Origin of the sequence: Flavobacterium glaciei (assembly GCF_003350545.1) — a bacterium.
Taxonomy (GTDB): domain Bacteria; phylum Bacteroidota; class Bacteroidia; order Flavobacteriales; family Flavobacteriaceae; genus Flavobacterium; species Flavobacterium glaciei.
This window is the reverse complement of sequence record NZ_QQBA01000001.1, coordinates 115,344-201,396: the sequence shown is the minus strand read 5'-3', so window position 1 is coordinate 201,396 and position 86,053 is coordinate 115,344. Positions and strand designations below refer to the sequence as shown.

Annotated in this window: 71 protein-coding genes and 2 tRNA genes (1 of these 73 running past the window's edge); 26 read left to right on the top strand and 47 right to left on the bottom strand. The window is 33.6% G+C overall.

What is annotated here, in order from left to right; translation table 11 throughout:
• Nucleotides 1–142: 142 nt before the first annotated feature.
• From DFR66_RS00925 to htpG, 3 genes are all read right to left on the bottom strand, one after another.
• Complete coding sequence (locus DFR66_RS00925; protein ID WP_114752988.1) at nt 143–541, bottom strand: response regulator; 399 nt, start codon at nt 539–541, stop codon at nt 143–145.
• Nucleotides 538–1,701, bottom strand: a complete 1,164-nt coding sequence (locus DFR66_RS00920; protein WP_158634628.1) for a sensor histidine kinase — start codon at nt 1,699–1,701, stop codon at nt 538–540. The genes DFR66_RS00925 and DFR66_RS00920 overlap by 4 nt, the downstream gene beginning before the upstream one ends.
• 682 nt (nt 1,702–2,383) lie before the next feature.
• Complete coding sequence (gene htpG, locus DFR66_RS00910) at nt 2,384–4,285, bottom strand: molecular chaperone HtpG (protein ID WP_114752985.1); 1,902 nt, start codon at nt 4,283–4,285, stop codon at nt 2,384–2,386.
• A gap of 180 nt (nt 4,286–4,465) precedes the next feature.
• On the opposite strand from htpG, the gene DFR66_RS00905 reads away from it, so the two are divergent.
• The 3 genes from DFR66_RS00905 (at nt 4,466) to DFR66_RS00895 (ending at nt 6,707) form a co-directional block, all read left to right on the top strand.
• Nucleotides 4,466–4,942 carry a lipocalin family protein gene (locus tag DFR66_RS00905; RefSeq protein WP_114752984.1) on the top strand — a complete coding sequence of 159 codons (477 nt, stop codon included), beginning with the start codon at nt 4,466–4,468 and terminating at the stop codon, nt 4,940–4,942.
• Between the two features lie 17 nt (nt 4,943–4,959).
• Nucleotides 4,960–5,655, top strand: coding sequence for an OmpA family protein (locus DFR66_RS00900; protein ID WP_114752983.1), 696 nt, complete (start codon nt 4,960–4,962; stop codon nt 5,653–5,655).
• Nucleotides 5,656–5,759: 104 nt separating this feature from the next.
• The gene (locus DFR66_RS00895; protein ID WP_114752982.1) at nt 5,760–6,707 is read left to right on the top strand and encodes an ABC transporter ATP-binding protein; all 948 of its coding nucleotides are present in this window, start codon (nt 5,760–5,762) and stop codon (nt 6,705–6,707) included.
• A 59-nt stretch (nt 6,708–6,766) separates the two neighbouring features.
• Here the strand turns inward: DFR66_RS00895 and DFR66_RS00890 are convergent, their stop codons facing one another.
• The gene (locus DFR66_RS00890; protein ID WP_114752981.1) at nt 6,767–9,178 is read right to left on the bottom strand and encodes a S9 family peptidase; all 2,412 of its coding nucleotides are present in this window, start codon (nt 9,176–9,178) and stop codon (nt 6,767–6,769) included.
• 289 nt (nt 9,179–9,467) lie between these two features.
• Between DFR66_RS00890 and DFR66_RS00885 the strand changes: the two genes are divergently transcribed.
• Nucleotides 9,468–10,475, top strand: a complete 1,008-nt coding sequence (locus tag DFR66_RS00885; protein WP_114752980.1) for a 3-oxoacyl-ACP synthase III family protein — start codon at nt 9,468–9,470, stop codon at nt 10,473–10,475.
• Nucleotides 10,476–10,545: 70 nt separating this feature from the next.
• Here DFR66_RS00885 and DFR66_RS00880 read toward each other — a convergent pair whose 3' ends face one another.
• Both DFR66_RS00880 and DFR66_RS00875 read right to left on the bottom strand, forming a co-directional pair.
• A complete protein-coding gene (locus DFR66_RS00880) occupies nt 10,546–11,415 on the bottom strand; it encodes an HAEPLYID family protein (protein ID WP_114752979.1) in 870 nt (289 codons plus the stop codon).
• An 86-nt stretch (nt 11,416–11,501) separates the two neighbouring features.
• A complete protein-coding gene (locus tag DFR66_RS00875; RefSeq protein WP_114752978.1) occupies nt 11,502–11,891 on the bottom strand; it encodes a hypothetical protein in 390 nt (129 codons plus the stop codon).
• A 288-nt stretch (nt 11,892–12,179) separates the two neighbouring features.
• Here DFR66_RS00875 and DFR66_RS00870 point away from each other — a divergent pair, with 288 nt between their 5' ends.
• Both DFR66_RS00870 and DFR66_RS00865 read left to right on the top strand, forming a co-directional pair.
• Nucleotides 12,180–13,175 (top strand): isoaspartyl peptidase/L-asparaginase family protein, encoded by a 996-nt coding sequence (locus DFR66_RS00870; protein WP_114752977.1) that lies wholly within the window; start codon nt 12,180–12,182, stop codon nt 13,173–13,175.
• Entirely contained in the window at nt 13,176–13,856 is a 681-nt protein-coding gene (locus tag DFR66_RS00865) for a copper homeostasis protein CutC (protein WP_114752976.1), read from the top strand.
• Nucleotides 13,857–13,954: 98 nt separating this feature from the next.
• Here the strand turns inward: DFR66_RS00865 and DFR66_RS00860 are convergent, their stop codons facing one another.
• Nucleotides 13,955–14,614, bottom strand: coding sequence for an outer membrane beta-barrel protein (locus DFR66_RS00860; RefSeq protein ID WP_242008608.1), 660 nt, complete (start codon nt 14,612–14,614; stop codon nt 13,955–13,957).
• Between the two features lie 150 nt (nt 14,615–14,764).
• Here DFR66_RS00860 and argS point away from each other — a divergent pair, with 150 nt between their 5' ends.
• From argS to DFR66_RS00825, 8 genes are all read left to right on the top strand, one after another.
• The gene (gene argS / locus DFR66_RS00855) at nt 14,765–16,543 is read left to right on the top strand and encodes an arginine--tRNA ligase (RefSeq protein ID WP_114752974.1); all 1,779 of its coding nucleotides are present in this window, start codon (nt 14,765–14,767) and stop codon (nt 16,541–16,543) included.
• Between the two features lie 53 nt (nt 16,544–16,596).
• Nucleotides 16,597–17,313, top strand: a complete 717-nt coding sequence (locus DFR66_RS00850; RefSeq protein WP_242008607.1) for a hypothetical protein — start codon at nt 16,597–16,599, stop codon at nt 17,311–17,313.
• Between the two features lie 140 nt (nt 17,314–17,453).
• Entirely contained in the window at nt 17,454–18,803 is a 1,350-nt protein-coding gene (ffh, locus tag DFR66_RS00845) for a signal recognition particle protein (protein ID WP_114752973.1), read from the top strand.
• Nucleotides 18,804–18,881: 78 nt separating this feature from the next.
• Nucleotides 18,882–19,763 (top strand): bifunctional 5,10-methylenetetrahydrofolate dehydrogenase/5,10-methenyltetrahydrofolate cyclohydrolase, encoded by an 882-nt coding sequence (locus tag DFR66_RS00840; protein ID WP_114752972.1) that lies wholly within the window; start codon nt 18,882–18,884, stop codon nt 19,761–19,763.
• A gap of 87 nt (nt 19,764–19,850) precedes the next feature.
• On the top strand, nt 19,851–19,997 hold the full coding sequence (locus DFR66_RS13820) for a hypothetical protein (RefSeq protein ID WP_158634627.1): 147 nt from the start codon (nt 19,851–19,853) through the stop codon (nt 19,995–19,997).
• Nucleotides 19,998–20,089: 92 nt separating this feature from the next.
• A complete protein-coding gene (locus tag DFR66_RS00835) occupies nt 20,090–20,704 on the top strand; it encodes a hypothetical protein (protein ID WP_114752971.1) in 615 nt (204 codons plus the stop codon).
• Nucleotides 20,705–20,706: 2 nt separating this feature from the next.
• Nucleotides 20,707–21,000 (top strand): winged helix-turn-helix domain-containing protein, encoded by a 294-nt coding sequence (locus DFR66_RS00830; RefSeq protein ID WP_114752970.1) that lies wholly within the window; start codon nt 20,707–20,709, stop codon nt 20,998–21,000.
• Between the two features lie 54 nt (nt 21,001–21,054).
• Nucleotides 21,055–22,440 (top strand): DUF4153 domain-containing protein, encoded by a 1,386-nt coding sequence (locus DFR66_RS00825; RefSeq protein WP_114752969.1) that lies wholly within the window; start codon nt 21,055–21,057, stop codon nt 22,438–22,440.
• Nucleotides 22,441–22,480: 40 nt separating this feature from the next.
• On the opposite strand, the gene rluF is transcribed toward DFR66_RS00825, so the two are convergent.
• The 4 genes from rluF to DFR66_RS00805 all read right to left on the bottom strand — a co-directional run bounded on the left by rluF (nt 22,481) and on the right by DFR66_RS00805 (nt 26,207).
• Complete coding sequence (rluF, locus tag DFR66_RS00820; RefSeq protein WP_114752968.1) at nt 22,481–23,293, bottom strand: 23S rRNA pseudouridine(2604) synthase RluF; 813 nt, start codon at nt 23,291–23,293, stop codon at nt 22,481–22,483.
• Nucleotides 23,294–23,442: 149 nt separating this feature from the next.
• Nucleotides 23,443–24,291, bottom strand: a complete 849-nt coding sequence (locus DFR66_RS00815) for an alpha/beta fold hydrolase (protein ID WP_114752967.1) — start codon at nt 24,289–24,291, stop codon at nt 23,443–23,445.
• Nucleotides 24,292–24,329: 38 nt separating this feature from the next.
• Nucleotides 24,330–25,109, bottom strand: a complete 780-nt coding sequence (locus DFR66_RS00810) for a zinc ribbon domain-containing protein (RefSeq protein ID WP_114752966.1) — start codon at nt 25,107–25,109, stop codon at nt 24,330–24,332.
• Between the two features lie 3 nt (nt 25,110–25,112).
• Nucleotides 25,113–26,207 (bottom strand): Nif3-like dinuclear metal center hexameric protein, encoded by a 1,095-nt coding sequence (locus DFR66_RS00805; protein WP_114752965.1) that lies wholly within the window; start codon nt 26,205–26,207, stop codon nt 25,113–25,115.
• A gap of 127 nt (nt 26,208–26,334) precedes the next feature.
• On the opposite strand from DFR66_RS00805, the gene lpxK reads away from it, so the two are divergent.
• Complete coding sequence (gene lpxK, locus DFR66_RS00800) at nt 26,335–27,369, top strand: tetraacyldisaccharide 4'-kinase (protein ID WP_114753172.1); 1,035 nt, start codon at nt 26,335–26,337, stop codon at nt 27,367–27,369.
• Entirely contained in the window at nt 27,332–28,144 is an 813-nt protein-coding gene (locus DFR66_RS00795) for a purine-nucleoside phosphorylase (RefSeq protein ID WP_114752964.1), read from the top strand. Before lpxK ends, DFR66_RS00795 begins: the two co-directional genes overlap by 38 nt.
• Nucleotides 28,145–28,147: 3 nt before the next feature.
• Here DFR66_RS00795 and DFR66_RS00790 read toward each other — a convergent pair whose 3' ends face one another.
• From DFR66_RS00790 to recF, 12 genes are all read right to left on the bottom strand, one after another.
• Nucleotides 28,148–30,319 (bottom strand): tetratricopeptide repeat-containing hybrid sensor histidine kinase/response regulator, encoded by a 2,172-nt coding sequence (locus tag DFR66_RS00790; protein ID WP_114752963.1) that lies wholly within the window; start codon nt 30,317–30,319, stop codon nt 28,148–28,150.
• Nucleotides 30,320–30,346: 27 nt separating this feature from the next.
• Nucleotides 30,347–31,339, bottom strand: a complete 993-nt coding sequence (gene gap, locus DFR66_RS00785; RefSeq protein WP_114752962.1) for a type I glyceraldehyde-3-phosphate dehydrogenase — start codon at nt 31,337–31,339, stop codon at nt 30,347–30,349.
• Between the two features lie 79 nt (nt 31,340–31,418).
• The gene (gene lipA, locus DFR66_RS00780) at nt 31,419–32,318 is read right to left on the bottom strand and encodes a lipoyl synthase (protein WP_114752961.1); all 900 of its coding nucleotides are present in this window, start codon (nt 32,316–32,318) and stop codon (nt 31,419–31,421) included.
• 307 nt (nt 32,319–32,625) lie between these two features.
• Nucleotides 32,626–33,447, bottom strand: a complete 822-nt coding sequence (locus tag DFR66_RS00775) for an energy transducer TonB (RefSeq protein WP_114752960.1) — start codon at nt 33,445–33,447, stop codon at nt 32,626–32,628.
• A gap of 269 nt (nt 33,448–33,716) precedes the next feature.
• On the bottom strand, nt 33,717–34,268 hold the full coding sequence (locus DFR66_RS00770) for an RNA polymerase sigma factor (protein WP_114752959.1): 552 nt from the start codon (nt 34,266–34,268) through the stop codon (nt 33,717–33,719).
• Nucleotides 34,259–35,365: a glycosyltransferase gene (locus DFR66_RS00765; protein ID WP_114752958.1), complete on the bottom strand. Its 1,107-nt coding sequence runs from the start codon at nt 35,363–35,365 to the stop codon at nt 34,259–34,261. Before DFR66_RS00765 ends, DFR66_RS00770 begins: the two co-directional genes overlap by 10 nt.
• Nucleotides 35,366–35,452: 87 nt before the next feature.
• Nucleotides 35,453–36,067: an FMN-binding negative transcriptional regulator gene (locus tag DFR66_RS00760; RefSeq protein WP_114752957.1), complete on the bottom strand. Its 615-nt coding sequence runs from the start codon at nt 36,065–36,067 to the stop codon at nt 35,453–35,455.
• A gap of 131 nt (nt 36,068–36,198) precedes the next feature.
• On the bottom strand, nt 36,199–37,212 hold the full coding sequence (gene murB, locus DFR66_RS00755; RefSeq protein ID WP_114752956.1) for a UDP-N-acetylmuramate dehydrogenase: 1,014 nt from the start codon (nt 37,210–37,212) through the stop codon (nt 36,199–36,201).
• A gap of 109 nt (nt 37,213–37,321) precedes the next feature.
• Nucleotides 37,322–38,389 carry a glycosyltransferase gene (locus DFR66_RS00750; RefSeq protein WP_114752955.1) on the bottom strand — a complete coding sequence of 356 codons (1,068 nt, stop codon included), beginning with the start codon at nt 38,387–38,389 and terminating at the stop codon, nt 37,322–37,324.
• 5 nt (nt 38,390–38,394) lie between these two features.
• Complete coding sequence (locus tag DFR66_RS00745) at nt 38,395–39,066, bottom strand: DUF2461 domain-containing protein (RefSeq protein ID WP_114752954.1); 672 nt, start codon at nt 39,064–39,066, stop codon at nt 38,395–38,397.
• 6 nt (nt 39,067–39,072) lie between these two features.
• Nucleotides 39,073–39,771: a thioredoxin domain-containing protein gene (locus DFR66_RS00740; RefSeq protein ID WP_114752953.1), complete on the bottom strand. Its 699-nt coding sequence runs from the start codon at nt 39,769–39,771 to the stop codon at nt 39,073–39,075.
• Nucleotides 39,772–39,850: 79 nt separating this feature from the next.
• The gene (recF, locus tag DFR66_RS00735) at nt 39,851–40,930 is read right to left on the bottom strand and encodes a DNA replication/repair protein RecF (RefSeq protein WP_114752952.1); all 1,080 of its coding nucleotides are present in this window, start codon (nt 40,928–40,930) and stop codon (nt 39,851–39,853) included.
• A gap of 231 nt (nt 40,931–41,161) precedes the next feature.
• Between recF and DFR66_RS00730 the strand changes: the two genes are divergently transcribed.
• The 6 genes from DFR66_RS00730 (at nt 41,162) to DFR66_RS00705 (ending at nt 47,412) form a co-directional block, all read left to right on the top strand.
• Nucleotides 41,162–41,935, top strand: a complete 774-nt coding sequence (locus tag DFR66_RS00730; RefSeq protein WP_114752951.1) for a tetratricopeptide repeat protein — start codon at nt 41,162–41,164, stop codon at nt 41,933–41,935.
• Between the two features lie 106 nt (nt 41,936–42,041).
• On the top strand, nt 42,042–42,617 hold the full coding sequence (gene ribH, locus DFR66_RS00725) for a 6,7-dimethyl-8-ribityllumazine synthase (protein ID WP_114752950.1): 576 nt from the start codon (nt 42,042–42,044) through the stop codon (nt 42,615–42,617).
• A gap of 187 nt (nt 42,618–42,804) precedes the next feature.
• On the top strand, nt 42,805–44,646 hold the full coding sequence (mutL, locus tag DFR66_RS00720) for a DNA mismatch repair endonuclease MutL (protein ID WP_114752949.1): 1,842 nt from the start codon (nt 42,805–42,807) through the stop codon (nt 44,644–44,646).
• A complete protein-coding gene (locus DFR66_RS00715; protein WP_114752948.1) occupies nt 44,643–45,389 on the top strand; it encodes a rhomboid family intramembrane serine protease in 747 nt (248 codons plus the stop codon). Before mutL ends, DFR66_RS00715 begins: the two co-directional genes overlap by 4 nt.
• A gap of 60 nt (nt 45,390–45,449) precedes the next feature.
• On the top strand, nt 45,450–46,319 hold the full coding sequence (locus tag DFR66_RS00710; protein ID WP_114752947.1) for a rhomboid family intramembrane serine protease: 870 nt from the start codon (nt 45,450–45,452) through the stop codon (nt 46,317–46,319).
• A 46-nt stretch (nt 46,320–46,365) separates the two neighbouring features.
• Nucleotides 46,366–47,412: an endonuclease/exonuclease/phosphatase family protein gene (locus DFR66_RS00705; RefSeq protein ID WP_114752946.1), complete on the top strand. Its 1,047-nt coding sequence runs from the start codon at nt 46,366–46,368 to the stop codon at nt 47,410–47,412.
• A gap of 16 nt (nt 47,413–47,428) precedes the next feature.
• Here DFR66_RS00705 and DFR66_RS00700 read toward each other — a convergent pair whose 3' ends face one another.
• From DFR66_RS00700 to DFR66_RS00670, 7 genes are all read right to left on the bottom strand, one after another.
• Complete coding sequence (locus tag DFR66_RS00700; RefSeq protein WP_114752945.1) at nt 47,429–48,055, bottom strand: WbqC family protein; 627 nt, start codon at nt 48,053–48,055, stop codon at nt 47,429–47,431.
• A gap of 90 nt (nt 48,056–48,145) precedes the next feature.
• The gene (gene lepB / locus DFR66_RS00695) at nt 48,146–49,732 is read right to left on the bottom strand and encodes a signal peptidase I (RefSeq protein WP_114752944.1); all 1,587 of its coding nucleotides are present in this window, start codon (nt 49,730–49,732) and stop codon (nt 48,146–48,148) included.
• Between the two features lie 71 nt (nt 49,733–49,803).
• Nucleotides 49,804–50,505 carry a 4-hydroxy-tetrahydrodipicolinate reductase gene (dapB, locus tag DFR66_RS00690; protein WP_114752943.1) on the bottom strand — a complete coding sequence of 234 codons (702 nt, stop codon included), beginning with the start codon at nt 50,503–50,505 and terminating at the stop codon, nt 49,804–49,806.
• Between the two features lie 59 nt (nt 50,506–50,564).
• Nucleotides 50,565–51,125 carry a DUF5683 domain-containing protein gene (locus tag DFR66_RS00685; protein ID WP_114752942.1) on the bottom strand — a complete coding sequence of 187 codons (561 nt, stop codon included), beginning with the start codon at nt 51,123–51,125 and terminating at the stop codon, nt 50,565–50,567.
• Entirely contained in the window at nt 51,125–52,024 is a 900-nt protein-coding gene (locus tag DFR66_RS00680; protein ID WP_114752941.1) for a ParB/RepB/Spo0J family partition protein, read from the bottom strand. The genes DFR66_RS00685 and DFR66_RS00680 overlap by 1 nt, the downstream gene beginning before the upstream one ends.
• Before the next feature lie 4 nt (nt 52,025–52,028).
• Complete coding sequence (locus tag DFR66_RS00675) at nt 52,029–52,796, bottom strand: ParA family protein (RefSeq protein WP_114752940.1); 768 nt, start codon at nt 52,794–52,796, stop codon at nt 52,029–52,031.
• Nucleotides 52,797–53,207: 411 nt separating this feature from the next.
• Nucleotides 53,208–53,285 (bottom strand) — tRNA-Pro (locus tag DFR66_RS00670).
• 159 nt (nt 53,286–53,444) lie between these two features.
• Here DFR66_RS00670 and trxB point away from each other — a divergent pair.
• Nucleotides 53,445–54,392 carry a thioredoxin-disulfide reductase gene (gene trxB, locus DFR66_RS00665; RefSeq protein ID WP_114752939.1) on the top strand — a complete coding sequence of 316 codons (948 nt, stop codon included), beginning with the start codon at nt 53,445–53,447 and terminating at the stop codon, nt 54,390–54,392.
• A gap of 125 nt (nt 54,393–54,517) precedes the next feature.
• Here trxB and DFR66_RS00660 read toward each other — a convergent pair whose 3' ends face one another.
• The 5 genes from DFR66_RS00660 to DFR66_RS00640 form a co-directional block, all read right to left on the bottom strand.
• Nucleotides 54,518–55,351, bottom strand: a complete 834-nt coding sequence (locus DFR66_RS00660; RefSeq protein ID WP_114752938.1) for a GIN domain-containing protein — start codon at nt 55,349–55,351, stop codon at nt 54,518–54,520.
• 84 nt (nt 55,352–55,435) lie between these two features.
• A complete protein-coding gene (locus DFR66_RS00655) occupies nt 55,436–56,176 on the bottom strand; it encodes a head GIN domain-containing protein (protein WP_114752937.1) in 741 nt (246 codons plus the stop codon).
• 2 nt (nt 56,177–56,178) lie between these two features.
• On the bottom strand, nt 56,179–57,909 hold the full coding sequence (locus DFR66_RS00650; protein WP_114752936.1) for a PspC domain-containing protein: 1,731 nt from the start codon (nt 57,907–57,909) through the stop codon (nt 56,179–56,181).
• A 2-nt stretch (nt 57,910–57,911) separates the two neighbouring features.
• A complete protein-coding gene (locus tag DFR66_RS00645; protein WP_099713267.1) occupies nt 57,912–58,244 on the bottom strand; it encodes a PadR family transcriptional regulator in 333 nt (110 codons plus the stop codon).
• Nucleotides 58,245–58,373: 129 nt separating this feature from the next.
• Nucleotides 58,374–58,829 carry a DUF4870 domain-containing protein gene (locus DFR66_RS00640; protein WP_114752935.1) on the bottom strand — a complete coding sequence of 152 codons (456 nt, stop codon included), beginning with the start codon at nt 58,827–58,829 and terminating at the stop codon, nt 58,374–58,376.
• A 153-nt stretch (nt 58,830–58,982) separates the two neighbouring features.
• On the opposite strand from DFR66_RS00640, the gene DFR66_RS00635 reads away from it, so the two are divergent.
• Nucleotides 58,983–59,435 carry a DUF4442 domain-containing protein gene (locus DFR66_RS00635; RefSeq protein ID WP_114752934.1) on the top strand — a complete coding sequence of 151 codons (453 nt, stop codon included), beginning with the start codon at nt 58,983–58,985 and terminating at the stop codon, nt 59,433–59,435.
• Between the two features lie 86 nt (nt 59,436–59,521).
• Here the strand turns inward: DFR66_RS00635 and DFR66_RS00630 are convergent, their stop codons facing one another.
• The 9 genes from DFR66_RS00630 to DFR66_RS00595 all read right to left on the bottom strand — a co-directional run bounded on the left by DFR66_RS00630 (nt 59,522) and on the right by DFR66_RS00595 (nt 83,380).
• Nucleotides 59,522–59,755, bottom strand: coding sequence for a hypothetical protein (locus DFR66_RS00630; protein WP_114753171.1), 234 nt, complete (start codon nt 59,753–59,755; stop codon nt 59,522–59,524).
• 147 nt (nt 59,756–59,902) lie between these two features.
• Complete coding sequence (locus DFR66_RS00625) at nt 59,903–64,870, bottom strand: LamG-like jellyroll fold domain-containing protein (RefSeq protein ID WP_114752933.1); 4,968 nt, start codon at nt 64,868–64,870, stop codon at nt 59,903–59,905.
• Nucleotides 64,871–65,534: 664 nt separating this feature from the next.
• Complete coding sequence (locus tag DFR66_RS00620; RefSeq protein WP_114752932.1) at nt 65,535–71,930, bottom strand: T9SS type A sorting domain-containing protein; 6,396 nt, start codon at nt 71,928–71,930, stop codon at nt 65,535–65,537.
• Between the two features lie 321 nt (nt 71,931–72,251).
• On the bottom strand, nt 72,252–76,052 hold the full coding sequence (locus DFR66_RS00615; RefSeq protein WP_114752931.1) for a M14 family zinc carboxypeptidase: 3,801 nt from the start codon (nt 76,050–76,052) through the stop codon (nt 72,252–72,254).
• A gap of 619 nt (nt 76,053–76,671) precedes the next feature.
• Nucleotides 76,672–76,887, bottom strand: coding sequence for a hypothetical protein (locus tag DFR66_RS13815; RefSeq protein WP_208630917.1), 216 nt, complete (start codon nt 76,885–76,887; stop codon nt 76,672–76,674).
• A gap of 53 nt (nt 76,888–76,940) precedes the next feature.
• Entirely contained in the window at nt 76,941–81,338 is a 4,398-nt protein-coding gene (locus DFR66_RS00610; RefSeq protein WP_114752930.1) for a M14 family zinc carboxypeptidase, read from the bottom strand.
• A 269-nt stretch (nt 81,339–81,607) separates the two neighbouring features.
• The gene (locus DFR66_RS00605) at nt 81,608–82,237 is read right to left on the bottom strand and encodes an MCP four helix bundle domain-containing protein (RefSeq protein WP_114753170.1); all 630 of its coding nucleotides are present in this window, start codon (nt 82,235–82,237) and stop codon (nt 81,608–81,610) included.
• A 142-nt stretch (nt 82,238–82,379) separates the two neighbouring features.
• The gene (locus DFR66_RS00600; RefSeq protein WP_114752929.1) at nt 82,380–82,940 is read right to left on the bottom strand and encodes a DUF6642 family protein; all 561 of its coding nucleotides are present in this window, start codon (nt 82,938–82,940) and stop codon (nt 82,380–82,382) included.
• A 363-nt stretch (nt 82,941–83,303) separates the two neighbouring features.
• Nucleotides 83,304–83,380: transfer RNA gene (locus DFR66_RS00595), tRNA-Met, on the bottom strand.
• A 155-nt stretch (nt 83,381–83,535) separates the two neighbouring features.
• Between DFR66_RS00595 and DFR66_RS00590 the strand changes: the two genes are divergently transcribed.
• Both DFR66_RS00590 and DFR66_RS00585 read left to right on the top strand, forming a co-directional pair.
• Complete coding sequence (locus DFR66_RS00590) at nt 83,536–83,928, top strand: START-like domain-containing protein (RefSeq protein ID WP_099716121.1); 393 nt, start codon at nt 83,536–83,538, stop codon at nt 83,926–83,928.
• Nucleotides 83,929–83,983: 55 nt separating this feature from the next.
• Nucleotides 83,984–84,823 (top strand): aminotransferase class IV, encoded by an 840-nt coding sequence (locus DFR66_RS00585; protein WP_114752928.1) that lies wholly within the window; start codon nt 83,984–83,986, stop codon nt 84,821–84,823.
• Here DFR66_RS00585 and DFR66_RS00580 read toward each other — a convergent pair.
• The 3 genes from DFR66_RS00580 to fmt all read right to left on the bottom strand — a co-directional run.
• Nucleotides 84,820–85,380, bottom strand: coding sequence for a YqgE/AlgH family protein (locus DFR66_RS00580; protein ID WP_114753169.1), 561 nt, complete (start codon nt 85,378–85,380; stop codon nt 84,820–84,822). The two genes, DFR66_RS00585 and DFR66_RS00580, sit on opposite strands and share 4 nt — an antisense overlap.
• A gap of 117 nt (nt 85,381–85,497) precedes the next feature.
• The gene (locus DFR66_RS00575; RefSeq protein ID WP_073017033.1) at nt 85,498–85,770 is read right to left on the bottom strand and encodes an HU family DNA-binding protein; all 273 of its coding nucleotides are present in this window, start codon (nt 85,768–85,770) and stop codon (nt 85,498–85,500) included.
• Between the two features lie 180 nt (nt 85,771–85,950).
• A protein-coding gene (gene fmt / locus DFR66_RS00570; RefSeq protein ID WP_114752927.1) for a methionyl-tRNA formyltransferase crosses the window boundary here: on the bottom strand, nt 85,951–86,053 show its 3' end. 845 nt of this gene lie beyond the right edge of the window; only the last 103 of its 948 coding nucleotides appear in the window; its start codon lies off the right edge, out of view; the stop codon is at nt 85,951–85,953.

Sequence of the window (86,053 nt, the reverse complement as noted above, 5' to 3'; positions counted from 1 at the left end):
AATCCAACCTATAAAAGCGATTACTTAACCTATTGCCATTACAATTCTTGACATAATTTATTTGTTTTAGAATGATGTGATTAATTCCTGCGTATCTGTATTAGAATTGATGTTTACTCTTAAGAATGTTCACGAGCTTGGCTTACAAATTTTTAATAGTCTCTATAAGTTTTTCTTTAGTAATTGGTTTAATGATGAAGTCAGATACTACACTGATTGCTTTCGCTTTTTTAATATCATCTGGCGAAATGGATGAGCTACAGATATAAATGGTAATTTTTTTTCCTAATTTCGGAGAAATTAATATGTATTCTTCTAGAAACTTCCATCCATCCATTATTGGCATTGAAAGGTCGAGAAAAATAATTTCAGGCAGAGTATCAGGATTATCTATATTTTTTTTTAAAAAATTTAAAGCGTCCAAACCATTGCCAAACACTTGTATGAGATTAACTAGACTTGTAGCTTCAATGGTTTTTTTGGTTAAGAAAACAAAAATTTCATCGTCATCAACAAGTGTAAGGTTATTTACTGTTTTCATATATTTTGATTTATAAATTCAACAAAAAATGTGCAGCCTTTATCCGGAGCGCTTTCTGCCCAAATTTTTCCACCCATTGCCTCCATCTGTGTTTTGGTCATGAACAATCCGAATCCTTTGGCATCAGGGTGTTTATGAAATGTTTTTCTAATTTTAAAAAGTTTGTCTTTAGCATAATTCATGTCAATACCTAAACCATTATCGGAAATCGATAGAACGATGCCACTGCTTGTTTTTTCGGTTTTAATTTTAATCACTGGCTTCCTGTCGGGCGATTTATATTTGAGCGAGTTGCTTATTAAATTTGTAAAAATGCTATCAATATATTTTTTCGGGAAATAAATTATGGGAGCATCATTAAAATTTATTTCTATTTCTGCCTCATATAATTTAATTTGGCTTTGAAACCCTTGAAGATTTTCGTTCAGGCAATCTGTTAGAATTATCTTATCTGATTTTATTTCAAAGTCTTGTCGCACTTGAACAGATTCTACCAGTTCATTAAATACTTCATTCAAATGGTTTACAACAGGTTTTATTTTGGTTAGCAATTCTTTTCGTTCTGCTTTATCATTGCTTTGTTCAAGATAATCAACCAGCATACCAATATTGACCATGGGCGCTCTTAAATTATGAGAAACAATGTTGCAGAAATCAACAAGCTGTGTGTTTTTAAATTCTAATATTCTGGTATAATCATTTAATTTTTGTTCTGCTATTTTTCGCTGTTCGAACTCCGCATTAAACTCTTTACCAGTTTTTAATCCCACAATTTGAGGCCATAATTTAAACAGCGCATAGACTGTAAACCAAGATACAATGCCAGTAAGCAATTTAATCAAACCAGCAAACCGGTATGCTGGCCACCAAAACATGCTAGCGTCTAGTAAATGTGTAAGTCCGCATAATAGGATGAATGCTCCGAACAAGTAAAACACAAGTGGAAAAGGAATTCCTTTTCTTTTAGTGATAAGAACGATCAGAAAAAATGGGATGATCATGTATGCTGCCCACACCATCAAATCTGAAACGATGTAAAGCCATCCATGAAAATCTGTCCAACGTCCGCAATACCATCTAGGAGGCCAGCTTTCCGTACCAAATAACTTTGAGAAAAATTCAACTATTTGGTCCCATAAAATCATTTGGTTTGTTTTCATTTTTTTTTGTTTATTAAAGTGTCCGCTATTACTGTCGTTTTTAAGCATTGCCTAAACCGTATACAGCTCACCTTAAGTTGCTGTTTGTAAACCGACTAAAACAAAAATACTGAATTTTTTAAAAAGATGGTCTAGCGCTAAGAATATTATTTTCAATGGAATAGGAATTAATAATCGCAGGCCTAACGTTTAGTCAATTTGTGTCAGTTGCTGTTTAAAAAAGACTGACCTCTCGATTAATCACTAAAATATACAAAAATGCAAGAAAGACCGAATTGTGCCCAAAACAACAATCTTGCCAATCATAACCCCACTCCACGAAGTCTTCCTTTTTAGAACATAATGTTATTAAAACTATTTGCCGTGCGAATGTCTCTAACTTCGCACTCTGAATATTGAAGTTCCATTTCATCACATTCATTTCTCAAATATATTAAAATAATCTTACAAATTGTGTTCTTAAAAAACGACTTTGTAAAAATTATCTGTTTCAAATAGCCCCGATAGAAGTGAAAATCCTTTGCTGTGGCGGTAGCCAAAAGCAAAGATTGTAGCGCATAGCGGGAGTGCATGCCTACTGAAAAATGGCTGATCTGCTCCAAAAAAAACCTGCAAGTCCCGATACTTCGGGGTCGCTTGCAGGTTTACTCTAATAGTCTAACGATCTAAAAGTCTAATGATCTTATTTAATCATTTCAAAACTTCTTTTTACGAAAGCCGTTAATGCTTCTCCTTTTAATAGGTTTTGGGATAACTTCGCTAAGTCAAGTGCTTGTTTTACCAAACTCTCCTGAGCGTCTTTGTCTTTGTTGTTCAAGATGCTTGTTGCCAATTCAGAGTTAGTGTTTACCACTAAATTGTACATTTCCGGCATATTTCCCATTCCGAACATTCCACCACCGCCTGACTGACTCATTTCTTTCATTCTACGCATAAATTCCGGCTGCGTGATGATAAATGGCGAAGCATTACTGTCTAAAGCTTCCAGTTGAACGGAATACGTTTGTTTAGGAACAATAGCTTCTAAAACGGTTTTTAAGTTAGTTTGCTCTTCCTCAGATAATTTAGAAATAGTCGTTTCCTCTTTCTTGATTAAATTATCAATATGGTCTGAATCGACACGTACGAAAGTCATGTTGCTGTTATCGCCTTCAATTTTTTGAATTAAATGCGAGATAATTGGAGAATCCAGCAATAAAACTTCATAACCTTTGTCTTTTGCAATTTCGATATACGAGTGTTGTGCTTCTTTGTTTCCAGCGTATAAAACCACTAATTTCCCGTCTTTGTCCGTTTGATTAGCAGCAAGATTTTCTTTTATCTCTTCTAATGTGTAAAATTTGCCATCAACTGTTGGGTACAAAACAAACGCACCTGCTTTTTCGTAGAATTTATCTTCAGAAAGCATTCCGTACTCTAAAACGATTTTGATGTCGTTCCATTTTTGTTCAAAATCTTCACGGTTTTCAGTGAATAACGATTTTAATTTATCCGCAACTTTACGCGTGATGTAATTCGAGATTTTCTTCACTGCAGCATCGGCTTGCAATCCAGAACGAGAAACGTTCAATGGAATATCTGGTGAATCTACAACACCTTTCAGCATCATTAAAAACTCAGGAACAATTCCTTCTACATTATCTGTTACGTACACTTGATTTTGGTACAATTGGATTTTGTCTTTCTGAATTTGTAAGTCGGAACCTAATTTTGGGAAGTACAAAATACCGGTTAAGTTGAACGGATAATCTACATTTAAATGAATGTGGAATAACGGTTCTTCAAACTGCATTGGGTACAATTCATGGTAGAAATTCTTGTAATCTTCCGCAGATAATTCTGTTGGTTGTTTGGTCCAAGCCGGATTTGGGTTGTTGATGATGTTGTCTACTTCAACTTCCGTAAAAGTTTTGTCTTTATCTTCTTCAGCAACTTCTTCGCCATTTTTTTGCTCTATTTTCTCAGTTTTAGTTCCAAATTTAATCGGAATAGGCATGAACTTATTGTACTTATTCAACAGTTCTTTTATTTTGTATTCTTCCAAGAATTCCAAAGAATCTTCGGCGATATGCAAAATGATTTCTGTACCACGAGAAGTTTTGTCAGCTGGTTCTAATGTAAATTCTGGGCTTCCGTCACAAGTCCAGTGTGCAGCTGGTTCGTCTTTGAACGATTTAGTGATGATTTCCACTTTTTCGGCAACCATAAAAGCAGAATAGAAACCAAGACCAAAGTGTCCAATAATTCCAGAATCTTTAGCAGAATCTTTATATTTGTCTAAAAATTCTTCAGCTCCAGAAAACGCTACTTGATTGATGTATTTTTCCACTTCATCAGCTGTCATTCCCAGACCTTGATCGATGATGTGTAGTTTTTTGCCTTCTTTATCAATTTTTACCTCGATAATTGGGTTTCCGTATTCTACTTTGGCTTCGCCAATGCTGGTTAAATGCTTTAATTTAAGTGTTGCATCTGTTCCATTCGAAATCAATTCACGCAAGAAAATTTCGTGATCGCTGTATAAGAATTTCTTGATTAAGGGAAAGATGTTTTCTACCGAAACATTAATTTTACCTGTTGTCATATTATGAATTTTTTAGTTTATTTTGATGGTACTATTTCTTTCAAATGTAATACCAATTATAATAGAAGTGACAAATTGTCGCAAGTGTTAATTATGATACAAAATAATTTAATTCTGAAACAAACGTGTTTATTTGATTTGTATATTTGTGTAAGTATTAATTCATTAAAATTTTAGAAAATGAGAAAAATAATTTTACTATGCACGTTAGCTGTATTAGTTTTTGCATGTAAGTCAAAATCAGTAACAGGTACAAATACAAACAATAAAGTTCAAGTAGCAATGAAAGGTGATTGGACTATTAGTTCGGTAACTTATCCAGGGTCGCAATACATTAAAGTAAATTCTTTTGACCTTGCAGATTCACAATGTTTTGTAGGAAGCACATGGAAATTAGTTTCAAATAACAATAAAGGGAATATGGCGTTAACTAGCGCGGACTGTACTTCATTTAGTTCACCAATTACTTGGTTTGTAAACAAAGAAGGTCAGTTTGTTTTAAAGGTGCTTAATGCTGGAGAAAAAGCGAGAAAAATAAGAGATGGATATGTGTTAAATGTAGCCAATCAAACTGAAACTTCTTTTCAATTAGTTGATAAAGGGATTGTAGAAGGAAAAACAATCGATGTGGTGTACCAGTTTCAAAAAGTTAATTAATAAATAAAAATACAGATATGAAAAAGATTTCAATAGTTGCAATAGCAGCAATAATGGTTATGGGTTCAATGTTTACTAGTTGTGAGGCTATAAAAAACACAAATAATACTCAAAAAGGTGCCGGTATAGGTGCAGTTGCAGGTGCTGTACTAGGTGGTGTTCTAGGGAACAATCTAGGTAAAGGTGGTAATGGTGCCATGGGTGCAGTATTAGGTGGAGTAGTTGGTGGAGTTGCCGGTGGAGTTATTGGTAACAAAATGGACAAACAAGCAAGAGAAATTGATGCTGTTCTTCCAGGAGCTGAAGTAGTTCGTGTTGGAGAAGGTATTAAATTAGTTCTAAATGAAAATGCAGTACGTTTTGATACAAACAAATCATCTTTAACAGCTGCTGCTAAAGCAAATTTAGATAAATTAGTTCCAGTTTTTGCGGAATATCCAGATACGAATATTACTATTTACGGATATACAGACAGTACTGGTCCAGCAGATTATAACTTAAAACTTTCAGGAGAAAGAGCTGCATCTGTTAGAAATTATTTGAATAGCAGAGGAGTTTCTTCTACTAGATTTCAAGTTACTGGTTTAGGAATTGCAGACCCAATTGCTTCTAATGAAACAGTTGAAGGTAGAAGCCAAAACCGTCGTGTTGAATTTGCTATTACTGCAAATGAAAAAATGATTAAGGACGCAGAAGCTGAAGTTAAAAACTAAGCAAAAATACTATAAAAACAAAGGCTGTTTCGTCAAGAAGCAGCCTTTTTTTTGTACCAAAATTTGAATTAAACATTGTAAATTTGCAGTTTTAAATAAAGATGATGCTAGAGATAAAAGATATTTGCTTTACTTACACTGAAACTCCCGTAATTGAGAATGTAAGTTTTACAATTGCCAAAGGTCAAAATACCGCTATTATTGGCGAAAGCGGTTGCGGAAAGAGTACGTTGCTAAAACTAATATATGGATTATATGATCTAAATAACGGAGCCATAACCTATAATAATAAATCTATATTAGGTCCCAAATACAATCTGGTTCCTGGAGAAGATTACATCAAATATTTAGCTCAGGATTTTGATTTGATGCCGTATATCACCGTTGAAGAAAATGTAGGCAAGTTCTTATCGAATATGTATCCGGAGCAAAAGAAAGTTCGTGTTCAGGAATTATTAGATATGGTCGAAATGAGCGCTTTCGCAAAAGTAAAAGCGAAATTCCTAAGTGGTGGACAGCAACAAAGAGTGGCGCTGGCCAGGGTTTTAGCTTTGGAACCAGAAATTATTTTGCTCGACGAACCATTCAGCCAAATTGATTCTTTCCGAAAGAATTCGCTGCGCCGCAATTTATTCAGATATTTAAAAGACAAAGAAGTAACCTGTATTATCGCCACACATGACAGTACTGATGCGTTGTCTTTCTCAGATGAAACAATTGTCATTCAAAACGGAAAAGTAGTGGCAAAAGGAGATTCTAAATCCTTGTATGAAAATCCGGCTAATAAATACATTGCGTCTCTTTTTGGGGAAGTAAACGAATTGAAATTATCGCAATTAATAGATTTGGAGGACGATGAAGATGCGAATCTTTTATTGTACCCACACCAATTAAAAGTGGTAGACAACGCCTTGATGAAAGCAGTTGTCAAGCAATGTTATTTTAAAGGGAGTCATTATTTAGTTAAAGCAGCCTTTGAACGAAGAGCAATTTTCTTTGAACATGATTCAGAATTAGAACTCAATCAGGAAGTGTTCTTGATGTTATCGTAAAAATAGAAAACCCCAAAATCATATCGATTTCGGGGTTTTACTTTAAGGTCAAGTTGGAATTAATTCTTCAAATATTTTTCTAAGAACTGATCTTGTTCCCAAAGTAAATGTAAAATGTTCTCTTTGGCAGCATAACCATGACTTTCTTTAGGTAAAATCACCATTCTCGCCGGAGCGCCTAAACCTTTCAAAGCCTGAAAATAACGTTCGGTTTGTAAAGTAAATGTTCCTGGATTGTTATCGGCTTCACCGTGTACTAAAAGCATTGGCGTTTTCATTTTGTCCGCATTCATGAACGGCGACATCGTATTGTATACTTCAGGAGTTTCCCAATAGTTACGTTGTTCCATCTGAAAACCAAATGGAGTCAACGTTCTGTTGTATGCGCCACTTCTAGCAATTCCGCAAGCAAAAAGATTAGAATGTGTCAATAAATTTGCGGTCATAAAGGCACCATACGAGTGACCACCAACGGCTACTTTTTTTCTGTTGATGTATCCCAGAGCATCTACGGCATTAATCGCTGCTTCTGCATTGTCAACAAGTTGTGTGATGAAATTATCATTAGGCTCCGTTGTCCCTTCACCAATGATAGGGAAAGCCGCATCATCAAGAACTACATATCCTTTTGTTACCCAATATACAAAAGAACCATAACTAGGAAACGTGAACTCATTTGGGTTTTGTGTGCTTTGTCCTGCTGAATTTTTGTCTTTGTATTCTGCTGGATAGGCCCAAATCAACAATGGCATTTTCTCTTTCTTAGCCTTGTCATAACCAACAGGTAAATACAACGTTCCGGATAGTTCGACACCATCTTTACGCTTGTATTTAATTACTTCCTTACTCACATTTTTGATACTCTCAAAAGGATTTTGGAATGCTGTAATAGGTGTCAGTTTGTTTTTTTGTTTGATATTTCTAAGGTAATAATTAGGATATTCATTTTTAGACTGGATTTGGACTAAAACAGTTCCTGTTTTGAAATCTTCAATCTCCAAAATATCTTCCTTTTTGTCAGTGTATGCTGAGGTGTACAAACGTTTTGCTTGTGCTGTTTTCAAATTAAATTCACTGATGAAAGGGAATTGACCGTCTTTTGTAAATCCGTTTCCTATAAGATACGCATTGTCATTTTCGATAGCTAAAACATACCTATTGTATTGGTTTTTTCTGGTTTCAAAATTTCCTGGGTCCGCATATACATCTTGAGAATTTCTATCAAAAATTACTTTTGGAGCCTGACTTGGATTCGATGGATTGATGATGTACGTTTTAGTGTTACGAGTATCATACCATTCATCTGAAATTATTGCAGTATTGTCATTTCCCCAAATAATTCGGTCATAACGTTGCGGTGTTTTTACTAATGAAGTAGGTGCTGCATTAAATGGTGCGTTCCAAAGAAAAACTTCATCTCTGAATTCCACTTTATTTGCAGGATCACCACCGTCTAAAGCTTCAGCATACGCTAAAGTTGCCGGTTTGTCTGCTCTCCAGCTCATGTTTCTTTTTCCTTTTCGAACGGCCATAAATCCTTTAGGGATAATTTCAGTCAGCGGTACTTCATTGACTACTTTTACTTCGTTTCCGGATTTATCATAAACCACAGATTTTGATGGAAAACGACTCAACGGAACGATGTATGAAAAGGGTTTTTGAATCGTAGTCAGCATCAAATAATTTCCATCAGGGGAGAAGCTTTCTCCGGCATACATATCCGCTTTCTTGAACAAAGTTGCTGTGCCGTTCAAGTTTACTTTGTACAATTCAGAAGTCATGATGTTCTCAAAATTGATTTCATCATTCTTGTTTTTCAACATATCTGGATACGTTCTGTTTTGGGATTTTGCACCATCGGCATTCGAAATTATAGGACCAGTTGGCAAGTCTTTTTTAGCATCTAAAAGTGCTGCTCTGTTTTTTGGTAACATTTTTACCAAGATAGTTTCGTTATCATTCATCCAGCTGAACGGACTTCCAATATTAGCATTCACAGTCGCTTCTGTTAATCTGGTGGCTTTCGCCGAAGCAACATCGATAACCCAAAGTTCAACACCTGTTGCTGAGGTGTGGGAAAATGATATTTTTTTATCATTTGGTGACCAAGAGATAGTACTGATACGAGGATTCGCCGGCAAACCTGTAACCTGAACTTCGTTTTTGTCTTTTATTTTACGTAATTTCAGGTTGTTTACATACGTTACTGTACTGGAAATGTTTGTTATTGGATTTATTCGCAATCCGCCCAAACGCAATTCGTCTTGGTTTAAATCGTCTAGTGATTTATATGTATTTCTATAAGTCAACAGCATGTATTCTTTTTTAGTATCCATTGATACCGAAGGCGCTCTTTCATAATCCGCTAAATCTAAAATAGATTGAGCTGGTTTTTGATAGGTTAAGTTTTCTTGTGCAAAAGTGGTTAGGCTTAGTCCAAGAAATAAAAAAAATGGGATTTTTAACTTCATAATTTGAATGATTTTAAATTAGCGTAGGTATTATCAATAATTTGTCTAAAATAATTTAATGTTATTACATTTGGAAATAAAAATTTCTTTTTAATTTTTGCTTTGACTTCAGTTCACATTCTTGGAATTTTTTTCATTGGTATTTTGCTTTACTTTTGTAGCTGATTACGCTAAATAAGACGTCAAAAGCCATAAAACTTGTAGATTACTAAAAAAGTAGTAATTTGTGAGCTAATATTTTCAAGTATGTTTTAAATTTGACACTTATTTTAATAAAAATAACAATTGTATGTATCATTCAAAAATAGCAGGATTAGGTTATTATGTTCCCGAAAACGTTGTGACTAATGACGATTTATCTAAAATTATAGACACTAATGACGAGTGGATTCAGGAAAGAACAGGAATTCAAGAGCGTAGACACATTATAAAAGGGGAGGATACAACAACTTCTATGGGTGTAAAAGCGGCTAAAATTGCGATTGAGCGTTCTGGCGTAGCTAAGGAGGATATCGATTTTGTAGTTTTTGCTACATTAAGTCCTGATTTTTATTTTCCTGGACCAGGAGTTTTAGTGCAACGTGATTTGGGTTTAAGAACTGTTGGTGCATTAGATGTAAGAAATCAGTGTTCTGGATTTATTTACGCTTTATCTGTTGCAGATCAATATATCAAGACAGGAATGTATAAAAATATTTTGGTAATTGGTTCCGAAGTACATTCTACAGGATTAGATATGACGACACGTGGACGCGGTGTTTCGGTAATTTTTGGAGATGGGGCAGGAGCTGCTGTTTTGAGCAGAGAAGAAGATTTAAATAAAGGAATTTTATCCACGCATTTACATTCTGAAGGGCAACATGCTGAGGAACTAATTGTAAAAGCTCCGGGAATGGGAGGGCGATGGATAACTGATATTTTAGCAGATAATGATCCAGACGACGAAAGTTATTTCCCGTATATGAACGGACAGTTTGTATTCAAAAATGCTGTAGTTCGTTTTAGTGAAGTAATTAATGAAGGATTGCAAGCTAATAATTTGCAGGTTTCTGATATTGACATGTTGATTCCACATCAAGCCAACTTGAGAATTAGCCAGTTTATCCAAAAGAAATTCAATTTGAATGATGACCAAGTGTATAATAACATTCAGAAATACGGAAATACAACCGCAGCTTCAATTCCAATTGCTTTGACTGAAGCTTGGGAACAAGGCAAAATTAAATCAGGTGATACTGTTGTTTTGGCAGCATTTGGAAGTGGTTTTACTTGGGGAAGCGCTATTATAAAATGGTAATATAGTTCCCGATAAGAAGTAATAAATAATTAAAACCCCAATTTTGATATTTCAAAATTGGGGTTTTGTTTTAATGTTTAGGTTCGTAAATCAAACGTAAAAAAGAACTAAATCGTTCGTTTTCTCTAGAAATTGGAATTCCCGTCACAATCCCTATCAATAGCTGTTTCGTGATTTCGACACGCATTTGAGGTCTTATGGTCATGTCAAAATCGTTTGTCTTGACCTCCTTGTTAAATTCAACTCCTATAAAGTTGCGAGTGCCGGGTATCATGTAATGAAAATTACTGTTAATTTGCCAAAAGGTGTCCATAGTGTTAAGGTGTAAGTGCTGTTGAAACACAGGTCCCGTATACAATAACGTATGAAAGTTACTTCCCCAGCGTTTTGCTGCTACAAAAAACGGACTATAGATATTTCCAGTGAATAATTTCCCATTGCGATAATTAGAAAAGGGAGTTAATTCAAATTCATGAATATACCCTATCGCCATAGATGTCTTATACTTTTCAGAAACAAAAAAGGAATATTGAGTGGCTAATTTTAATCCGTTTAGTTTACTTTGTGGTGTGTTTGTATTTTGTCCACTTGGATATATAGTGAAAGGTAACTCTACTTCGAATCCTAATCGATTTATGGGAGCCCATTCATATTCTACTAAAGCTAAATATTCGTCATGAGTATTATTGTCTGCAATTCCTACACCAAAATTCCATTCTTTTTCACCTTTTCTAGCACCTAAATCGCGAATTAGGTCAATGTATAAAGGTTCTGCATGTAAAATTTTTAGGGGCTCTTTTTTGTCTTGTACTTCTTGAATGTATAGGCTGTCAATTATAATGTTTCCCCGCTCTTTTTTTATTTGTGCTGAGGTACTATTGCAATTCAGTAAAAGCGCGAATATCCCCAGGAATAGGGTTTTTAAAAACGTATTTTTCATTTAATGTAAATAATTTGTGACACATAAAAACTAGATCATTTTCCTTTGTTGGAAAACAAAAATGGTATGAAACTATGAAGAACAAATTAAACTTCGGGCGGTGGAGAATGAATTTCGAAAAAAGCTATCCCTGAGTTTTCAAAGCAAAATAAAACTCTTTTTGATTTAGAAATACAAGCAATCATGTTGAAATTAAAAACTAAATGAGGGATAACGTAAAAAGCAATTGAAATGGTTTTTTTGAAATGACCCGTGTTTTCTTCATCAGAATCTTCATTTTCGGGAATAGCATTCTCATAACCCAAAACTTTTTCAACTACTATTTCAATAATGCTTTCTTGGTCATTGATAGTCAAATCTTCTGCAATATATGGTGGTGTAATGTCGCTGCAATCAACACTACAATTGAGCAGGTATAGCGCAATAAAAGCGCAAAATAACCGAAGGCCTTTATTATTTCTAATGGATTGTAACATGGCACAAAAGTATAAATTTTACTTTAAGCAGATATTTTGTTAACGTTTTTTTAGGGTTGTGATTGAATATCTTCAGCATTTTAGTTTCTTTATGATTAGCGGTATTGGATTAATAATCAAGAATGTAGCTAATTTTTTTTTTAAAAATTTTATAGTGCGTTGGTTTATATATTGTTATAATTATTTCGGCATATTTTTATATTACAAAAGGATAAAGCCTTTTTTTTAATAATTTTTTTATTCTCAATAGTATATCTTTACTTTAATATCAAAAAAAAATGTATCTCTATGACAAACCGTAGAAATTTTTTGAAAACAGCCGCTTTTGCTTCAGCCGCTATGGCGCTAAATTCATTCAAAGGGAAACCTGAGGAAGTAAATGATTTTCCATCCAAAAAAGGAACGAAACCCATTGTGCTTTCTACATGGAATTTTGGAATCCAAGCCAATGCAGCCGCTTGGGAAATTTTAAAAAATAACGGTCGAGCCCTAGATGCTGTTGAAGCTGGAGTGAAAATTCCTGAAGGCGACCCAACAGAAAGAAGCGTGGGTTATGGCGGAAGGCCGGATAGAGATGGTCGCGTTACGCTAGATGCATGTATTATGGATGAAAACTCCAATATTGGTTCAGTAGGATGCTTGGAATTTATAAAACATCCTATAGCTGTGGCTCGCGCAGTGATGGAAAAAACACCACATGTCATGTTGGTAGGTAATGGTGCTTTGCAGTTTGCGTTGTCGCAAGGTTTTGTAAAAGAAAATTTACTAGTAGCAGATTCAGAACGGGAATGGAGGGAATGGTTGAAAACGAGCCAGTACAAACCTATTGCTAATATCGAAAACCACGATACTATCGGGATGATTGCGCTAGATGCAAATGGAAATCTTTCTGGTGCGTGTACAACAAGTGGAATGGCTTTCAAAATGCACGGACGTTTGGGTGATTCACCTATTATTGGTGCTGGGTTATATGTTGATAATGAAATTGGTGCCGCTACAGCCACGGGTCACGGGGAAGAAGTGATTCGTATTTCCGGTTGTCATTTAGTTGTCGAATTGATGCGTCAAGGAAAGTCTCCTCAAAAAGCATGTGAGGAAGCGGTCGCTAGGATAGTAAAATTAACAAAGAATAGAAATAAAAATTTAAAAGATATCCAAGTTGGTTTTATCGCTTTAAATAAAAAAGGAGAATATGGTTCCTATTGTGTTCAGGGCGGTTTTAATTATGCAGTGCATGATGCAACAGGAAACCGATTAGTTGATGCTGATTATTTTTTAAAGTAAATGAGAAAAGCCCAACTGGAAATCGCCTGTTTTAATCTTGAATCGGCTATTATAGCTCAAGATAATGGTGCTGATAGAGTAGAATTTTGTGCCAATATGAAAGAGGGCGGAACAACACCAGATTTTGAACTCACCCAAACTGTTCGCAACAAAGTTACGATTGATTTGAATATTATGATTCGGCCTCGAGGTGGGGATTTCGTGTATTCTGATGCAGAATTTGATCAAATGAAATCAGAAATCTTGTCGTTCAAAAAACTTCAGGTAAATGGTTTTGTTTTTGGAATTTTAAATGAAGATGGTTGTATTAATGTACAACAAAATACGGAATTAGTAGCTTTGGCAAATCCGCTTCCATGTACTTTTCATCGTGCTTTTGATAGTGTGAAAAATAAATTTCAAGCACTTGAATCGCTTATCGAATGCGGTTTTAAAACTATTTTGACATCTGGAAAAGAATCTAATGCAGTTGACGGTATCGATGTTTTAGCAACATTAGTAGAAAAGGCAAATGATAGGATTGTAATTATGCCGGGTGGTGGTTTGCGTTCAACAAATATTAAATTATTAAAAGAAAAAACAAGAGCTATTTGTTATCATTCTTCCGCAATTAATGATACAGGCGAACTAGCAAATCCAGAGGAAATTATAGCGCTGAAAACCCATTTAATATTTACTTAATATTTTTTTATCAAAAAACTCGGAGTTGGCATACTCCGAGTCTTTCTTTTGGTAACTAACTATTAAAACTAATTTTTAATGGGGTATTTGATTTTTGTTTAAAACAACCCTCCACCATCTTGTTTGGTGTTGTTATCTCTTTGTTTGCGTTGCAAGTTTTTGTTTTTTCCTGCACCAAAGATGTAATTGAAACCCAGAAAAAGGGATTGGCTTTCCCAAGTAAATTGTCCCACTTGAGGATATGGATTTTGTCCATCAAAACCGGCTTTCATGGTGTTGAAAATATCATTGAAACGAACACTTAAAGTGGCTTTGTCTTTTAGAAATGAATACCGTCCACCAGCATCAATTTTATACATTTCTTTACCATTAAATTGTACTCCTTCAACCCCAGAACGGTAAAATCCAAATAAAAGGAAACGAAGACTTTTAGAGGCTTTGAAATTACTTTTGAATCGTGCGTTGAAAGCTGATGCTGTTACTTCTTTGGAAACCAAATCAAATGTATTGGTACTCGAATTAAGTACTGAGACTAATCCTTTTTGGTTAATACTTGAGAAATCTATCGCTGGTTGTATGTCCCACCAACTATTGATTTTGTAATTTAATGACGCTTCAAAACCATAAGCTGTATTGTTGTCGAAATTGTCAAAACTCATAATTTGTTGGTCCTGATTTTGTGGATCTGGATAGAGAATTCTGTTGATTTCATTGTAAATACTTCTTACAAAAAGACCGGTGCTGAATGATCCGAACAAGTAATTTGTTACATCGATTTTTGAAAAAAATATGGATATCTAACTCAAACTCTATTAAAAGCTTCATTTTTAGGTGGAAATTATCTTGTTTTCCAATTTCCAATTTACTGCAATATGACTATCTTTGCACCCTTAAAACCAATACATAAAATGACATTACCACAAATTCTTACGCCCTCAATTGAAAAAGCTGTAAAAGTTTTATTCGACGTTACAATTGATAAAGTTGAATTTCAAACTACACGGAAGGAATTTGAAGGAGATATTACAATGGTTATTTTTCCTTTGTTGAAAGTTGTTAAAAGTAATCCTGTAGAATTGGGAAATAAAATAGGGAACTATTTAGTTGAAAATTTGGCTGAGGTAAGTCGGTTTAATGTAGTTTCCGGATTTTTGAATATTGTTATTTCAGATGACTATTATTTGGATTTCTTCGGACAAATTAAAGACGATGTTAAATTTGGTTTTGTAACTCCTTCACCCGAAGATAAAGCGGTAATGGTAGAATATTCTTCGCCAAATACCAATAAACCTTTGCATTTAGGTCATGTACGTAACAACCTTTTAGGATATTCAGTTGCTGAAATCATAAAGGCTTCGGGTAAGAAAGTATATAAAACTCAAATCATTAATGATAGAGGAATTCATATTTGTAAATCGATGTTGGCTTGGCAAAAATTCGGTAACGGACAAACCCCAGAATCAACAGGTTTAAAAGGTGATAAATTAGTTGGAAATTATTACGTTGCATTTGATAAAGCCTACAAAGAAGAAATAGCGCAATTGATGAGCGCAGGTAAAACGGAAGAGGAAGCTAAAAAGCATGCGCCTATAATCGTGGAAGCGCAGGAAATGTTGCTAAAATGGGAAGCTGGAGATGAACAAGTAATCACGCTTTGGAAAACCATGAATCAATGGGTTTATGATGGTTTTGCTACAACTTATAAAAATTTAGGTGTCGATTTTGATGCGTTTTATTATGAAAGTAACACCTATTTGTTAGGGAAAGATGTCGTTCAAATTGGTTTGGACCGTGGTGTTTTCGAAAAAGATCCTGACGGTTCAGTTTGGATTGATTTAACAGATGAAGGTTTAGACCGTAAAATTGTTTTGCGTTCCGATGGTACTGCGGTTTACATGACGCAAGATATTGGAACAGCGATTCAGCGTGTAAAAGATTATCAAGATGTAGGCGGAATGGTGTATACCGTTGGTAATGAGCAGGATTATCACTTTAAAGTATTGTTCCTAATCTTAAAAAAATTAGGTTTTGACTGGTCTAAAAATCTATTTCACTTGTCATACGGAATGGTGGATTTACCATCTGGAAAAATGAAAAGCCGTGAAGGAACTGTTGTTGATGCTGATGATTTGATGCAGGAAATGACCGATACCGCACAGAAAATTGCCGAAGATTTAGGTAAATTAGATTCCTATTCTGCTGAAGAAAAAGCAAAATTATACAACGCGATAGGTTTAGGTGCTTTGAAATATTACATTCTAAAAGTAGATCCTAAGAAGCGAATCCTTTTCAATCCAGAAGAATCAGTAGATTTTGCAGGGAATACTGGGCCATTTATTCAATATACATACGCCAGAATTCAATCTATTATTCGTAAAGCAAATTTTGATTTTTCGAATAAATCAAAAATGACAACGCTGCACGAAAAAGAGAAAGAATTGGTAAAACAATTAGAGTTGTTTCCAGAAGTGATTCAAAATGCGGCTCAACATCACAGTCCTGCATTGCTAGCAAATTTTACTTATGATTTAGTTCGCGAATACAATTCTTTCTATCAAGCGGTTCCTATATTAGGCGAAGAAGATTTAGAAAAGAAAATTTTTAGAGTTCAATTATCTAAAAAAGTGGCAGATACGATATCGGCTTCATTTAAACTGCTTGGGATTAATGTCCCAGAAAGAATGTAATAACGGCATGCCTTTTGCGTTAATAAATTCGTTAACAATAAAAAGATACCATTATGAAAAGAATTTCAATTTTAGCTTTACTTGCACTTGTAATAAGTTCTTGTACAAATGATTCCGCTTCAGAAGGGAATGTGTCCTTAAAAGCCTCTGCGGTGTCCACAACTGGTAAGACTTCTCTAACTTCACGTACAGCTGCCTCTACAGTAGTTTTGACTGATTTTAAGATTAATATTGGAAATATCGAATTTGAGACCGACATGGATGATGCGATGTATACTATTGATCCCATATATGATGACGTTAAACTGCATGGGCCATTTTTATTAGATTTGCTCGACCCTAACTTAACCTTAAGTACATTTATTACTTCAGTAAATGTTCCGAATGCTAGATATGAGGAAATTGAATTTAATTTCGAAAAGTCAACTGTAGTAGGCGAAATGAATGGGAAGACTTATTTGATCAAAGGAACCATAAATGGGAAACCATTAATGATCTGGAGCGATGAGGATGCTGAACTAGAATTAGATTTTGAAGACCGTAACAAAGATTTTACTATCAATGATAATAACGTTGGTTTAAACATAAAATTTCAACTAGATTTAATTATGGCTAAGATTAATTTATGGGCTAATCAAGGATTATTATTGGATACAGACGGAGACGGAGTTATCGAAATTACGACAGGAAATGATGATGGAAATTCGAGTTTTGGTGAGCAAATTAAAGATTTACTCGAGAAAGAATCCTATTTAGATGATAAAGATTAATTTGCATAAATAACCTACTTAAAAACCAGTCAATTTTGGCTGGTTTTTTTATTGAATATTATCTAAATTTTAAAAGTTGGTGACTTTGAGACTTTATAACTTTAGCTTATATTTGCAACTCATTAAAAGAAATTAAAATAATGTTCGACAATTTAAGCGATAAATTAGATAAAGCCTTTCATATACTTAAAGGTCACGGAAAAATCACCGAAGTAAATGTAGCAGAAACGCTAAAAGAAGTTCGTCGTGCCTTGCTTGACGCAGATGTTAACTTTAAGATTGCCAAAGATTTTACCACTAAAGTAAAGGAAAAAGCAATAGGTCAGGATGTATTGACTACACTTCAACCAGGACAATTATTGGTGAAGTTAGTAAAAGATGAATTAACAGAATTAATGGGTGGTGATGTTGCCGGAATTAATCTTTCTGGAAATCCATCGATTATTTTAATGTCTGGATTACAAGGATCTGGTAAAACTACGTTCTCTGGTAAACTGGCAAACTATCTTTTAACAAAGAAAAATAAAAAGCCATTATTAGTAGCGTGTGATATTTACCGTCCTGCGGCGATACAGCAATTATATGTTGTTGGAGATTCAATAGGAGTTGAGGTGTATTCAGAGCCAGAAAATAAAAATCCTGTAGAAATTGCTCAAAACGCAATCAAACATGCAAAAGCAAATGGATTTAATGTAGTGATTGTCGATACAGCGGGTCGTTTAGCTGTTGATGAGGAAATGATGAACGAAATAGAACGCGTTCATAAAGCTATTCAGCCTAATGAAACGTTGTTTGTAGTTGATGCAATGACAGGTCAAGATGCTGTAAATACAGCAAAAGCCTTCAACGATAGATTAAATTTTGATGGGGTTATCTTAACTAAATTAGATGGAGATACCCGTGGTGGAGCAGCAATTTCGATTAAATCGGTTGTTAATAAACCAATTAAATTCGTAGGTACTGGAGAAAAGATGGACGCCATTGATGTGTTCTATCCTATTCGTATGGCCGAAAGAATTTTGGGAATGGGAGATGTTGTGTCTTTAGTAGAAAGAGCGCAAGAGCAATTTGACGAACAAGAAGCACGAAAAATACAAAAGAAAATTGCCAAAAATGAATTCGGTTTTGATGATTTTCTTTCTCAAATTCAACAAGTAAAGAAAATGGGTAATATGAAAGACTTGGTTGGGATGATACCAGGTGCTTCAAAAGCCATGAAAGATGTAGAGATTGAAGACGATGCTTTCAAACATATCGAAGCTATTATTCACTCGATGACACCAATCGAAAGAAGCAAGCCGGCTTTAATTGATGTAAAAAGAAAAGCAAGAATTGCTAAAGGTTCGGGAACTAAAATTGAGCAAGTCAATCAATTGATGAAACAGTTCGACCAAATGAGCAAGATGATGAAAATGATGCAGGGTCCAGGAGGGAAAAACCTAATGAAAATGATGGGTGGTATGAAAGGCGGAATGCCAGGAATGAAATAAAAATGAGTCAAAAGTCGAAAGTCTTAAAGTTGTAATGATTTTAAGACTTTCGGCTTTAATACATTAAACTAAATAACAATGCAACTACTAGACGGAAAAAAAACAGCGGAAGATATTAAAAGTGAAATCGCTGTAGAAGTACAAAAAATGAAAGACAATGGGGAGAAAGTTCCTCATTTAGCAGCACTAATTGTTGGAAATGATGGTGCAAGTTTAACTTATGTAGGGAGTAAAGTAAAGGCTTGTGAAAGAGTAGGTTTTGAATCTACTTTAGTAAAAATGCCAAGTACAACTACTGAAGTAGAATTGCTTAAGAAGATTAAGGAATTGAATGAGAATAATGCTATTGATGGATTTATCGTTCAGTTGCCGCTTCCAGAACAAATCGATGAGCAAAAAGTATTAATGGCTGTAGATCCAAGTAAAGATGTCGATGGATTTCATCCTGAGAATTTTGGAAAAATGGCTTTAGACATGACTACTTTTATTCCTGCGACACCTTTCGGAATTCTGGAATTGTTAGAAAGATATGGAGTAGAAACTAAAGGGAAACATACCGTTGTTATTGGGCGTAGTCATATTGTGGGAAGACCAATGAGTATTTTGATGGGTAGAAAAGGTTTTCCTGGGAATTCAACAGTTACTTTGACGCACAGTTACACTAAAAACATTGAGGAAATTACCATTCAAGCTGATATTATTATTACGGCTTTGGGTGTTCCCAATTACCTGAAAGCAAACATGGTAAAAGAGGGAGTTGTGGTTATTGACGTTGGTATTACTCGTGTTCCTGATGAAAGTAACGAAAAGGGATATGTGATCACTGGTGATGTTGATTTTGAGCAAGTAAGTAAAAAATCATCATTTATTACTCCGGTTCCAGGTGGAGTAGGACCTATGACCATAGCAATGTTGTTGAAAAACACGCTTTTGGCAAGGGAAATGAAAAGAAATAAATAAAGACAAAATAGTTTTGATAGAAAGCCTTAAACGTGTGTTTAAGGCTTTTTTTATTTTAGTAAATGGATAATACTTTTAATACTAATATTGATTGCCAGTGTATATGGAATGAATGTGCCTAATGATTTAGAAGATAATCGATATGGAATATGGATTGTTATTTCTGTAACTGTTTTGTTATCTGCTTTTGGTGTGTTTTATTCAAAAGAAAAAGATGGTTTAGATACTTTATAAATGGGTTAAATAAATTTTATTAAAAAATAATACTATTTCTATTTTGAAATCTAAAAATAATAAATAACTTTGTAATTCAAAGTACTTTATTTATGAGTCAAAAAATTCAAGAAGATTTATCACACATTCGTTCCATGATGGAGCGTTCTTCCAGATTTATTTCGTTGAGTGGTCTTTCAGGAATATTTGCTGGGTTATTTGCATTAGCAGGTTCAATTTATGCCTATCAATTGTTTAAAAATAATGGTATTGAATATTTTGATGGTAAGCAAAAGTTGTATAGCTATGATTTAATAATCGAATTAGTAATTATTGCTTGTGGAATTTTAGTTTTAGCATTGGGATCATTTATATTTTTTACTTTGAGAAAAAGTAAAAAGTTTGATTTACCGGTTTGGACTAATACAACTAAAAAAATGTTGCTGAATTTAGCGATTCCATTATTGGTTGGAGGCGTGTTTTGTATGGCACTCTTATACCATCAATTGTTTGCTCTGATTGCTCCCGTAACTTTATTGTTTTATGGTTTAGCACTCATTAATGCTGGGAAATATACTTTTTCGGACATTAGATATTTAGGCGCTTGTGAGATTATTTTAGGATGTATTTCCCTTTTTTATCTTGGTTTTGGTCTTGTTTTTTGGGCAATAGGATTTGGAATTTTGCACATCCTGTACGGAATAATTGTGTTCAAAAAATACAAATAGAAATGGGAATCATTGATAAATTAAATAAAGATTTCGAAAGTCGGGTCAGATTAGGCATTATGTCTGTTCTGATGGTAAACGATTGGATTGATTTTACGGAAATGAAATCTTTATTAAATATCACTGATGGAAATTTAGCCAGTCATTCTTCGGCATTAGAAAAATCTGGATACATAGAAGTGAAAAAAGAGTTTGTTGGTAAAAAACCGAAAACCTCGTATCGCGTTACTAATTTGGGTCGAGCTGAATTTGTCGCGCACTTGAATAGCCTTGAAAAATTATTCAAATCTAAATAACACCCTTTTTTTAACTTTATACTTTGAAACGCAAAGTACTTTAAAATTTAAATTATGAAAAAACTACATTTTATTTTAGTGAGCAGTTTGGTTTTTACATTGCTTTTTTATAACGAAGATTTGGGTCTCAACTGGGCCATTTTCGGGATACTACAAACCGCCTTTATATGTTATTTCTTTCAAGATAAAATTACCAGTAGGGCACATCTGATTTTAGTGGTTACATCGGTTCTGTCTTGCTTTGCGTTTGCTTGGTATGGAGATTTTCCATCGTTTTTTGCTATGGTTTTGTCGATTATTTTTTTACAATTCAAAACTCAAGAACCAAAACTTAAATTGTTACAAGCTCTTCCTTTGGTGGTTATTAATGGAATCGCTTCGTTAGGCCGAATATTTATGTTCAGTCAATATCTTCCTAAACGAAAAGTCAATAACGGTTTTGCTAAAAAACTGATTGCGTATTTTGTTATTCCAGTAGTATTTCTAGGACTATTTTTAATCGTTTATTCTTTTGGAAGTGATCATTTTTCGTCTTTGTTTACTGGTTATTATTTAGATATCGATGCATGGCAAGCATTTGTTCTGACAGCTTTAGGTTTTTTTATTTCGTTTACTTTTTGGAATTATTGGATTCCTGAGGTTTGTTATGAAAAGAATAATGTATTGGACAATGATTTTAAGGCAGATGCAAAAATGCAAAATCAAAATTCATTTTCGTTTCTAGATATTGATTTTGAAAGAAGAAGCGGAGAGATTACGTTGTTTCTTTTAAATATTCTTCTTTTAGTTTTCATTGCAACTTATAATTACGAACAGTTTTTTGAAGTGGCTAAAAAATCTAACTTAAGTTCTGATACACATGAAAGAGTAACTGCCGTTATTTTTTCAATCATAATGGCGGTTGGTGTTATTTTATTCTATTTTAAAGGAGGATTTAATTTTGATGAAAAAGCTAAAAACCTTAAAAAATTAGCTAAGTTTTGGATATTCCTAAACGGAGTTTTAATTCTTAGTACAATTATTAAAAACACAGAATATGTGTCTTTTTTCGGATTGACTTATAAAAGATTGGGTGTTTATGCTTTCTTGATTTTATCAATTATTGGATTGCTTATTTCTTTTATAAAAATTACCAAGCAAAAAACGAATGCTTTTCTTTTCAATCAAATGATTTGGTATTTCTATGGAACGATTCTTTTGTGCAGTTTTGTGAATTGGGGAAATATAATTACGCATTATAATATTTCAGTCAACAAAGGAGTAGAGCCTATATTTTTATCCGGACTAAATTTTAATGATGAAATGCGTAGAGACTATTTTTTACAAAATAAATTAGATGGACAATACCTTGAAATTTCAAAAGAGAAAGAGATTAGTCGAATGCAATCTAACACCTTTTTATCAAAAGCTTTGTATTACGAATTTTTACCCAGTAATTAAATGCAAAATCCCATTCAGAAATGAATGGGATTTGTTTTTTTTAATAATCTCCTCGTCCTTTAAATCTGGGATCATCTCTTTTTATAAATTCGGTTCTTCGTTTTGGTGCTTCCGTTTTTGGTAAACTCGCTTCTTCTGTTTTGCTCGATGGTTCAATTAATTCGTTTAATTCTTTGATTTCGGCATCTGTCAAATCACGGTATCTCCCGACAGGAATATCTAGTGAAATATTGATGATTCGGATGCGTTTTAGAGCTGTTACATCATATCCTAAATATTCCGTCATTCTGCGGATTTGACGGTTTAAACCTTGTGTCAAAATAATTTTGAATGTGAATTTGCTGATTTGTTCAACCTTACATTTTCGAGTAACGGTGTCTAAAATAGGAACTCCATTTCCCATTCTATCTATGAAACGATCTGTTATAGGTTTGTTTACGGTTACCGTATATTCTTTTTCGTGATTGTTTCGGGCGCGTAATATTTTATTAACGATGTCACCGTCATTAGTCATAAAAATCAATCCTTCACTGGCTTTGTCCAATCGTCCGATAGGAAAAATACGTTTAGGATAATTGATGTAATCTACAATATTATTGCGAACATCAAGGTTTGTGGTGCATTCAATTCCTACAGGTTTATAGAAAGCAAGATAAACAGGTTTCTCATTTTTTTCACGGATTAATTTTCCGTCAATACGCACTTCGTCATTTGGGGAAACTTTTGTGCCTAATTCTGGAACGACTCCATTGATAGTCACCCGACCTTCTTCAATGATTTTATCTGCTTCACGGCGGGAGCAATACCCAGTTTCTCCTATGAATTTATTGAGGCGTTTTAAATTTTCTTCCATACTGCAAAAGTAATGAATTTGTTTGTTAGATTTTTGACTTCTTAGCCTTTTGGATTGTTAGAAAAGTTAGTTTCGATTTATTGTACTAAGTCTTCTTAGATTTAATATGCAAGTTCATATCATATAAGATGTCTGAAAATCTATTTGAACTATTTTTCTTCAAATAAAAAATGAGATACTTTTTTATACAGTTCATCGTCGTGCATGCTGTGACCTAAGCCTTTAGTTTCAATGAAAGTTACATTTTTCCAAGCTTCTGCAATTTTTTTTCCTTCTTCAAATAAAACTACTGTGTCGTCAATATCATGCGCGATAAACCCTTTTGTATTTAATTTTGATGCAAATATTTTACCAGAAAACTGTTCCAGGCTCAATTTGAAATTAGTAAGATAATGCGTTTCCAAAGACTTAGAAATTTTACTATTCAAGCTTAATAATGCGATGTAATTGTTTAAGATAATTTTGAAATCACTTGGAGCTCCCAAAATCACCATTTTTTTCACAGCATCACTTTGATAAACGGATTGATAATACAAACAGGTTTTTCCACCTATGGAATGACCAATAAGGTATTGTGGTTTGAATTTTTGTACAGCAATATGAATAAATTCTGCGTATTGAGGAATATTGAATTCTTTTCCACTGGATAGCCCGTGAGCTGGACCGTCAATAGCAATAATGGTACTTCCTGATTTTTTTAGATATGGCAATAAATTTTCCCATCGAGAAGCGTTGCTTTCCCATCCGTGAACCAGAAGTATTACAGTATCATTGCCTTTCCAAGTATAGGTGTGAAAAAAATCTTGATTAAGTTGAAACATTTCCGACTGTGCTTCCTGCAGAGTTTCCGGAAGTTTGTCTTTAGATAATTTTCCTTCTCGAGGTTCACTAAAAAAACTATACGCCAGTTGCGATGCTTTTTTTGGATATATAAAACTCAAAAGGTTAATGTATAAACCAATAGATTTAGTGAATATAAAAAATACTGTTTTTTTCATAAAAAAAAGTCCCGATGTGTATCGGGACTTAAATATAATTAGAATTTAGAAAACAACTGTTCCATTTTCTCTTTTTCTTCGTCAGCTAATACACTGTCGACTAATATTCTTCCGGAGTGTTCATCAGTAATGATTTTCTTTCTGGAAGCTATTTCTACTTGTGTCTGTGGTGGAATTGTAAAGAAAGAACCTGCAGATGCTCCTCTTTCGATAGAAACAACAGCTAAACCATTGCGAACACTTGATCTTATTCTAGTGTAAGCTGCTAACAATCTTTCTTCGATTAAAGCTTGATATTCAGCTGATTTTTCAGTTAAGAAAGCTTCTTCTTTAGCAGTTTCTGCCATGATAGCGTCTAACTCTGATTTTTTATGCTTTAAGTGATTTGATTTTGCCTCTAATCTTTCTTTTGAATTAGAAATTACTTCTTTCTTGTGTTCGATAGAAGCTTTCATTTCTTTAATTTGTTTTTCAGACAATTGAATTTCTAATTCTTGAAATTCAACCTCTTTAGTCAACGAATTAAATTCTCTGTTGTTACGAACCGTTTCTTGTTGTTTTGTGTATTTCTTGATAGCCTCTTTGTGCTCATCAATAGCATTCTTTTTTGCTTTGATAAGATCTTCGATAACTTCAAGTTCACTTTTCAATTTTTCTGAACGTGTGCTTAAACCAGCCACTTCATCTTCTAAATCTTCTACTTCTAGAGGAAGTTCTCCTCTTACGTTTCTGATTTCGTCAATTCTAGAGTCAATAAGTTGTAAATCGTAAATTGCTCTTAACTTGTCTTCAACACTTAATTCTTTCGTATTCGCCATATTCTATAAGTACTTAACTGGATTTGAATTTTCTTCTGATAAAATAACTGCAAAATTAAGGATTTTTTTCCGAAGATAATCAACAATATAATTTTTTGTATTACGTTCGCTTTCAAAATGTCCAATATCGGCTAATAAAAGTTTATTTTCGGCTTCATAATACTGATGGTATTTTAAATCAGCAGTCAAATACGCATCAGCTCCGGCTTGAATCGCATTTTTTATAGCAAAACTTCCAGCTCCGCCCAGAACAGCTACTTTTTTTATTTCCTTTCCGATAAAGTTTGAATGTCGAATACCGCCACATTGCATTTTTTCTTTTGCAAAAAGCAGAAACTCTTTTTCAGTCATGGGATTTTTCAATTCGCCAATCATTCCCAATCCAATATTTTGATGCTGGTTTTGCAACTCATAAATCTCGTACGCCACTTCTTCATACACGTGACTTTTGAATAATGCTTTTAGGATTTTGTTTTCTAAATGTTTTTCGAAAGTGACTTCGATTTTGATTTCCTCTCCTTGCACAAACTCAAATCGTTCGCCTACTTGTGGATTGCTGTGTTCATTTCCCATGTAAGTTCCTATTCCTTTAGAATTGAAACTGCAGTTTTCATAGTTTCCTATATTTCCCGCGCCAGCATCAAATAACGCATTTCGCACTTCTTCTGCATTTTCAGGAATGGTAAAAGTCACTAATTTCCGAATGAAATTTTGTTTGGGAATTAGGATTTTAGTATTTATAAGTCCTAATGCATCACTGAATATTTTATTTACGCCTTCCTGATGATTGTCTAAAGCGGTGTGAACGGCATAAATAGCAATATCATTTTTTATAGCTTTAATAACGGCGCGTTCCACGTAATTTTTACCGGTGATTTTTTTCAAACCAGAAAATAAAATAGGATGAAAACATACCACCATATTACAGTTTTTTGCAATTGCTTCTTCAATTATATTTTCTAAAGCATCATGGCAAACTAGAATTCCGGTTGCTTCGGATTCTTGATTTCCAACCAAAAGGCCTACATTATCAAAATCTTCAGCATAGGCGAGTGGCGCCATTTCTTCGAGTACGGAAATTATTTCTTTGATTTTCATGATTTTGCTACAGATTTACACAGATTCTATTTAATACAAACATTCAAAGTTATTTTTTAATTTGTGAAAATCTATGAAATCTGTGTTAGATTTTTATTTCAAAGATAATTTATTCTACTTTCGTAAAATGAATTTACTGCGAAAATTGCTGTTTCCGTTTGCCATTTTATATGGTCTGATAACGAGTATTCGGAATTTTCTTTATGATAAAGGTGTTTTTAAATCCTACCCTTTTTCTTTGCCTATAATTGCTGTTGGGAATCTTAGTGTTGGCGGAACTGGGAAAACACCCCAGATCGAATATTTAATTCGGTTACTTTCTAATAAATATAAAATTGCCACATTAAGTAGAGGATATAAAAGACAATCAAAAGGTTTTATTTTGGCGGAAGCCGGTACAAATGCAAAAAATATTGGTGATGAACCTTTTCAATTTTTTCAAAAATATCCATCGATACGAGTGGCAGTAGATGCTGATAGAAAAAATGGAATTGAGCAATTATTATCTCTTCATGAAAAGCCTGATGTTATCTTATTGGACGACGCTTTTCAACACAGGAAAGTAAAAGCAGGTTTTTACATCTTACTTACTTCATACGGCGATTTATATTCGGATGATTTTATCTTACCAACCGGAAATTTACGTGAAAACCGGAATGGAGCAGAAAGAGCAAATGTGATTATTGTAACCAAATGCCCTTTCAATCTTTCGCTAGACGAACAGAATAAAATTAAAAATAGGTTAAAAGTTGGTGCTCATCAGGAATTGTACTTTACATTTATAGCGTACGACGAATTTGTTTATGGAGAGAATCGAAAAATAAATGTAAAGGAATTTCAGGTTGCTGCCAAAGTGCTAGTAGCAGGAATTGCAAAACCGGAACCATTTTTTACTTATTTACAAAACACTAATGATGTCTGTTTGTCTTTTTCAGACCATCATAATTTTACCGAAAAAGACATTTCAGAAATTAAAAATTTAGCTCAAAACAACATTATTATCACTACCGAAAAAGATTATGTACGCTTGAAGGGAAGTTTGCCAGACGAACAACTTTTTTATTTACCAATACAAAGTTCTTTCGTTTCGGGAAGTGAAAATTTTGATAAAACAATTATAGATTATGTGGGAAAAAGTACAAGAAACGGTAAATCAGATTAAAGGAAAAATCAATTTCACACCGGAATTTGGAGTGATTTTAGGTTCAGGATTAGGGAGTTTTACAGATGAAATGAAAGTCGAGTATACGTTGCCGTACCATGAAATTGTAAACTTTCCTGTTTCGACAGTTCAAGGTCACAAAGGCGCATTGGTTTTTGGAACAATAGGAGATAAGAAAGTCGTTGCCATGCAGGGAAGATTTCATTATTACGAGGGTTATTCAATGACAGAAGTTACTTTTCCGGTGCGAGTGATGAAATTTTTAGGAGTTGAAAAATTAATAGTTTCAAATGCTTCCGGTGGTGTAAATCCTAGTTACAAAGTGGGTTCTATTGTCATGATTACAGATCATATTAATATGACACCGGAACATCCATTGCGTGGAAAAAACGATGAACGTTTTGGACCTCGTTTTGTAAATATGAGCGAACCGTATTCGCGAAAAATGATTGCTAAAGTCACTGAATTAGCTAACGAACTTGATATCGAAGTTCATGAAGGAATTTATTTAGGATTACAAGGACCAACTTTTGAAACGTTGGCTGAATACAAAATGGTAAAAATTTTAGGTGCAGATTGTGTCGGGATGTCCACCGTTCCAGAAGTAATTGTAGCACGTCACATGGATTTAGAAACTTTTGGTATTTCAGTAATTACTGATATGGGTAATGAAGAAAGTATCGGGACGATTTCACATGACGAAGTGTTAGAAGCTGCTAAAAATGCAGAGCCTAAGGTAAGAAGTCTTATTAAAGAGTTGATTTTAAACTATTAAAAACTAAATGTTTTCAGCGATTATTTTGTAAAATTCCTCTGGCACAAATGGTTTTGTGATTACATCATTCATTCCAAACGATAATAGCATTTCGCGGTTTTCATGTAATGAGATCGCAGTAAGAGCTATAATAGGCGTAGTGTTGTCAAATGTTCGTATTGTTTCAGTCGCAATTGTTCCGTTTATGCCAGGTAAGTGAACATCCATAAGAACCAAATCGAAAATTTTAGTTTTTAATAAATTGATTGCGTCTTCGCCATTGTCAATTATTTCGCAGATAATTCCTTTATTATCTAGCATTTTCCTAGTAACCATTTGGTTGATTTTATTATCCTCAACCAATAAGATTTTCTTATTTAGTAATTTAGCCGCATTATATTTAATGATTGGTTTTTTTTCCATTTGTGATTCCTGTTGCGGACTTATTTGGAATTCTAAGTCAAATGTAAATGTAGATCCTTCACCTACCACACTTTTAAGTTTGATATGTCCGCCAAGGATTTTGATTAGTTTTTTTACAATAGTCAATCCTAAACCGGTGCCGCCATATTTGCGATTTACTTCTATTGAGCCTTGTGAAAAACTATCAAAAACACTTGCTAATTTATCTTCAGGTATACCTATGCCAGTATCTGTAATCTCAAAATACAAATTAGCTTTTTTATCCTCTAATTTTTTTAAATTAGTAATAACCGTAACTGTTCCGTTTTTTGTAAACTTCAAGGCATTATTGATCAAGTTCAGTATGATCTGTGATAATTTTGTGGGATCACCAATCAAATAGTCAGGGATTGAAGCGTCGATTTCAAGTTTAAAATTATTATTGTTAACCAAGGCCAATTCCTTTAAAGAATGTTTGATGTCCTTTAATAATTCTTTCAGATTAAAACTGGTGTATTCGATTTCACATTTCTGAGAATCAATTTTATTTATTTCTAAAATTTCATTAATAAACTTTGTCAAATAATCTCCAGAAAATTTTAACGAAGACAAATAGTCTAGTTGATTTTTCTTTGGGTTTTCTTCCAATAATAAATGAGTAATACCATTGATGGCATTCAAGGGAGTACGTAGTTCGTGGCTTACAGTTGATAGAAATTCAGATCTCGCTTTTGATGCTTTTTCTGCTTTATCTTTTGCAATTTCTAGTTCTTTGTTTTTTTCTTGCAATAATAAATTAGACTGTTTTTTAATGATGTTATTTTTGTACAAGGATAAACTTAATAAAGATAAAATTGAAATTAAGGCAATGGCAAAAATACTGATTAGTTTAGAAAATTTATTTGCTTTTTCTTGTTCCTTATTTTCATATTCAGTTTGTGCTATTTCTTTTAATTTTTCAGACTCTTTGAATTTTTTGTAATCATCTATGCCAAGTCTTTCATTATTCAAAATTGTAATATTTTCTTTTAAATTAAGATGTTGTTTTAAATAGAAATACGCATTATTTTTATCTAACACTTTTTCATAAACAACACTTAATGCCAGTAAAATATTTGATTTTTGTTCTAAATTTTCAGATTTACTATTTAAATCTAACGCTTTGTTGAGATAGTTTAAAGATAAATTGTTTCTTTTTCGTTTGGCTTCAATTTGTCCTAGTTGATAGAAAGCTTCTGCTTTAGTGTATCCTAAAATAGCATTGTCAGTTTTTGCAATTATACTTTTAAAAGACGATATTGCTAACTCTAATTGATTATTAGCTTTGAAAATTAAACCTTTTTGAAGGTTTAGTAACTCAGTAACTTCAGAGATTTTTAATTTATCATTAATTGATCTGGCTCTCTCAAAATAAATGGGAGCTTTATCATAATTTTGCTTTTGCATATAACACAGGCCAATATGATAGTAGGTTGCAACTTGCTCTGAACTTGGTTCGAAATATGAAAATAATGCAGCGCTTTTTAGTAACGTATCTATTGCATCATCGAATTTCTTTAAATCAAAATATATTTTTCCAAGATTCAAATTTTGTTGGGCTTGGTCTTTAATCTTTTTGTTTTTTTCTGCATAAAGTATTGCTTTTTGTGTATTTAATAAAGCATCTTTATAGTTATTTTTTTGAATAAATGCGTTGCTCAAGCTGCTATAATAAGCGGTGCTATCCGTTTTATCATTTGGTTGAGCAATCAGTATAGTGCTAAAAAAAAGTAAGTAAACGAAAAAATATTTCATTTGCTGCTGATTTTTTTGTGAGTTATTTTATTTTTTTGTCAGAAGAATTAAATCAATAATTCTCGACGAGTAGCCTATTTCATTATCATACCACCCGACTACTTTTACCATTTTATCGATAACAGAAGTTAGTTGAGCATCAAATATACATGAATTTTTATTGCCAATTACATCAACAGAAACAATTGGGTCTTGAGTGTAGTCTAAAATCCCTTTTAAATTTGTTTGTGCGGCAATTTTGAAAGCTGTGTTAATCTCATCTATGGTTACAGCTCGTTTTACATTAAAAGTGATATCAGTCAAAGAGCCATCCGGAACGGGTACTCGTATTCCACAACCGCCAATTTTACCTTCAAACTCAGGAAATATTTTTGTCAATGCTTTTGCCGCTCCAGTTGTTGTGGGAACAATAGATTGACTTGCACCGCGAGCACGACGTAAATCTTTATGAGGTTGATCGTGCAAACTTTGGTCTGTTGTGTAGGAATGAATGGTGGTGATATACGCTTGTTCTATACCGCAAAGTTCATTAATCACTTTAATCATTGGAGCTGCATTATTAGTAGTGCAACTAGCATTAGAAATTATGGTTTCAGTTCCATTAAGTATAAAATCATTTACCCCAAGAACTACCGTTTTTATAGTATCTACTTCTGAAGGAGCAGAAAGAATCACTTTTTTGGCGCCAGCGATAATATGGGAATTCAATTCTTCAAAAGTCTTGTACTTACCCGTCGATTCTACAACGTAATCAATGTCTAAACTTTTCCAGTCTAGGTTTGAAATACTTTTTTCGTGAAAAAATAAGAAATGATTTCCATCTACGAGAATGCCTTTTTCGTCATCGCTGACCGCAAATGGTAAAACGCCGTGGATGCTGTCATATTTCACTAAATGCGCCATTGTTTTTTTATCGGCAATGTCATTTATGGCAACAACTTCTATTGAGGGATGGTTCAAAAGTAATCGGAACAAATTCCTGCCGATTCTTCCAAAACCATTTATGGCAATTCTTATCATAAGTCTTAAAGTCTTAAAGTATCAAAGTAAGAAAGTCAAGATATCAAGCCTTTCGACTTTCTGACTTTACAACATTCGACTACAATATATGTTTTTGTGCTTTGTACGAAGAACGAACTAATGGGCCACTTTCAACATGACGGAATCCTAATTCCAAACCAAATTGCTCGTATTTAGCAAATTGTTCCGGCGTTATAAATTCCTTTACGGGCAAGTGTTTTTTGCTCGGCTGCAAGTATTGGCCGATGGTAACAATATCCACATTAGCTTCGCGCAAATCACGCATGGTTTGGTACACTTCTTCTTCTTGTTCTCCAAGACCAAGCATAATACCCGACTTTGTTCTATTAATTCCTTTTTCTTTTAAGTAACGCAATACTTCAAGACTTCTGTCGTATTTTGCCTGAATACGTACTTCGCGTGTTAATCTGCGGACGGTTTCTACATTATGAGAAACTACTTCAGGATTTGCTTCAACGATTCTATCAATGTTTCTTTCGATACCTTGAAAATCTGGAATCAGAGTTTCTAGCGTTGTGTTAGGATTCATTCTGCGAATAGCTTTTACGGTTTCAATCCAAATAATTGAACCTCCATCTTTCAAATCATCTCTGTCAACACTTGTAATTACAGCGTGTTTGATATTCATGATTTTGATAGAACGTGCCACTTTTTCAGGTTCATCCCAATCTACAGTTTCTGGTCTTCCGGTCTTTACACCACAAAAACCGCATGAGCGAGTACACACATTTCCTAAAATCATAAATGTTGCTGTTCCTTCGCCCCAGCATTCACCCATGTTTGGGCAACTTCCGGAAGTACATATCGTGTTCAAACTATATTTATCAACTAAGCCACGAAGCTCAGTGTATTTTTGTCCAATTGGGAGTTTTACTTTCAGCCATTTAGGTTTAGCTACGCTCGTTTCGGCTCCGCCTCGGGTCTCTACAGGTAAAGTATTTTCTAAAACAGTTTCCATATATCAATTTTCAGAGCACAAAGATAAGGAATGTAGTTTATTTGTGGATTCCTTTATATGTTTATTTGATGAAAGAGAAGCCTACGATTTTAGTGTGTAAAATTTACTTGTTTTAAGGAGTATTCTAAATCAAATTTTGTTTACTGCAAGCAAAATGTAACTGTAAATATAATTTGCCGAACTCCAAAATTCAATATTGTTTTTGTGTAGTAATCAGTTGTAGATTTAACTTTTTACTGGTTTAAAATAGAAAGCATAAAATAATATGGATAAAAAAAAGCTTCAAAATTAATTGAAGCTTTTGTGTTTAATTCATTTGTATCGTAATGGGAAGATTATATGCAGTTCGCACTGGTTTTCCAGCAATCATTCCGGGTGTCCACTTTGTTTTTAAGGATTTCAATACGCGAACAGCTTCTTTGCCTAAACCATAGCCAGGATCTCTTTTAACTTGGATGTCTGTCATGCTTCCGTCTCTTTCAATTACAAAAGAAACATATACTCGAATTGATCCGCTGCCATCTATTTCTTGTTTTTCAAAGTTATTTCCAACATAATTATAAAATTTGTTAATTCCGCCAGGGAATTCAGGTAGTTTATCGAGAGTTACGCTACTAACAATTGTATTACCCAGATCAACAGGTTTTACTGTTTCGATTCCTGTTTCTGTAGAAGAAGTTGGATTAATTCCTATAGTCCCAGTACCTTCACTGTTTGTATTTGATGCACTAGTATTATCGGTGTTTTTTGCAATCTCTTGATTTGCTTGTGAGGCCTGAACAATTACAGGATTAACAAGTTGGTCGTTTTTAACTTGAATATCTATACTTTTGGTTTTTATCTCTGGAAGAATTTTTTTTTCTTCAAGCTGATTAGGAATTATGTTTGTAATTTTGATCACGGTATTGGTAAGTTCAGGTATACTTATCGGGATTCCTTTATTAGGATTTAAATAGTTAATGATTATGGGAATACTTATTGCCGCTGATAAAAATAACACACCCATAAATAGTGCTGACAATGCAGTTTTAGTACTTTCCTGGCGTAATTGATACGCGCCATATTCTTTGTTTCGATCTTGAAATACTAGGTTGATCCAACCGGTCTCGTAAATGCTTAGTTTTGACATAATTTATGGATTTAGTGGTTAAGTACAATTAAATCATAAGCAGAGATGTTTTTTATTACATAACGTGTAAAACTAATTTTCTAGTATATAAATTTAATAATTTTTTTTGTTTTTAGTTGAATTATATTTAATTATTTAACTTAAACATTATTTTATTGTTTTCTTTATAAGTATTATGGAGTAGATATTCGCAAAAAAAAGCGCATTCAAATTAATAAAGGCGCTTTGTAGAGTATGTAAGTAGATTAATTATTTTGTTTAGAGTATTGCTACCTTTTATTCTGAATAATTTCAGCCAGAAGTTTTTTGGCACGAAGTAATTTAATCTTCACATTACTCAAAGGTTCATCAATTTTATTTGCGATTTCCTGGTAACTCATTTCCTGAAAATAGCGCAACTGAATCACTTCCTGATAATGTGGCTTTAATTCTTTTATGAATTGCAATAGCCGAGAAAGATTTTGTTCAGTAATCAATTCATCTTCTGCAGATGGAGTTGTATCTGCAATATTGTAGGCTTGCTGATCTTGATCATCAGTAATTTCTACAAATAGACTTGATTTCTTTTTTCGTAATAAGTCGATGTGTACGTTTTTTGCAATTGCAATGAGCCAAGTGTTGAACTGAAATTCCGAGTTGTAAGTACCTATTTTATCAAATGCTTTCGAGAATGTTTCGATGGTAATATCCTCGGCATTTGTTTCGTTTTCGGTGCGTATTAACATAAAACCATACACTTCATTCCAATAATAATCCAATAGAAAAGTAAAGGCAATTTGATCGCCTTGTTTTGCTTTTTCTATTTGTTTGTTTATTTCCAATGTACTGGTTTTGAGAATATATTAGTTATAAAGATATTGATTTGCGTGATGACAAGTGCTAACTCAACAATAGGATACCAGAATTTGATATCATTTTCTTTTAGTTTTCCTGCTGAAAAACCTACCACAATCCATGCCACAAGATAACGTAATGCAATTAAACTTAAAACTAATATCCATTGAAATTGAAATGCTAACAAAATAATAGGCAGTACAATGAACAGTAATTGCGAACAGTAGAACGCTCCTAATTGTAATTTATCGAATGGTTTATAATAATTTGCCGTAGCAATATGTCTTCTTTTTTGGACAAACCAGTCTTTATAAGTAGTCTTTGGTTTAGAAAGCGTAAAACTTTCGGGAGTGTAGGCAATTGTTGTGTTTTTAGCTTTTGCCGCTTGGTTTACAAATAAATCATCATCTCCAGAACGTATCTGCATGTGTTCGATGAATCCTTTTACATTGAAAAATTCTTCTTTTTTGTAGGCTAAATTTCTTCCAACGCCCATGTATGGATATCCAATTTTTGCCCATGAAAAATATTGAATTGCTGTCAATAAAGTTTCAAAACGAATTATTTTATTCAGAAAAGAATTTGGGATTTTTTCATATTTACCATAACCCAAAACAATTGTTTTTTGCATTGTAAATTGAGAACTCATAGCAGTTATCCATTCTTTTGTTGTTGGGTAGCAATCAGCATCGGTGAATAGCAAATAATCTTTTTTAGCGGCTTTTATTCCTAATGTCAAAGCGTATTTTTTGTTTCCCCAAAAAGCTTCGTTATTTTCTACTTTTACTAAACGAACATTTGGATATTGCTTTTCAAAACCTTCAAAAACATCTAAAGTAGCGTCACTTGATGCATCATCAATCAGTACAATTTCAAAATCAGGATAGTTTTGTTCTGCTAGTAGAGGAATAAAGTTTGCGACATTTTCCTCTTCGTTTTTAGCACAAACAATCACCGAAATTGGGATCCTTTTTGGTGTTATTTTTTGTGTTTTAGCGAAAGCAAATTTCCCAAAAGCGCCTAAATAATACGAAATTTGAACAATAACAATAAAAATAAAAAAGTAAAGAATTAGTATAAGCATCTGAGTTTAATGAATTTTTTAAATCGAGTGCAAAGGTATGAATAGAATTGTGATTTGTTAAATACAATCTGTGAATTTCGAAAGAATTTATATTGGGCATTTCTTCATCCCATTTGCAATAGCAATGGACTGATTTGAATTTACTTTTTCTAATTCAGAAATGATGTTTTGTTTGTTTTTTTCGTCTCTGTTCTGGGACATTTTTTTTGTAGCTTGTATTTCAGTAATCTCAATTTCAAACGCAACAATACCTCGGGATTGCATCATGGTTTTCTGAGACAAATCTTCAATGCGAACTGGGTTCTCTGAATTTTGTTCGTACTTATCCACTAACTTTTTTAAGGATTCTATGACGGCTTCGCCTTCAATAATTTTGATTTTTCCATACACATGAACGGCAATATAGTTCCATGTAGGTACATTTTCATGGTCGTACCAAGAGGAAGAAATATAACTGTGAGGTCCTGAAAATACTGCTAAAATTTGGTCATTTTCCATGAAGCCATTCCATTGTGGATTTTCTTTAGATATATGCCCGGATAAAATGTCTTTGCCTTCTTTGTTGGTTTCCAGTTCTAGAGGAATATGCGTAGCACACAATTTTCCATTTGTTTGATTGATTAGAATTCCAAAACTATTTTCTTGCAGAAACTTTTTGATTTCTTCTTGATTTTCGTTTTTGTAAATTTCTGGAGTGTACATCTTTAATTTTAAAATTAGGATTTAGAAGTTTTGAAATACTATTTTGGTATTAATAATCTGAAATTAATATGTATTTCCGATTTTTTTTTTTTTTAAACTGAAAACTGCGACTGAACACTGCCAGCTGAAATCTAAATCACATTTACTTCAGCTTCAATATGAATACCGAATATTTTGAAAACTGTTTCCTGAATATCTTTTGAAACATTCAAAATTTCCTGACCTGTTGCGTTTCCATAATTCACTAAAACCAAAGCTTGGTTTTTATGGATTCCGGCATCACCAAAACGTTTTCCTTTGAAGCCTGCTTGCTCGATTAGCCAGCCAGCGGGAACTTTAACTTCGGTTTCAGAAATATCAAAATACTTCATTTCAGGGAATTGCTGATGTATTTTTTTGAAATCTGATTTCAGTAGTATTGGATTTTTAAAAAAACTACCACTGTTTCCCAGTTCTTTTGGGTCTGGTAATTTGCTTTGTCGAATGGCAATTACGGCGTTACTGATATCTTTTAAAGTAGGATTTGTGATGTTATTTTTAGCTAATTCAGATGAAATATCTCCGTACAAAATATTAATTTTATGATTGTTTTTTGTCAATTTAAAAACAACCGATGTGATAATGTATTGATTTTTAGCTTCATTTTTGAAAACGCTTTCTCGGTATCCAAAATTACATTCTTCGTTAGTAAACGTCTTTATTTCCTGACTTTCTATCGTCATTGCTTCGCAGGAAACAAAAGTATCTTTTATTTCGGTACCATACGCACCTATGTTTTGTACCGGCGTAGTCCCTACGTTTCCGGGAATAAGTGACATGTTTTCTAATCCACCCAAATTCTGATCAATAGTCCAAAGCACAAATTCATGCCAACTCTCCCCAGCCTGACTTTCGACCCAAACAAAATTATCATTTTCTTCAATAATTTTCTTGCCTTTTAAATCGATATGAATGACAAGCGCATCAATATCCTTTGTCAAAAGCATGTTACTTCCACCGCCTAAAATAAATTTTTGAGTGGTCTTATTTTCTTGCAAAACATTTTTCAATTCCTGCACAGAATGTATTGCCACAAACTTTTTTGCTTTGGCTTCAATGCCAAATGTATTGTATTTTTTTAGTGAAAAATTAGATTGTATTTCCATAAAAGAAAGTGCGTTTTGTATTGTTTAATCCTATGTCAAAAATATGAATTAAAATTTAGTTGTTGGTGAATTTTGTCAATCAGACAGAATCTATTAATTCAGGAACAGCTTATTTTACATTTAATCCATCGATTATCTCGTGGTATTTTTGGGCGATAATTTTCATATTGGTAGAGTAGTCTGCATTTTTTTTTATAAATATTCTATTTTTCAAAACGGCTTCATTTCTTTGTTTATTGTTTTCAAATGCCCATATTAATTCTTCTGCGAGCACTTTATAATCGTCAACTGGAACTAATTGGCCATTTTCTTTATGTTTAATCCAACTTTGATTTCCTGCAATATCACTAACTATCGGATAGCAATTTGTAGCCATTGCTTCAAATAATGAGGCTGAAACACCTTCGGTTATGGGCATACTAATATATATGTTAGATTCTTGTAATAGTTTTGGTAATTCAGTATTTGGGATTCTTCCTGTAAATTTCACTTTATTTTCGATTCCTAAATTTTTTGCTAAGTTTTTCAATGTTTCAAGTTGTGCTCCGTCTCCTATAATCGTCAATACAAAATCTGTTCCTTTTTGATTTAGAATTGCAAATGCTTTTAAAATAATATCATGGCGGTATTCTGGTAGTAATGAACGCGTGACTATAGCACAGATTTTTTCAGGATTGGCACTGTTTTGATTGCTAAATTTCTCCAAATCAATTCCCTTAGGCAATATCAAGACTTTATTCATATCTACTTTGGCTTCCATCATAGAAATAGTCATCACGGGTCCCCAAGCATGAATTAAATCCGCTTTTTTAAACGCATAATTTTGAATCATTTTTTTTAACGGGAGTAAAATGGAAGTTTCAGGCCACAAATCTGTTCTGCCTTGTTGTGCGATCGCAACAGGTTTTACTCCTGATAATGCAGCAAGAAAGCCGTAGCTGGTGGTTCGTTCTGCAATAACCATATCCGGTTTCTGCAATTGAATTAATTTTCTGATTTTGAAAATAGCCAATTCAAATTCAAAAATCCTTAAAATTCGGTTTTTAAAACAATCGCTGGGCATTTTTAATTCCCAAGTGATAATTTCAAAATCGCCAAATTCCTTGAGTCCGTTCATCCAAGTGATGGCATCGGCTCTGTAGGATTCTCCAAGAAAAAGTATTTTCCTTTTTTTCATTGTGATTATTCCGACGTTAAGGCGCGATTAATGAAATCGTTCAATGGTTTTAGCGCAATCAGTTTTTGACTCATTACAGCAACAAAATCTTTTTTGGATGCTGCGCTGAATTCAATTTTTTGAGTAGCTTCAAAACTCTTTAGTTTTAATAATTCTATCGCTGGATGTTCTTTGTCGTAGCCTCTTGGTGGGTTTTTTAAAGTATCTTTTTCATTTCTATCAAAATCGCCAAATTCTCTTTTGAAATCTTTTTCATCAAGAATAGCCTCTAAATCATCATGGAAAAAAGCAATTTCTTTGCGCATTTTTTTTAAATCCTCGGATTCTGGACAGTATAAACCACCAGCAATAAAACTGGCGCCTTTTTCTAGGTGAATGTAATAACCAGAACGATTCAGACCTTTTGCACCAGACGAAAGCCAGATTCCCAAATGAGATTTGTAAGGTGTTTTGTCTTTAGAAAACCGAATGTCGCGATTGATTCTGAACGTACAATTTTTAACTTCCAGCATTTCCAGTGATGGATCTAGTGGTTTCATAGCGTCCAGTAAATCAGCAACTAATTGCTGGTAATCTTTCTTGAAAGCTTCGTAGCGTTTTTTATTTTCTAAAAACCAATCTCGGTTGTTATTGGCTTTTAAATCATCCAGAAATTGTAGTGTTTCTTTTGAAAGCATCTTGTACTACTGTATTTGTTTTCTTAATTCTTCTTCGCTAATGAAACCGGATTTTTTCCATTTTACTGCTGTTTTTTCATATAGTAATAAGGTAGGAAGTTCACTGATTTTCATTTCGGTCATTAAGGTTTTGTTTTTATCGGCATCCAATCGTATAATGGTTACGCTATCTGCTAGTTCAGTTTGCATTTTTGTGATGTATGGTGTCATTTTTTTGCATGGTGCACACCATTCTGCATAAAAACTAACCAATACTTTTTTATCGGAGTCTAGTAATTTATTATAGTCCTGCACAGTCATTCCTGTAATTTTGTTATTTGGTTTGGATAGTCCTGCAGCATCCCATTTTAAAATTCCTCCTTGTAATTGGTAAACATCAGTAAAGCCAAGTTCTTCCAGTTTTTCAACGGCACTTTGACTTCTTCCGCCACTTTTGCAATACACAAAAACAGGTTTTGTTTTGTCTAGTTTTTCTACTCCTGCAACAAAGCTATCTCCAAGCCAATCTATATTTACTGCTTTGTCGATATGGTCTGACGAAAATTCCGCAGGGGTTCGTACATCCAGAATTTGCGGATTTGGTGTTGCTGCAATTTTTGTACTAAAAACTTTTGCATCTATAGTTTGGCTTTCCTTTGTGCCTTGGCCTTGACAAGACAAAAAAGCAAAAGATGTGATTACTAGGAATATTGAACTGAATTTCATTGTGATTTGATTTAAGTTTTATTAAGCTAAATTAGCTTTTTTTCGATTTTTGAACGCTATAAAAACTATTAAATAAAAGTTATAAGTTGAAAATTTTATAACTCTGATGGGTCGATTTTACAATAATTTCCGTGCGCTCTGGATGTGTGTCCGAAATAAAAAGTTGTCCAAAAGTATCGCTGTTAACCATTTCGATTATTTTGGCTACTCGAGTTTCGTCTAGTTTGTCAAAAATATCATCAAATAACAGAATTGGTTTTACACCGCTTTGTTTTTTTAGAAACTCAAATTGCGCCAGTTTTAAGGCGATTAAATATGATTTTTGCTGGCCTTGGGAGCCAAATTTCTTTATTGGATGTTCGTCAATATCAAAAGCTAAATCGTCTTTGTGAATTCCTACACTTGTGTAATGTAAAGCCCGATCTTTATTGATGTTTTCCTGTAAAAGAGTCAGTAAATCTTTTTCGAATAAATGACTTTCATACACCAGTTGCACAGTTTCCTGCGAACCCGTTATGGCTTGATGATGCGTGTTGAAAATAGGAATGAATTGTTCTATGAATTCTTTTCTTTTTTCAAAAATATAAGTGCCAAAACCGTCGAGTTGCTCATTATATATAGACAGCGTATCGGTGTCAAAAACATGATTCAATGCAAAATATTTCAATAAAGCATTACGCTGGCTCATTACTTTTTGGTATTGAATGAGTTGCTGCAAATAATGGGGATCTAGTTGCGAAATCACGCTATCCATAAATTTACGTCTGGTTTCGCTTCCTTCTACAATCAAATCCCTATCAGCAGGAGAAATAATCACCAAAGGAATAAAACCAATGTGATCTGAGAATTTATCATACGCCTTTCCGTTGCGTTTTAATATCTTTTTTTGTCCTTTTTTTAAGCTGCAAAGAATTTGTTCTGTTCTTTCGTTCTTTTCAAATTCAGCGTCAATGACAAAAAATTCTTCTCCATGTTTTATATTCTGAACCGCTAACGGATTAAAATAGCTTTTCCCGTACGATAAATGGTATATTGCATCAAGTACATTTGTCTTTCCTATGCCATTTTTACCTACGAAACAATTTATTTTGCTATCAAAATCGAAATTTACTTCCGAGAAATTCTTATAATTGAATAATGAAATCTTTTTTAAATACATCTGTAAGGCTTGCTGGTATTGAGAACTTTGATGTTTTTAAAAGGGTTTTTCAAAGTGGGTGCAAATTATTGAAAAATATCGATAAAATTGCCTTTTAGATTTTTTCTGTGGAAATTATTTTTCCTTTGGAAAGAAAGAACCTCCCGTAATATTTTTTTGAATATAAAAGCATATTTTTTATGTCGGTTTGAATAAAAATTTTATTTTTGCGACTCACTAAATTAAAAATAAATGGCGACTTACAATAAAAGAGGATATAAAGCACCAAAAGAAAAAGAAGTAAAAAGCGAAGTTGAAGCGGTAAACATTGACGAAAAAGACAGTACTACTGCTGAGGTTTTTTCTAAATTAGATGAGACAGCTACAATAACTGAGGATTGGGTAGCTAAAAATCAAAAAGTTATTATAGGTTTAGTTGCCGTTGCAGCCATTCTGACAATTGGTTATTTAGGATACCAAAGATTCGTTGCAGCACCACAAGAAGAGGAAGCGGCTAACGAAATGTTTGTAGCACAACAAAATTTCCAAAAAGCAACTGAAGGAGTAGCTAGTGACTCATTATATAAGTTATCATTAAATGGTTCAGAAGGTAAATTTGGATTCTTAAAAATTGCAGATGAATATTCTGGAACTGATGCTGGAAATTTAGCTAATTATTATGCAGGTATTGCTTATTTGAACACAGGAAAATATTCGGAAGCAATAGATTATTTAAGTAAATTTAAATCAGATGATATTGTTCTAGGAGCTTTAGCAAAAGGAGCAATTGGAGATGCTTATTCTCAAAAAAATCAACCAAAAGAAGCTTTAGAGAATTACGTAATGGCTGCTGAGTCTAATAAAAACGATTTTACAACACCGCGTTTCTTGTTGAAAGCTGGGAAAACAGCTTTGGCATTAGGAAATAAAGCAGACGCTTTGAAATATTTTACAGAAATTAAAGATAATTTTGAAGGAACTCCAGAGGGTGCTTCAGTTGATGTCTTGATAGGATTAGCACAATAGTAAAAAATGATATGAGATTGGTGATTTAAGATTGGAGTTTTTTGAATTCAAAATACTACCTTTAATTTCTGAAATCAGAATTCGATAATCAAAATTTTAAAATAAAATGGCTACCGTAAATAAAAACTTATCAGAGTATGATAAAAATTCAATCCCAAACGCGAAAGATTTTCGCTTTGGGATTGTTGTTTCAGAGTGGAATGATTCCATAACTGAAGGACTTTACAGAGGTGCTATTGAAGCCCTTCTAGAAAATCAAGTTCCTGCTCAGCATATTATTCGCTGGAATGTTCCTGGAAGCTTTGAACTTATATATGGTTCGAAGAAAATGTTGCAAACACAAAATGTTGATGCTGTGATTGCTATTGGATGTGTAATTCAAGGGCAAACTAAACATTTTGATTTTGTGTGTGAAGGAGTTACACAAGGCATAAAAGACTTGAATGTTCAAACGGATATTCCCGTAATTTTTTGTGTATTGACTGATAATACCATGCAACAATCTATTGATAGGAGTGGAGGTGTTCACGGTAATAAAGGTACTGAAGCTGCTATTGCGGCTATCAAAATGGCCTATATTCGTCAGCAGGCCTCTTTATCACATCAAATTGATAATCAACATTTATTATCTGCAGGAGCTATTCAATTAGAAGAAGGGAGACCTTTAGAGTTGAAGGAATAAATAATAAAAACACTAATTATTAAACCTATACTGTCTCATAAATAGTATAGGTTTTTTGTTTTTTTTATGATTAAATAAGCTATTAATCCCAATAGAAATTCATTAAATTTGTAATTCTTGGTTTTATAATAAACCATTGTCACCCTTAGCACAGTCGAGGGGTTAAACTTTAAACTTAAATTTTTTAATGTCGAGTATAATTCAATTACTTCCTGATCATGTTGCTAATCAAATTGCTGCTGGAGAAGTCGTTCAGAGACCAGCGTCAGTTGTCAAAGAATTGCTGGAAAATGCAGTAGATGCCAGAGCAACAGATATAAAATTAATTCTTAAAGATGCTGGAAAAGCATTGGTTCAAGTGATTGATAATGGATTAGGAATGAGCGTTACGGATGCGCGTTTGTGTTTTGAACGTCACGCTACCTCTAAAATTCGTCAAGCCGAAGATTTGTTTTCATTACACACCAAAGGATTTCGTGGGGAAGCACTAGCTTCTATCGCGGCAATTGCACATATGGAGATGAAAACCAAGCAAGATCAAGAAGAGCTTGGAACGCACATTGTCATTGAAGGTAGTAAGTTTGTTTCTCAAGATGTTGCTGTTTTGCCAAAAGGAACTTCATTTGCAGTCAAAAATTTATTTTTTAATATACCGGCAAGACGCAATTTTTTAAAATCTGACACGGTGGAATACCGCCATATTATTGATGAATTCCAACGTGTGGCTTTAGCGCACCCTAAAATATATTTTACGTTTTATCACAATGGCAGTGAAATGTTTAATTTACCGCCCTCAACTCTAAGACAAAGAATTGTCAATATTTTCTCAGGTAAAACAAATGAAAAATTAGTTCCAGTTCAGGAAGAAACAGAAATAGTGACGATTCAGGGATTTGTCAGTAAACCTGAGTTTGCCAAAAAAAATCGGGGAGAGCAGTTTTTCTTTGTCAATGACCGATTTATAAAAAGTGGTTATTTGCATCATGCGGTGATGGCTGCCTATGATGGAATCTTAAAAGATGGGGCACAACCTAGTTATTTTTTATATTTATCAGTTCCGCCTAATACCATTGATATCAATATTCATCCTACTAAGACGGAAATTAAGTTTGATGATGAACACGCCTTATATGCTATTTTAAGGGCTTCCATAAAACATAGTTTGGGACAGTTTAATGTAGCCCCAGTTTTGGATTTTGACCGTGATTCTAATTTAGATACACCGTATCATTACAAAGATTTAGAAGGCGCAACACCTACGATTCAAGTTGATGGAAACTTCAATCCGTTTTCCGAAGAAAAACCCAGCAAGCAATTTTCCAGTTACAGAAAACCGGAACCAACGGCTAATTGGGAAAGTCTTTATGTAGGTTTAAAGCAAGATACGGATGAAATAGGACACATCACTTTCGAGAATGAAGAGGTGACTTCCTCTTTATTTAATGACGAAGAAGTAGAACACTCTGTTCATAAAACGTATCAAATACATAAAAAATATATCGTTTCCTCTATCAAATCAGGAATGGTAATTGTCGACCAACAACGCGCGCATCAACGTGTTTTGTATGAGCAGTTTTTAGTGAATATGACCGTTAATCAGGCATCAAGTCAGCAGTTGTTGTTTCCTTTGAACTTGTTTTTTTCGTCAAGCGAAATGGACCTTATCGCTGAGTTACAATTATCTTTAATGAATACCGGATTTGTCTTTGAAGAAAACAATACTGATCATATCGTAATTTCTGGAATTCCTGTAAATGTAACAGAGAGCGAAGTTTCACTGGTTTTAGAACAATTATTAAGCGATTTGCAGGACGGAATTCCTGAAAGCAGTTTTAGCCAGAACGATACAATTGCCAAATCTATGGCTAAAAGTTTAGCCGTGAAAACAGGAACACACCTTACTGAAAAAGAACAGGAGAACTTGGTTAACGGACTTTTTGCTTGTAAAGAGCCAAATATTTCCCCATTTCATAAACCCACTTTCATTACCATGCGTGTGGAAGATTTAGATAAAAAATTTGCAATATGAGAAATGTAACTGAAACCGTCAAACAATTAATAATTGTAAATGTATTGTTTTTTGTAGGTACCCTTGCGATAGGTGATGCTGCTTATAAAATATTGGCCTTATATTTTCCTGAAAATCCGGATTTTCAATTGTGGCAACCATTAAGCCATATGTTTATGCATGGTAATTTTATGCATATTTTTTTCAATATGTTTGCATTGTATTCTTTTGGATCTGCTCTAGAGCAAATGTGGGGAAGCAAAAAGTTTTTGTTTTTCTATATTTCTTGTGGACTAGGTGCTGCTTTATTGCATACTGGAGTAAATTATTACTATTTTCAAGATGGTTTAAATACTTTAGTTTCCAATGGATTTGAAAAACAAGATATTTTACAACTTTTAAATGAGGGTAAAATTGATACGAGATGGCAAGAATTTATATCCGTTTCTGATTTTCAGAATTTTACCAGTGCCTTTGTGGGTACTGCAGTTGGTGCATCTGGAGCTATTTACGGAATAATAGTTGCATTTGCTTTCATGTTTCCTAATGCTGAATTGGCTCTAATGTTTATTCCTGTACCCATAAAAGCAAAATATTTTGTGCCAGGTTTAGTATTAGTCGATTTGTATTTAGGGATATCTGGTAAATCAATTTTTGGTGGTGGTGGAATTGCACATTTTGCACACGTTGGCGGAGCATTTTTTGGATTTATTATTATGTGGTATTGGAAGAAAAATCAGTTCAATAAGAACCGTTGGAACTAAAATGATTATACTTTTTGAAGTAGCAAATCTAAATATCAGCTCTTAAATCACAATTGAATTATGAATATTATTGACGATCTGAAATTACAATATAAGATGGGAGGATTAGTGATTCAGCTAATTTTTTGGAATGTGGCTTTGTTCGTTCTTCCATGGCTTGTTTTTTCTATTTTATCTTTGTTGGGCATTACGATTGATTACATTCAATTTGTAAGTTTGTCCTCTAATCCATCGTATTTGTTATGGAAACCTTGGTCATTGCTTTCGTATTCTTTTTTTCATAGCGGAATCATGCATATCGTATTTAATATGATTATTTTGAATTTTTCAGGTAGGTTATTTATGACCTATTTTACCTCTAAGCAATTGTTAGGATTGTACTTGTTGAGTGCAATTTTTGCTGGAATTTGTTATATTTTGGTATTTTATTTTTTAAATATTAATGCGCCAATTGTAGGTGCTTCAGCCGCTATTATGGCTATTTTGGTTGCCACTACTACCTATCATCCTTTGATGGAACTTCGTTTATTGATTTTTGGAAATGTTAAGCTTTGGCATATCACCGCCGTCATTATTATTGTTGATTTAATGCAACTGCGCTCAGAAAATATGGGTGGACATATTTCTCACCTTTCTGGTGCTTTTTTTGGTTTTATTTTTATTAAATTGCTTCAAAATGGAACCGATTTAAGTACGATAGTCACTCGTTTGATAGATTTTTTTGCAAATTTGTTTAAAAAAAATACGTCAATACCATTTAAAAAAGTACATAAAAATTATAGTAAGCCATTGGTAAAAAGTGTTTCAAAAATCGTTACAAAAGATATATCTCAGCAACAGATAGATGAAATTTTAGATAAAATTAGTCAGTCAGGTTATGATAGTTTAACTAAAGAAGAGAAAGAATTTTTGTTCAAAGTAGGGAAATAAGTATCAAATAAGATTTTAGATTGTATCTCACTGTAAAATATAGAAAATGAAAAATCTTTCGTGGTTTAATAAAGGAATCTTTTTTTTGAATATAGTCCTTACTGTTGTGACTTTTATTGCCTATGCTTTACCTTTTTTAGCACCAAAATCGTTTCCTCTTTTGTCTGTTTTGACACTTTTTATGCCATTATTTTTTATTTTGAATGGCTTGTTTTTTGTCTATTGGGCCATACAATTAAAAAAGCAATTGATAGTCTCTGGTTTGGTTTTATTAATAGGGATTACTTTTATAAATAAATTTTATAAATTTTCTTCACCAGAGTTTCCTAAAGAAGAAAAAGACTTTACCGTGATGAGTTATAATGTTCGTCTGTTCAATGTTTTTAAATGGATTGACAGAGATGATGTTCCTTCAGATATTCTCACGTTTATTAATGATAAAAATCCGGATATTTTGTGTATTCAGGAGTACTCATCATCAGCTAATATCGATTTGAAAGTGTATCCTCATCGATATATTTTTACTGATGGTAACCAAATTAAAAAAGGACAAGCTATTTTTTCTAAATTTCCAATTATTAACCAAGGAAATATCATTTTTCCAAATTCGAGTAACAACGTTGTTTTTGCCGATGTAAAAAAAGGAAAGGATATTATTAGGGTATATAATATGCACATTCAATCCATAAAAATATCTCCTGATGTCAATGAAATTGATGAAAATATAGATGCGATTAATCAGCACAAATCACAAATGTTATTTATTAGAATCAGTAAAGCTTTTAAGCAACAGCAACAGCAAGCCGAGATTTTTAAGGAACATAAAATAAAATGTACGTATCCTATTATCATTTGTGGCGACATGAACAATAGCGCGTTTTCTTACGTGTACCGAAGCATCAAGGGGAAGCTCAAAGATAGTTTTGAAGAAGCTGGAATCGGTTTTGGGGAGACTTATAAATTTAGGTACTATCCAGCCAGAATTGATTATATTTTTGCTGACGAAAGGATGAAAGTTAAGAAATTCGAAAATTTCCCCCAATTTATAAATTCAGATCATTTCCCTATTCTGGCAGTACTTTCTCTGGATTAAAAACTAATCAAGTATTTTATTTCAGAATCAGTTTTTGAGTTTTTAAATATTCCATAGCATATTTTCCTTCGTTAAAAAGTAAATCGAGAACGCTAAGATTGTTGATAAAACCGTGTTTATCATCAAAAACCTGCGTATAGCTATCAAATATTGAAAGGTCTTTTTTTCCGTTTACTAAAGTTCTGAAATCAGTAAATAAAGTAGTGTCAACTTCGTGAAAGTATTCTGTTGTAGTCGTGTAATCCGCTTTCATTCGGAAACAATGTAATAGGATGTCGAAAATCTCAAAATTTAAATCCAATAAAAAAGTATATTTTTTTTCGAAAATTGGTCTGATGTCATCTTCGAAAAACTCAAAAAAAGGAGAACTTCGGTATCCTGCTTCAAATGATTTGAAATGTTGTTTTTGCCAATCAAAATCAGTTTCAATTTTGATATCTTTTGTTTTTTGATGACTTTCTTTCGAATGTTTAACGGGGATATTCAATAACTGAATCCCGTTTGGACTATAAATATATGCGCGGTTTCGGTTAGTTTGCTTTTGAAAATTATCCTCTATTTCAAAGGTTATACTTTTCGATTGTACCATGGCTGCAAAATGGCTTATCGATGGGAAATAGGTAGGATGGAGGAGGATGTTCATATTTGTCTAAAGTTTTTAAAGTTATAAAGTCAAAAGTCATAAAGCGCAATTAACTAGCAACTTTATGACTTTAAACTTCTAAACTTTGGACTATTTTTTTGCTTCTTTTCTTTTTTTCCAAAAATATTCTCCAACGAAAAATGCTGCTAAAGCGAATAAGAAATATTTAAAATAGGATTGAGGCTGACCCTCACCACTAACTGTTGTGAAAACTCTATCCCAACGAATTTTATTCAAACCTTTACCGTTTGTATCCCAACTTAACCAGATAAAAATAGGTTTCCCTACAATGTGATTTTCTGGTACAAATCCCCAATAACGGCTGTCTTCGGAGTTATGACGGTTGTCACCCATCATCCAGTAATAATTTTGTTGGAAAGTGTAATTTTTGACTACTTTACCATTTATTCTTATTTCGTTTCCAGTTACTTTAAGTTCATTTTTATCCCCATTTTCATTTGTTTCATAATCAGTAATTATGGTTTTATAAAATGGCAATGATTCAGTTGTTAAAGCGACAGTTTTTCCTTTTTCAGGAACATAAACTGGACCGTAATTGTCACTATTCCATTTATTAATATGAGGAAAAACTCCTTTTCCGTTATTAGCTTGATCAACATCTCTTGATATTTGTCTGATTACTGCTGTGATACCAGGTACATTTTTTAATCTATCTGCACTTGCAGACGTCAAAGCACTAAAGATTAATGTGTCTCTTTTTGTTTCATCAGTAACCATTACTGGGTCGGTTATGTCCATCTCTTTCAGTAAGTGTTCAAAATCGATTGGCGTTTTTCCGTCTAATGCTACTTTATAGGAGAATTGGGGTTTAGCTCTTTCAGGTAATTCTAGTAGTTTATCATCAATGTAAACCATACCGTCTTTTATAGATAAGTTGTCCCCAGGAATTCCAACACATCTTTTTACATAATTCGATTTTTTGTCTACTGGTTTGAAAGCACGTCTTTTTGAAGTGTCAAAAAATCTATAAACGGTATCCACTGGCCAGTTAAATACTACAATATCAGTCCTATTTATGTTTTGAATTCCAGGTAGTCTTAAATAAGGTAATTGTGGCCAAGATAAGTATGATTTATTTTTAGTTACAGGGATTGAATCATGAACCATTGGCAACGCTACTTTAGTCATAGGAACTCTAGCACCATAATTCATTTTGCTTACAAATAAAAAGTCACCTACTAATAAGGACTTTTCTAAGGAAGAAGTAGGGATTGTATAGGGTTGAATTAAATAGGTATGTACTATAGTTGCTACGATAATTGCAAAAAGTAAAGAGCTAACGGTATCAGCTGTCTTATTTTGTGGACTTAAACTTCTGTCAGCTATATGATTTAATTTTTGAGTGTAATTGACATAATAGATGTAAAATCCAAGAGTTGCAATTCCTAAAAAAGTATCTAATCCAGATCGTTTTCCAAAACTTCTCAATGTTTCCACCCAGATTACAGGAAACATAATCAAATTGATAATTGGTATAAAAAGCAAGATAGTCCACCACGTAGGTCTACCTATTATTTTCATCAAAACTATAGCATTGTATACCGGAATAGCCGCTTCCCAACGTTTTCTTCCCGCACTTTCATATAATTTCCACGTTCCTAAAAAGTGAACTATTTGTACCAGTAAGAAAAATACAAACCATTGATATAGTGTCATTGTTTTTTTGTTTAAAGTTTAAAGTTTAAGAATGTTCCAACAGAAATGAGAATCTAAAACTCTTGAATAATTTATTTTAAATCTAATACGTCTTTCATGGTATAAATACCTTGTTTTCCCACAATCCATTCGGCTGCAATCACAGCACCCAGAGCAAAACCCTCACGATTGTGTGCGGTATGCTTTATCTCGATTGCATCAACAACAGAATTGTATGTTACGGTGTGCGTTCCAGGAACAGTACCTATTCTTTTTGCTTCAATATGAATTTGATTGGCTTCAGGTTTGTCTAATGTCCAGTTGGTATATGAACTGTTTTCAATTACGCCTTTGGCTAATGAAATAGCGGTACCGCTTGGTGCATCTAGTTTTTGGGTATGATGAATTTCTTCCATTTCTACTTTATAACTTTCAAATTTTGACATAATTTTTGCCAAATATTCGTTGAGCTCAAAGAAAATATTTACACCTAAACTGAAGTTAGAGCTAGAGATAAATCCACCGTTCATAGCAGTGCAAAGTGCGGCCATTTCATCATAATGTTCTAACCAGCCTGTTGTACCTGAAATTACAGGGACTTTAGCATGAAAACAACTTGAAATATTAGTGACTGCAGCAGTTGGAACACTGAAATCTATAGCCACATCAGCATTTGAAAGACCGTCAAAAGTATTGTTTTCATCTTTTTTCAAAACGATTTCATGTCCTCTTTCCAGTGCAATTCTTTCAATTACCTGACCCATTTTTCCGTATCCTAAAAGCGCAATTTTCATTTGTTTTTTATATTTATAAATTAAAATTTTAAAGATGAATTTAGTTTTCTGTTTCCAATCTAAAAATTATAATTAAATGTTAGTCCTATATTTGTCTTCAATGTTACATCATTAGGATAAATAACGGGTCTTACTGATAAGTTTTCATCCACGTTGAATTGTATTAAAGCAGCGTCTACATTAGCATCAATGATGTTTAAAGCATAAAATGCTAAAGTTACCAATGCTGATAAATCTCGATTTCTTTGGTAAAATTTTTGTCCGGCAATCAATCGATTATTGTCTAAGAAACCTAAATCATCGGTAGTGTACCCTTCCAATCTGCTTTTGTAAGCATCTCGATATTGATGGTATTTCCTATTGTTATCTATGTAAAAGTAAACGCTGGTTCCTAATGCTCCATAAACAATGGGTATTTTCCAGTATTTCTTATTGTAAGCTTGACCTAAACCCGGCAAAATTGCTGAATAGAAAGCTGCTTTTGCCGGAGTTAACGGATCAATGTCATTTGATTTCAAAGTGTCTTTAGCCACAAGTACCGATTCTGTTTTTGTTTGGGCAAAAACAGTATTTTTTCCTGCAATAAAAAGGAGTAGACTTATGAAAATTATTTTATGCACTATTCGTTTATTAGTTTTATAATTCTGTTGAAGTCTTCTTCAGAATGAAATGGAATAGTGATTTTTCCTTTACCGTTTCCAGCTACTTTCACATCGACTTTTGTTCCAAAATAATTTGTAAAAGCGCTTTTTTGTGCTTCAGCTATTTCAAATGAAGCAGTTTTTGGTTTACCAGCAGGTTTAGGTTTTAGACTTTCCTGATAGTTTTTTACTAAAGCTTCTGTATCGCGAACGGATAGGTTTTGGCTAACTATTTTTTGATAAATATCAGTTTGAATATCTTGGTCTTCAATATTAATTATTGCACGTCCATGACCCATACTAATAAAACCATCACGAATTCCAGTTTGGATTATCGGGTCTAGCTTTAAAAGTCTTAAATAATTTGCAATCGTAGAACGTTTTTTCCCTACTCGCTCACTCATTTGTTCCTGAGTTAATTGAATTTCATCAATCAAACGTTGGTAGGAAAGTGCAATTTCAATTGGATCTAAATCATGACGCTGGATGTTTTCCACCAAAGCCATAACTAATGACTCATTGTCATTTGCAATTCGAATGTAAGCTGGGACTGTTTTTAATCCCACAAGAGTCGATGCGCGAAGACGACGCTCACCCGAAATCAACTGGTATTTATTAAAGTCTAATTTACGTACTGTAATAGGTTGAATAACGCCTAATTCTTTGATAGAAGTCGCTAATTCTCTCAGGGATTCCTCATTGAAATTACTTCTTGGTTGAAACGGATTTATTTCAATTGCTTCAATTTCAAGCTCAATAATGTTACCTACAACTTTATCAGCATTCTTATCTTCTACGGATTTTATATCATTTTCCGGATCTTTCAATAACGCAGATAATCCTCTTCCTAAGGCTTGTTTTTTTATTGCTTTTGCCATAAAACTATTTACTGTTTTTCTTTATAACTTCTTGAGCAAGATGTAAGTAATTAGTAGCTCCTTTGCTTGTAGCATCGTAGTTTATTATACTTTCACCAAAGCTAGGTGCTTCACTCAGTTTTACATTCCTTTGAATAATAGTATCAAATACCATATCGTTAAAATGTTTTTGAACCTCTTCAACTACTTGGTTAGATAAACGCAATCTCGAGTCAAACATGGTCAATAACAACCCTTCGATATCTAAATCTGGATTGTGAATTTTTTGGATACTTTTTATTGTATTCAATAATTTCCCTAAACCTTCCAGTGCAAAATACTCACATTGAATAGGTATAATTACAGAGTCAGCAGCTGTCAATGCATTCAAGGTAAGCAATCCAAGTGATGGCGCACAATCGATAATGATATAATCGTACTCGTCCTTGATGCTTTCCAAGGCTTTTTTAAGCATGTATTCCCTATTTTCTTTGTCTACTAATTCGATTTCAATAGCAACAAGGTCAATGTGCGATGGGATCACGTCCACATTTGGAGCAGAACATTGTATGATGGCCTCTTTTGGCGTATGGCTATGTTCCAGAATTTGGTATGTGCCTATTTCAACAGATTCAACATCAATACCCAATCCCGAAGACGCATTTGCCTGTGGATCAGCATCTATAAGTAATACTTTCTTTTCTAAAACTCCTAACGAAGCAGCAAGATTAACTGATGTTGTAGTCTTTCCAACTCCTCCTTTTTGATTAGCAATCGCGATGATTTTGCCCATTTATTTTTCTAAATTTTGAACCGTAAAAATACAATTATTTATGGTTTCTAAAAATCTATTTTGTTAACATTTGTTAAAGCTTGATTCCTTGTCTTTTGACAGATTTCTATTTTAACAACGGATTAGATTTTCTGGAGTTATTACAGTGGTGAGCAGCAATTTTGATAATTTGTAACTTTGAGAGGTATTCAATCTTTTAAATTTAGGTTAAGGGTTCTGTTGTTGATAACCAATCACAACAAAAAATAAGCTTTTAAATTGGTAAAACTTTCATCTTGAGCATAAAGATTTTGATAAAGAGGATTGAGTAGGGTTTAAATTGCAATACTTCTTTACCATGTTTTTATTTAGAACGTTTAATGAACGTATAATTTTTAAACACAAAAAAGCCGAATATTGCTATTCGGCTTTTGGTCGGGGTGGCAGGATTCGAACCTGCGGCCTCCTGCTCCCAAAGCAGGCGCGATAACCGAGCTACGCTACACCCCGTAACGAGGGTGCAAATATAGAACTAATTTCGAAACTAACAAACGATATAATCAAATAGGAGAATATTATTTCGGAATAGGTAAAAATGATGTTTTTTTAAGCCATTTTTTTTATTAAAAAACTACATTTGTACTATCAAAAAAATAATATAATTTCAATATGTCAGATACAATCGAAAAAATTAAATGTCTTATTATAGGTTCTGGTCCAGCAGGTTATACTGCAGCTATTTACGCTGCCAGAGCAAATATGAATCCTGTTGTTTATCAGGGAATGCAGCCAGGTGGTCAGCTGACAACCACTAATGAAGTAGAGAACTGGCCAGGTAATCCAGAGGGAATCACTGGACCAGAAATGATGGTTGGGTTACAAGCACAAGCACAACGTTTTGGAACTGATGTTCGTGATGGTTGGGCTACAAGAGTTGATTTTTCAGGCGATATTCATAAAGTTTGGATCAATGACACTATAGAATTGCATTGCGAAACTGTAATAATTTCTACAGGAGCATCCGCTAAATATTTAGGAATGCCATCAGAACAACATTATTTAAAAATGGGTGGCGGAGTTTCTGCATGTGCAGTTTGCGATGGTTTTTTCTATAGAAATCAAGAAGTCGTAATTGTAGGAGCTGGAGATTCAGCTTGTGAAGAAGCACATTATTTATCTAAACTTTGTAAAAAAGTAACGATGTTAGTGCGTAGCGAAAAATTTAGAGCTTCTAAAATCATGGAAGAACGCGTTCGAAAAACAGAGAATATTACCATATTGATGAACCACGATACTGTTGAAGTATTGGGTGATGAGCAAGTAGTTACTGGCGTAAAGGCTTTAAATAAAACAACCAATGAAGTTTTTGATATTCCTGCAACTGGTTTCTTCGTAGCTATTGGTCACAAACCCAATACGGATATTTTTAAAGATTATATCACATTAGACGAAACTGGATATATTATCAATACCCCAGGGACTTCAAAAACAAATGTGGAAGGCGTTTTCGTAGCGGGCGATGCTGCAGATCATGTATATCGCCAAGCGATTACTGCTGCCGGAACAGGTTGTATGGCTGCTCTTGATGCCGAAAGATATTTGGCCGCTAAAGAATAATTAAAGTTAGAAAAGTTAATATTGAAAAAGTCCCATTTGCCTTAGCAAGTGGGACTTTTTGTTGTGGGGATATGCAGTGTCATTCCAGTTTTTCTCCCTCTTCTTTAGAGAGGGCGGGGAAAGGATTATTTCAATTTCTTAATCAATTTTGCTTCGTCGGCAAATTTTCGTATTTCAATTTTTGGGGAACCCACTAATTGGATTTCTGATTTATTAGCGGCATCAATAACCACGGCTGTTTCTGTAAATAAACTGCAGCTGGAATAGCTTTCGGTGGTGATATCCGCATTTTTTGTGGTTAACTTGTTTCCGGTAAATGAGGCGTTATTGTCTAACCGGATTTTCGTATTTAAAGCATTTCCTTCAAGCGTTGCACCTGATTTTTGGTACATATCCACTTTTAAATCAGTTGTGTTAATTAAAGCTTTCAAAGATGCATTTTTACTTAATTCAATAGTTGATTTTTCTGATTTTAAATTGAGTTCTGTTTTTGATTTATCGTCGGCTTGAAGTAAGAAATCTTTTGTGTTGACATTCAAAAATAATTTAGAAGCATCATGCACTTTTAAGGTAACGGTATTCAATAAAAGTTCTTGTATTGCGTTGACGGTCGATTCATCCTTTGAAGTAATTAGATTCAAATCTTTGGTGTATGTAACTCTCACGATGATTTTCTTATAATTTGTGGCTTGTTTTGTAGTATAAACGCGCAATATGTTATCACTTAAATCCAAAGAAATGATATCATGCAGGTTGTCATCAGCCTCGATTTTTAATTCGGTTCTATCTCCTCTTTCTAGATAGACTTCGAGATTGTCTTCGATTAGCAATGCATCAAAATTTCCCACTTCTCTCTGTTCCACAGTTACTGTCTTTGATCCTTTTATTTTTTCCTTTTTTTGTGCCAATATCAATGTGGTTGGTAAAAGGAGTAGGAGTATAATAGCATATTTTTTCATATTCATTTGAATTAGCGTCTACACAAATATAAAAAAATCATCCACTTATGATGGATGATTTTTTGATTTTAGTAAAGGGATTTATTATTCTTGATTAATACTTCCTCCAGAATTTGTTTCTTTTCTAATTGATTTAGGAACTTTATTATAATGTATACTTCCACCGCTGGAAGCTTCAGCATCTAAACTTACAATAGGATGAATGTTGATTGTGGCTCCACTAGAGGCTTCAGCATTAACTTCATTTGCTAATAATTTTTTGGCATCAATAGAGCTACCACTTGATGCATTTGCTTTCATTTTTAGTCCCATTCCATTTAGGGTAATGCTACTCCCGCTACTAGAATCGCAAGTGATATCATCTGCTTCTAAATTCAGGTTAATTGTTCCTGCGCTAGAAGAACTTAGTGTGATATTTTCTCCTTTTATAGTTTTTCTGCTAGTTATTGAGGCACTGCTACTGGCTTCTAATTGTTCAATTAAAGGCATTTTTACAGTTACTTTTTTAGATTTCGTATTGATAATAGAATTCTTATCGCAATAAATAACTAGTGTGCCATTTTCAACTTTAGTAATTATGTGTTTCTGTAAATTATCATCAGCCTCAACTACTATTTCAGTTACGTCTGATTGTTCAATCACAAGATCGATTGCATTACTGACTTCTATGTTTTTGAAATTACCATCCACATTTCTTCTTTCGGTGGTGACATTTCTGCTTCCTTCAATTGAATTCAAATTAATGGAGTGGTTGCATGAAGCGAATAATAAAGCAGTTAAGACAACCAGAATGAATTTCGTTATTATTGTGATGATTTTTAGCATGACTAATTCGTTTTAATGATTATACCGTCTTTATTTATTTTTAATTCTTTAAGATTCTTTTTTGAATTAATCAAAGTATCATTCGTTACAGAAACTCCGTCTTCATTGATAGTAACTGATGTTTCGATACTATCATTTTCAGTTTCCACATCATTATATTCGTTTTCATCTGCAGGACAATTTAAACATTTTATTTGAGAATTTCCCATTTTGTAAATGTAATTGTCTGAGCTGTAGTGTAAGTTAAAAAATGAATCATCAGATCTGTCGTAATTTTGTAAAGAAGAATCTGGTTTTAGTAGAATTCCTTCTGGTAAGTATAAAAATATTTCCACTTCCTGATCACGGAATTTGTTTGTAACTTCTGTCAATAAATAATTATCTAGAATTATCTGATTTCCTTCAATTTTGATAGCGTATTTTATTTTTTCAGCTCTTAGTTTTGCATCTTGAAATGACTTACCTCTAGCTATTTTTTCTATTTGAATAAAAGGTAGTTTTTCATCTGTATGTAAAATTTCGATACTTACATTATTTGAATAAATTAATTGAGTGTTTGATGAATCCTGAACAAACTTGAAGCTTTCTTTATCGTTAATGTCTTTTGTATAATACTCATTGTATCTGAATTTTACATACAAAGTGTCATTTTGCAATACATTAATTGTTTCTTTCTTAACTGTTTTTCCTTCGTAAGCTACTTCGGATGCTTGTTTTATTCCTATCGAAATTAGTATTGCTATTGCGATAATCCAAAGTGCCAATAATGTGTATTTAACAATGTTTCCTATTGATTTCATGGTTGGTGACAATAATTTGAAACCTAGAAGTGTCAAGAAAAAGAAAGGAATACCAACTGCAAAAAACATTAATAATCCAAAAGACCATATTGGATAATCCGTAAAATTACCTGCTTCAATGAAACTTTGCCATGGAACTTCAATAAAATCTGATGAACCTAAAGTAAAGACGGCAATAAGTAAAGAAACTAAAGTTGCAATACCCGTTATGATTAAAATAACACCTAAAAACTTTGCAAAAATCTTGAAAATTGTCATGATGAAATCACCCAGAGAGCCTCCTATTTTTCCAGCACCTGATTTTATTTGGTTGCCATATTTGTCGTAATCAACATTTTTTATCTTGTCAGAAACGTTTTCAAACTCTTCTCTTACTTTTTTTTCAATGTTAGAAATCGTAACTGGTTCTCCAGTCATTTCCAGTTTCTCAGTTGTTGTGATTGCTTCCGGAGTTACAATCCAAAGAATGATATACGCTAAAATTCCAGTACCAAATCCAGCAAAAACTAATAGTATTAGAACGATTCTGATCCAAACTGCATCTACTCCAAAGTAGTGACCCAATCCAGCAGCAACACCACCTATCATACCTTTTTCTTTATCGCGGTATAATTTTTTTGTTCTTCTGTTTGAACTATCACTAAAGGTTTGCGAACCTTTTAACTCATCCTCGATAATATAATCTTCTGGTTGTCCCATTACGGCAATAACCTCGTCTACATCTTTTAAACCCACAACATGTTTGTCGCTTATTTGTTTCTCATTTAATAATTCTGAAACACGCATTTCAATATCTTTTATAATCTCATCATGTCCAGATGAATTAGATAAAGAACGTTTTATGGCATCAAAATATCGAGTTAATTTTTGGTATGCATCTTCATCTATATGAAAGAACATTCCGCCTAGATTTATATTTACAGTTTTGTTCATGACTATTGTTTTTGGTTGGTTATAAGGTTTACAGCATCGGATAATTCAGTCCAAGTGCCACTAAGTTCTTTTAAAAATGTTTGTCCTATTTCAGTTAGACCGTAATATTTTCTTGGTGGTCCTGATGTGGATTCTTCCCAACGATAGTTGAGCAATCCGTCATTTTTTAATCGTGTTAGTAGCGGGTAAATGGTTCCCTCCACGACTAATAATTTTGCGTTTTTTAATGTGTCTAATATTTCCGATGTGTATGCATCTTTTTCTTTTAATACGGATAAGATGCAAAACTCGAGAACACCTTTACGCATTTGGGCTTTTGTGTTTTCAATGTTCATAATTTCTTTTTTTTGATTTTGTGTTGATTAAACGGTTCATTTTTTGATTGATGATTGATTTGTATTTGCTAGTCAAGAAGCTACTGCTCTTGAATTTTATGTAAATTCTCTTTTAATCTATTTTATTTTCTACTTGATAAAAGGTATCGTTATTGGGTATTTATAATTTTCTCCATTTGATGTTTTTATTGAAGCGTAAATAATTAAAAAGAATTCAGCTACTTTCAAAACACCAAAAATTATAACAGCAACTAATCCGACTGTTAGCATTCCTATGTTTCCGTCGAAATTAAAATTTCTGAAAACAAAATCTTGATTATTTACTACAGCTTCAAAAGGAATATTTCTAAATAGCGTAATTAAAAATGTTGGAACCGCAATAAGGATAAGTACTAAAGAATACAATAATAAACTTAATTGAAAATTAAGTATTTGTTTTCCGTGGTAATTCACAAATTCAGAACTTTCCTTTTTTGAGGACCAAAGGATAATTGGAAAAATATAATTTCCAAAAGGAATAAAATATTGTGTTAATGCACTCAAATGAGTAAATGTTGCGATGTTTTTTTCAGTAGTTGTTTCCATGATTAAAAGTATATAGTAATTTCTTATGCAAATATATATCTAAAAGACAGTATCTTGTTTCGCATAGTACCATATATTAACATAAAATTAACAAATTAATTTTATATGTACGCATAGTATTTTTTTGTATTTTAGCAAAAAACCTAGCTATTTATGAAACTTACAGCGTCAAAACTTAATAAATTTCTCTTTTTTAAATTACCGTCGGCATTTATCTGTGGTGTTCGTGTAAAAGAAATCGATGAAAAGAAATGTGTGGTATCAGTAAAACACCGTTGGATTAATCAAAATCCTTTTAATTCTATGTATTTTGCTGTTCAGGCTATGGCTGCAGAACTTGCTACGGGAGCTTTGGTGATGTTTCAAATTCAGAAAAGCGGCAGAAAAATATCAATGCTTGTTGCTAACAATAAAGGGAATTTTACCAAAAAGGCAACTGGTAGAATTACTTTTGTTTGTATGGATGGTCATTTGATCGAGGAAGCAATTGAAAAAACAATTGCTACCGGAGAAGGACAAACCTTCTGGATGAAGTCTATTGGAACAGATGAAAAAGGAGTTCAAGTTTCTGAAATGGACTTTGAATGGAGTGTAAGAATCAAATAAAAAACACTTAATAGTTTAAAAAAACAAAAAACGCCTCTAAATCTAGAGGCGTTTTTTGTAGGAAATAGAAATTTATATTTTTTAGATTAACACTTTTTTCCGCTTGCTTTTGCGGAGGATGCATCACACTTTTTTCCTTCGGCTTTGCATTTTGCTTGACATTTTTCTATTTCATCCGCACTCATCGCTTTTGATTTGGAATCTTTTTTAGCACAACAGGATTCTTTTTTAGCTTTTTCTTTTGTGGCAGTTTTACTTTCCTGCGCACTAAGATTCACAGTCAGAAATGCGATTGCTATACATACTATTATCTTTTTCATTTTTATAAATTTAAATGGTTTTTCTTTTTTTTCTTTGGATGTAAATCCAAAATTATTATTCAAATATAAATAATAATTTAAATCAATTATTAAAATTCAGATTAATATTTACTTAATCGAATCTGATTATCTACTGGAAACATACATTTATTTAATAATGATTTTTTTATTGATAAGCCCTTTAGACGTTTTTACTTTTACGATATACACTCCTGAACTTATTTTTTTTATTGGAAGTTGTATGTCATATTGTCCTTGATTTTCAATTTTCCAAGTGGTTATTGATTGTCCAATACTATTATATAAAGTCATTTCCTGAACAGTTGTATCAATGGCTATATTGTTGATAATTATTATATTTTTACTTTGTGAATGAGCTATTCTTATTTGTTTGTCGAATGTGGTTTCCTCATTAAGGCCAAGTGTTTTGTCTTTGAATCGTAATGAAAAACGGGAATTGTGTAAACCATTTGTAAGATTGATTTCAAAAGCTTCATTGCGAATATTATGGTATATTTTAGTCTCGTCGTCGTATAGAAAAATAGGTTGATTATCATCAAAATTTTCTAAAGCATCAATCATGAATTTTACATTCCCAGAAGCATCTGTTTTTACTCCAATAGGGTAGGAAGCATTAATGTCAAAAAAACCTTCTCCTTGAATTACCAATTGATTTTCTCCATTCAAAAAATACATATCATTAGGAAAATCATCAATGTTTAAACCGTCATAACCGTTGTCCATTCCACTAGTTGCTTTTTCATCCATGAAGCCTAACAATACTTGTCTATGATAATTATTATGAGAGTTAAATCCCAATCTGATTTTTTTATGAGTATCAGTAACGACTGCATCATTATCATTATTTTTCCAAACGGTTTCTTTAGTAGATGTAGTTTTGAACATTACATTTGAGTTCAAAGCGTCATTTTCTTTATGAAAACCTCTTTGACTATTGTCAAAGATTACTGTTCCGCCAGAGCCAATTTTTCCATTCACAAAAAAGCCTTGCCCAACGGGTATATATCGGTTAGGAATTCCTCTTGAAGGCGTTCCTGACTGACTAATAAAATCTACGCCCGATGATGACGGAGCTAATCCTCCAGTTAAATTTCGTACTGCATAACCTCCTTGGTAATCTCTTAAAATGTGAGTATTATTACTGGCATAGTGTTCCCAAAAATATAAAGTTCCATCCGTGGAGGGATTTAAACCTATGTTTGCTGTTATAAAAGCATCTGCATCTAATGCCGATGGATATGGATTACCGGTTAGCAATAACTGATCGTCTCCAACAGAATTTGTTGTTATAGATCCATTATTCGGTTTTCCTATGAAGGTGTAATTTTGAGTTTCTAATACACCACCACTTCCTTTTAAAGTAAATCCTTGACCTACTCGTATTGGATGATTTTCATCGATTTGAACCCAATTTGCATAATCATTTGCATAATCATCAAATTTATATAGCCAATATCTAGCTAGGCTAATAGGAGCTGTAGGTGCTCCATCATAGCCACCAATCCAATTTATGGCTACAGGTGCAAGAGGATTTGTTCCATCTTTTAAACTTCCTGCAACGGTATAATTAGTATTATTTGCAATTGTATTTATTGGACTTACTGGGGAGCTCCAATAATTATAATTGTACAAATTGGATTGGCCTTGTTGGTCTCTTTCTATATATCCTGAGCTTGTAATGTCTAATTCGCTTTCTTCTGTTTGCACTAATTGTGACATTCCAACTAAATCAATTTTCCCATCTAATTTTAGATAGTGAGATATTTCAATTTTATTGTCATTATTAGCCTCAAGTGTGTTGCTTTCTACTAGTAATCCTAAAACAGTTTTATTACCAGCAGTAGTTATATTATGATTTGTTTTGACAATATTCCAATCAATAAAAGTACTGTTATCAACTCCTAATGTGTTGGGGATGTTCCATATAGTTCCATGGGTCCAAGTGGCACTTGATTCCCAAGCATTATTTGCATGTGAAGTGTAAGGCAAAGGAGCTGTTTCAGGTTGAGCAGTAACAATTCCTATTAATTTTCCATTGCGGAGATTAGCCGTTTTATCCATCAAAAATCCATTTAAAAGATCAGTAGATTGTGCCATTTGATAGTACCCTTCTAAGTTACTCCAACTTAAATTAGGTATTGATTGGGGTACGGTGGCACCAAAAACGCTATTACTATTATTTGTAATTCGTTGATTCATCATCTTGTGAGTCTGCGCTGGTGTTAAAGCTACATTCCAAATACGGAGCTCTTGCATCCAACCGGTAAAGAAATTAGTTGGCAGGTAAGGATAAGAAAGGCCAGGAGCCATCGCCCCCATGATACACTGGGCATTTGAATTTGCTATTGGATTTGAACCCGCTACAGCATTTTTAACACTAACCCCATCTATGTAAAGATTATATGCTGTTCCGTCAAATGTAACTGCTACATGATACCATCTGTTAGTGCTAACTTGGTAATTGGATGTTATTGAATTTCCATTGTTCCAATTAAATGAAATAATATTATTTACGATTCTTAAATCATATCCATCAGTAAGTGAACTTGGGTTTCTTTTAGAAAATATAGTTTGAACATTTCCATTTGTTAAGCCAGGTTTTATCCAAGTTTCGATACTAAAAGATCCGCTGTTTAAATTAAAATTATCTTTTAAATTAACGTTGTCATCAATTCCATCAAAATTCAAAACCAAACAAACACCAATTGAAATCTGTACATCATCAGTGATAGGAGTACAACCACCGCTACCTGCGATTGTCCATCTAAGGGTATAAATACCAGTGTTTGGACTGTAAAATTCAGAAGTTGGACTAGTCGCACTCGAAAAAATTTCTCCACCACCAGATGGTCCACTTACTATTGACCATGAGCCAGTTGTACCAGCAGTAGCGGCTAATTGTACAGATTCAAGTCCACATATTGGAGACAAATCGATGCCTGCCATTACTGATATACAAGAGCTTCCGTTTATGGCTACCTTAATGGAACCATCTATTGGTAAATTACAGGCGGTGTTATCATTGCCCTGAAAAAAATACCTAGTAAAAGGAGAACCGGATATAGTACCTGTACCAGTTATAGTTCCTGTTGCTAAAGTAACCTCTGGATTACAGCCTGCATTTAATATAATACTACAATCACTTGTCACTTCCAGATTAAAATTTAAACTAGCATAAATATATTCAGGATGTCCCACTGTGACAGGTAGTGTGCCTAAATCCCATAAAATTTTATTAGTAGCAGAATCATAATAAGGTAGGTTACTGGTAGAAAAACCATTAAAGGTGCTAGATGAGATAGTACTACCTACATTAAAGATTGCTGTTGCTGGAATTGGAATTGAAATTAGGGTGTTGGTTGTGCTTTCTGTACCTTCGTTAGTAATTGTTAGGGTATAGTTTATTGTTTGTCCCGGAGATGCTATTAAAACCGGAGGGTTGACAATATTATTTATAGAGTTTACACCTATTAAACCGTTAGGTTCTGGCACATAAGAATCGACAGACATCGCAAAACCAAATATAGTAAATATGTCAGCAGTTGATCCAAATCTAAAAGTAGTTGCAGTTTGATTATTAGCTATAACTGAGTTTAATGCATTTGGGATTGTAAACATACTAAAATCGACTCCGGTATTGTTTTGTAAGTTGGGATTACTATCAATTGCGTTTGGAAATGGAAATATAGAAGAATTAAAGAAGTTATTTGTTGTATTTGCCGTGTGATTTAACGTTAAGTAATTTGTTGCATTGTAAACATTGGGATCAGCATTAAGTTTTTGTACTGCAAGATAATCACCTGTCAATCCAACATCTCCTTCTGCTGCCATTACTCCAAGTTTCATGTTTACAGGTCCTGTGGCTACGGTTGTGAATCCAGAAATAGGAATCGTTCCGAATTCGCCACCATTTGCGCGTGGTCCATTTACAAAAGCATTTCCGTCAAAAAGTGTCACTGCTCGGCTTTTCATTAATGGATTTTGGTAAATTACAACCATTACCCAACCACCTGAGAATCCAGGGCTGGAGTTTGTCCCTTCTTTCAAACCAATATCAGCAACAGTATAGGCTCCAGGGCCATACGTTTTTACATAATCGGTGATTTCTTGATAACCAACAAATATTCCGCTATTGACTGCACCTGGAAAATATATATTAGAGGACACTCCATCCGTTTTTGCTGTGATTGAAGTATAAGTGCTGGCGCCTGGTCCTTTTAATGAAACTACTTTTTTGTCATAATTTTTAGTAACGGTTGTATAAGCGGGAACCGTTCCTGATAAATTTACTTCGGCTGATGATGTAGTTTGAATATCTGCAAGGCTCAAATTTGTAAAAGAACTTCTTGTCAATTGTTTGATGGTCAAAATTGCTCCATCATCAATTATGACATAAGGAGTTGTGAGCGTTGCAGTTGTAACACCACCTGAAGTAACAATATTAGAAGGAATAGTAGTGTAAACTCCACCATTTACTGATACTCTTACAGCAGGAACATTATTAAATTCAAATGCATAGGTATTCCCATTCCCGCTAAAAGTATAAATAGGCCAGCGACTACTTCCCGAATTGCCTCTCGTAACAAGCAGTGTGTAGTTTGAATTTGTAATTTGTTGATTGTGTGTTACTGTTGAATTAGTATTAATTGTTTGTGTGCCGTTTTGAACTTGCTTTGATGCTGTGAAGGTATCAGCATCTTCTGATTTTCCTGTCCAGTAAAGTCCAGCAAAAAGTACGGTTGAGCAATTTTGAACAGCATTATTCTCTCCTGAATTTGAAATCTCAAGTGTCGCCTTAGAAGAATTCCATGTATTGCTGTCACCATCAATATCGACGTACATCATTGCTGCACCTTGATTGTCACTATTTACACCGTAATTTACTAGAGTTAAGTTGGTGTTGCCTAATAAAGTAAAATCACCTTTTATGTTATAGATACTCTGAGTAGGAGTCGCATCAGAAGTTCTTTGCGTAAAATTAACTTGTGGCGTTGTTAAAGTTTGGGCATTTGCTTTAATGGCGGAAATCAATAGAATTATAAGTAAAAGTTGTAGTCTAATGATTCTTTTATGTACAAAAGTAATTTTCTCCATAACTTTCTTCAGTTAAATTAGACATAAACTATTATTCTAAATGAGTCCCTCATTCTTCGATTTATAGTCAAGCAAATGATGGTTTTAATTTCTCCACAGATTTCAAATATTCTAATAAAGGTTTCTTAATAAAAATGATTCAAAAGGCACTTTTTGGTATGTTCCCAGTGTGAAATTTTTTTAAAACAAAAAATCAAAATATTAATTATAAATAGCAAGTAATAGAAAATTATTAAAAACACAATTGATTTGTACCAATCCATAATATAATAAAACCTATTCAAAGAAATAGTTGGTATTTCGATAACTAATTTATAAATATTTGTTTATTTTAATAGATAAAAAACAAATTAAATCGATAAAAAGCATATTTATTTATTTTATATAAGTAAAAACATATAAAATAAATAATGCATTAATGGAGTTTGATTGTTGATTTTTGAAGGTGGTACAACAATTTTTATTATTTAGTTCTAACTAGTTTACATCAGTCTTTTGAATTTATAGGTCCGTCAATAAAAGTAAATAATAAGTAAAGCTCCTTTATTTTTATCAGTTATTTAGAAAATTCAGTTAGGAGTCGATTTCGTTTTTAAGTGAAATTTTTATAAAAAAAAACTTCCCCGTTAGGAGAAGTTTTTGTGAAGTAAAAAACGTTTTAGAATTACTTGATAATAATTTTTTTATTGATATTTCCTTTTGAAGTTTTTAATTTGACAATGTAAACTCCTGACGTTTTGTTTTCTATTGGGATTTTAATGCTAGTTTGTTCTTTTTCAGAAACCGCCCATGTAGCCATTAATTTTCCTTGAATATTAAAAAGGGACACAGTATTAACTGTATTGTCATTTGATCTATTAGTAATATTCAAAACATTATTAGAACGAGTAAAAGCTACCTGAATATTGTTGTCATAAATCACATCTTTTACACCTAATGTTTTATCCCTAAAGCGTAGTGAGAAACGATTTTTGAAGTATCCTTGAGGAAGTTCTATTTCAAAAGGTTTATTATTAATATTATTATATGTATTTGTTTCATTATCATAAATAAAAACATTTTGGTTTTGATCGAAGTTTTCGAGTGCATCAATATTAAATGACACTTTTCCGGCAGTTTCAATCCGAACACCAATAGGGAAGGAGGCATTTTCATCAAAATAGCCTTCTCCTTGTATGGCTAATTCATTATCTCCATTTAATAAATACATATCACTAGGAGAATCATCTATATTGAAAGCGTCGTAGCCATTATCCATATCGCTAGTTGCTTTTTCATCCATAAAGGCTAATAGCACTTGTCTGTGGAATTCTTTGTCCATAACATTAAATCCTAGACGTATTCTTTTATGGGTATCTTTCTCAATTGTCGCATTGCTATTGTCTGTCCAATGACTTGAATCTTTTGGATTATTTGGAATTCGATATAAGTCTTGAGAAAGTGCATTGGTTTCTGTAATAAATTCTCTTTGACTGTTATTAAAAATTACTGTTCCTCCAGTACCAGGTATACCTATAACAAAGAATGCTTGCCCTACAGGAATGTATCGGTTGGGTATTGATTTACTAGTTGTTCCAGCACCACTTATAAAGTCTACTCCAGTAGCACTTGGAGCAACTCCACCAGCTAAATTACGGATTCCATATCCTCCCTGATAAGCTACTAATTCATGTGAACTGTTGGTAGCAAAATGTTCCCAGAAATACAAGGCGCCATCAATTACTGGATCAGTAGTACTTGTATCTAGAGAACCAATGTTGTCATTAATAAATTTATCTGCATCTAATGCTGATGGATATGGATTACCTATCAATAACAATTGATCAGCTCCTACAGTATTATTTATAGTTCCATTGTTAGGTTTTCCTATAAAGGTTAGGTTCTGTGTTCCCGAAGTTCCTGGTCCTTTCATGGTAAATCCTTTACTGGCTGATAAAGTTCCGTTTTCTCCTATTCGAGTCCAATTAGCATAGTTGTTTTCTAAATTATCAAATTTAAATATCCAGTATCTAGCTAAACTTATTGGATTTGTTAGTGATCCATCAAATCCATTAACCCAGTTTATATTTACTGGGGCTGCAGGATTTGTTCCATCTCTTAAAACTCCCGCTACAGTAAAACTATTGTTATTAGTAGTATTGTTTATAGATCCCACAGGAGAACTCCAATAATTATAATTAAATCTATTGCCCTGTCCTTGTTGGTCTCTTTCTAATGACCCGGAACTGGTAGGGTCTAAATCACTGCCTAGTTTTTGTACTAATTGAGATCTTCCTACTAAATCTATTTTTCCATCTAGCTTCAAGTAATGGGATACTTCAATTTTTGAATCATTAGTGGCTATCAAATTATTACTGTTTACAAATAATCCTAAAACTGTTTTATTTCCTATTGAAGTAATATTGTGTGTAGTCCTCACGATATTCCAGTCTATTGTTTTTGTAGGATCTTCAATTGATGTACTGTATGGTAAATCTTGTACGGTACTATTTGTCCATGTCCCTACTGTTTCCCAGTTTCCATCTGCTGCTGACTCATAAGGCAATGGGGCAGTTTGTAAATCTACTGTTGTTAGATTTCGTAGCGCAGCTGTATAGTTATTATTAGAAACATCTTTTGCATTCGTGTAAGTGTATGTAGACATAGGATAATACGCTTGCAAATTTGCCCATGGGACACTACTAATATCATTTAATGTAATAATATTAGGTATTACAGATCCATTAGATAAAGTAGTATTACTTAATATTTCTTGATTCATTACATAACGGAATTGCGCTTCGGTAAGGGCTACATTCCAAACACGAACTTCATCAATTGAGCCATTAAAAAGAGAAGTAGGTGTTATATCATCTGCCGCAGCTATCAAGAATGATTGTGTAGTTGCAGGAACATTAGGCATAGTGGTATTGCTTACAATTGTTACACCATCAATATACATTCTTGCTGTTGTTGTTGGGCCATCATAAATTACTCCTATATGATGCCATTTTCCAGATGGAATAACTACGTTTGATGTAATAGTATGTTTTGTACCGCCTACCATCCAGCTCATTTCTGCTCTTCCGGCCGCGTTAATGCATAAATCATACCCTTGAGTAAATGTGTTATTTCTTTTTGAGAGTATTGTTCTATTAGCGCTGTTTCTATTTACCCAAGCCGAAACAGTAAACGATGTATTTAAGTTTAATACATTTCCTGCATCTAGGTAGTCATTTACCCCATCAAATTTTATACAACGTACTGCTGTTCTCTCTGGAGCATATCCAAAAGTGATATATTTAGTTCCATTAAAATCATAAGTAGTTTCTAAATTACTTCCATTTGCAGTCATAATTCTATATTCAGCTGTTGGGTCAAAACTAGGTGTATTGGATATAAACATTAAAAAATCTCCCGGAGGTGTTATTGTAGCTGTAAGCATAACAGAAGGTAGAGATACTTTTACGGTTGGAACATTTCCACCTGTTTCTACTACTTTCCAAGTTCTTCCTATGGATATAAAATCTACATTTGTTGTTAGCGCCGGAGTTATACCCGAACTAATATTTACGATAACTGGTGCTTGTGCAGCTAAGGTTCCACGATTATTTCCCCATACTAAGAATTTTTTATCAGAGTCAAAGGTGTTTAGGTTGTTTGTGTTTACATCTCTCAAATCACCTAATCCCATACTGATGTCTGCAACTGGGTTTTCTGTTTTTGATTGTTTTTGATTAAGTAGGGTATTATCATCTCGACCAATTCCCGCTATGTCATAATTAAAACCTGAATTTGCAACTGCATTCCATATCGTTGTTCCATCTGAATTTACATAATTAGTGTCACATAGGTCATCTGGAGTCGTGCTCCCAGGTGCATGTAAGGTTACTCCATTTTTTATGGCGAGATAGGATTGTATTTTTTGTTGTTCCAATGTAGTTTTTGCCTGTGAGTAACTTACCACTTCGGTCATTCTGCCATCTAAATATGACGACGCGACGTTTCCTGCTAATGTAAATCTTCCTACTCCTAAATTATATTGTATGTTGTTAAAATCACTAAAATTTAACTCTCCACTAAAGACAAAAGTAGGGTTACCTGTTCCAGCTTGACCGGTTGTATTATCAATACGCTTACCATTTTTATATATCTCTGTTCCATTTCCAGTACTATTTGTTTTAATGTTAAAAATAATAGTTTGTTGGTTGTAGCTATCTGTAGTACTTGTATATGCTCTTCCATAAGACTGAGTGTTTGCAGCTGGAGTCGCTGGTACAGAATTTAAATTATGCGACACTACTTCGTCAGTATAGCGCTGTGTAAAACTACCTAGACCTAATGCCGTTCCATCTAAGTGAAAAGAACTAGCGGCTAACCTACCTGAGATAGGAACTTGTCTGCTGGCGGCACTATTGTCTATTATGCCATTAGTTTTTATAACTACATAATAATCTTGTGACCAAAATCCACCTTTTCCTTTCATCACATGAGCTGATGCTGCAGAAAAATCTACTACCGGATTAAAGTTAATGTTGCGCGTACTGTTGTCTCTATAAATAGGGCTATTCCCCACAATACCAACAGAATTATTATCATAAGCTTGGTCAGACCAACTGTTTAAAGCAGTTCCATCTGCTATGGTACTAGTTCCTGTATTTGATTTTAACCATAATTTTAAGCTACCATTTACGTTTCCAGGTCCTGCTATAGGATCAGGAACTGGGATAATAGGATTACCTTTTATTATAATGTTATCTATTGCAACACCCGTAGCTGCCGTAGCTGTACCATTCGATGCAAACACAGCTCTTATTCTCAAAGTACTTACATTATTCAGAACGTTACTTTGAATAGATTTTTCAATAAATTGTGATAATGGAGCAGGAAAAGGAGCTGCTGTACCTATTACGGAACTATCTCCGTCCCATCCTACGGTTGTGCCTAATGAAGCATTCAAAGCTGCAACAGTAGTTTTAGTGTACCAGCTTGCACTAGTACCAGTACCTAGTGTAGTCCAGGAGGTTCCATTGTTAAGACTGTATTGAATTTGTATACCATCAGCATTGTCTTCCGATAAGTAGCGTAAATCTATAAATAATTTAACATTATTGTAACCCAAGGTGCTAATGGTTGGGCTTGTAATCGTAGTTAATGCATTATTTGGGTAAGTTCCAGCCGTTGTATTTACTGCCCAAAAACCTCCTTCACCTCTGTGCGGGGAAGATGCAGTATTAGTATAACCCCACGATCCAGTTGTTCCAGCTGAGGTCCAGCCACCATTACTATTATCAAAGTTCTCATAGTAGATGGTATATATAGGATCATTAACTGGAAGAAAAGATACCGCAATATCACTAGAACTTGTTCCACATGAGCTTGTGATGGTCCATCGAAATACATAAGCACCATTTAAGCTTACTGTAGCTATAGCACTTTCTGAGCTAGCATTATCAAAAGTAACAGTTGCTGAACCTGGACTAGATACTACGGTCCATAGACCAGTCCCCATAGCAGGAACGTTACCGCCAAGTGACTCAGATATTAAAGTTCCAAAATTGGTTTGTGATGGTCCTACTGTAGCTACTATTCCTGATATAACATTTTGTGTTTTTGAAGCTGTCGTTGTACCACAAGCACCTCCTGATGTTGTAAGGGTTAGCGTAGCAGTTCCTGTGTATGCTGCAGGCGGAGTCCATGTGGCCGTATTAGGAGTGGTTCCCGTATTATTTGTAAATGTTCCTCCAATGCCTCCATCTGACCATACGGCAGCAGTGGCTGTACCACCAAATGATCCGCCCAAGCCCACCGTAGTACCACCTTGACAAATGGTAGCTAATGCTGCGCCAGCATTAGCGATTGGTCCGTTTACGGCTTGCGTTTTTGATGCTGTTGCGACTCCACAGCTTCCTCCTGATGTAGTAAGTGTTAATGTGGCTGTACCTACGTACCCTATTGGAGGTGTCCAAGTTGTTGTACCTGGAGTTGTACCGGAATTGTTAGTGAAAGTACCACCCACACCGCCGTCTGACCACACCGCTGATGTTGCGCCTCCCCCAAAAGATCCTCCCAAAGCTACTGTCGAGCTAGTATTACAAATGGCTGCTAATGCAGAACCTGCATTGGCAGTAGGGCTTGGATTTATAATTGTTGTACGACCATTATTTGTTCCGTTAGGATTATTGATTTCTATTATACCAGAGGTTGTTCCGGGAGCTACGACAGCAGTTATTCGTGTAGAACTTACTACATTTACACTTGTACATGCTACCCCGTTTATAACAACATTTGTAATCCCAGTGGTTGCAAAGAATGATCCGTCAATAGTAATTGTACCACCAACACATAAAGGGCTTGTAGCTGCAGTTACTGTTATGTATCTAATATATACTGCTCCCACACCACCGGCACCGCCTATACTTCCAGTACCAGTTCTTTCACCCCCGCTACCACCACCACCAGGAAAACCTCCGGGAGCGCCATCACTATTTGCTGCTGGCGTCCCACCCGCACCCGCTAAGAAATTCAACACCGCACCAGAATTCCCGCCAAATCCTCCAGTTGCGGCCACTCTTGTTCCGTTACTTCCAGTAACGTTGACTGTTCCGTCTGAAGCAGTCCCACCACTACTAGTTGTTCCAAGGACAATGGCTGCTGCATTACCCAAACCACGTTGTCCGCCATTGGCTGTCATGTTTACTAAAGGTGTTGCAGCAATGATGCTCGATAGACCACCATTACCCCCAGCTCCCCCGGCGCTACTGCCAGCAGCTCCCCCAGCACCTACTACTGCATCAAAAAAGTTTCCTGCACTTACATCAATAGTTCTTGAAGTGGCTCCACCACCACCACCACCGTTACCACCTGCACCATTGATATTCGATCCACCACCGCCACCGCCACCGCCCCACGCGGCTAGGGTCACTGATGTTACTCCTGCAGGAACAGTAAATCTATTTGCTGGTAACCCATTGTTAGCAGGATTAGTATAAAGCACTTCCTGAGCAAAACCTGTAAGCGTAATAAAAAAGAAGGTTACTGCTAAAAATATTTTTTTCTTAAAAAGTATAGTTTTATTCATATAGTTTAGGTGTGGTATATGTTTGTTTACAATAAATAGTTTAGTTACGGTGCTATTTACGTAATAGTTTTGGTTTTGGTTTTAATTAACTGTTAGTTAATACTTTGAAATGTGATAGTTAACTTTACAAAAGTAAAATTTTTATTTCTAATTACAAGCCTTTTTTCTAATACAATAAGCAATTTGCAGACTTATATAGTATTCTTTTATGATTTTTTATAAATTTTACTTATTGCAATAAATATTCTTTAAGTATGAATACTTTATAACAAAAAAGCTATCGTATTAGGATAGCTTTTTTAGTTTCGATGTAACAAAGTATTATTGTTTTACAAAACGTTTTGTTGTAGTTGTTTCTTTGTCAGTTATTTCCAGTACATAATTGCCTTGGGCTATAGAAGAAACATTAATGGAATTATTTGATAATTTACCTTTCATAATGGTTTGGCCTAGTATATTGTAAATTTTAAATGCTGCATTTTCAGAAACAGAAGTTACATTTAGTATGGATGTCGTTGGGTTTGGATATACTACAATATCATTTGTGATTTCTTTCTCTTTGCTGGTTTCCATTGTTCGGGCAGCAGGAGCGGTTATGTTTATAGTGTAATCCTCAACCTGTCCTGATGCAAATGTTTCGCATGAAGTAGGAATTGCATTGTATTTCATAGAAACTCTCATTCTAGTTGTTCCAATTTTTGCTGTTACAGGAATAGTGATTTTTCCAGTAACGGGTGTAGTTGTCGTAGCTGCTCTAGTGAAAACTTGTTCTCCAGCATCAACAAAATCGCCATCGCCATTATAATCTATCCATACGCTATATCCTTCTTTGTATTTTGTTCTAGTCCACGAAGGTGTGATAGCAATGGTGTACGTAGTTCCTCTTGTCGCATTTGTTGCAATAGCAGTGTAGTTTTCATAACCAGTTCCGCCAGTAGTGGTATTGTTTATTGTTCCAAAAACAACTTTACCTATTTTCTCATTGATAACACTATTTCCTTTAGAAGCACAATAGGTAACAATAGGAGCGGAGGTTGTTATACTTATACCATTGCTTATAGCTGAAACGTTTCCAGTAGCATCTTTGGCTCTTACAGAAAATGTGTATGCAGTTGAAGCTGTTAGTCCGGTTACTGTAAACGAAGTATTTACACTACTAGAAATTAAAGTAGTTCCTTGATAGATATCATAGCCAGATACAGCAGTATTATCAGTAGAAGCTGTCCATGATAAATTAGTTGAATTTTGAGTGGTTCCAGATGCTACTAATCCAGTAGGGGTAGTAGGAGCTGTGTTATCTATAATTACATTTTGATTAGCTGTTACAGATTGTCCGCTTCCATCATCAAAAGTCCAAACTACTACAGTTGTTCCTGGTGCAGTTATAGGGAATGTTGTGTTAGTTATTCCAGTTATAGTTCCTGCGCATGCATCAGTAGTGGTAGGAGAGGTCAGCGTAACTGCATTTTGACTCGTTACAGTAGCCAGGGTTGGAATTACTGGTGCAGTTGTATCTTTGATTGTTACACTGGAAGTGCAGCTTGAAGTTTGTCCTTCAGCATCGGTAACCGTTAGAGTCACTAGTTGAGTAGTGTTTCTATGGCTACAATTGAAAGTATTTGGAGAAACCGAAATAGAAGTTATGGCCACATCATCTGTAGATCCATTATTAATATCTGTAGGTAATACAGTTAATTGTCCGTTACTGTTTAAGGATAAAGTTGCGTCTTTACATATAGCTACAGGAGCTGCAGATGATTCTATAATTTTGATTACCCTAAAATCGTCAATATAAAAACCATCGAAGGTAGTGGTATAACCATCAGTTCTATTAGAACTGTCAGTTCTCATGTATAATCTGAATCTGGCAGCAGTAGCGCCAACTAAAAAAGAATTGTTATTGGCATCAATTACAATTTCTTCCATTACCCATTTGCCCATTTGATTTCCATCATACAAAACACCGCCAGCACCAGCAGTATTTTGGAAATTATTAGTAGAGGATTTAGTGGCATGTGGATTGGTTTCGGTTTTTGATGTTGGTTTGGTATAATTTCCGCACAATGGAGTCCAGTTAGTTCCATTTGTAGAACCTTGTATTTGAACTAAATCAAAATTTCTTTCTAAATCCCATTTTGCATAATACTGAACTAATACTTTAGTCGCTCCAGATAAATTTGAAGTAGTGGCTGTAGTAAGGGTTTTGTTAATATTATTAGCGTAAGCTACAGTTGAAGCATCAGTAATTGATCTGGTTCCGGAGTAAGCACTAGTTGAGTTTACCCATGTGCCACCAGCTTGCGTCCATTTAGATAATAAATTAGTATCTGGATTGTCGCTGAATAGTACAGTTGGCTGATAGTATTTTATAAAATTAGCTTCGTATAAAATATAATCTCCGTTGCTCAATGAAACTTTATATTCAATTTTTTGATTGGGTAAAATCCCAGGAGCTAATTGTATTGCAGCAGTTACATTTCTTTGTTCTAATACAGCCATCCCAGTTTGCACCGTTGGAGATGTGATAGAAACAATATTGCTTGATACTGGTGTCACAGTTAGGGTGTAATTTGCAGCGGTTTGCCCAAGTCTTTCAATTCCAAAAGTTAAATTAGAATTTAAGGATGTGATGTTGCTTTGCGTAAGATCATGAAATTTAGCATATTTTCCGGCATAGTACGCAGCAATTAAATTCATTCTCAGGGCTCTTTTTGCAATAGCGGTAATATTTATTGGGCTAGGCCAAAAACCACCTTCTGCCAAACTCCCATTTTCTGGAGATAATGATAAAGTGTTTTTTCCAGATCCAGTAGAACCTGTTCCGTCATTAACTCCGCCAGTCATCCAGTCACTAGCATCACCACTCGCAGCATATAATATTCCTGGAGCCGGTCCATAAACATATCTGTTATACTGTGTCATATCATGACTTAACTTAGCAAATTCATTTTCTCTCCCTGTTAAAACTCCTGATTTTCCATTTATTGGGTGAGGAAGAAGATTTGAATACGCATGATGATTTAAAGCTGTTTTGAAGTTTTTTGATAAAACAAAATCTCTCATCATTTGTGTTTCTGGCTCAGAAAAGGCAGAAGTTCCTCTATACGTATTGTCGCATAAAACAGAAGAAGAACCGGATAATCCATAATAGTAACCGTAGTTTCTATTCAAATCAACCCCTCTAGTATTGTTGCTAGATGCTGTAGTCCCTGCATCACAAATTCCTGGTCTTAAATTTTTACGTTGCATTCCTCCACCAGTAGGCGCAATAGTTTCATTCCAAGACAATCCATCCGGATTTGCTACAGGAACAAAATACATTTCGGTATTATCAACGATACTTTTTATAAAAGGATCTGAGCTATAGTTTTCTAATAAATACCACATATAATATATTGTATTCATCATACTGCTAACTTCTCTTGAATGTGTCATACCCGTATAAAGGACATTTGGTTCTGCTTCATTCAAAGATGGGTTGTCAGAGATTTTTACATAATAAATAGGTCTTCCTTGGTGTGTTAGTTGGTTTGAAGGAGAAATATTAGCTTTAACAGATATAATATTTGGATACATTCGTTGCATTTTATCTAACTCAGCGAGCACTCCGCTATTAGTAAAACACCCACCAAAGGTTGATGGAATAGTAAAATTAGAAGGTGTCACAAAGTTAATTTCACTACAGTCATTTTGTTGTCCAATATTGCCAATAATAACATTTTTTACGCTCAATGATCTATTTGCTTTTGAGCTCTTTTTTTCTCGTACTAAATTACTCTGGGCTTGAGCCATATCTTTTTGAGCTCTTTCAGAATATAATTTTGTAAGATCTTCAACTACTACTTTATACTTCAAGCCAGTAGATCTGATTTTGTTTAATTCATAATCAGAAAGTTCCAACTGTATGTATGATTCAGTATTGACTACACCACAATCAAGATCCACACCGGTTTCCATTAGCTTTTTGATAACATCAGGAGAATTTTTCGAAATCTGAACTCTTTTATACTTGAACTCAGAATATGGAATTTGATTAGAATTACTAGTAATAGATTTTGTTTGAGAGTAAGATTTGATAAAAATAAAAGAAATTAAAAGAAAAATAAAAGTAGTTTTTTTCATGGTAAAAAAATTTAGGTTACCAAATCTAGAATATTTTTTTTACAAAAACAATTTTAATATCGACAAAGTGTATTGATTTGTCGATAAAAGTACGTTTAAAGTGTGGGTCTCGTTAAATCATTTGAGCTATTAAAGAATTAAAAATTTAAATGATATAAAAAATAACAGTACTGTATGTTATTAATACAATGTTATTCATTTGTTATTTCGATGAATGGAAATAAAATTGTTACTCTCTTTATGAGATTTCTCCTTTGTCGAAATTACAATACAGCTAAATTCATTCATAAGATGTAATAGGTTATTAGTACCGGACAGTTAAAAAAAAATAGCGATAAGTTTTAAAATGGATTTGTTAGTTACAGATAAATCCATTGTTATATACGATTTCATACTTAGATAGTCTCAAAAGTAAAAGCCAAAGTTTTAATTCATCAATATTGACGAGCTTAAAACTTTGGCTTTATTGAAATAAAATACTACATCTTGTGGTAGATTTTATTTTTATTCTAAAATCGAACTTAATAGAAGTAATTGATTTAAGAGGAATCTATTTAATTTTGATTTAATCGGACTTTAAGTTAAAAAACAATTTCTTGATAAAAGTCGGATTAGAATCTTAAATAGTTTGTTCTTTTCTATATTTTCTAAAAGTATAATAGGCAAAAATAATTCCAGCTATAGCTAAAAATATTAATTTACCATTTATAGGCACTGTAGGCTCCACACTTTCTAAATCACCATCTGAAGTATCATCACCAATTTGGGCAAATACCATAACGCTGGATAAAAGGCAGAATAGAGTACAGTATAATTTTAATAATATGTTTTTCATTTTTAGATTTCTTTATATGATTTTTGGTCGCTTATTTAACAAAAGGCCACTAATTAATAAACTACTTTTTTAGTAACTACTTCGTTTTGGTCAGATGTTATTTTAATAATTAAAGTCTGCTCAGCTGCACCAAAATCCTTGATTGAAGTTTTAGTAGCATTTACTTCTTTTTGCTCAAAAATGATTCTTCCTCTAATATCAAATATGGTTACGTTTTTCATAACTGTTGAGCCAGAATTAATGTCTATTACTCCTTGGTTGTTAAAAATAAGTATAGTGTTTTCATTAAATATAGGTGTTTCAATTCCTAAAGTTTTAGAATTTTTATACATTAATTCAAAACGATTGTTGAATGTTCCAATTGCTGATGAAAAAGGGTATTCACTTTTTTTCAAATCATGAATAGCATCATTTAATTTATCCATCAAGAATATGTCTTGTTGATTTGCAAATAATCCATCAACATGATCAATCGCAATATTGAAATTTCCACTAACATTAGTTTTGAAGGTAAGAGGAACAATATCTGTATCTACAAATGGCAAGCCTCTTCCTTGTATAATAAATTCTTGATTTTCTATTAAAGAGTTTAAGGCAATAGGATTATCATTAATGTATTTTCCGTCTATTGTAGCGTCTATTCCTGCAGTAGCGCTAGTCATGTAAGCGATTAGCATTTGGTTTATTTGTGATGTAGGTGTAGAGAGGTTTAACCAAATTCTATTTCGCTCAATGTTTTTTGTTCTAAAAAACTGGTCTTCGTTATTTCCTAAACGCATAGCATTTGTAAATGAAATAGTGTTAGAAGTAGCCTTGGCTATAAAACCTTGTCCTACCTGAATAACTCCATTAGGCACAATACTGCTCAATCCGCCTGCGTTAGCGGTACCACCTGCAAGAGTATAAGTTGCATAGGAAGTACTTAAGGCATTGTTTGTTTTTCTCCAAAAATACAATGCTTCAGTAATGTTATTTGTTGAAATGAAAGTATTAGCATTTATGGTAGAAGGATATGGATTACCAATCGCATTGTACGTATTGTTTGTAACAGTTAAATTATAATTTCCATTGTTAGGAACACCTTGAAATTGACCTTCCCAAATTGTTGGAGTCGTAGGATGATTATTTGGCATACGAATTAAGTATCCTGTTCCTGTAGCAAAATTATTTGTTGATGCAATACCACTATAAAAATTTGTAGAAGGATTGTAGGTATAAAAACGATTCGATAATGTAGACGGAGAGAACAATTGCAATTGCTGACCAGATACTGGAGCTGACCACAATACATAATCTAAAAGCATCAAAGGAGATGTTTTTCTTTTTACAATAATGTTTCCGGTATTTCCATTTGTGTTTTTGGATTGAATCAAGTTAGCGTTACTTTCAAATGTTAAAGAAGAACCAGAAGCGACACTGACATCGCCTGCAATATTTAAATTAAATCCTGAATTCACTGTAACTACAGCATTGTTGTTTACGGAAAGACTACAAGCAGTAAGGTTTGAGTTTATAATGAGGTTTCCTGATATTACAGCATTCATGCCTGATACGGGTTCGCTATTTGACCAAGTCGTACCGTCCCAAGTTGTTGTACCAATTATAATATTTTGATTAGCGGTTACAATTTGACCATTTCCATCGTCAAACGACCAGGTAACTACTGTTGTTCCGGGAGTTGTAATTGGGAATACTGTAGTAGTAGTTCCAATAATAGTTCCGGCACAAACATCTGTAGTGGTTGGTGCTATAGGAGTTACAGAACATTGTCCTGTTATATTTGCTAAAGTAGGAGTTACTGGTGGTGTTACGTCTATGATTGTTACAGTAGCAATACATGTGCTGGTTTGTCCATCAGCATCAGTCACTGTTAGCGTTACATTTTGTGTTGTATCTGCATGAGTACAATCGAATGTATTAGGAGAAACTGTAATTGAAGTAATACCTACATCATCTGTAGAATTGTTATCTACATCACTTGGTAAAACAGTCAATGACCCACTACTATTTAATGATAAGGTGGCTGGTTTACATATTGCAACAGGAGGTGCCGATGGTATTTTTATGATTTTAAAATCGTCAAAAACAAAACCATCAAAAGTAGTAGAATATCCATCTGCTCTATTTGAGGAGTCAGAATCTAATAAAAATCTAAATTGTACATTACTTTGTCCAAAAAAGGAACTGTTTTCTGTAGGGCTGATGTAAATTTCTTCCATAACCCATTTATCCATTGTATCACCCTCATATACTAGTTGACCTGTGGGCTGGTTGCTTCTATCAGCGAAAGTTTTAGTTGGTGATGTATTTGTACTAGATGCACTATTATAACGATTAGTATTTAGGGACGAAGCTGGTTTTGTATATTTTCCGCAAAGTGAAACCCAATTTGTACCATCGACAGATGCTTGAAATTGGGCATAGTCAAAATTTCTTTCTAAATCCCATTTCGCATAAAATTGAACAACTGCACCCGCACTATTTGCTAAGTTAACGGGAGTGTTTAATCGTAATGTTTTATTAGTATTGTTTGCGTAAGCTCCTGCAGGAGAATCGGTAATGGCAGCTGTCCCAGAGAAAGAATCAGTTGTAGTTCCCCATGCGCCACCTGAACTCGTCCAATTTGTAATGCCTGAAACATCTGGATTGTCAGTTATAAATACGGTTGGATTGAAATATTTAATAATGTTAGTTTCGTACATTACGTATCCATCATCGTTAGTTAATGAAATTTTAAATTCAATGATTTCATTATCTTTAATATCCTCATTTAAAACGTAAGCGGCATTAACAGTTCTTTGCTCTAGTTTTGTCCATCCTGTTTGTGTTGGAGGTGAAGTAATAGATGTGATATTACTAGAAACTGGAGTTACTGTTAATGTGATATTCCCTAATGTTTGTCCAAGGTATTCAAGGCCAAATTTTAGATCACCAGTTTTAGTACTAATTTCAGTAGAATTTTGATCATGAAATTGTGTGAATTTTCCACTGTAGTATGCATTGACAAAATTCATTCGCATTCCTCTTTTCGCGATATCCGTAATTTGTTGACCTGTTGGCCAAAAGCCTCCTTCACTTCCATCGGGTGCGCCATGTTCTGGGGAGAGTGCAAGGACTTGTTTGCCTGATCCTGTAGATCCATTTACATCCGCAACTCCTCCCAGCATCCAGTCACTGAGGTCACCATTAGCAACTGTTAACACATCTGGAGCTTCCCCATAAATGTATCTATTAAATCGAGTTAAGTCTTGGCAAAACTTTGCATACTCATTTTCTCTTCCAGAGGGAGGTGCTGCGGGATATCCATTATAAGAATGGGGCATTAAATTTGAAGTTGCGTGGTGATTTAAAGCCGTTTTAAAGTTTCTTGTAAGAGAAAAATCTCTTATAATTCTAGTTTCAGGTTCAGATGCCGCACTAGTGCCTCTGTATGTTTGATTAGATGTTGTTCCTGATGAGCCATTGTATAGGGGACTTGCACCCCAAAAATAATTGAAATTTCTATTTAAATCGACACCTCTTGCATCATTATTACCAGTATTGGCGCTAGGATTTAAATTTTTACGTTGCAACCCTCCACCGCTAGGTGCTATTTGTTCATTCCATTTTAGCCCATCTGGATTCACCACAGGGATAAAATACATTTGGTGATTATCAACTAAATTTTTAATACCAGGATCAGTACTGTAATTTTCTAGAACATACCACATGTAATACATGATGTTCATCAAACTACTAACTTCTCTTGAGTGCGTCATACCAGAATACAAAGATTCGGGTTCATTTGCCTCAAAAGAATCCGGATTGTCAGATATTCTAACGTAATATATGGTTTGTCCAGACCACGTATTATATGCTCCAGAATTAGTAAAAGCATTTCCATGTGTAACTTGATTTGTAGGCGATGCATTTGCTTTTACTGAAATTAGGTTTGGATATTTTGCTCTCATCAAATCTAATTGAGATAAAACTTCATCATAGGTTAAACAACCTGCCATACTTCCTAATTCAAAGTTTTGTGGGACTGCCCAATCTACTTCCGTACATCCTTCATACTGGATGAAATTATTTATGGTGGTCGATTTAGTGCTTAAAGACCTAGCGTTATTTTTTGCTAATTTCTTTTGCTCTTCTAATTCTTTTTTAGCTTTCGGAAGTTCTTTTTTTGTGATTTTTTCGTAATACGATTTTAAATCCTTAATCAAAACAGTATAATTAATTTTTGCTTTTTCTAAGCTTTTTAATTCTTGGCTACCAAGTTCTAGAGTTAAATTTTCCTCATGAAAAATGGCACCGCAACCTAGATCTATTCCTGCATTTTTAATTTGCAAAAGTTGAGAAGGTGATGGTTTTGTGATTAATATCCTTTTGGCTATTGGGTTATGTTGTGCAAAAGAAAATTGATTAAAAAGTAAAATAGTAATAAAAACTAAAAGGTAATTTTTTTTCATATTAAGGTATATTTGGAGTTCAAAAATAAATTAAATATTTGTTATAAACAATAGGTGTTTCAGTCAAAATACTAATTAACTATTTGAATATGTGTAAATTTGTTTTTATTGTGTTAAAATTATTGAATAATTTTAATTGAAAATAGATGCTTTAAAACACACTAATATTTGTTAATGATTTGGATATGGTTTTGCTGCATTATGATTTGGTTATGAATGGATTACTCATTCCTTAGACCATTAATTTTACTTAAATTAAAAATTTGCATTTAATTCATACTAAGTGGTTCAGGTATCCTGATACTTATTTTATTCTCTTTAACCATCAATAAATAGAAGGTGATACCGCCTAAAATGACTAGCAAAGCAATCTGTAACTGGCCAAGAAGATTGTTGTCGTTGTGCAAAGTGTTTGAATTTGTCAATTTTGATTTACCCTCATTACTCTGAATTTGAGACAACTGTTCTAATGTTTGTAAAGCTTTATTGCTGGAGTAGTTTACTTTGTTCCAGTTATTATTTAGGGCTTCTTTATTTATCGTAGAACAAGAAGCTAGAAATGCAACTAAAGAAATTTTTTCTTTAGGCGTTAAAACTGTTTTTACATATAGTTGGTCTATGTTCTGAATGTTTTTTAGTGCTGTAGTAATCTTGTCTTTTTTTTGAGTATCATTAAGTTTTGCAGCTGTAGCATTTGTTTTTATAAAATAAAGCTCATTTGCATACTGAAAAATATATCTGGCCACAACCAATCGGTCATTATAGATAGTATTAATAGCTTCATTTGTTATTTTTGAGTTTTGTAGTGTATTAAAATTACTCAATAAAATGATAAACATAACAATCAGTAACACAAAAGCAGCTTTAGTTTTATTACTGTATTTTTTTAAATCTTTCATCGCTACGGGATTTGTATTCAATGCAATATAAGCTATTGTATTGAATTTGTTCACATAAAACAAATGCACCTAAATTCAGATAATTAACCAACGATTTATTTAAGTTCGGAATTTCTAAATTTAGAACGATCTCAAATAGATTTTAATAATACAATCTAAAATTGAGCAGGTTGCAAAGTGCGTAATGTTTTTTGTGTAATTCTTCCACAATTTCAATAACATCATCCAGTTCTTCAAATAAACTAAAGAACGCTTTGTCTAGATTGCTGCTGGATAATGTATTATATATTGCACCATAACCAGAAATTGCTCGTGCTCCTGTAATGTCTAAAAAGTATTGAGCTTCCTCCTCGCTTAAGTCTAATATTTTTGAATTTGCAAAATGTAAAATTTTTCCATTCATTTTTCCTTCAAAAAGCTCTGCTATTTCCTCTAAACTATAATAAAAGTCATTGAGGCAAATGTTATTTCCTTGACCCTGCATTACTAGATAGATTATTTCATAATTTGTAAAATTATGGTCTTCATAAAGTAATGTGTTTAAACTTTCTTCTAAACCTTCAATAGTATCACATGTTTTATGAATACTAGTAATGCCTTGTTCCGAGGCTAATTGCTCTAAGTTTTTTACAACTTCGGTTATGGTAACAGTTTCTATATCAGAAACGGCTTCGAGGCAGAAAATAAAGGAGTCAGAATCCATGAAATTAGTTTTTTTTAGATGTCATAATGCAAACAAATATTTTATTGAGATATAAATCACAACGAGAAGCACTCTTTAGGAATAGAAATACAAGAGAAAGTTTTTTAGCATTAGCTTCTATGGCTAGTAATCTTTCCAGATAGAGGTTTGTAATTTCGTTTTGTAAAATTACTTCAGAAAGAAATCTGTTGTTATTATTTTACCATAAATAGTTATTAACCTTTTTTTGAAGAATTTGGAGCAGAATAAATGTATTTGAAATAAATCCCTAACTCCTTTTCGTCACTCCTAAAGTGAGGTCTGGAAAATATTTCAAATTTAATCAAGAAAAAACCCTAACATATTGATGTTAGGGTTTTGCTTTGGTAGCGAGACCGAGATTTGAACTCGGGACCTCAGGGTTATGAATCCTGCGCTCTAACCAACTGAGCTATCTCGCCATGATTGGACTTGTTATTCTGTCCTTGAATGCGGGTGCAAATATAAAAATAATATTAGAGCTTGCAAGTATATTTTTAATAAAAAAAAATATTTTTGAAAACGCTTTTTTTTCGGAGTTATATTCTATATATTTCGAAAAAAATAAATGTAGCTCATGGATCAAAAAGTACGTTACGAAATAGAGTTTCCCATAAATTCTTCGCCTCAATTATTGTATCAATATATATCAACTCCCTCGGGTTTATCTGAATGGTTTGCTGATAATGTGAATTCTCGTGGTGAGTTTTTTACTTTCATTTGGAATGATTCCCAAGAAAAAGCTAGACTTGCTTCTAAGAAAACTGGTGAAAAAGTAAAGTTTAAATGGGTTGATGAAAACAGTAAAGACACGGAATACTTTTTTGAGTTGCATATTTTAGTGGATGAACTTACGAAAGATGTATCTCTAATGGTAGTTGATTTTGCTGAGAAAGATGAGGTTGATGAAGCGACATTGTTATGGGAAAATCAAATTTCAGACCTTAAACATCTAATTGGTTCTGTATAGTAAAATAGTATATTATAACTTATCTTTGCCCTGAACAAAATTTAGGGCTTTTTTTATGATTAATTGGAATGGGACTATAGTATCTGAGGATGCTAATATATTGGCACAAAACCGCGCTTTTTTATTTGGTGATGCCGTCTTTGAAACGGTTAAAGTAATAAACAGAAAAATACTTTTTCTCGAGGATCATTATTTTAGGTTAATGTCTTCAATGCGTGTTCTTCGAATGGAAATTCCAATGAATTTTACTATGGAATATCTTGAAGAACAAATACTATCATTAGTTACAAAAAATAAAGAGTTAGATTCTTCTCGTGCTCGAATTACCGTTTATAGGAATGACGGCGGGTATTATTTGCCACAAAATAATACGGTATCTTTTCTTATTCATTCAATAGCGCTTGAAAACAAGCTGTATTCAATTGAAAAAACAAATTACGAAGTTGATTTATATAAAGACTTTTATATTACAAAACAATTGTTATCATCCATTAAAACGACCAATAAAATCATTAATATAACAGGAAGCATTTTTGCTAATGAAAACGGTCTGGATAATTGTTTGTTATTGAATGATAGCAAAAATGTTGTTGAGGTTCTGCAAGGGAATATTTTTATGTTACTAGGGAATAAGTTAATTACACCACCAGTTTCTGAAGGTTGTTTGAATGGTATAATGAGAAAACAAATTCTAAGTTTAGCTAAAAAAATAGAAAATTTAGAGGTCGTGGAGGAAATAATCTCACCGTTTGACCTTCAAAAAGCAGATGAGTTATTTATTACTAACGTAATTAAAGGAGTTCAACCGATAACGCAATACCGAAAAAAAATATTCACAAACTTATTGTCAGTACAGTTGATAGAAAAGCTTAATGAAATGATAAATACTATCTAATTTAAGTATGGATTTTCTGGAGCATTGGACCAGATGAGATATTCTCCACCCAATTCCATGATTTGCTCTTTCCAGAAATGTGTGGCAGATTTTCCAATTATTTTATTTTCGTAGCTGTTTGCAGTAATTATCCAAGAGTGGCTTTCCATTTCATTTTCTAATTGGTTTTCATCCCAACCTGTGTAACCTAGAAAGAATCGGATGTTATCGTTATTAATTGCGCCTTTATTGATTAGTTCTTTTGTAGACTCAAAATCACCACCCCAGTAAATGCCATTAGAGATTTCGATGCTGTTAGGAATCAAATCTGGGATGTTATGAATAAAATAGAGGTTGTCTTGTTCTACTGGGCCGCCATTATAAATCTTAAATCGCGCGTCTATATCCGGGATTAGATCATGTATAGTGTATTTCAGGGGTTTGTTAATTATAAAACCAATTGATCCTTCTTGGTTATAATCAGCTAATAAAATTACCGATCTGTTGAATGATAGATCCCCAATTATAGTAGGTTCTGCTATAAGCAAATATCCTTTCTTTAATTTATCTGTATTCATCGGAATATTTTTTTTAATAAAATTAAGTTTTTTATTATAATATTGCAAAATAAAATCGTTGAAAAGCATAAAAAAACCTTCCATGTGGAAGGTTTTGACTATATAAGGGGGACTAAATTAGTTTACAGCACCTTCTAATTCTGCACCTGCCTTAAATTTCACTACATTTTTAGCAGCGATTTGGATAGTTTTTCCTGTTTGAGGATTTCTACCATCTCTAGCAGCTCTAGCAGAAACAGACCATGATCCGAAACCTACTAAAGATACTCTTCCACCTTTTTTCAAAGTACCTCCTACGTTTCCTAAAAATGACTCTAAAGCTAATTTTGCAGCAGCTTTTGTGATTCCTGCATCAGCAGCGATAGCATCGATTAATTCTGATTTGTTCATAATAATAGTTATTAATTGTTGGTTAAAAAAAAATTGTTAATATACAAATTTAGTAGGAAATACGTTCCTTGCAAGTGTTTTGTATGATTTTAGGTTGTTTTGTTAATAACTTATTTTTTTTGTTAATAATGCTAAAGTCATTTCTTACTAAAACAAATATAATGCCCGTTTTTATTGATGTTAATGAGCTTTTGCTTCGTCAGAAAATGTAATACCATTAAGTAATTCTTGTGTATTCATCTTCTTTTTACCCGGAAACTGCAAATTTAATACTTCAATAAAT

What these genes read in the sequence shown, in the direction of transcription:
- DFR66_RS00680 (WP_114752941.1), bottom strand. Translation starts at nt 52,024, where the DNA reads ATGGCAAAAGCAATAAAAAAACAAGCCTTAGGAAGAGGATTATCTGCG.
- DFR66_RS00895 (WP_114752982.1), top strand. Translation starts at nt 5,760, where the DNA reads ATGCTAGAGATAAAAGATATTTGCTTTACTTACACTGAAACTCCCGTA.
- DFR66_RS00815 (WP_114752967.1), bottom strand. Translation starts at nt 24,291, where the DNA reads ATGAAAAAAACAGTATTTTTTATATTCACTAAATCTATTGGTTTATAC.
- DFR66_RS00640 (WP_114752935.1), bottom strand. Translation starts at nt 58,829, where the DNA reads ATGGAAACAACTACTGAAAAAAACATCGCAACATTTACTCATTTGAGT.
- DFR66_RS00775 (WP_114752960.1), bottom strand. Translation starts at nt 33,447, where the DNA reads ATGTCAAAACTAAGCATTTACGAGACCGGTTGGATCAACCTAGTATTT.
- murB (WP_114752956.1), bottom strand. Translation starts at nt 37,212, where the DNA reads ATGGAAATACAATCTAATTTTTCACTAAAAAAATACAATACATTTGGC.
- recF (WP_114752952.1), bottom strand. Translation starts at nt 40,930, where the DNA reads ATGTATTTAAAAAAGATTTCATTATTCAATTATAAGAATTTCTCGGAA.
- DFR66_RS00790 (WP_114752963.1), bottom strand. Translation starts at nt 30,319, where the DNA reads ATGAAATATTTTTTCGTTTACTTACTTTTTTTTAGCACTATACTGATT.
- DFR66_RS00920 (WP_158634628.1), bottom strand. Translation starts at nt 1,701, where the DNA reads ATGAAAACAAACCAAATGATTTTATGGGACCAAATAGTTGAATTTTTC.
- DFR66_RS00750 (WP_114752955.1), bottom strand. Translation starts at nt 38,389, where the DNA reads ATGAAAAAAAGGAAAATACTTTTTCTTGGAGAATCCTACAGAGCCGAT.
- DFR66_RS13815 (WP_208630917.1), bottom strand. Translation starts at nt 76,887, where the DNA reads ATGAAAAACATATTATTAAAATTATACTGTACTCTATTCTGCCTTTTA.
- DFR66_RS00575 (WP_073017033.1), bottom strand. Translation starts at nt 85,770, where the DNA reads ATGAACAAATCAGAATTAATCGATGCTATCGCTGCTGATGCAGGAATC.
- DFR66_RS00850 (WP_242008607.1), top strand. Translation starts at nt 16,597, where the DNA reads ATGAAAAGAATTTCAATTTTAGCTTTACTTGCACTTGTAATAAGTTCT.
- DFR66_RS00600 (WP_114752929.1), bottom strand. Translation starts at nt 82,940, where the DNA reads ATGGATTCTGACTCCTTTATTTTCTGCCTCGAAGCCGTTTCTGATATA.
- ffh (WP_114752973.1), top strand. Translation starts at nt 17,454, where the DNA reads ATGTTCGACAATTTAAGCGATAAATTAGATAAAGCCTTTCATATACTT.
- DFR66_RS00660 (WP_114752938.1), bottom strand. Translation starts at nt 55,351, where the DNA reads ATGAAAAAATATGCTATTATACTCCTACTCCTTTTACCAACCACATTG.
- DFR66_RS00805 (WP_114752965.1), bottom strand. Translation starts at nt 26,207, where the DNA reads ATGAAAATCAAAGAAATAATTTCCGTACTCGAAGAAATGGCGCCACTC.
- DFR66_RS00825 (WP_114752969.1), top strand. Translation starts at nt 21,055, where the DNA reads ATGAAAAAACTACATTTTATTTTAGTGAGCAGTTTGGTTTTTACATTG.
- argS (WP_114752974.1), top strand. Translation starts at nt 14,765, where the DNA reads ATGACATTACCACAAATTCTTACGCCCTCAATTGAAAAAGCTGTAAAA.
- dapB (WP_114752943.1), bottom strand. Translation starts at nt 50,505, where the DNA reads ATGAAAATTGCGCTTTTAGGATACGGAAAAATGGGTCAGGTAATTGAA.
- DFR66_RS00650 (WP_114752936.1), bottom strand. Translation starts at nt 57,909, where the DNA reads ATGAACAAAACTGTAAATATAAATCTAGGCGGAATGTTCTTTCATATA.
- DFR66_RS00880 (WP_114752979.1), bottom strand. Translation starts at nt 11,415, where the DNA reads ATGAAAAATACGTTTTTAAAAACCCTATTCCTGGGGATATTCGCGCTT.
- DFR66_RS00615 (WP_114752931.1), bottom strand. Translation starts at nt 76,052, where the DNA reads ATGAAAAAAACTACTTTTATTTTTCTTTTAATTTCTTTTATTTTTATC.
- lepB (WP_114752944.1), bottom strand. Translation starts at nt 49,732, where the DNA reads ATGACACTATATCAATGGTTTGTATTTTTCTTACTGGTACAAATAGTT.
- DFR66_RS00715 (WP_114752948.1), top strand. Translation starts at nt 44,643, where the DNA reads ATGAGAAATGTAACTGAAACCGTCAAACAATTAATAATTGTAAATGTA.
- DFR66_RS00865 (WP_114752976.1), top strand. Translation starts at nt 13,176, where the DNA reads ATGAGAAAAGCCCAACTGGAAATCGCCTGTTTTAATCTTGAATCGGCT.
- DFR66_RS00625 (WP_114752933.1), bottom strand. Translation starts at nt 64,870, where the DNA reads ATGGAGAAAATTACTTTTGTACATAAAAGAATCATTAGACTACAACTT.
- DFR66_RS00745 (WP_114752954.1), bottom strand. Translation starts at nt 39,066, where the DNA reads ATGCTTTCAAAAGAAACACTACAATTTCTGGATGATTTAAAAGCCAAT.
- DFR66_RS00730 (WP_114752951.1), top strand. Translation starts at nt 41,162, where the DNA reads ATGGCGACTTACAATAAAAGAGGATATAAAGCACCAAAAGAAAAAGAA.
- DFR66_RS00590 (WP_099716121.1), top strand. Translation starts at nt 83,536, where the DNA reads ATGGATCAAAAAGTACGTTACGAAATAGAGTTTCCCATAAATTCTTCG.
- DFR66_RS00675 (WP_114752940.1), bottom strand. Translation starts at nt 52,796, where the DNA reads ATGGGCAAAATCATCGCGATTGCTAATCAAAAAGGAGGAGTTGGAAAG.
- DFR66_RS00760 (WP_114752957.1), bottom strand. Translation starts at nt 36,067, where the DNA reads ATGTACACTCCAGAAATTTACAAAAACGAAAATCAAGAAGAAATCAAA.
- DFR66_RS00830 (WP_114752970.1), top strand. Translation starts at nt 20,707, where the DNA reads ATGGGAATCATTGATAAATTAAATAAAGATTTCGAAAGTCGGGTCAGA.
- mutL (WP_114752949.1), top strand. Translation starts at nt 42,805, where the DNA reads ATGTCGAGTATAATTCAATTACTTCCTGATCATGTTGCTAATCAAATT.
- DFR66_RS00610 (WP_114752930.1), bottom strand. Translation starts at nt 81,338, where the DNA reads ATGAAAAAAAATTACCTTTTAGTTTTTATTACTATTTTACTTTTTAAT.
- DFR66_RS00740 (WP_114752953.1), bottom strand. Translation starts at nt 39,771, where the DNA reads ATGAAATTCAGTTCAATATTCCTAGTAATCACATCTTTTGCTTTTTTG.
- DFR66_RS00645 (WP_099713267.1), bottom strand. Translation starts at nt 58,244, where the DNA reads ATGAACATTGAAAACACAAAAGCCCAAATGCGTAAAGGTGTTCTCGAG.
- DFR66_RS00905 (WP_114752984.1), top strand. Translation starts at nt 4,466, where the DNA reads ATGAGAAAAATAATTTTACTATGCACGTTAGCTGTATTAGTTTTTGCA.
- DFR66_RS00620 (WP_114752932.1), bottom strand. Translation starts at nt 71,930, where the DNA reads ATGAATAAAACTATACTTTTTAAGAAAAAAATATTTTTAGCAGTAACC.
- DFR66_RS00705 (WP_114752946.1), top strand. Translation starts at nt 46,366, where the DNA reads ATGAAAAATCTTTCGTGGTTTAATAAAGGAATCTTTTTTTTGAATATA.
- DFR66_RS00900 (WP_114752983.1), top strand. Translation starts at nt 4,960, where the DNA reads ATGAAAAAGATTTCAATAGTTGCAATAGCAGCAATAATGGTTATGGGT.
- lpxK (WP_114753172.1), top strand. Translation starts at nt 26,335, where the DNA reads ATGAATTTACTGCGAAAATTGCTGTTTCCGTTTGCCATTTTATATGGT.
- DFR66_RS00795 (WP_114752964.1), top strand. Translation starts at nt 27,332, where the DNA reads ATGTGGGAAAAAGTACAAGAAACGGTAAATCAGATTAAAGGAAAAATC.
- DFR66_RS00655 (WP_114752937.1), bottom strand. Translation starts at nt 56,176, where the DNA reads ATGCTAAAAATCATCACAATAATAACGAAATTCATTCTGGTTGTCTTA.
- DFR66_RS00580 (WP_114753169.1), bottom strand. Translation starts at nt 85,380, where the DNA reads ATGAATACAGATAAATTAAAGAAAGGATATTTGCTTATAGCAGAACCT.
- lipA (WP_114752961.1), bottom strand. Translation starts at nt 32,318, where the DNA reads ATGGAAACTGTTTTAGAAAATACTTTACCTGTAGAGACCCGAGGCGGA.
- DFR66_RS00765 (WP_114752958.1), bottom strand. Translation starts at nt 35,365, where the DNA reads ATGCTTATACTAATTCTTTACTTTTTTATTTTTATTGTTATTGTTCAA.
- DFR66_RS00835 (WP_114752971.1), top strand. Translation starts at nt 20,090, where the DNA reads ATGAGTCAAAAAATTCAAGAAGATTTATCACACATTCGTTCCATGATG.
- DFR66_RS00635 (WP_114752934.1), top strand. Translation starts at nt 58,983, where the DNA reads ATGAAACTTACAGCGTCAAAACTTAATAAATTTCTCTTTTTTAAATTA.
- ribH (WP_114752950.1), top strand. Translation starts at nt 42,042, where the DNA reads ATGGCTACCGTAAATAAAAACTTATCAGAGTATGATAAAAATTCAATC.
- DFR66_RS00840 (WP_114752972.1), top strand. Translation starts at nt 18,882, where the DNA reads ATGCAACTACTAGACGGAAAAAAAACAGCGGAAGATATTAAAAGTGAA.
- DFR66_RS00605 (WP_114753170.1), bottom strand. Translation starts at nt 82,237, where the DNA reads ATGAAAGATTTAAAAAAATACAGTAATAAAACTAAAGCTGCTTTTGTG.
- DFR66_RS00700 (WP_114752945.1), bottom strand. Translation starts at nt 48,055, where the DNA reads ATGAACATCCTCCTCCATCCTACCTATTTCCCATCGATAAGCCATTTT.
- DFR66_RS00630 (WP_114753171.1), bottom strand. Translation starts at nt 59,755, where the DNA reads ATGAAAAAGATAATAGTATGTATAGCAATCGCATTTCTGACTGTGAAT.
- DFR66_RS00885 (WP_114752980.1), top strand. Translation starts at nt 9,468, where the DNA reads ATGTATCATTCAAAAATAGCAGGATTAGGTTATTATGTTCCCGAAAAC.
- DFR66_RS00890 (WP_114752981.1), bottom strand. Translation starts at nt 9,178, where the DNA reads ATGAAGTTAAAAATCCCATTTTTTTTATTTCTTGGACTAAGCCTAACC.
- rluF (WP_114752968.1), bottom strand. Translation starts at nt 23,293, where the DNA reads ATGGAAGAAAATTTAAAACGCCTCAATAAATTCATAGGAGAAACTGGG.
- trxB (WP_114752939.1), top strand. Translation starts at nt 53,445, where the DNA reads ATGTCAGATACAATCGAAAAAATTAAATGTCTTATTATAGGTTCTGGT.
- DFR66_RS00585 (WP_114752928.1), top strand. Translation starts at nt 83,984, where the DNA reads ATGATTAATTGGAATGGGACTATAGTATCTGAGGATGCTAATATATTG.
- DFR66_RS00925 (WP_114752988.1), bottom strand. Translation starts at nt 541, where the DNA reads ATGAAAACAGTAAATAACCTTACACTTGTTGATGACGATGAAATTTTT.
- DFR66_RS00810 (WP_114752966.1), bottom strand. Translation starts at nt 25,109, where the DNA reads ATGGCGAATACGAAAGAATTAAGTGTTGAAGACAAGTTAAGAGCAATT.
- DFR66_RS00870 (WP_114752977.1), top strand. Translation starts at nt 12,180, where the DNA reads ATGACAAACCGTAGAAATTTTTTGAAAACAGCCGCTTTTGCTTCAGCC.
- htpG (WP_114752985.1), bottom strand. Translation starts at nt 4,285, where the DNA reads ATGACAACAGGTAAAATTAATGTTTCGGTAGAAAACATCTTTCCCTTA.
- DFR66_RS00710 (WP_114752947.1), top strand. Translation starts at nt 45,450, where the DNA reads ATGAATATTATTGACGATCTGAAATTACAATATAAGATGGGAGGATTA.
- gap (WP_114752962.1), bottom strand. Translation starts at nt 31,339, where the DNA reads ATGATAAGAATTGCCATAAATGGTTTTGGAAGAATCGGCAGGAATTTG.
- DFR66_RS00875 (WP_114752978.1), bottom strand. Translation starts at nt 11,891, where the DNA reads ATGTTACAATCCATTAGAAATAATAAAGGCCTTCGGTTATTTTGCGCT.